The organism is Streptomyces sp. L500 (genome assembly GCF_054551825.1).
This window is the reverse complement of the sequence record NZ_JBTOLC010000002.1, coordinates 397,439-512,781: the sequence shown is the minus strand read 5'-3', so window position 1 is coordinate 512,781 and position 115,343 is coordinate 397,439. Positions and strand designations below refer to the sequence as shown.

Sequence of the window (115,343 nt, the reverse complement as noted above, 5' to 3'; positions counted from 1 at the left end):
TGCAACAGCGGCGGTGCCCGCTACGGCGATCAGAGCGCCGGAACCGGCAAAGGGGCCCGCTTCCCCCTGCTCGGACAACGCGCATCGGAGGGCGGGAGCCTGGACGGTGAACTACCAGTTCTGCTCGATCCCGTGGTGGCCGAGGATGCCGGGCTCATGGGATTCGACGGGCAGGGCCATGCTCAGCGACGCCCCGAACGGCCGTACTCCAACGACGAGGTGGCACAAGGTCTGTGCCGGGTGGACGAGACCATACGCATGCTCGCGCTCAACTCCGACCGGCTCGTCGAGAGCAGGTCCACTCTCATCAATAGGGTGGACGGACTCGTCCGGCTCTACCTCGCCAACGTAGACAACGCCGGTGTGGCACTGTACGCCCGCACCGAGATCGATGCCCTTACACGGACGGCTGCCGAATGGAGCGCGGCGGCCACAGCGGCCGAACGCCTGGCGCTCCTCGCCCACGACCGCTCAGGAGACGACTCGCCCTCCAAGGGAGGGGCGAGCGGCGGCGTCGCCGAAGGCACGAGCGGCGGATCCGAGCCCCCGGCGGCCGCAGTGGCGAGCCACCGCGTCGACCTGAGCACTCTGGTGGCCGCCCTGCCACCCGAGGCGTTCTCCGCAGGCGGGATCGCGTTGACGGGCCGGGGGAAACGAGGCCCGGCCAGGGCGACCCTGCTGGCGGACGGCAGGATCATGTGCTTCCAACGGCCCTGGAACACGCCCACGTCCGCGGCGCGGATAGCGGCCGGCGACGACGGGGTGGACGGGTGGACCTTCTGGTCGTTGACGGTGGACGGCACGACCCGGACGCTCTCCGACCTGCGCGGATCCCTAACCACCCAGGACGGCTGACGGGCGGCAGACCAGGAGCGAGGCACGTCTCATCGCCTCCGACCTGTGATCCCTAAGCATGCTCCTGTATGTGGCCAGCCTGATCCCGACGCCGGTCCGCTCCGGGACCCTCACCTCCGCCCTCACCCGCGTCGCCACAGCCACTCTCGAGCGGAGGCTGCACTTGACGCTCCGCAAGGGGATACCGCAGATCAGAGGGCCAGAAGCCGCGATGTGGTCTAGGTGGTCGCGGATCGCCGATTTGAGGTCCGGCATGAGCGTGTAGGACCCATTCGCTCTTCTGGAAGTGGCCGTCATGCGCTCCGCCGCCACGCGGGGCGCGTCTACCGCCGGTATGGATACCGTGATCAGCATCGACGGCAGCTGGGCACGCGCTGCCCAACACCTCGCAACAAACCGCGACCATGGCACCTGGGCCTTCGCCGTCGACCTCCCCTCCCCGACACCCGCCCGGCATACCGTCCGCCGCGGCAGCTTCCCTGACGAGACACTGCCCAGAGCGCACTTCGACGACTCCTCGACGGGCAGAGCCAGCAGATTCACCGCGGACTCACGCCTGGGGCGTGGAAGCTCCCACCTGAGGCATCACCTGCCGTGCGGCGCCAGCCGCTCATTTCCGGCGACGACCAAGGAATCGACAAGCATCTGCCACTCATCCAATTCACCAAGCTCATCGGCCGTCCTACGAATTTCCTTGAGCCAGCTGTTCGAGAGCCACGACTGCTTGACCGCGACATGTCCGTCTTGAATGCAGAGGTCGGAAACCCAGTACACGCCACGGGTAGCCTGCACTTCCTCCGGGAGCTTCCGCAGGATTCCGATGAGCGCGTCAACGGACTTGGCCGCCCCACGACCGGCCGGCAGCCAATCGTCGATCAACTCAACGAGGTCCTCAGCGGGAACGACCCCATGGCCCGGCTCTTCACTGGCCCGCGTGGCGGACGAATCACCACAGCCATCCTGCGCGACGCCACCCACTGGGACGAGGTCGTCGTCCGCCTCGGCTACGAGCACCTGCGCCGCCACGACCTCCGGCACACCGGACTGACATGGATGGCGGACGCAGGCATCCCCGTTCACGTCCTCCGCATGATCGCCGGGCATGGCTCAATCACCACGACCCAGCGGTACCTCCACCCCGACCGCCGTTCGATCCACCTGGCCGGCGCGGCCCTCAGCCGCTACCTCGTCGAAGGCCGCCAAAAGCCCGCTGGTCCCAAACTGGTCCCAGAGACCGCGCCAGTGCGGCACCTGCGGCTCGTCCGGCGATCAGACGCAAGAAGCCTCTGACCTGCGGTTTCCCGCTGATCAGAGGCTTCCTTCACCGTGTCGGGACGGCGGGATTTGAACCCACGACCCCTTGACCCCCAGTCAAGTGCGCTACCAAGCTGCGCCACGTCCCGGTGCTCGTCCGGCCCGGGCTTTCGCCCTCGCCGACCGCGCATGAGAACAATACCGCACTTCGCGCGGTCCTCGCGCACCCCTTGTGCCGCCCGCCTCCGGCCGGACACGGGCGTCCGGGTGCCCGGGCGTCCGGGCGTCCGGGCGCGGTGTGATGTGGGTTACCCGTTCGGATGAAGAATCCCCCGCGTCCGGGGGGCGGCGGTGGGGGGTGCCGCGTGGGCACCCCGGGAAACGGGTCCGGCGGGCGTTCTTGATCGGCTCAGGGTGTTGACCCATGGCCTGTGGGGCGTGCAACCATCGGCTTCCGCCATGGGGGCTGCCGCCCCGTGCAACTCCCCCGACCCAGGAGGACAGTTGGACACCACCTTCTCCCGACGCGGTTTTCTTCAGGCGGCGGCCGGTACCGCCGCCGTGGCCGGTGCGGCCGTCGCGCTGCCCGTGGACGCGATAGAAGCGGTGGCGGCCCCGCGTGCCAAGGGCGGCGCGCTGTCGTTCACGGCCGCCACCAATGGCGCGGGGTCGCCGGCGCCGGGCGGCGGGCGGCTGGTCGTCGAGGTGCAGAACGTGCTGTGGTCCGTGCCGCGCGAGGGCGGGGAGGCCGTCGCGATCACCCCGGCCGATCTCGAGCCGACCAGACCGACCCACTCGCCCGACGGGCGGCTGCTGGCCGTCTGCGCCTACCGGGGCGGCGGCTTCCACATCTGGACGCTGCGGCCCGACGGCTCCGGGCTGCGGCAGCTGACGGACGGGCCGTGGGACGACCGGGGGCCGGCCTGGTCGCCGGACGGGACGCGGATCGCGTTCGCGTCCGAGCGCGGGGGCGACCCCGTGGCGGGCAGCCCCTACCGGGTGTGGGTGGTCGACGTGCGGACGGGCGCGCTGACGCGGATCACCGGCCTCGACGGGCAGGAGGGGCCCGGGCAGGACGGGGCGTGGGAGGACTTCGACCCCGTCTGGTCGCAGGACGGCAAGCGGCTGCTGTTCGTCCGGGCGCAGGTGGCCGGGGGCGCGCTCCAGGCCCGTACGGTCGCGTCCGTGGCGGCCGACGGGCGGGGACCGGTGCGCGTCGAGCGCGCCGAGAGCGCGGCCGGCGCGCAGATCATGACGCCGGCCGTCTCGCCCACCGGGCGGCTGGCCTATCTGCGGACGACGCCCGCGCCCACCGCGACCTGCGTCCTCGTCGTGGACGGGGCCGTCGTGCCCGTCGACGGCGACGTGGAGCCCGTGCCGCCGCGCTGGGTCTCGCGCGACGAGCTGCTGCTGACCGTCGGCGGACAGTTCACGATCATCAGACCCGGCGCCGCCCCCGAGCCGCCCCGGGCGCCCGCCGCCGACTCCCTCCCCCACCCCTCCGCCGCCCCCGCGCCCACGCCCCCGGCCGGTGCCCGCGGCGTGCCGGCGGTGACCGTCCCCTTCCACGGCGAGCTGCCCCTGGACCGGCCCCGCTACCAGGTCAAGCGGTACGACTTCGCGGACACCGGCGCGGTCGTCCGCCGCGTCCGCTCGCTCCACCTGCCCGCCCTCTCCCCCGACGGCCGCCAGGTGGCCTTCGCCGCGCTCAACGCCCTCTGGGTCGCGGACGTCGAGAAGGGCGGCAGGCCCCGGCAGGTCCTCACCGCCTCCCCCGGGCGGTACGTCATGGCCCCCACCTGGACCCGCGACGGCCGGGCGCTGGTCTTCACGGACGACCGCGACGGGCTCTACGCCGTCCGCCGCCGCGACCTCGCCTCCGGCGAGGAGACCGTGCTGGCCGACGGCGGGCGCGTCCACCCGGCGCTCTCCCCCGACGGCACCCGCCTGGCCTGCGTCGACATGTCCGGCAACCTCATCGTCCGCGATCTCGCGGCGGGCACGGAGAAGCTGCTGGCCGCCCCCATGGGCGCGGGCGGCCTGCCCGGCCGGCCCACCTGGTCGCCCGACGGGCGCTTCGTCGCCCTCTGCGACCGCAACCGCCTCAACCAGCGGTTCCGCGAGGGCTACAACCTGATCAGGGTCGTCGACGCCGACAGCGGGGCCGCCCGGCTGCACGCCCTCGCCCCGCACGCCTCGGTCTCCGACCGCTACGACTCCGGGCCCGTCTGGTCGCCCGACGGCCGCTCGATGGCCGTGATCCACGAGTCGGCGCTGTGGCTGCTGCCCGTCCGACCCGACGGCACGCCCGACGGCGAGCCGCGCCGGCTGACCGACGAGGCCGCCGACCACCCCTCCTGGTCCGCCGACGGCCGCCGGATCCTCTACCTGTCCGCCGGGCGGCTGCGGCTGCTGGACGTGGCGGACGGCACCGCCCGCACCGTCCCCGTCGCCCTCGACTACCGCCGCCCCACCCCCGCCGACACCCTCGTGCGCGCGGGCCGCTTCTGGGACGGCACGGGCACGGCCGTCCGCGAGGACGTCGACCTGCTCGTCCGCGACGGCCGGATCGCCGCCGTCGAGCCCCACCGGGCCCGCCGGCCCGCCCTCCGGACCGTCGACGCCTCACACCAGACCGTGATCCCCGGCCTCTGGGACGCCCACACCCACCCCTGGCAGTACACCTACGGCGGCCGCCAGACCGCCCTCCAGCTGGCCTACGGGATCACCACGGCCGTCTCCCTCGGCGGCTTCGCGTACGAGCAGGCCCGCATCCGCGAGGCCGTGGCGGCCGGCGCGCTGGCCGGGCCGAGGCTGCTGACCGCGGGCGAACTGCTGGACGGCCCGCGCGTCGCCTACACCATGGGTCGCGCCCACCGCACCGAGGAGGGGCTGCGCCGCTCCCTGACCCGTGCCGCCGCCCTGGACTGGGACTTCGTCAAGACGTACGTCCGCGCGCCGGGCTGGGTGATGCGCGAGGCGGCCCGTTTCGCCCACGAACGGCTCGGGGTGCGCACGGGCAGCCACCTGTGCTCGCCGGGCGTCCAGCTGGGGCAGGACCTCACCACGCACCTCCAGGCGACGCAGCGGCTGGAGTTCGGCCACGCCACGACGGCGACCGGCCGGGCCTACCAGGACCTGACGGAGATCTACACGGCCACCGACTTCCGCATGATCGCCACGATCTTCACCTCCGTCCCCCTGCTGGGCGAGACCCCGGACCTGGCCGAGGACCCCCGCGTCACCGTGCTGATGCCGCCGTGGGACGTGGCGACCGTCCGGCAGACCGCCGCGAAGGCGCCCACGGACGACCAACTGACCACGCTGCGCCGCGAGATCGACGTCTACCGGAAGGTGCTCTCCGGCGGCGGCGTCGTGGCCCTCGGCACGGACGCCCCGCTCGTCCCCGTCGGCCTCTCCCTCCACCTCGGGCTGCGCGCCCTCCACCGGTACGGGCTGACGCCGGCCCAGGCGCTGCGGACGGCGACAGTGCTGCCGGCGCGGGCGTTCGGCGCGGAACGGGACCTGGGGACGCTGGAGGTGGGCAAGCTCGCCGACGCCACCGTGATCGACGGCGACCCGTTCACCGACTTCGATGCGCTCGTGCGGACGGCGTCGGTGCTGCGCGGCGGCGTCCGCTTCGAGCAGCGGGAGCTCGTGGCCTCGTACGAGGGGACGGCCGGCCTGGCCCCGCGCCACGGGCGGCTCCACCGGGAGTGGCTGGAGGTCGGGCGGCAACTGCGCCGGGACTCCTGCTGCGACCTGAGTGAGCTGGGCCACCTCGACGGGCACTGACGGAGCCCACGGACGGAGCTTAAGGACGGCCTGCGGGCCCGGGGCCTTACCGCCCCGGGCCCGCCCGCACTCCGTGTGGCTATCCGTGTGGCTGCTTGTCGATCGTGCGGCTACTTGTCGATCCGGTACGACTCGCCGTAGACCTTCCACTTCAGCGGCGGCCGGAGGTCGAAGTTGCCCTCGTTCAGGAAGACGCGCTGGGCCGTGTCGACGCGGCTGGTGTCGCTGTGGGCCTCCTCCTTCTTCATGACCTTCTTGCGGGCGTCGAGGAAGGCGTCGAGGTAGGCCTTCTCGTCGCCGCCCTGGGCCGGGGGCTTGGCCTTGGCGAGGGCGGCCTTGCGGATGCCGCCGAAACTGTCCTTGCCGTCGCCGGGGCCGTGCATGACGATCGCGTCGTAGTAGACGAACTGGCCGAGGGCGCGCAGGCCGTCCGCCTTGGCCTGCTTGACGGACGGGTCGAAGTAGACGCGGTCGCGCTCGGCCTCCTGGGCGTCCCGGAACGCCTTGTCCTCGTCGGCCGCCTTCCGCCATGCCTCCTCGAAGGGCTTGCCGAGCCCGGCGTGGGAGTCGCTGCCGTTGACCTTGCGGAGGGCGGGGAGGTACTTGGCCAGCGGGTTGTCCGGCTTCTTCTTGGTGTAGCGCTCGACGAGCTCGAGCATGTCGCCGGTGCCCGAGGTGAAGCCGATGATGCCGCCGGTGTAGCCCCGGCCGTCGGGGTAGGGCTCGATGTACCGGAACTGTCCCCGCCAGTCCAGCGTGGAGTTCTCCGCGCTGGAGACCAGCCGCATGGCGATGTCCTTCTCGTACGGGTCGTCGAGCGGCGCGCCCGCCCCGGCCGCGGCGGGCACGGTGGCGGTACGGACGGGGGACGGCTGCGCCGCCTGGGCGGGACCGGCCAGGGCAAGGGACGCGGGCAGGGCCATCGCCAGAACCGGTAAGGCGAGGCGGGCGGCGGTCTTCTTCATCGTCGAGGTGTGCGCGGGCATGCGGAACTCCGTTTCCCGGTGGGCGGATTGGCCGACGGGCCAACTGTCAGGAAGGTTTCCTAACTGTCACCGGGAATTGAAGCGTCAGCTCCACTTGCCCCGCAAGAGGAACGCGTACAGATGTACGTATTCACGCCAGTGGCGCGAGCGCCGCCCGGCTCACGCCTGAAGGGCGACCTCGGCGTCGGTCTCGGTCTCGGCCCCCGCCGGCACTTCCGCCTCGGGCACCGCGTCGGTGGGCCGCACCGCGACCGCCCGCCACCACGGGTCGAGCACCGGCTCCGCGCCGGGCTCGAGCGGCTGGCCGGGCCTGGGCACCGCGATCCGCGCCCCGGTCTCCCGGGCCGCCGCCACGGTTCCCTCGGCGGGCTCCGCCCACGGGTGCGGGGCGAGGTTGAACGTGCCCCAGTGGATCGGCAGCATGACGCCCCGCGCGGCGTCGTCGCCCTGGAGGTCGAGGTGGGCGCGCATGCCCTCCTCCGGGGTCATGTGGATGTCCGGCCAGAACTCCGAATACGCGCCGACCTGCACCATCGTGGCGTCGAACGGCCCGTACCGCTCGCCGATGGCGGTGAAGCCGGGGAAGTAGCCGGTGTCGCCGCTGTGGAAGATCCGGTGCTCCGGGCCCGCGACCACCCAGGAGGCCCACAGGGTGTGCTGGGTGTTGCGCAGCGCGCGGCCGCAGAAGTGGCGGGCGGGGGTGGCGGTGAGGGTGAGTTCGCCGATCCGGGTCGACTCGTGCCAGTCGAGCTCGGTGATCCGCTCCGCCGGGACGCCCCAGTGCTCCAGGTGGGCACCGACGCCGAGGGGGACGACGAAGGCGACGCCGGTGCGGCGGGCCAGGGCACGGACGGTCGGCATGTCGAGGTGGTCGTAGTGGTCGTGCGAGATGACCACGGCGTCCAGCGGGCCGGTCTCGGCCAGCGGCACCGGCACCGGGTGGAGCCGGCGGGGGCCCGCGAAGGAGAAGGGCGAGCAGCGCTCGGACCAGACGGGGTCGAAGAGCACCCGGTGGCCGTCGATCTCGGCGAGGACGCTGGAGTGGCCCATCCAGGTCAGCCGCAGCCCGGAGGCCGGGGGAACGGCCAGGTCGGCGACGGTGGTGGGGTGGACGGGCACCGCGTGGGCCGGGGCGCGCAGGGCGCGCTCCTCCCTGCGGAAGTAGGTGGGCAGGAACTTCAGCATGGAGCCGGACGGCGTACGGCGCGTGCCCTCCGGGTTGACGAACACGCCGTCGGCGAAATGCGGCGACCTGCGGATGCGCGCCATCCGCTCCCCCGCCGGGTCCACGCCGAAGGCGGCGGGACGCAGCGCGTCCAGGGGCGGGCGGAACGGGCGGGAGCCGGTCACGGCACCTCCAGGGTCGGGCAGGCAGGTCGTCCCATTATCCGCCGGGCGTCACAGCCCGCTCACGCGCAGGGTGATGTTGAGCCGCCCCGTGAGCCCGAGCCCGGGCGGGGCGGTGCCGGGCAGGATCCGGGGCACGCCGTGGTAGGCCTGCCGGGCCGGGCCGCCGAAGACGAAGAGATCGCCGCTGCGCAGCTCGACGTCCGTCCAGGGGCGGGTGCGGCCGCCCGGATGGCCGAAGCGGAAGACGCAGGAGTCACCGAGGCTCAGGGAGACGACGGGCGCCGGGGACTTCTCGTCGGCGTCGCGGTGGAGGCCCATCTTCGCGCCGGCGTCGTAGAAGTTCACCAGCGCGATGTCGTACGACTCCGGCCCGGCCGGGCGGCCGTACGCGCGGGCCACCGCGGCCCGCGCCAGTTCGTCCAGCCAGGCGGGGAACGGCTTGACCGGGGCGCCGTCGCCGTCGACGACGGTGCGGGCGTAGCCGTAGGGGAACCAGTGCCAGCCCAGCCCGACCGAGCGCACGGACATCTCGCCCCCGCTGGGCATGCGTACCGTGCGCAGGCCCGCCGGGGGGCGGGCCCACTCGCGGCAGGCCGCCAGGAGGCGGTGCTGGGCGGCCTCGTCCAGCCAGCCCGGGACGTGCACGGCGCCCGGGGCGACCTCGGTCACCGGCCGCGGGAAGAGCTCACCGTCCATGCGGTCAGCCTATGCGGGGGCACTGACAAAAGATCTTCGCCCGGTGATGTCACATCCCGGCGGGGTCGTCCCGTCGTAGGGGTGACAGCAACCGTTCTCCCCTGGAGGCACCGGCCATGGCCCGCATCTCCCTCACCCCGCCCCGCACCCTGCTGAACCGGCTCACGGCCTGGTACAGCATGCGGACCTACGGCAAGGTCATCGACCCGCTGCTCGCCATGGGGCACAACCGCAGGGTGCTGATGACCGACGCGCGCTTCGAGAAGTCGCTGGCCCGCTGGAACGCGCTGGACGGCGGGCTCAAGGAGCTCGCCGTGATGGCGTCGGCGGCGGCGATCGGCTGCTCGTGGTGCATGGACTTCGGCTACTGGCTGAGCCACAACCAGGGCATGGCCCCCGACAAGCTGCGCGATGTGCCGCGCTGGCGGTCCAGCGACGCCTACACCCCGCTGGAGCGGGACGTCATGGAGTACGCCGAGGCGATGAGCGCCACCCCGCCGGCCGTCGAGGACGACCTGGCGGAGCGGCTGCGGCAGCGGCTCGGCGAGGCGGCGTTCGTCGAGCTGACGGCGATGGTGGCGGTGGAGAACCTCCGCTCGCGGATCAACTCGGCGCTGGGGCTGACCAGCCAGGGCTTCAAGGACAGCTGCGAGATCCCGGCCCGCCCCGGCGCATGAGTCGGTCCTCGCGCCTGAGTCAGCCCTTGCGGCCCATGCCGCCGTAGAAGACGGTCTCGCTGAGCTCCCGGGGCCCGGGGACCGGTCCGTCCGGGCGCCACAGCGGCACCCGGACCAGGCCCGGGTCGAGGAGCGCGAAGTCGCCGAAGAGGGGCTCGACGGCGGCGCGGCCGCGCAGGTTGAGGGCGGCGGTCGCGTTCTTGTAGGCGTCCAGCACGCCGTCCCGGGCGACGGTGTCGGTACGGCCCTGGGCGTAGCCCTCGTAGGGCTCCTCCGTGGCGTGGGACATCACCAGGAGACTGCCGGCGGGCAGGGCGTCGCCGAGGGTGGCGACGATGCCCGCCGGGTCCTCCTCGTCCTTGACGAAGTGGAGGACGGCGACGAGCAGCAGGGCCACCGGCCGGTCGAAGTCGATCAGTTCCCGGACGACCGGGTGCCCCAGGATCGTCTCCGGCTCCCGGACGTCGGCCAGCGCGAAGCCCGCCCCGCCCGCGCTGGTGAGCTTGGCCTCCGCGTGGGTGGCCACGATGGGGTCGTTGTCGACGTAGGCCACCCGGACGTCCGGGGCGGACTCGCGGGCCACCTCGTGGGTATTGGGCGAGGTGGGGATGCCCGTGCCGATGTCGATGATCTGGCGGACGCCGCCGCGCACCGCCTCCCGCACGGCCCGGCGCAGGAAGGCGCGGTTGGCGCGGGCGGAGAGGCGGACCTGGGGGTGGGCCGCGATGACGCGTTCGGCGGCGGCCCGGTCTACCTCGTAGTTGTCCCAGCCGTCGAGGTAGTAGTCGTACATCCGGGCCGGGTGGGGCCTGCTGGTGTCGATCTCCTCGGCCGGTGTGCCCCGGCCGTCCGCGCCGTACTCGATCACGCCTGTCGCCTTTCCATCCGTCCGTTCGGTTTCTCTGTGCGCCGTATCGGCGGGAACTACGCCAGCAGGAAGTCGGCCTCGCCCGCCTTGGCGCCGCGGATGAAGGTCTCCATCTCGTGACGCGTGTAGATCAGCGCGGGACCGCCGGGGTCGGTGGACTGGCGCAGGGCCACCCGGCCGTCGCACAGCCGCATGGCCTCGACGCAACTGCCGCCGTTGCCGCCGCTCCACGGCTTGCTCCAGCCCTCGGTGCCGAGGTCGGTCGCGGGCATGCCGTTGTAGACGCGGTCCGGATCCATGGTTCAGATCTCCTTACGAATGCCACCGAGGATGGCCTTGGTGGTGTGTGCCGGCGCGGCCTGCGCGCACATCCGGTCCAGTGCCTCCAGGAACGACGAGACATCGTCACGCTGGTCGAAGTACGAGGCTCCGACGAGGTTCTCGGCGTACGCGATGTCGGGCAGCTCCTGGAGGGGGAACCGGAAGATGTGGAAGGGGCCGTACATCGCCGGGTGGGGCCCGGCGGCGAACGGCATCAGCTGGAGTCGTACGTTCGGCATGTCGGTGGCCTCGATGAGCCGGTCGACCTGGGCGCGCGTCACGTCCGGGCCGCCGATGGGGCGGCGCAGCACCGTCTCGTCCATCACCACCCACAGCAGCGGGGCGCCGTCCTTGGTGAGGAGGCCCTGCCGCTCCCGGCGGACGGTGACGGCTCGCTCGATCTCGGCGTCGCGGGCGTGCGGCATGCCGGCGCGGAGCACGGCCCGGGCGTACTCCTCGGTCTGCAACAGACCGGGGACGTAGTGGGGTTCGTACGCGCGGATGAGATTGGCCTCTCCCTCCAGGCTCACGAACGCGCTGAACCACTCGGGGAGGACGTCCCGGAAGCGGTGCCACCAGCCGGGGCGGTTGGCCTCGCGGGTGAGGCAGAGGAAGCCCTCGACCTCGGCCGCATCGAGCACCCCGTAGACGTGAAGGAGCTTCTCCACATAGGGGATCTTCAGCCCGACCTCGGCCTTCTCCATTCTGCGGACGGTGGCGTGGGTGACGTCCAGGGCGCGGCCCGCCTCCTCGTAGGAGAGCCCGGCCCGCTCCCTCAGGTGCTGGAGACGCTTGCCGAGCACGACCCTCAGGACCGTCGGGGCACCCGCCGGTCGCGAGTCCGCCACTGTCCACCCCCTCCAACTGCCGTCATATGCCAGCAGTGTGCCACGCGGTCTGTCGGCCCGACAGACTGTCCTTGCGATTCTGTAATTTGCAGGTTGAACCTTGCCACAACTGATACGCATCGCACATAGTTGCGGAGTGGTCCTCTCCCATGACGCACCATCGTCCGGGCTCTGCGGCAGATCTCTCCTCGGTCATCTGCGGCAGGACGCCTTTCATTTCCCCGCCCTCAACACCTCGGTGGCGGAGGCGCGCCAACGAGTCCTCACGCGACTGCGGGAGTGGGGAATAGACGAAGTGGCCTGCGACGACGCCCAGTTGGTGGTGTCGGAGCTCGTCACCAACGCGGTGCGGCACACGGACAGCGAGAAGGTCAGCTGCCAGCTGCGGGTGAGCCGCGTGGTGGTGCGCATAGAGGTCGCCGATCAGGGCGACGCCCCGACGGAGCCCCGCGTGCGCCGGAGCGGTACGGACGAGGAGAGCGGGCGCGGGCTGCTCCTGGTCGGCGCGCTGTCCCGGGAGTGGGGGGTCCGGCCCGACGACAGCGGCCACGGCCGGGTCGTCTGGGCCGACCTGCCGCACGGGCGGCACCCCCACTGACCCCCTTGGCCCCCCACTACCCCCCTTGGATCCCCCTCGGGCCTACAGCGGCAGCAGGTCCGGGCGCTTGGGCTCCACGTTGTCGCCCGAGGACTCGCCGCGCAGCCGGCGGCCGATCCACGGCACCAGATGCTCGCGCGCCCAGTGGACGTTGTCCCGGCGCACCTCGGCGGCCGAGCGCTGCTCCTCGTCCGGCCAGGGCTGGTCGGGGTCGGCGGGCACCTCGAGCCCCAGCACCTGGGCGGCCCGCAGCGCGACGCGCGTGTGCCCGTCGGCCGACAGGTGCAGCCGGTCCTCGCTCCAGGCCCGGCGGTCCTGGACCGAGCGCAGCGACCACAGGTCGAGGACCGGGCAGTCGTAGCGGTCGGCGATGGCCCGGACATGGGCGGTGTACGTCGCGATCTTGCCCCGCAGATGGCGCAGGACCGGCATGCCACGGGTGTCGAAGCCGGTGCACAGCAGGACCGTGCCGACGGAGGCGCGCAGCTCGGCGACGGCCGCCTCATAGCGCTGGGCCACGTCGTCCGGGTCGCTGCCGGGGCGCAGGATGTCGTTGCCGCCGGCGCAGAAGGAGACGAGGTCGGGGCCGAGCTCCTTGGCCCGGGGGACCTGCTCCTCGACGATCTGGTCCAGGAGGCGGCCGCGGACGGCGAGGTTGGCGTAGCGGAAGGAGTGTTCCTCCTGCCGGTCGGAGAGGAGTACGGCCAGTCGGTCGGCCCAGCCGACGAAGGTCCCGTCGGGGCCTGGGTCCCCGACGCCCTCGGTGAAGCTGTCCCCGACGGCTGCGTACGACCCGATCGCGCTCTTGCTGAATGAATTCGAATCGTCTGCCACGTCAGTGCATCATTCACCTTCTTGAGTGACCTACGCCACCGTAACCAGGGGTTGACGTGCCGTGATGTATCCCACCCCGGCAATGTGGCGGGACCCGGAATACGATCGGCGCCACGACCGGAACACCCCGAGGAGCGCACGTGACACAGACGCCGCCCGCCCCGCAGGCCGAGCCCGAGCTGGCGGGGGTCCGCAACTTCCGCGATCTGGGGGGTCTGCCGGCCGCCGACGGGCGGCACGTCCGGCCCGGCGTCCTGTTCCGCAGCGGACACCTGGCCCACGCCACCGAGGCGGACGCGGTGTTCCTCGCCTCGCTGGGCCTCCACACGATATTCGACTTCCGCAACGCCGCGGACATCGCGCTGGAGGGCCCGGACGTGGCCCTCCCCGGCGTACGGAACGTCAACCTCCCGCTGAGCGACCCGGCCGACGGCGGCGAGTTCTGGCGGATGGTGCGCGACGGCGACCTGGCCACGCTGCGGTCCGTGCTGGGCGAGGGCCGCGCGGCGGACCGGATGGCCGCCTCGTACCGCAAGATCGTCACGACGCGGACGGCCGAGCACGGCCGGGTCGTGCGCGCCCTCGCCGAGGGCGACGTGCCCGCGCTGATGCACTGTGCCGCCGGGAAGGACCGGGCGGGGCTGTCGGTGGCGGTGACGCTGCTGGCGCTGGGGGTGCCGCGCGATGTCATCGAGGCGGACTATCTGGAGTCCAACGCGCCGCACCGGCGGTATCGGGTGCGGCGCGACGCGGAGGTTTCTGCCGAGGTTTCGGAGTTGCTCTCTCCGCTCTTCGAGGCGCGGGCGTCTTATCTGGATGCGGCGTTCGCCGCGATCGGGGAGGTGTGGGGGTCCACGGACCGCTATCTCGCCGAGGGGCTGGGGCTCACGCCCCCGATGCGCGTTGCGCTGCAGGAGCGGTTGCTCGGCTGACCGCCGGTGGTCGGCGGTGTGCCCACCCTCCCCCAGCTACCGCTGGGAGGTGCCCCCAGCCCTGCGGGACGATTGCCCACACCGTCACCTCGTCACAGCTTGTTTCACCAGGTTTCTGCCGAAGTCCCACATCAGGCTGCCGCCGTTGTGGGCTTCGTCCATGACCGCCGTGAAGGCTGCCACGAAGCGGTCCACCTCGCGTTCGCCGATGATCAGTGGGGGGATCAGTTTGATCACCTCCACCTCGTCGCCCGAGACCTGGGTGAGGATGCGGTGCTTCTGGAGCAGCGGCACCACGACCATCTGGGCGAAGAGGCCCTTGCGGGCCGCCTGGAGCATCGTCCAGCGGCCGCGCAGGCCCAGTGACCTGGGGCGGCCGAACTCGATGCCGATCATCAGGCCGCGGCCGCGCACGTCGTGCAGCAGCTCGTACTTGTCGACGAGCGCCGCGAGGCGGGAGCGCAGGAGTTCGCCCGTGGTGCGGGCGTTGGCGACGATCCCCTCGTCCTCCATGACGGCCAGGACCGCCAGGCCGGCGGCCATGGCCTGCGCGTTGGAGCCGAAGCTGGCGGAGTGGACGAGGACGCGGTCCATGGACGAGTAGACCTTCTTGAAGATCCAGTCCTTGCCGAGCGTGGCGCCCACGGGGACGTAGCCGCCCGAGAGCGCCTTCGCCACGCACACCAGGTCCGGCTCCACCCCGCTCTCGTGCTGGTGGGCGTAGAAGGCGCCCGTCCGCCCGATGCCCGTCTGCACCTCGTCGGCGATGAGGAGGGCCTTGTGGCGGTGGAGGAGGTCCTGCGCGGCGCGGAGGTAGCCGGGCGGGGCCTCGTGGACGCCCTTGCCCTGGACGGGCTCGACGATCAGGCCCGCCACGTCGCCGCGTCGCAGCTCCCGTTCCAGGGCGTCCAGGTCGCCGAGCGGGACGGGGGTGTCCGGGAGCAGGGGCGCGAAGCCGTCCCGGAAGCCGGCCTCGCCGTTGACGGACAGGGAGCCGACGGTCAGGCCGTGGAAGGCGTGGGCGCAGTACAGCACGCGGGGTCTGCCCGTGGCGTACCGGGCGAACTTCAGGGCGGTCTCCACGGCCTCGGTGCCGCTGTTGCCGAAGAACACCCGGTCCAGGTACGGGGTGTACGACAGCAGCCGCTCGGCGAGCAGGCCGGGCAGCGGCGGGCAGTCGAAGCGGGTGAGGTCGGCGAGCGAGGCGTCCAGGACGTCGTGGAGCGCCTTGCGGACCACGGGATGGTGCCGGCCCAGGCCCATCACGCCGAAGCCGGCGAGCATGTCGAGGTAGTCCCGCCCCTCGGCGTCCCAGAAGTACGCGCCCTCGGCCCGCTCGTAGACCTTGTCGAAGCCGATGGTGCGGAGCATGCGCGGCAGCTGGTGGTTGAGGTGGCGGGCGTGGAGGTCGTAGCGTTCGCCACCGCGCTCGGCCAGCAGCCGGGTCAGGTCGAATCTCTCGGTGCCGTCGGCGGTCATGCCCTGCTCGTCTCCTTGTCCTTGGCGGCCTGCCCGTTCCTGGCGAGTACGGCGCTGATCCGCCCGGCGATCTCGGCTGGTGTGAGCCCCACGTCCGCCAGCACCTCCGAGCGCTTGGCGTGGGGCAGGAACTGCTCGGGGATGCCGAAGGTCCGTACGGGCAGGTCGACGTCGGCGTCGCGGAGCGCCTGGGCCACGGCCCAGCCGACGCCGCCGGTGCGGCTGTTGTCCTCGACGACGGCGACCACGCGGTGGCGGGCGGCGAGCGGCGGCAGTGCCGGGTCGACGGGCTTGACCCAGCGCGGGTCGACGACGGTGCAGCACGTGCCCCGGGCGCCCAGCAGGTCGGCCGCCTCCAGCGCGACCCGGGCCATGGCGCCGACCGCGACCAGCAGCACGTCGGCCCCGTCGGTGTCCGCCGGCCGGGCGAGCACGTCCATGCCGCCGGTCCGGCCGACGGCCGGGATGGCCTCGCCCACGTTCTCCTTGGGGAAGCGGATGACGGTGGGGGCGTCCTTGACCTCGACGGCCTCGCGCAGCTGGGCGCGCAGCTGGTCGGCGTCGCGCGGGGCGGCGATCCGCAGGCCGGGGACGACCTGGAGGATGGACATGTCCCACATGCCGTTGTGGGACGGCCCGTCGGTGCCGGTGACGCCGGCCCGGTCCAGGACGAACGTCACGCCGCACTTGTGGAGGGCGACGTCCATCAGCACCTGGTCGAAGGCGCGGTTGAGGAAGGTCGCGTAGACGGCGAAGACCGGGTGGAGGCCGCCCGTCGCCAGGCCCGCCGCCGACACCGCGCCGTGCTGCTCGGCGATGCCCACGTCCCAGACCCGGTCCGGGTAGGCCGCCGCGAACTGGGTCAGGCCCACGGGGTGGAGCATCGCCGCCGTGATCGCGACGACGTCGGGCCGCTCGGCGCCGATCCGCACCATCTCGTCGCCGAAGACCGACGTCCACGACCGCCCGGCCGACGGGGCGAGGGGCTCGCAGGTGAGCGGGTTCATCGCGCCCACCGTGTGGAAGCGGTCCGCCTCGTCCCGCAGGGCGGGCTGGTAGCCGCGCCCCTTCTCGGTGCGGCAGTGCACGAGGACGGGCCCGTGGAAGCGTTTGGCGCGGCGCAGCGCCGACTCGACGGCCGTGATGTCGTGGCCGTCTATCGGGCCGAGGTATTTCAGGCCGAGGTCCTCGAACATGCCCTGGGGGGCGAAGGCGTCCTTGAAGCCCTTCTTCGCCCCGTGCAGCGACTCGTACAGCGGTTTGCCGACCAGCGGCAGGCCCTGGATGGCGTCCTTGCCCCAGGACAGGGCGCGCTCGTAGCCGTCGGTGGTGCGCAGGGTGGCCAGGTGGTCGGCGAGGCCGCCGATGGTGGGGGCGTAGGAGCGTTCATTGTCGTTGACGACGATGACGAGCGGGCGGTCCTTGGCGGCCGCGATGTTGTTGAGGGCCTCCCAGGCCATGCCGCCGGTGAGGGCGCCGTCACCGATGACGGCGACGACGTGGTCGTTCCAGCGGCCCAGGACCTGGTTGGCCTTGGCGAGGCCGTCGGCCCAGCCGAGGACGGTCGAGGCGTGGCTGTTCTCGATGACGTCGTGCTCGGACTCCTCGCGCGAGGGGTAGCCGGACAGGCCGCCCTTGCCGCGCAGCTTGGAGAAGTCCTGGCGGCCGGTGAGCAGTTTGTGGACGTAGGACTGGTGCCCGGTGTCCCACAGGATGCGGTCCGAGGGCGAGTCGAAGGAACGGTGCAGGGCGATGGTCAGCTCGACCACGCCGAGGTTCGGTCCGAGGTGGCCGCCGGTCCTGGCCACGGCGTGGACCAGGAAGTGGCGGATCTCCTCGGCGAGGTCGGTGAGCTCCTCGCCGTCCAGTGCCTTCAGATCGCGCGGACCGCGGATGTTCTCCAGCAACGACACGTCGGCCCCCTCCTCCTGTCGTCGGCCCGGCGGTGCCGGGCCGGGTGATCGGACTCCGCCGGTTTCATCAGAGGACGGTGACGGCCGGCGGGCCCGAGCGGGCGCCGTCCTTCTCCATCCGTTCGGCGAGCTTCACGGCCTCGTCGATGAGGGTCTCCACGATCTTCGACTCGGGGACGGTCTTGATGACCTCGCCCTTGACGAAGATCTGGCCCTTGCCGTTGCCGGACGCCACCCCCAGGTCGGCCTCGCGGGCCTCGCCGGGCCCGTTGACGACGCAGCCCATGACGGCGACGCGCAGCGGTACTTCCATGCCCTCCAGGCCGGCCGTGACCTCCTCGGCAAGCTTGTAGACGTCGACCTGGGCGCGGCCGCAGGACGGGCAGGAGACGATCTCCAGCCGGCGCGGGCGGAGGCCCAGGCACTGCAGGATCTGGATGCCGACCTTCACCTCCTCCACGGGCGGGGCGGAGAGGGAGACGCGGATGGTGTCGCCGATGCCTTCCGCCAGCAGGGCGCCGAAGGCGACGGCGGACTTGATCGTCCCCTGGAAGGCCGGGCCGGCCTCGGTGACGCCCAGGTGCAGCGGGTAGTCGCACCGGGCGGCCAGCTGGCGGTAGGCGTTGACCATCACCACGGGGTCGTTGTGCTTCACGGAGATCTTGATGTCGCGGAAGCCGTGCTCCTCGAAGAGCGACGCCTCCCACAGCGCCGACTCCACCAGGGCCTCCGGGGTGGCCTTGCCGTACTTCTGGAGCAGGCGCTTGTCCAGGGACCCGGCGTTGACGCCGATGCGGATCGGGGTGCCCGCCGCGGCCGCCGCCCTGGCGATCTCCTTGACCTTGTCGTCGAACTGCCGGATGTTGCCGGGGTTGACGCGGACGGCGGCGCACCCTGCGTCGATGGCGGCGAAGACGTACTTCGGCTGGAAATGGATGTCCGCGATCACCGGGATCTGCGACTTCCTGGCGATGACCGGCAGCGCGTCCGCGTCGTCCTGCGAGGGGCAGGCGACGCGGACGATCTGGCAGCCCGCCGCCGTCAGCTCGGCGATCTGCTGCAGCGTGGCGCCGACGTCGGCCGTGACCGTCGTCGTCATCGACTGCACCGAGACGGGGGCGTCACCGCCCACCGGCACCCGGCCCACCTGGATGCGCCGCGACGCGCGGCGCACCGCCAGGGGCCGGGCCGGTGGCACGGGCAGCCCGAGGGAGACGGGCTCCACGGTGGCCATCGCGGTCAGCCCCGGTTTCCGGCGACGCTCTCGCGGGCCGCGCGCAGCGACTCCTTGAGCGATCCCATGGTGGCGAGGACGGCGGTGGGCTCGTAGCCGCAGTGCGCCATGCAGTTGTCGCACCGGGGGTCCTTGCCGCGGCCGTACTTGTCCCAGTCGGTCTCCTCGATCAGCTCCCGGTAGGTGGGCACGTACCCGTCGCTCATCAGGTAGCAGGGGCGCTGCCAGCCGAAGAGCGAGTAGTTGGGGATGGCCCAGGCGGTGCAGGGGAAGTCGACCTTCCCCTCCAGGAAGTCGAGGAAGAGGGGGCTGTGGTTGAGCCGCCAGCGGGAGCGGTTGCCCCCGGCGAACGCCTTCCTGAACAGCTCCCGGGTCTGCTCGACGCCCAGGAAGTGGTCCTGGTCGGGGGCCTTCTCGTAGGCGTAGGCCGGCGAGATCATCATCTCGTCGACGCGCAGCTCGTCATTGAGGAAGTTGAGCACCTCGACGATGGTCTGCGGGGTGTCGGTGTTGAAGAAGGTGGAGTTGGTGGTGACGCGGAAGCCCCGCCGCTTGGCCTCCTTGATCGCCTCCACCGCCTCGTCGAACACCCCCTCCTTGGCCACGGACTCGTCGTGGCGCTCGCGCAGCCCGTCGATGTGCACGGCGAAGGCGAAGTACGGAGAGGGGGTGAACTTCTCCATCTTCTTCCGCATCAGCAGGGCGTTGGTGCACAGGAAGACGTACTTCCGCCTGGCCACCAACTGGCGCACGATCTCATGGATCTGAGGGTGCATCAGGGGTTCGCCGCCGGCGATGGACACCATCGGCGCGCCCGACTCCAGCACCGCGCCGACCGCCTGGGCGACGGGCATCCGCTGTTTGAGCACCCCGGCCGGATGCTGGATCTTCCCGCAGCCCTCGCACTTGAGGTTGCAGGCGTAGAGCGGCTCCAGCTCGACGATCAGCGGGAACTTCTCCCGTCGGCGGAGCTTCTGTTCGAAGAGATAGGTTCCCACCCGGATGGTCTGGCGAAGCGGCATGGCCATCTGGCTCACCTCCTGGGGAGCAGCAAAGAACGGTGCCATTCGAAAAAAGCCGGCAGGACGGTGCGGAGCACGCGGAAAGCCGATATTCCACCCCGCAAGGTCCCGATTCGCACAAGTTCATGTTCGGGAGCGTCCACGACCACTCTTACGGCCGCAACGGGGCGGGCACCGGCCCGCACGGCGCTTCGGAGCGTGGCCGCGGACTCCATGTCCACCGCCAGCGCCCCGGCGGCGTGCAGCGCTCCCCGCTCCGCGCCCCGCACCACGTGGTCGGAGCCGACCAGCGGCCCGGTGTGGATGACGCGCCGGGGCGCCACCCGGGCGAGCTCCTTGGCCAGCAGTTCCACGCCGGCGCACTCCGTGCGGCCCGCCGGGTCGCGGGTCTCGTCGGCGACGACCAGGTCGCCGGGGTGCATCCCCGGGGCGAGGCCGGCGCAGAAGCCGGTGGCGATCACCGCGGTCTCGCCCCCGGGCCCGGGCGGGTCGCCGCCGAGGGCCCGGGTCACGGCGCGTTCCGCGGCCTGCGGGCCCATCCCGGTGCGCAGGACGGTCACGGGTCCGGCCGCGCCGCCGAGGCCGCCGCGCAGGGCGAGGCGCTCGATGCCGAGCGCGCAGGCGATCAGCAGCGGTGCGGGGGCGGGGGTACCCGTGCCGGCGGTCATCAGCCCTCCAGCGGCGTCTCGGTGAAGGGTTCGCCGTGCAGATAGCGGCCGAGGGCGGTGAGCGGGAACACCTGGCGGTACAGGTGGTAGTTGATGGAGAAGTCCCAGGGGAAGCCCGTGCCGGTGAAGTACGGCTCGTCCCAGGAGCCGTCCTCCCGCTGGGTGTCGGTCAGCCAGGTCACCCCCCGCTCCACCACCTCGCTCTCCCGCTCCCCCGCCGCCAGCAGCGCCATCAGCGCCCAGGCGGTCTGGGAGGCGGTGGAGGCGCCCCGGCCGATCCATTCGGGGTCCCGGTAGGAGCGGAGGTCCTCGCCCCAGCCGCCGTCCGGGTTCTGCACCTCGCGCAGCCAGCCGACGGCCCGGCGGATCGCCGGGTGGGCGACGGGGATGCCGGAGGCCACCAGGGCGGGCACCACGGACCCGGTGCCGTAGACGTAGTTGACGCCCCAGCGGCCGAACCAGGCGCCGCACTCCTCCTGTTCGCCCAGCAGCCATTCGACGCCCCGGCGGGCGCGCGGGTCGTGCCGCTTGCCGAGGACCGCCAGCATCTCCACGACGTGGGCGGTGACATCGGCGGACGGCGGGTCGATGACCTCGCCGAAGTCGCAGAACGGCAGCCGGTTGGGGAAGGGGCTGGTGTTGTCGGCGTCGAAGGCGCCCCAGGCGCCGTTCCTCGACCGCATGCCCACCGCCCAGTTGGCGGCCCGCCGGATCGCCTTCTCCATCCGCTCGGGGTCGGGGTGGCGGACCCGCTTGAGGGCGAGCACGACCTCGGCGGTGTCGTCGATGTCGGGGTAGGCGTCGTTCTCGAACTCGAAGGCCCAGCCGCCCGGGGCCAGGTGCGGCCGTTTCACGGTCCAGTCGCCGGGGCGCAGGATCTGCTCGTCGAGCATCCAGTCGGCGGCCTTGACCAGCGCCGGGTGGTCGGGGCGCAGGCCCGCGTCGGCGAGGGCGGTGGTGGCCAGGCAGGTGTCCCAGACCGGGGACTGGCATGCCTCGATCATCCGGACGGGCGCGCCGTCCTCGTCCTCGTGCCAGACGGCGAAACGGTCCAGCGACTCGAGGCCGGCGCGCAGCACCGGGTGGCGGAGGTCGTAGCCCAGCAGGTGGAGGGCGATGACGGAGTAGACGGCGGGGGGCTGGATGCCGCCCCAGCAGCCGTCGTTCTCCTGGCGCTCGACGATCCAGCGGGCCGCTGAGCGCAGCGCGGCCCTGCGCAGCGGGGCGACGGGGAGGCGGTGGTAGACGTGGAGCGCCTTGTCCAGGCGCTGGAAGACGCCGTCCCAGCTGGTGGCGGGGGCGAGGGGGCGGGGCGGGGCCGGCCGGCGGGGGTCGGTGTGGAGCTCGTCGAGGGCGAAGGGCGCGGGGCGGACGGGCCGCAGGGCGGAGACGACGGTCAGGGGGACGATGGTCTGCCGGGCCCACTGGCCGAAGTCGTAGAGGTTGAGGGGCACCCACTTCGGCAGGTACATGATCTCGGGTGGGAGCTCGGGGAGGTCCTCCCAACGCCACCAGCCGAAGAGGGCCAGCCAGATCCGGGTGAAGACGCGGGCGGCGGCGACGCCGCCCTGTTCGCGGACCCAGGCGGAGGCGGCGGCCATGTGGGGGGCGTCGGGGGCGTCCCCGGCGAGGCGGAGGGCGGTGTAGGCCTCGACGGTGGCGGAGAGCTCGGCGGGGCCGCCGTGGAAGGTGGCCCAGGTGCCGTCGGGGCGCTGCCGGGAGCGGATGAAGCGGGCCGCGGCGGCCGTGGTCCGCTCGTCGTCGACGCCCAGGAACCGGCGCAGCAGCAGGTCCTCGGCGTCCATGGTGACGTTGGTCTCCAGGTCGCCCTTCCACCAGCCGGCCGGGTCCTGGCGGGCCAGCAGGTGTTCCGTGGCGAGGGTGACGGCCCGCGCCGCGGCTTCACGCGTCTTCGGCGCTCCGGGGGCCGCCGTGGCGGGCGCCGGAACGGTGGTGCTGTGGCCGGCCTCGGCCTCGGGGAGCGGTGACTCCCCGGTGCCGTCGGTCGTCGCTGTCATGGTTTCCCCTAATGCAGTGAGTTCCTTCTCTGCCGTACTGCTGTGACTGCCGTACTTCGGGGGGTTCCGTCAGCCGGTGCCGCACACACGAGGCACCGGCCGGCGACCGCGGGACTACTTCGCGCCGATAGCGATCAACTCTTCCGCACGACGACGAAATCGGCGAGCCCGACGAGCTGGGCACGGACCTCCGCGGGCATGTCCACGCCATCGAGGGCCTCGATGGCGGTGGCGTGCTGGCGGCGGGCCTCCTGCTCGGTCCACTCGCGGCCTCCCGCCTCCTCGATCAGCGCCGCGCGGGAGGCGAACTCCTCCTCGTCGAAGTCGGCGAGCTGCGCGTCGGTGAGCCCCGCGTCGGCGGCGAGGATCCCGGCGAGCCGCTCGGAGGCGGGGCCGCCGGCCGCGAGGGCGGCGACCACGGGCAGGGACTTCTTGCGCTGCCGCAGGTCGCTCCAGGTCTGCTTGCCCGTGGTCTCCGGGTCGCCCCAGATGCCCAGCAGGTCGTCGACGGCCTGGAAGGCGAGGCCGAGGTGGTAGCCGTATGCCTCCAGGGTGTCGGCCGTACGGTCGTCGGCGCCGCCGAGGACCGCGCCGATGGAGACCGCGCAGGCCAGCAGCGCGCCGGTCTTGTTGCCCTCCATCTCCAGGCACTCCGCGACGGTGACGCGCTCGCGGTGCTCGTAGGAGATGTCCTGGGCCTGCCCGTCGATGAGCTTGCGGGTGGCGGTGGTGAGTCGGCGGGTGGCCCGGCCGGCCTCCACCGTGCCGAGCTCCAGCAGGATCTCGTTGGCGAGCGCGAAGAGCGCGTCGCCGGCGAGGATCGCCTGGGCCGGGCCGTACGCCTTCCAGACGGTGTCGCGGTGGCGGCGCTGCTCATCGCCGTCCATCAGGTCGTCGTGCAGCAACGAGAAGTTGTGGACGAGCTCCACGGCGACCGCGCCGGGGATGCCGGTCTCGGCGGGGGCGCCGGCGGCCTCGGCCGACAGCAGGGCGAGGGCGGGCCGGACGGCCTTGCCCGGGTCGCCGTGGGCGGGCTTGCCGTCGATGTCGATCCAGCCGAAGTGGTAGGCGGCCACGGTGTCCATGGGTGCCGCGAGCCTGTCCACGGCGGCACGCAGCACCGGCGTGGCAAGCGTCCGTCCGCGCTCCAGCAGGGCGCGCACGCCCGCGGTGTCGACAGCTGGGATCGCCGATGTCACGGTCTCTCCTCTGGTGGTGGTCGTGCTCATGCGCGTCCCGCTCGCGGGTACGCGCGCCTTGAGGGCTCGCTGGTTCATACCGCCGCCTCCCGCAGGGGGCTCCGGTGGGGCAGGCCGAGCCCCAAGAGGGCCGCGCCGGCGGCGGCGAGGCCGCTGCGCACCGCGCTCTCCATGGTCGCGGGCCAGCCGGTGGCGGTCCACGCACCGGCCAGGTAGAGGCCGGGCGCGTTCGTGGGGGCGTCGGGCCGGAGCCGGCCGACGCCCGGGGTGGGGGCGAACGTCGCCGTCCGCTCGCGGGTGACGAAGAAGTCCGTCACCCGTGCCGTCCGGGCGGCCGGCAGCAGCCGGGCCAGCTCGGGGAGGTAGCGCTCGCGCAGCTCGGCGACCGGCCGGTCGATGTCGTCCTGCGCGGCGGACTGGGACACGGCCAGGTACTGCGCGGCCTTGTCCCGGGCGGCGAGCCCGGAGGAGTCGGTGCGGTCGAAGACCCACTGCACCGGGCTGCCGAGCGCGGTGAAGAAGGGCTGCCGCAGGACCTTGCGGTCGTAGACGACGTGGAGGTTGAGGATCGGCGCGGTGTCGATGCCCAGCAGCCGGTCGGGTTCGTCGAGGGCGCCCTCGGGCAGCAGCGCGTGGGTCTCGCGCTGGGGCACGGCCATGACGACCGTGTCGGCCTCCAGCCGCTCGCCCTTCCCCGGCCCGGCCTCGGTGTCGACCTGCCAGCCACCGTCGGCCGTGCGGGCGATCCGGGTGGCGCGGGTGCGCAGCGCGACGCGGACGCCGGCGGCGTCCAGCGCGGCGCGGGCCATCGTGTCGTGGAGCTCGCCCAGCGGCACCCGGGCCCAGCCGATGTCGGCGGCGCCTGGCTCGGAGAGCAGGCCGGTCTTGAAGACCATGGCGGCCAGGGCCAGCGAGGAGTGCTCGGCGGTGGCGTTGAGGGTGGCCACGCCCACCAGGTCCCACAGGGCCTCGACCGTCCGGGGCGACTGGCCGCGGCGGCGCAGCCAGGTGCCGAAGTCGGTGCCGTCCAGGGCGGGGTCGGCCAGGTCGAGGGCGCGCAGCGCCAGCGCGGCCCTCCCGACCGAGGCGCGCTCGGCGAGCGAGAGGTGGGGGTAGGTGGCGAGGCTGGCGGCCAGATGGAGGGGGACGGGCAGGGCGGCGCGGCGCAGCCGGCCGAGGCGGGGCCTGCCGGAGGGGTGGCCGACGTCCAGGACGGGCACGTCGAGCCGGTCCTGGACGGGGGCCAGGTGGGCGCCGCCGATCCGGTCGAGGAACCACCGGTAGGCGGTGCAGCAGCGCAGGTAGACGTGCTGGCCGTTGTCGACGGTCAGCTCGCCGCGGCGGAAGGAGAAGGCGAGCCCGCCCAGGCGGGGCCGGCCCTCCAGCAGGGTGACGCGAAGGCCCGCGGCGGCGAGTTCCAGGGCCGCCGTGACGCCCGCGAGTCCGCCCCCGATCACTACCGCGGCCGCCCCGTCGGGGCGGCCTGCTTGGTCCGTGCGGAGCCGGTCGGGCCGGGTTGTCGTTCGTTCTGTCATGCGCCCATCCCCTCGGCTGCTGTCAGGGACGCGTCCGCCGGGCGGAGGGTTGCGCACCGTTTTCCGGTGCGAAGGCGGACCGCCGCACCGGGCGTACGGCCGGTGCGGGTCGTCGTGGCGTGGGCGCGGGTCATCAAACGCGCCCCCTGGCGGTCTGCCGGTGGACGCTGCGCGCGTCGTACCCGGAGAGTCCGCGGACGGCGACGAGGGCCTTCTCGTGGCCCGGGAGGGAGACGCGGCCGCGGAGCACCGCCGTGGGCTCCTCGGCGATGCGTTCCAGCAGCCGGCGGTAGATGCCGGACATGGCCGCGACGCAGGCGCCGCTGCGCCGGTCGAGCATGGGGAGCAGCTTCATGCCCTCGGCGAACAGCGCGCGGGCGCGCCGGACCTCGAAGTGGACCAGGCCGGTGAAGTCCGCGCCGGCCGGGGGCAGGGCGGAGTGGAATCCGGCCGAGCAGCCGAATTTGGCGAGGTCCTCGGAGGGCAGGTAGGTGCGGCCGTTGGCCGCGTCCTCGCGGACGTCGCGGAGGATGTTGGTGAGCTGGAGCGCCAGGCCCAGCGTGTCGGCGTACTCCGGGGCGCGTGCGGCGTCCCGTGCGCCGGGCACGGTGCCGAAGATGCCCAGGGAGAGCCGTCCGATGGCGCCGGCGACGCAGCGGCAGTAGTGGGCGAGCTCGTCCCAGGTCTCGTAGGTCTCGCCGCGGACGTCCATCTGGACGCCGTCGATGAGCTCGTCGAGGCCGCCGATGGGGATGGGGAAGCGGCGCACGGCATGGGCGAGCGCGACGGCCACCGGGTCGGTGTCGTCCTCGTCGATGTCGCCGGCGCGGATCCGGTCGAGCGTGGTGCGGGCGTCCTCCAGCCGGAGCCGCTTGGACTCGGGGTCCAGGGTCCCGTCACCGATGTCGTCTATGCGCCGGGAGAAGGCGTACAGCGCCGACATGGCCCGCCGTTTGGCGGTGGGCAGCAGTCTGATCCCATAGCTGAAATTGCCGGCCTGCTGTCCGGTGACGGCTTCGCAGTAGCTGTACGCGGCGAGTACCGGCGGCGACGTCTGTGGCGTTCCAGTCACGTCCCGGCTCACCCCTCTCTTCGCAGTGTCGCCCCCACCTCGCGCAGCAGGCTGAGCTTGGTGGGCTTGGGCGGTCCGGGGAGAACGTCGTGCCCCGCGGCGGTGACCGCGGCGAGTGCGGCCCTCCCTCCGCCCACGAATCCCGCGAGCAACAGCTTCAGCCTGCCGTGGACGCTACCCACCAGGGGGGTGCCTTCATTCAGCAGGCGCCGGGCGCGTTCCGCCTCGTACGCGACCAGGGCGCGCACCGACGCGCCAGCGGTCGGGAGGGCGAGGTCGGCCTCCGTGACGCGGAAGCGCGCCATGTCCTCGGCGGGCAGGTAGACGCGGTCGCGCCGGAGGTCCTCGGCGACGTCCTGTAGGTGTTCGACGATCTGCAGGGCGGTGCAGACCGCGTCCGAGCGGCGGACCCGCTCGGGGCTGGTGGTGCCGGTGATGCCCAGGACGAGGCGGCCGACGGGATTGGCGGACAGCTCGCAGTAGGCGAGCAGGTCGGCGTAGGTCCCGTAGCGGCGGACGCGCTGGTCCTGGCGGTTGGCCTCGATCAGGCCCAGGAAGGGCTCGGGGGTCAGACCGCACCGGCGGACGGTCGGACGCAGGCGGAGCAGCAGCGGGTGGCGCGGGCCCGTGCCGGTGGTGTCGAAGACGCGCCGGAGGTCGGCCTCGAAGGCGTCCAGCATGGCGAGGCGGTCGTCGGTCTGCTCGCGGTCCAGGCCGAGGAGCTCGGCGTCGCGGCCGCCGGGGGCCAGGTCGCCGTCGCCGATGTCGTCGACGAGGCGGGCGTAGCCGTAGACCGCCATGAGGTCGGCACGCCAGGAGCGCGGCACGAAGAAGGGCGCCACGGGGAAGTTCTCGTGCGCGGCCTTGTCGAGCACGGCGCGCGCGTGCGCGTCCGTCCCCGCGGTCATCGCGGGCTGCCCGGACCGGGGACGGCGTACGCGTCTCTGATCTGGAGAGTTCCCGTAACCATTGCCGTCACATCTCCCGTTCTACACTGCCGACCCAGAACATCCTATTTCGGACACGCCGCAGGGCGGGCCGTGCCCCTGGCCTCCCTCCGGGCCGCTTCCTCGCGACCCCGGTGGCGGGACCGTCCGCGTGTATCGCCACGCCCGGGCCAAAACAGCCGCAAAAGAGCAGGCTACAGCGTACGCCGCACAGGTGTCCGACGCTCGCCGGGGTATGTGCTTGATCCATACAATGCCACGCGAGCACTCAATCAGCCCTGACAATAAGCCAGTTGATCGTCACGGAACGGTCAAGGCCCCCGCCGCGACAGCGCGGCGGGGGCCTCGCACATCACACCCGCGTCAGCGGGCCGTTTCCTTCTCGTAGGCCCGGACGACCTCGTCCGTGGGCCCGTCCATCAGCAGTTCCCCGCGCTCCAGCCACAGCACCCGGTCGCACGTGTCCCGGATGGACTTGTTGTTGTGGCTGACCAGAAAGACCGTGCCGGCCTCCTTGCGGAGCTCGCGGATGCGTTCCTCGGAGCGCTTCTGGAAGGCCCGGTCGCCCGTGGCCAGCGCCTCGTCGATCATCAGCACGTCGTGGTCCTTGGCGGCCGCGATGGAGAACCGCAGCCGCGCCGCCATGCCGGACGAGTAGGTGCGCATCGGCAGGGTGATGAAGTCGCCCTTCTCGTTGATCCCCGAGAAGTCGACGATGTCCTGGTAGCGCTCGCGGATCTGCTCCCGGGACATGCCCATCGCCAGTCCGCCGAGCATCACGTTCTTCTCGCCGGTGAGGTCGTTCATCAGGGCGGCGTTGACGCCCAGCAGCGAGGGCTGGCCGTCGGTGTAGACCTTGCCGCGCTCGGTGGGCAGCAGCCCGGCGATCGCCTTGAGCAGGGTCGACTTGCCCGAGCCGTTGGAGCCGATCAGGCCGATGGCCTGGCCCCGGTAGGCGGTGAAGCTCACACCCTTGACGGCGTGCACCTCCCGCGCCCCGGCGCTCGGCTGCCGGCGGACGATCCGGTTCAGGGCGGCCGTGGCACTGCCCCGGCCGGTGTTGCCGCCGTAGACGCGGTAGACGATGTGGACGTCCTCCGCGATCACGGTGGGGACGCGCTCGGCGCCCTGGGGAATGATCTGCTCAGCCACGGCCGTACTTCTCCTCAGCCTTCCAGAAGTAGACGAAGCCGCCGACGCCGATCACCACGGCCCAGCCGACCGCCAGCAGCCACACGTGCGGCGGCAGGTGCTTCGCCCCGTAGTCGTCGATCAGCGCGTAGCGCATCAGGTCGATGTAGACGGCCGCCGGGTTGGCGCCCAGCAGATCGATCACCCACTGGGACGCGTGGGTCCGCTTGAGGTTGTCGACCAGGCTGTACATCACACCCGAGGCGTACATCCAGGTGCGCAGCAGGAACGGCAGCAGCTGGGCCAGGTCGGGGGTCTTGCTGCCCGCGCGGGCCAGGATCAGCGCCAGTCCGGTGTTGAAGAGGAACTGCAACGCCAGCACCGGGACGATCATCAGCCAGGCCATCGACGGCATGTGCCCGCAGGCGACCAGGACGAGGGCCAGCACGACCATCGAGTACAGCAGCTGCTGGAGCTGCTGGAGCGCGAAGGAGATCGGCAGGGCCGCCCGGGGGAAGTGGAGGGCCCGGACCAGGCCCAGGTTGCCCGCGATCGCCCGGACGCCCGCCATCGCCGAGCTCTGGGTGAAGGTGAAGACGAACACACCCGTCACCAGGAACGGGATGTACGTGTTCGTCGGCAGGCTCCGCTTCTGGTCCATCATCACGCCGAAGATGAAGTAGTACACGACGGCGTTCAGCAGCGGCGTGGCCACCTGCCAGACCTGGCCCAGCTTGGCCTGGCTGTACTGAGCGGTCAGCTTCGCCCGGGAGAAGGCGACGATGAAGTGGCGCCGCTCCCACAGCTGCCGCGCGTACTCGGCCAGGGACGGCCGGGCGCCGCTCACCGCGAGGCCGTACTTGCGGGCCAGCTCGGCGGCGGGCAGCCCGTCGTCGGGTGACGACGGCACAGTCAGGGCGACCGCACTGTCGTGCGTTGTCTCGCTCACAGTTGACACTTTCGTCCTCAAGGCGCGCTCCCGGGGCCCTGCCCCGGTGCGCGCCCGATGCTCTTCGACACGACTCTCGGATACGAGCTTGTCAGATCACGGGGGGACGACCCAGTCGGGTCAGGCGCCACACGGTACGCCACTTCATCGGGCGCCGTGGCCCGCACGGGGTCGTCCAGCCCTCCCGGAAGCCGCCCAGCCACGCGCGCAGCGCGGGCAGGGAGGGCCGCCGGGCCAGGGTCAGCAGCAGCCAGACCCCGACGTAGACGGGGATCAGCGGCGCGGGCAGATTGCGGCGGGCCAGCCAGACCCGGTTGCGGGCCACCATCCTGTGATAAACGGCATGGCGGCTCGGGGCGGTCGTCGGGTGGTGGAGGACCATGTCCGACCGGTAGTCGATCATCCAGCCCGCGTCCAGGGCCCGCCAGGCCAGGTCGGTCTCCTCGTGGGCGTAGAAGAACTCGTCCGGCAGCCCGCCGACGTCGGCGAAGACCCGGGTGCGCGCCGCGTTGGCGCCGCCCAGGAAGGTCGTCACACGCGAGGAGCGCATCGGGTCGGACGCCCGCAGCCGGGGCACGTGGCGGCGCTGGGTGACGCCGGTGTCCGGATCCGCGATCCGGAAGCTGATGATGCCCAGCTCCGGGTCGGCGGCGAACGCCTCGCGGCACAGCTGGGCCGTGTCCTGGTTCGGCAGATGCCCGTCGTCGTCCAGGAAGAGCAGGATGTCGACGTCCCGGCCGGCGGGGCCGAAGGCCTCGATGCCGACGTTGCGGCCGGCCGGGATGCCCACGTTCTCGGGCAGCTCGACGGTGCGCACGGCCAGGCCCGGCACGGACAGCTCGGGCAGCGGGGAGCCGTTGCCGACGATGACGACCTCGATGGGGTCGCCGGTCTGCTTGGCGACGGACTCCAGCAGGGCGCGCAGCTCGTCGGGGCGGTTGCCCATGGTCAGGACGACCGCGCCGACCTTCATGCTCGTATCGCTCATTTCAGCCTGCTCGACGCCAGGATGGACACCAGGTGCAACACCGTCTGCAGCAGCGCGATGCCCGCGAGGACGGCGGCGCCGAGACGGGTGAAGAACAGGTCGCCGTGGGCCGCGTCCGCGATCGCGAGGACGAGGATCAGCAGGGACGCCTCGATGCCGAGGATCAGCCGGTGGAACTTCAGGGCGGCGGCGGCCTTGCGGGCCAGCGCCACCTTGGAGGAGCGCGGCTCGGCCGCGGACTCCTTGACCGGCGGCAGCCCGGCCTGGTGGCGGGCGACGCCGACGAGGTCCGTCTCGGCCTTGATCAGGACGGCGCCGAGCGCGGCGAGGGTGCCGAGGAAGGCCCACAGCCAGTCGATCCGGCCGCTCCCCCACAGGTCGGCGGCGCGCAGGCCCAGGCCGACCAGGACCGCGGCGTCGCACAGATAGGCGCCGACCCGGTCCAGGTACACCCCGGAGTTCGAGTACTGCTTCTTCCAGCGGGCGATCTCGCCGTCGACGCAGTCCAGCAGCAGGTAGAGCTGCACCATGACGACACCGAGGACGGCGCCCCAGATCCCCGGCACCAGCAGCGCCGGGGCCGCGAGGACGCCCGCCACGGTCATCAGGTAGGTGAGCTGGTTGGGCGTGACCCTGGTGTTCACCAGATGGCGGTCGACCCGCAGCGAGATCTCCCGCATGTACAGGCGGCCCATCCAGTGCTCGCCACTGCGCCGGTCCTTCACCCCCGCGGGGTGGACGACCGGGCGGAGTTCAGCGACTGATGGTTTGTGCATAGTCGGCGTACGCGTCCCTGATCTGATCGGTGGAGAGGTCGAGGTGCTCCAGGATGGTGTACCTCCCGGGGCGGGTCTGCGGCGCGTACGCGACGACCGAGACGAACTCGTCGTCGGTGAAGCCGATGTCGCCCGGCAGCACGGGCAGACCGTGGCGGCGCAGCACCTCGACCATGAGCGCGGATTCCTGGTGGGCACCGCGCAGGTGCATCGCGAAGGCTGCCCCGAGGCCGCACTGCTCGCCGTGGCTGGCGGCGCGCCTGGGGAAGAGGAGGTCGAAGGCGTGGTTGATCTCGTGACAGGCCCCGGAGGCCGGCCGGCTGTCGCCCGCGACGGACATCGAGATGCCGGTCAGCACCAGGCCCTCGGCCAGCACCTGGAGGAAGGCGTCGTCGCCGACGCCGCCGGGGTGGCGCAGCACGGCCTCGCCGGCCTGCCGGGCCATGGCGGCGGCCAGCCCGTCGATGTCCTCGCCGCGCTCGCGGTGGGCGAGCTCCCAGTCGGCGACGGCGGAGATGTTGGAGATCGCGTCGCCGATCCCGGAGCGGACGTAGCGCGAGGGGGCCTCGCGGATGATGTCCAGGTCGATGACGACGGCGATCGGGTTGGGCACGCCGTAGGAGCCGCGGCCCGCGTCGTTGTCGAGGGTGGCGACCGGCGAGCAGAGCCCGTCGTGCGAGAGGTTGGTGGCCACGGCGACCAGCGGAAGCCCTATGCGGGCGGCCGCGTACTTGGCGCAGTCGATGATCTTCCCGCCGCCGAGGCCCACGACCGCGTCGTAGCGCCCCTTCTTCATGCGGTCGCCGAGCCGGACGGCGTCGTCGAGGGTGCCGCCGCCCACCTCGTACCAGGAGGCGCCGGGCAGCGCCGGGGCGAGCCGCTCGCGCAGCTGCGCCCCGGAGCCGCCGCTGATGGCGACGGCCAGCTTGCCGGAGCTGGAGATCCGCTGGTCGTGGAGGAGCCCGGCCAGGTTGTCCAGCGCTCCGGCGCGGATGTCGACCACGACCGGCGAGGGGATCAGCCTCGTCAGTACTGGCACGCGATCTCCCGGCCCTTGGCGAGGTCGTCGTGGTTGTCGATCTCGACCCACTTCACTTCGCCGATGGGGGCCGTGTCGATCGTGAAGCCGCGGTGGACGAGCTCCTGGTAGCCGTCCTCGTAGTAGAGGTCGGGGTCGCGCTCGAAGGTGGCCTTCAGGGCGTCGGCCAGCTCGGCGGCGGCGTCGGCCTCGATGAGGGTGACGCCGATGTACTCGCCGGTGGCGTCGGCGGGCTCCATCAGCTTGGTGATCTTCCGGACGCCCTTGTCGGGGTCGACGACGACCTTCATCTCCTCGTCGGCGAGGTGCTTCACCGTGTCCAGGGCGAGGATGATCCGCTTGCCGTCGCCGCGCGCGGCGAGCAGCGTCTTCTCGACGGAGACGGGGTGGACGGTGTCGCCGTTGGCGAGGATCACACCGCGGCCGAGCACGTCACGGGCGCACCACAGGGAGTAGGCGTTGTTCCACTCCTCGGCCTTGTCGTTGTCGATCAGGGTGAGCGAGACGCCGTACTTGGCCTCCAGCGCCTCCTTGCGCGCGTACACGGCCTCCTTGCGGTAGCCGACGACGATCGCGACCTCGGTCAGGCCGACCTCGGCGAAGTTGCCGAGGGTCAGGTCGAGGACCGTCAGGGAGTCCTCCGCACCTTCGGGACCCACCGGCACCAGAGCCTTGGGCAGCGTGTCGGTGTAGGGGCGCAGACGCCGTCCGGCGCCGGCGGCCAGCACGAGGCCGATCATGCGGGTTCTCCTGTTTCGTCGTGGACTGCGGGCGCCCCGGAGGACACCCAGAACCGGATGCTCTCGCTGAGCACCACGAGCGCGATGGCGGCCGCCAGGACCGTCAGCGCGATGGTGAAGCCTCGGCCGTGCCACAGGGAGGCGGCGGCGGTGACCGCCAGCACGCGTCCCTCGTGCCCGCCGATGGCCCGTACGAGCCAGTGCGGGGGCGCGCCGGTGCCGCCGCGGATGCGGTACACCGTGTCGTAGTGATGGTAGGCGACCGCGGCGACCAGCCCGAAAGCCGCGGGCAGGGCGCCGGGGGCGTCCGAGCGGGCGGCGAGCAGCAGGACGATCCCGTACTCGGTGGCCCGGAAGACGGCGGGGAGCAGCCAGTCGAGCGGCCCCTTGAGGGCGTGCGCCACGGCGACGCCCGCGAGCAGCGCGTACACCGCGGCCGGGGCCAGGCCCTGCCAGGTGCCCAGGGTGCCGGCGGCCAGGGGCCAGACGAACAGGGCCACGGCGGCGAGCAGCGCCCAGTAGGGGGCGCTGTACGAGCCGCCGGGCACCCGGCGGCCCAGCAGGCGGCCCACGACCTCGGCCACCGGGCCGGAGTCGGTGAGGTCGGCCAGCGCCTGGGCTGCGCGGTCGGTGCGCTTCGCCTTGCGGGTGAGCGAGCGCAGCACCCGGCCGGCGGTGGTGTAGCAGGCGGCGAAGGCGCAGCCGATCAGCAGGACGACGAAGGTCACCCGGGGGGTGGTGAGCGCCGTGAGCAGCGCTATCAGCGCCCAGCGCTCACCGATGGGCAGGATGATCATGCGCCGGGCCCAGACGGTCCAGCCGACGCTGTCGAGCCTGCCGGAGAGGGCGGCGGTGGGGCTGGTGTTGGCGGTGGCGTCGTGGTTGGCCTCGTTGAAGGCGAAGTCGACGACGTGCCGGCAGGTCTGGAGGACCATGGCGCCGAGCGCGAGGGCCCAGACGTCATCGCCGCCGCGGGCGGCGCCGAGCGCCAGGCCCGCGTAGTAGGCGTACTCCTTGGCCCGGTCGAAGGTCGCGTCGAGCCAGGCGCCGAGCGTCGAGTACTGCAGCGAGTAGCGGGCGAGCTGGCCGTCGGTGCAGTCCAGGACGAACGAGGCGATCAGCAGCACGCCGGCCGCGACGAACCCGGTCCGGGTGCCGGTGGCCGCGCAGCCGGCCGCGATCAGCGCGGTCAGCAGGGAGGCGGTCGTCACCTGATTGGGGGTGAGGCCGCGGCGGGCGCACCAGCGGGCGATGTACCGGGAGTACGGGCTGACGCAGAAGGTCGTGAAGAAGCCGTCGCGGGACTTCACGGCGGCGCGCAGCCGCACGGCCTCGTCGTCGACGGCGGCGGTCTCGGCGAGCGTCTTGGCGCGCGTCTCCTCGTCCCCGGGCACGGCGGCGACGAGCACGCCCAGCTCGGGCCGGTGCACGGGGACGCCGGCGGCTTCCAGCCGGGCGGCGAGGACGTCGGCGAGCGGCTCGCCGCCGTCCGGGACCTCGGATGGCGTGACGGGCCTCACGCCGGGCTCGGCGGCCTCGGCGGCCGGGCGGCCGGCGGCCGGGGCGGCGGGCTCGGCGGCCTCGGCCGGGGTGGCCGGGACGACGCCGGCCTCCGCCGCGTCCGGGGCGGCGGGCTTCACGCCGAGCTCGGCGCTCGGGCGCCCAGCGGCCGGGACGGCCGTGTCAGCGCCCTCGGCCGGCTCGACCGGGCGCGAGGTCTCCGGCCGGGCAGCCGGGCCGGTGGTGGGCGGCTCGGTCAGCGCCAGCGCCAGCGCCTGCCGGGCCTCCGCCTGGACGGCCAGGGCCCCGGGGACGGCGCCCGCCGGGAAGCGGGGGTCGGTCAGGGCCAGGCGCAGGGCGTGGACGTGTCCCGTGAAGCGGGGGTCGACGACGGCGACCCGCTCGGCGGCCGGGACCGCGGCGAGCTCCCCGGCCGCGCCCGCGGCACCGGTCGCGGTGCGCACGTCGAAGCCGAGCGCCCGCAGGTCGTCCTCGAGCGAGGAGCCGGCGGGCGGCGGACCGGTGAGGATGGCGGTCGACAGACGAACTCACTCCTTGCGGCTGGCGTGGCCGCCATGCGGCCGCGGGACGCGGCGGGCGGCTGGCGTGCCGCGCCGGGCCCCGGTCTGCGGGGCGGCGCACGGCACACGACGGCAGAGGCTATCGGATCACCGGAAGGCCGAGTTCACCGCACGTGCACCCGGGCGTTCCCGGTCCGGGCGACCGCCCGGGAACCGGCCCCTACAGGGACGTCCCGGACGTCCGGGCGGTTCCCACGGACGGACGAAACGTTTCCCGTCGGATGGCTGGAATAGGGTGCCGTCATGACGTGGCTGATCACAGGCGGAGCTGGGTACATCGGGGCGCATGTGGCGCGGGCGATGACGGAGGCCGGGGAGCGGGTGGCCGTCCTGGACGACCTGTCCTCGGGCGTGAGCGGCCGGCTGCCGGAGTCGGTCCCGCTGGTGCGGGGCTCGGTGCTGGACCGAGAGCTGCTCGACCGCACGCTCACCGGTCTCGGTGTGACGGGAGTGGTGCACCTGGCGGCGAAGAAGCAGGTCGGGGAGTCGGTCGAGAAGCCCCTGCTGTACTACCGGGAGAACGTCCACGGGCTGACCGTGCTGCTGGAGGCCGTGGTCGCGGCCGGGGTCCGCAGCTTCGTCTTCTCGTCCTCGGCGGCCGTCTACGGCATGCCCGACGTGGACCTGGTCACCGAGCGGACGCCGTGTCTGCCGATCAACCCGTACGGCGAGACCAAGCTCGCCGGGGAGTGGCTCGTCCGGGCGACGGGCGCCGCGCACGGCATCGCCACGGCGTGCCTGCGCTACTTCAACGTGGCGGGCGCGGCCCGCCCGGAGCTGGCCGACACCGGCGTCTTCAACATCATCCCGATGATGTTCGACCGCGTCACCCGGGGCGAGCGGCCGCTGATCTTCGGCGACGACTACGCCACCCCGGACGGCACCTGCGTCCGTGACTACATCCACATCGAGGACCTGGCGACCGCCCACCTCGCCGCCGCCCGCCGGCTGGCCGAGCGGCCGGGCGCGGGCGACCTGACGCTGAACGTCGGCACCGGGTTCGGGGTGTCCGTGCGGGAGATGGCCGACCTGATCGGCGAGATCACCGGGCGCCCGGAGCTGACGCCCGAGACAGCCCCGCGCCGTCCGGGTGATCCGGCGCGAGTCGTGGCGTCCAACGAGCTGATCGCGAAGGAGCTGGGCTGGAGCGCCCGCCACGGCCTCCGCGACATGGTCGCCTCCGCCTGGGAGGGCTGGTGCCTCCACCACCCCGAGGCGCGCCGCGCCTGATCCCCGCGATCCCGCCCCCGCCCGTAGTTGACTGGGCCCGGCCGGCGGGTGCGCGCCGGCCTGGCGGCGGCGACGGCTTCGGAAGGCGGCGGGCATGGGAGCGGGTCACCACCACGGCCTCCACCACGGCCACTCGCACGGGGGACGCCCGCCCGGTGCGACCGGCACGGCCGCGGCCGCCCACAAGGGGCGGCTGCGGATCGCGCTGGGCATCACCCTGACCGTCCTGCTGGTCTACGCCGTAGGCAGCGCGCTGACCGGTTCGCTCGCGCTGTTCGCCGAGGCGGGCCACATGGCCACGGACGCGGTCGGGGTCTTCATGGCCCTCCTGGCGATCCGTTTCGCCGCCCGCCCGGCCTCCGGCAGACGCACCTGGGGCTACGCCCGGGCCGAGATCCTCGCCGCCCTGCTGAACTGCGTGCTGCTGCTCGGCGTCGGCGGCTACGTCCTGATCGAGGCCGTCGAGCGGCTGGCGGAGCCCGCGCCGGTGCCGGGCGCGCGGACGGTCGTCTTCGGCCTGGTCGGCGTGGTCGCCAACGGCGTCTCGCTGGCCCTGCTGATCCGGGGCAGCAAGGAGAGCCTGAACGTACGGGGCGCGTTCCTGGAGGTCCTCTCGGACGCCCTGGGCTCGCTGGCCGTGGTGGTCTCCGCGCTGGTGATCATGGCGACGGGCTGGACCCGGGCGGACCCGGTCGCCTCGCTGCTGATCGGTCTGATGATCGTGCCGCGCACGGTGAAGCTGCTGCGCGAGGCGCTGGACGTGCTGCTGGAGGCGGCGCCGAGGAACGTCGACATGGACGAGGTGCGGGCGCACATCCTGGCCCTGCCCGGCGTGCGGGGCCTCCACGACCTCCACATGTGGACGATCACATCGGGGATGCCGGTGCTGTCGGCGCACGTGGTGGTGGACCCCGGCGCGCTGGACTCGGCGGGGCAGGAGAAGATGTTGCACGACCTTCAGGACTGCCTCGGCGAACACTTCGCCGTGGAGCACTGCACCTTTCAGCTGGAGCCCGGCGGGCACGCCGAGCACGAGGCCGGCCTCTGCCACTGAGGCCACCGGGCCTCGATGAATCGTCCGCCGTGGTCGTGGGCATTCCGTACGGCAGACTTGAAGGTGGAAGACCGACAATGAGGATGGTCAATGCCGATCACATCTGCCAAGGGCCGCTCCGCCGACTCGGACCGGCGCCCCGAGGCCGCCGACGCCGCCGAACCGATCATGCTGGAGCTGGTCGACGAGGACGGCAGAACCATCGGCACCGCCGAGAAGGTCTCCGCCCACATCGCCCCCGGCAGGCTCCACCGGGCCTTCTCGGTCTTTCTCTTCGACGACGCGGGCCGGCTGCTTCTCCAGCGCCGGGCGCTGGAGAAGTACCACTCCCCCGGCGTGTGGTCGAACACCTGCTGCGGCCACCCCTACCCGGCCGAGCCGCCCTTCGTCGCCGCCGCCCGCCGCACCGGTGAGGAGCTCGGCCTGGCGCCCGCGCTGATGCGCGAGGCCGGGACCGTCCGCTACAACCACCCGGACCCGGCCTCGGGCCTGGTCGAGCAGGAGTACAACCACCTGTTCGTGGGTACCGTCACGGCCCTGCCGGACCCGGACCCCTCCGAGATCGCGGAGACCGCGTTCGTCACCCCCGCCGAGCTCGACGCGCTGCGCGAGAAGTACCCCTTCTCGGCGTGGTTCATGACCGTGCTGGACGCCGCCCGCCCGGCGATCCGCGAGGTCACCGGGGACGCCGCGGGCTGGTAGGCCGGGAGCGCAACGGCAGGGCGGCCCAGACCACCTTGCCGCCGCCGGCGGTGTGCTCGATGTCGTAGCAGCCGCCGGCCTCCTCCACCGTCGCCTGCACCAGCAGCAGGCCCCGGCCGCCGGTGCGCGGCTCGTCCTCCGGGCACGCCTCCATGGGCGCGGGGCGGTACGGGTGGTTGTCCTCGACGGCCACCCGGACCCACTCCGGGCTCACGGAGACCTCCACGGCCACCTCCGGGGAGAGCAGCGCCGCGTGCCGCACGGCGTTGGTGACCAGCTCGGAGACGATGAGCAGCAGCCCGTAGAGCTGGTCCTCGCGCAGCGGCACCGCGCGGCGCCGGATCAGCTCGCGGACGGCGCTCCTGGCCGCGGGGACGGACCGGTCGAGCGCGGGAGCCGTCCAGCGCCAGCTCCCGTCGTACTCGGCGGGCTTGCGGGGCGCACCCGCCCGCCCCGGCCCGGGCGGGCGTCCCCCGCACATCTCCATCTCCGTAACCCACCCCTCGCCGTGGCCCGACCACCTGTGCCGAGTGTTGGGAACCTTGGCATCCGCTCCGGTGAGCTGACCGGAAGTCATCGCTATCGACGGATTCCGGCGGGGTTCGACCGATCCCGCACACGGCTGGCGCCCCGCAGACTGTTTGATCATGACTTCCTGGTCCCGGTTAGCATCCGCCCATGGAGCCCGCACTGCAGCTTGTGATCGACGGACCCGTCGCCACCGTCCGGATCGTCAACCCCGCCAAACGGAACGCCATGACCACCGGGATGTGGAAGGACCTGCCCGGGCTCCTCGCGCGCTGCGCCGCCGACCCGGCGGTCCGGGTGCTGGTGCTGACCGGCGAGGGCGGGACGTTCTGCGCGGGCGCGGACATCGCCACGCTGGCCGCCGACGGCGGCGTGGGCTCGCGGGATCTGGCGGTGGCGGCGGAGGAGGCGCTGGCGGCGTTCCCCAAGCCGACGATCGCGGCCGTGCGCGGCCACTGCGTCGGTGGCGGCTGCCAGCTCGCGGTCGCCTGCGACCTGCGCTTCGCGGCGGAGGGGGCGTCCTTCGGGGTCACCCCGGCGCGGCTGGGCATCGTCTACCCGGCGTCCACCACGCGGCGGCTGGTGGAGCTGGTGGGCCCGGCGACCGCCAAGTACCTCCTCTTCTCGGCCGAGCTCATCGACACCGAGCGGGCCCTGCGCACCGGGCTGGTGGACGAGGTGTGGCCGGCGGACGCGCTCGACGGCCGGGTGGCGGAGTTCGCGGCGACGCTGGCGGCGCGTTCGCAGCTGACGCAGGCGGCTGCCAAGGAGTTCGCCTCGTCCCCGGTCACGGCGGACCGCGTGGCGCACTGGGCCGCGCGGGAACGCGGCAGCGGCGACACCGCCGAGGGTGTCGCCGCGTTCTTGGAACGGCGGGTGCCGCTCTTCGACTGGACGGTCTGAGCGCCCCGTAAGGGGCGCGGGTAACTGCGCGCCCAGCCACGGACGGCCCGCAGCGGCCCGACTGCCCTCGCGCCGTATCCAACCGCGGGCCGGTGGGGGCTGGTCGCGCAGTTCCCCGCGCCCCTATGGGGCGCCCCCTACGAGGCCGCGCGCCGCTCCGCGACGATGTCCGCGGGGGCCTTCTCCGGCGAGCCCGCGTCGTACGGCGGCTGCGGGTCGTACTCGATCATCAGCTGGACGGTCTGGGCCGTCCGGTCGCCCGCGATCCGGCCGAGGAGGGCGAGGCCCATGTCGATGCCCGAGGAGACCCCGGCGGCGGTGACGTACTTGCCGTCGAAGACGACCCGCTGCCCCGTCGGCTCGGCGCCCAGGGAGCGCAGCTGCTCCAGGTGGAGCCAGTGCGAGGTGGCCGGGCGGCCCGTCAGCAGCCCGGCGGAGGCCAGGATCACGGAGCCGGTGCACACCGACGTCGTCCAGGTCGTGTGGCGGTCCACGGCCGTCAGCCAGTCCCGCACGGGGCCGGGATCGAGCGGCAGGAACCGGTCCGGGCCGCCGGGGACGACGACGATGTCGGGGCGGGGCACGTCCGCGAGGGAGCGCTCGGCGACGAGCGTGAGGTTGCCGCTCTCGTTGGGCACCGGGCCGGGCCGCTCGGCCACGAAGACGGTCTCCGCGCCCGGGAGACGGCTGAGGGTGTCGTACGGGCCCACGGCGTCAAGTGCGGTGAAACCGGGATAAAGCAGGATGGCGATCTGCATGGCAAAGCCTTCTCTCGTACTCGAAGAAAACCGAAGGGGAGTTGAAGGGAATTGAAGGGAAGCGGTCAGACCGCGATCGGCTGAACCGTCGTCATGGGCCGGAAGCGCCGCCGGTATTCGGCCGGGCCCGCGCCCAGGGCCCGGACGAAGGCCCGCCGCATCGCCTCGGGCGTGCCGTAGCCGCAGGCGCGGGAGACCTCCTCCACGCCCTGCCCGGTGTCCTCCAGCAGCCGTCGCGCGGCCTCCAGGCGCACCAGGTCGACGTAGCGTCCCGGCGTCATCCCCACCTCGTCCCGGAAGGCCCGGGCGAAGTGCCGGGGCGACAGGCCCGCGCGGTCCGCGAGCGCGTCCACCGACAGGTCGGCGCGGAGGTGCTCGACGATCCAGTGCTGGATGTCGCGCAGTGTCGGGCGCCCGGCCGTCTGGGCGGCGAGCGGCACGCTGAACTGCCGCTGGTTGCCGGGCCGCCGGAGGAAGACGACCAGGTGGCGGGCGATGGTGAGGGCCACCTGCCGGCCGTGGTCCTCCTCGACGACGGCGAGCGCCAGGTCGATGCCCGCCGTCACGCCGGCCGACGTGGCGACGCGGCCGTCGCGCACGAAGATGGGCTCGGGGTCCAGCAGCACGTCCGGGAAGCGCTCGGTGAACCGGTCGCAGTACGCCCAGTGGGTGGTGGCGCGCCGGCCGTCGAGCAGCCCGGCGGCGGCGACCAGGAACGCGCCGGTGCAGACGGAGAGCAGCCGCCCGGCCCGGGGGCCGTTGACGCGCAGCCAGGACACGATCCGGGGATCGGGCTCCAGGGCGCCCTCCCCGCCGGGGACGACGAGCAGGTCCGGCACGGCGCAGTCGGCGAGGGCCGCGTCGGGGGCGAGCCGCAGCCCGCTCGTGCTGCGGACCGGCGCGCCGTCGATCGTCGCGGTGCGCACCTCGTAGCCGCCCTCCGCGCCGCGGTCGGCTCGCACTCCGGCGAACACCTCGTGGGGGCCGGTGACATCGAGGGGCTGGATCCCCTCGAAGAGGACGATCAGCACCGTGCGGGTTCTCATGGCCTCCATGCTGGCCGCCCTCCCGTCATGGCCGCAATGACGGGTTCCCCACCTTTCCTGCCATCGGTGGCGGCTGTGACCTTCATCCTTTCCTTCCGTACCAACCAGTACGTACGGTACGGGACATGACTTCCCTGCCCGCCGGCTCCGCTCGGCGCTGCCAGTCCTTCCTCAACCCCTACCACTCGGCCCAGTACTTCTCCCCGGAGATCCAGCAGGAGGTGGGCGCCCTCGGCATCGGCGGCACCGAGAGCTTCGGCGCCGTCTATCTGGCGGGGCGCGCCGCCGCCTTCGGCCGGGTCGGGCCGGGCCCGGTGACGGCCTCGTTCTTCAGCTTCAGCCACGAGCTGATCTCCCGGCACATCCCCGCCGTCTGGGACATCGCCTCCCCCGAGGACGTCCTGGCCGCGCGGCTGCGCGCCGCCGACGCCCTGCTGCGGCGGCTGCTCGGCGAGGAGACCGTGGCCTCCGCCGAGATGGCCGAGGCCGCCGAGCTCGCGCTGCGGGCCACCGAGGCCTGCGACCGGTCCATGCGCACCCTGTACGCGGCCCACGCCGACCTGCCCGTGCCGGACGCCCCGCACCTGGCGCTGTGGCATGCCACCACGCTGCTGCGCGAGTACCGGGGCGACGGCCACCTGATGGTCCTCGTCCAGGCCGGCATCGACCCGATCGAGGCGGTCCTGACCCACTCCGCCACCGGCAAGGGCATGTCCCACAAGTGGCTGCTGCGCACGCGCGGCTGGAGCGAGGACGACCTGGCCGCCGGCCGGGAGCGGCTGCTGGAGCGCGGGCTGCTGAACACGGACGGCACGCTGACGCAGGCCGGCGTCGACCTGCGCGAGGAGCTGGAGGACGCGACGGACCGCCTGGACCGCGCCCCCTACGAGCACCTGGGCGCCGCCGGTGTCGCGCGGCTGACCGAGCTGGCCCAGGGCTACACCACGACCCTGGTGGAGGGCGGCGCCTTCCCGTCCGACCTGCGGGGGTAACCGCTCCGACCTGCGGAAGTAGCCGCTCCGACCTGCGGGAAAAGCCGGGCGCGCGGGCTCTGTCACCGGTACCTGCCACAATGCAGATCGCGGCTCAGCGCGGCGGAACCGCCGCGGAACAGGGAAAGCGGAGCGTGATCGTGACGACGTCGACGTCGATCGAAGGCAGGATCGCCGAGGAGCTCGGCGTGCGGGAGCGGCAGGTGCGGGCCGCCGTCGAATTGCTCGACGGCGGGTCCACCGTGCCGTTCGTCGCGCGCTACCGCAAGGAAGCGACCGGGGCGCTCGACGACGCGCAGCTGCGCACGCTGGAGGAGCGGCTGCGGTATCTGCGGGAGCTGGAGGACCGCCGGGCGGCGGTCCTCGAGTCCGTACGGTCGCAGGGCAAGCTGGACGAGGCGCTGGAGGCCCGGATCCGCGAGGCCGACTCCAAGGCCCGCCTGGAGGACATCTACCTCCCGTTCAAGCCCAAGCGGCGCACCAAGGCCCAGATCGCCCGCGAGGCCGGGCTGGAGCCGCTGGCCGACGGCCTGCTGCGCGACCCGAGCGTGGACCCGGTGGCGGCGGCCGCCGCGTTCGTCGACGGGGACAAGGGCGTCGCGGACGCCGCCGCCGCGCTGGAAGGCGCCCGCGCCATCCTCACCGAGCGGTTCGGCGAGGACGCCGACCTGATCGGCGAGCTGCGCGAGCGCATGTGGTCGCGCGGGCGGGTGGCCGCGAAGGTGCGCGAGGGCAAGGAGGAGGCGGGCGCGAAGTTCGCCGACTACTTCGCCTTCGCCGAGCCCTTCACCGAGCTCCCCTCGCACCGGGTGCTGGCGATGCTGCGCGGCGAGAAGGAGGACGTCCTCGAGCTCACCCTGGAGCCGCAGGCGCCGGAGGAGTCCACCGAGGGCCCCAGCGCCTACGAGCAGATGATCGCCCGGCGCTTCGGGATCGCGGACCGGGGCCGTCCGGCGGACAAGTGGCTGGGCGACACCGTGCGCTGGGCCTGGCGCACCCGGATCGTGACGCACCTGGGCATCGACCTGCGGACGCGGCTGCGCCAGGCCGCCGAGGACGAGGCCGTCCGCGTCTTCGCGGCGAACCTGCGCGATCTGCTGCTCGCCGCCCCGGCCGGCACGCGCGCCACGATGGGCCTGGACCCGGGCTTCCGCACGGGCGTGAAGGTCGCCGTCGTGGACGCGACCGGCAAGGTCTCCGCGACGGAGACCATCTACCCCCACGTCCCGCAGAACAAGTGGGACGCCTCGCTGGCCACCCTGGCCCGCCTCGCCCGCGAGCACGGCGTGGAGCTCGTCGCGATCGGCAACGGCACGGCCTCCCGCGAGACCGACAAGCTGGCGGCCGACCTGATCGCCCGTCACCCCGAGCTGGGGCTGACGAAGGTGATGGTCTCCGAGGCCGGCGCCTCGGTCTACTCCGCGTCCGCGTTCGCCTCGCAGGAGCTGCCCGGCATGGACGTCTCCCTGCGCGGCGCGGTCTCCATCGCCCGCCGGCTCCAGGACCCGCTCGCCGAGCTGGTGAAGATCGACCCGAAGTCGATCGGCGTCGGCCAGTACCAGCACGACCTGTCCGAGGTGAAGCTGTCCCGCTCGCTGGACGCGGTCGTCGAGGACTGCGTCAACGGCGTCGGCGTCGACGTCAACACCGCCTCGGCGCCGCTGCTCTCCCGGGTCTCCGGCGTCAGCTCCGGCCTCGCCGAGAACATCGTCGCCCACCGCGACGCCAACGGCCCCTTCCGCTCCCGCAAGGCCCTCAAGGACGTGGCCCGGCTGGGCCCCAAGGCGTACGAGCAGTGCGCCGGCTTCCTCCGCATCCGCGGCGGCGACGACCCGCTGGACGCCTCCAGCGTCCACCCCGAGGCGTACCCCGTGGTGCGGTCCATGGTGAAGGCGACGGGCGGCGACGTCGCCGCGCTCATCGGCAACACGGCGGCGCTGCGCTCGATGCGTCCCGAGGACTATGTGAGCGACTCCTTCGGGCTGCCGACGGTGACGGACATCCTCCGCGAGCTGGAGAAGCCGGGCCGCGACCCGCGACCCGCGTTCCGGACGGCGGCCTTCAAGGAGGGCGTCGAGAAGATCGGCGACCTGACGCCGGGGATGCTGCTGGAGGGCGTCGTCACCAACGTCGCGGCCTTCGGCGCCTTCGTGGACGTGGGCGTCCACCAGGACGGCCTGGTGCACGTCTCGGCGATGTCGAAGACGTTCGTGAAGGACCCGCGCGACGTGGTCAAGCCCGGCGACATCGTGCGGGTGAAGGTGATGGACGTCGACATCCCGCGCAAGCGGATCTCGCTGACGCTCCGTCTGGACGACGAGGCGTCGCCGGCTCGCTCCGGCGGCGGCGCGCCCCGCGAGCGCGCGGAGCGCGGCGAGCGCCGCGGCAATGCCCCGCGCCCCCGCCGGGCGGAGGGCGGCCGACAGGCCGCTCCCCCGGCGGACGGGGCGATGGCCGACGCGCTGCGGCGCGCGGGGCTGCTGGGGCGGTAGCGGGGCGCGCTCACACGTCGCGGCGCCTCACCACCAGCACGGCGAGCGCGACCGTGAGCAGTGGCCAGAGCGCGTAGACGATCCAGGAGCCGGAGACCGTGGCGGTGTACGCCAGAGACGCGGGACCCGGCTCCCAGGTCTCGATCAGGCGCCTCCAGGCGGCCGAGACCAGCGCGTGTTTGACGTCCGCCGACCAGCGGTCGCTCTCCGGGAACATGGTGGGCAGCATCAGCAGGACGAAGACGCCGGTGACCATGGTCGCGGCGGCGTGCCGGAGGAGGACGCCGAGACCCAGGCCGACCAGCGCGCAGACCGGCGCCAGCAGCGCGGTCGCGGCCACCGCCCGGAACACCCCGGGGTGGGTGATCGGCACGGCCGCGTGCCGTCCGGCCAGGACGGCCTGGGAGACCAGGAAGGAACCGAGGGAGGCGATCGTGCCGACCGCCGTCCACAGCGCGGCGGTGACGGCGGCCTTGGCCAGCACCACCGCGCCACGGGCGGGGACGGCCACGGTGGTGACGCGGATCAGTCCGCTGCCGTACTCGCTCACCACGGTGAGGGCGCCCATGCTGCTCGCGATGAGCATCAGCGTCCAGTAGCCGGCCGGTGGATAGGCGTCGTAGTGCCGGAAGTCGGCTGGCCCGGAGACCGTGGCGTCGTCCGTCATCGTCGCCACGGCGGTGGAGCCGATGACGAAGAGCACGGTGAGCGCGAGCGTCCACGGCGTGGAGCGCAGGGATCGCGTCTTGATCCACTCGGCGGCGAGCAGGTCGCGGAAACGGGCGGGCGGCCCGGCGACGGAGGTGGTCCGGGGAACGGGGGCGAGTGTCGTCATCGGTCCTATCCTGCCTGGTATTCGGTGCTCTCGGCGGTGAGTGCCATGAAGGCCGACTCCAGCGAGGCGGTGCGGGTGGCCAGTTCGTCCAGTCGGATTCCCTTCTCGAAGGCGAGTGCCCCGATCCGGTCCGCCGGGAGCCCGGTGACGACGAGCCTCTCCGGTCCCTCCGGCTCGACCGAGGCGCCCGCCGCCGTCAGCACGGCCGCCAGCTCCGCCGCCCGCGGCGTGCCCACCACGACGCCGCGCCGGGTGCCGCGCGCCGCGAAGTCCCGGAGCGGCTCGGCGGCGATGAGGCGGCCCCGGCCGATGACGACGAGATCGTCGGCGGTGTTCTCCATCTCCGACATCAAGTGACTGGAGAGGAAGACCGTGCGCCCCTCGGCGGCCAGGCGCCGGAAGAGCCGGCGTACCCAGAGCACGCCCTCCGGGTCCATGCCGTTGACCGGCTCGTCGAACATGAGCACGGGCGGGTCGCCGAGGAGGGCGGTGGCGACGCCCAGCCGCTGCTTCATGCCGAGGGAGAAGCCGCCGACGCGGCGGTTCGCCGCCTCGGCCAGTCCCACCTCGTGCAGCACTTCGTCCACCCGGCGTCGCGGTATGCCGTTGCTCCGGGCCAAGGCGGACAGGTGCGCCACGGCGCTGCGGCCGCCGTGGACCTGCCCGGCGTCGAGGAGGGCTCCGACGTGCCGCAGCCCGCGCGGATGGCTCCGGAAGGGGACGCCGCCGACGGTGGCGGTGCCGGCGGTGGGCGCGTCCAGGCCGAGGATCATCCGCAGGGTGGTGGACTTGCCGGCTCCGTTGGGGCCGAGGAACCCGGTGACCCGGCCCGGCCGCACGGTGAAGGACAGCTGGTCGACGGCCGTCTTGCCGCCGTAGCGCTTGGTGAGCTCGTTGACTTCGATCACGGCACCGAGACTGCCGGGAGGGCCTGCCTGCCCGCATGGGGCCGTGGGCGGCAATCGTCCGCCGGGCACTGGCCCGTGGGCGTACGTCCCCGGGCTGACGCCGCGCGGGTGACGGCCGGTTAGTCTCGCGGCGTGAATCCGATCGATACGAAGGCCGTGGCCTGGGCGGGAGCCGCCGCCTACCTCCTCATGGTGGCCCTGCTGGTGGGGGCCGCGCCACGGGCGTCGGGCACGGTCCACGGCGTCGGGGCACTGCTCGCCGCGAGCCTGCTCGCCGGCGTCGTGCGACGGCTGCCGCCGGCCGCCCTCGCCCTGACGCTCCTCGGATCCACGGCCGCCGTGGTGGGCCCTCCGAGCTCCGCCCACGCGATCCCGACGGCTTCGTACCAGGGCGAGTTCCTGGGATACCTGGCGGTGGACCTCGTTCTGGGCATCGTCGTCGCCACCCGTGCCCGCCGTGCCCCGGTTATCGCCGTGGCCGTGTCCTTCATCGTGCAACTGCTGGTCACCGGCCTCTTCGCGCACGGGGACAACCTGTCCGTCAACGGGCTCGTCGGCCTCCTGGCGATGGCCGCCTCCTGCACGGCCGGCCTCCTCGTCCGTGAGCGCCGCGAGCACGCGGTGGCGCTGCGCTCGCGGGAGGTGGCCGAGGCCGTGACCGCCGAACGGCTGCGGATCGCACGGGAGCTGCACGACATGGTCGCGCACAGCGTCGGCATCATCGCCATCCAGGCCGGTGTGGGCAGCCGGGTCATCGAGAGCCGGCCGACGGAGGCCCGCGAGGCGCTGCGCGCCATCGAGGCCACCAGCAGGGAGACCCTGTCGGGCCTGCGCCGCACGCTGGTGTCGCTCCGTCAGGCCGACCGGGACACGGACGCCCCCGAGCGGTCACCCGCGCCGGGACTGGCCGACATCGAACGGCTGGCGGCGGCGACCGGGGACGCGGGGGTACACGTCGAGGTGCGCCGCGGCGGGAGCGAGCGCCCGCTGCCCGCCGACATCGATCTCTCCGCCTACCGCATCGTGCAGGAGGCGCTGACCAACGTGGTCCGCCACGCGGGCACCGGGAGTTGCCGGGTGACCATCGACCACGGCGACGAGGAACTGTCCGTGGAGGTCGTCGACGACGGGCGTGGCATCACCGGCGACGGCCCGGCCCACGGCTTCGGCATCATCGGCATGCGCGAGCGGGCCGGCCTGCTGGGCGGCCGGCTCAGCGCCGGCCCGCGCCCCGGGGGCGGCTTCCGGGTGGCCGCCCGGCTGCCGTTGCCCGCGCCCGGCGGCGTTCCGGTCGAGGTGGCGGCCCGGTGACCGTCAGGATCCTGCTCGCCGACGACCAGCCGCTGGTGCGGTCCGGGCTGCGCGTGATCATGGCCGACCATCCCGACCTGGAGGTCGTCGGCGAGGCCGCCACCGGCTCCGAGGCGGTCCGGCTCGTCGGCGAGCTCGACCCCGACGTCGTGGTGATGGACATCCGGATGCCCGGCATGGACGGCATCGAGGCCACCCGTCTGATCACGGCCGGTCCCACGGCGGCCCGTGTCCTGGTCCTGACCACCTTCGACGAGGACGACCACGTCCGCGGCGCCCTGCGGGCGGGCGCGAGCGGCTTCGTCGTCAAGGACATGGCACTGGACGACATCCTCGCGGCGATCCGCGTCGTCGCCGCCGGCGACGCGCTGCTCGCACCGGGGGTGACGCGCCGTCTGATCGCGGACTTCGCCGGGCGCCCCGAGGCCGCCCCGCGGCGCCCGCCGCGCCCGGTCGAGGGCATCACCGAGCGGGAACGGGAGGTCCTGACCCTGGTCGGACGCGGCCGGTCGAACACCGAGATCGCGGAGGACCTCTTCATCACGGTGGCCACCGCCAAGTCGCACGTGTCACGGCTGCTCACCAAACTGGGCGCCCGGGACCGGGTCCAGCTCGTGATCACCGCCTACGAGGCGGGACTGGTGACCGCGCCTCACTGACGGCCGATTCCTGCGCCCGACCGGATGAATGAGCGGCCTTCCCGGTGAGACCCGACCCGCCACCGGCCATCGATCACACGGGACGACGCGCGTCCGCGCCGTCGTCCCGTGTGACGTCCCCGTCCTGACCCGACCAGGGGCGCCTACCGGAACCGGAAGAGGAGGCGGGCCCATGGACGGGTCGGACGGAGCGGCGGGGCGCAGCTATGCCGCTCGGCTGGTGGACGAGGTGTTCCCGGGGTACGGGACGCGGGAGGCCGTGGTGTACCGGGATCTCCGGATGACCTACGCCGAGCTTGCAGAAACGATTCGTCAGATGGCCGCCGGATTCCGGTCCCTCGGCCTGGGGCCCGGCACCACCGTCGCCCTGGCGAGCGGAAACCGCGCCGAGGCGGTGTGCGTGCCGTTCGCGGCGCACCTGGTGGGGGCGCGGTTCCTGCCGATGCCGGTGGACCGGGGCCCGGCCGAGTACGCCAGCGTCGCGGCGAACGTTCCCGCCGACGTCCTTGTCGTGGACGACCGGATCTCGGAGACCTGCGCGCACGCGGTCACCAGCGCCTTCCCCGGGGCCCGCCTGCTGACGCTGGGATCCGGCGGGCCGGCGCCGGACCTGATGGACGTCGTCCGGCGCGCCCGCCCGGCCGACGAGCCGACGTGGGCGCACGCCGGGCAGGTGGAGACGGTGCTGTGCTCCGGCGGCACCACGGGCCTCACCAAAGCCATCCTGCACCGGCACCGGATGTACCGGACGATCCTGGCGAACCCGTTCCTCCCCGAGCCCGTCACGCTGCTGGTGACCAGCCAGATCGCCCACGTCGGCGGGCTGTACGCGCTGAGCGGCCTGGCCGGGGGCAGCACGCTCACGCTCCTGGACCGCTTCACTCCGGAGGCGGTGATCGAAGCGCTGACGAACGAGCCGATCACCGCCATGATGCTGATGCCGCCCATGCTGTACCGGCTGCTCGACCACCCGGGGCTGGCCGGCGTCGACTGCTCCCGGCTGCGCCGCGTCATGTACGGGGCCAGCCCGATCACCCCGGACCGGCTCCAGCAGGCCCTGGACCGGTTCGGGCCGGTGCTGTGGCAGCTCTACGCCCAGACCGAGGCGTTCGGCCTCACAGCGCTGGACTCCGCCGATCACCTCGTGGACGAGGGCAGACTGCTGCGTTCCGTCGGCCGCTCCTTCCCCGACATGGAGACGGAGGTCCGCGACGAGCAGGGCCGGCCCCTGCCGCCGGGAGAGGTCGGCGAGATCTGCGCGCGCGGGCCGCGCGTCATGGAGTGCTACCTCAACCAGCCGGAGGCCACCGCCGCCGTGTTCCACCCGGACGGCTGGCTGCGCACCGGCGATCTCGGCTACCGGGACGAGGAGGGCTACTTCTTCCTCATGGACCGGCGCAACGACGTGATCATCACGGGGGAGGCCGGGTCCACCATCTACTCGCCGCTCGTGGAGAACGCGCTGACCACCCACCCGGCGGTGCGGGCCGCCGCGGTGATCCCGGTGCCGCACCCGCTGTACGGGCAGGCCGTGCACGCCGTCGTCGTCACCGCTCCCGGGGCGCGCGTGGAGCTCGACGAGCTGCGCAAGTGCGTGCTGGCCGAGCTGGAGCGGCCCGTCTATCTGCCCGCGAGCTTCGAGTTCGTCGACGCGCTGCCGCTGACTCCCATCGGCAAGGTCGACAAGACGGCCCTGCGCGCGCCCTACTGGGCGGGGCACCAGGGGCTGCTCCACGGGGACACGACGGCGCGCGCTCAGCCGGCGGGCTGAGCGTCGGCGGGCCGGTCGTCGGCGAGCTGATCACCGGCGGCCGGATCGCCGGCGGGCCGGGTGAAGGCGACGGTGGCCAGGGTCTCGGTGCTGGTGCTGTAGCCGATGACGTCGCCGCCCGTGGCGCGCTGCACGCGGATGGCGTTGCCCCCGTACCCGTCGGGGGTGACGAACAGGCCCCAGACCGGCGTCCAGTCCTCGGTCGCCCCCGTCCCCGGGTCCACGACCGGCTCGGGCCGGGGCACGACCCGGCGCTGTACGACGAACCCGCCGCCGGCGGCGTCGCGCAGCGCGTCGCGCCACTCCCGTTCCGGGCAGGCCCAGCCCGCGACGACGCCCGAGCCCGCGAAGCCCCGGCAGGGCTTGAGGATCAGCCGTTCGCGCTCCTCGACGCACCGGTCGACCAGCGGCGCGGTCAGCAGTCTGGTCCACGGCAGGATCCGTTCCGCCGCCCGCCGCTCGCGCGCGGACAGCACGGCGTCGCACCGGGGGTCGGACAGCAGCGCGAGGGCGCCCTTGTTGGTGAACAGGGCGCTGTCCAGCCCGGTCCACAGGACTGCCGTCCCCTTCTCGTCGGCGCGGGTGATCGCGGCGAGGCCGTCCTCGTGCCCGATCGTGTCGTCGACGGTGAAGAAGCGCAGTACCACGTCGACGCGGGCCGTGCCGACGAACAGCTTCCCGCCGTCGCCCCGCACGTCGCCCAGTTCGCCGAGGACGACGTCCAGCCCCTGGCCCTCCAGCACCGCGACGGTGGGGGCGATCGGCCGCCGGTACCGGGGCAGCGCCCCCGGTGCGAACACCAGCGCCACCACGGGGGACGGGCGCGGCGCCACGGCCCGCAGCGTCGCGGCCACGCGTTCGGCGGTCCGTACGTGCCGCAGCGCGTACCGCTCGGCGAAGGCGGCGAAGGCGGGCACGGCTTCGAGGGAGCGGGGCAGTTCGCCCAGTTCGAAGCCGCCCACTCCGCCGGCGATGTTGAACTCCAGCAGGGCGAAGCGGCCGTACTCGTCGCGGTAGAGGTCGGCCCGGCCGAAGCGGTCCGCGGGCCGCCCGGCGTGGGCGTGGCGCCGCAGCAGCGGGGCCATGCGGGGCTCGCCGCCCAGGGCCGCCCAGTACCGTTCGACGTCGCCGTCGAAGAGCCGGTCGGGCAGGGAGACGAGGACGTCGAAGAGGGCCAGCAGGTCGTCGACCGCCGCTCGCAGCTCCGGTTCGTCGGCGAACAGCGGCCGGGCCAGCAGCCGGGCGTCGCGCAGACAGCCCGGCAGCTCGGCCTCGGCGACGGCCCGGCTCAGCCCGCTCCCGTCGGCGCGGCACAGTTCCACGTAGCGCGCGGTCACCTCGTCCATGAACGGCTCTCTCCCACCGGTCGGCGTCACCGTTCGTCTTCGGCAGGAAGGCCGTGCCACGTGAGCGTCCGGCGCTACGTGAGCAGTCCGCCCTCCGCCAGTCGTCGGCGGACCTCGGCGACGGCCTGGTCGGACAGCGGCCGCTGGGGCGCGGCCGTCGCCGCGCAGTCGATGACGCCGAGCGCGCGCAGCGCTGCCTTGAAGCCGCCGAGCGCGGCGGCGCCGCCGCTCATCGTGGCGGTGTCCCCCGCGTCGACGAGGGCGAACAGCGCCGCGAGCCGGTCCTGCTCGGCCGCCGCCTCCGGCCAGCGCCCGGCCCGCGCGTGGTCGTACAGCCGGACGTACCCGGCCGGGTCGACGTTGCCCAGCCCGGGGACGACGCCGTGGGCGCCCGCCAGCAGGGCGGCGTCCACGGTGAGCTCGGAGCCGGTGAGCGCGGCGAAGGTGCCGTCGAGGCCGCGTTCGCGCAGCGCGACCAGCAGGCGGCGGAAGCCGCCCAGGTCGCCGCTGCTGTCCTTGAGCCCGGCGAGGGTGCCGTCCTCGGCGAGCCGGAGGAGGAGGGGCGCGGTGAGCTTGCTGTGGACGTGCTGGGGGATGTCGTAGGCGATCAGCGGGAGGCCGACGGCGGCCCGGATCCGGCGGAAGTGGTCGGCGGTCTCGGCGGGGTGCGTCCCGGCGTAGAAGGGCGCGGTGGCGACGAGCGCGTCGGCGCCGTGGGCGGCGGCGGCCAGCGCCCGGTCGACGACGCGGGCCGTGGCCGTGTCGATCACGCCGGCCAGCACGGGCACCCGTCCGGCCACCGTCTCGACGGTGATCCGCAGGACCTCGTCGCGCTGGGCATCGCTCAGGAAGGCGGCCTCGCCACTGGTGCCGAGGGCGAACACCGCGTGGACCCCGGCGTCCAGCAGGTGTTCGACGAGCGAGACGAGGGAGCGGACGTCCACGTCGCCGCCGGGGGTGAGGGGGGTGCAGAGCGGGGGGACGACGCCGGTCAGGGGTGTGGGCAGGTGCGTCACGCGGTACAGCATTCCGTCCGGGCCCGCGCTGTCAAGACGGCGTGGCCGTCTCCACCAGGTCGGCCGCCGCCAGGGCGCAGCCCCAGGAGACGGTGATGCCCGCTCCGCCGTGGCCGTAGTTGTGGACGAGCCGGCCGCCGCCCGGCAGGGGCTCGGCCTCCAGGCGGACGCGCGGGCGGGCCGGGCGCAGGCCCACGCGGTGGCCGAGGACGCGGGCCCGGGCCAGCCGGGGGAAGACGCGGGAGCAGCGGCTGATGATGGCCCGGGCGGTGCGGGGCGAGGGGGCCGGGTCCCAGGCGTGTTCCTGGGCGGTGCCGCCGAGGACGGCGCCGTAGGGCTGGGGGAAGACGTAGACGGTGTCGGTCCCGGCGTCGTCGGCGGCGGTGAACCACTCGTCGATGCCGGGGTTCTCGACCACGACGAGCTGGCCCCGCACCGGGTGCACCGAGGGGTCGGGGACGAGGTCGCGGGCGCCCAGGCCGGTGCAGTTGACGACGACGGGCGCCGAGCGGGCGGCCCGTGCGAGCGAGTCGACCGGGCGGACGGCGACGGTGCCGCCCGCCGCGCCCAACCGCCGGGTCAGGTAGTCGAGATGCGTGGCCATGTCCAGCAACGGCAGACGGACGCGCACCCCGCGGTCGTAGCCGCGCGGCAGCTCGCCCGCGCCGGCGGCGCGCAGCCCCGGCACCCGGGCCGCCCACGCGCCGAGCTCCCCGGGGGCCTGGCCGGCGTGGGTGCCCTCGGCCAGGCGCACCCCGGTCCGTTCCGGCCGCCCGGCCAGGCCGGTCATGACCGCGAGCGAGGCGAGCGCCCAGTCGCCGGCCCGGCCGCGCGGCTCGATCCGGTAGGGCCACCACAGGCCCCCGGCCACCGCCGAGGTGGTCTCGGAGGACGGCGAACGGGTCCACACCTCGACGCGCCGGCCCCGCTCCGCCAGGACGACCGCGCTGGTCAGTCCGATGACGCCGGCACCGACCACGATCACATCGCTTGCCATGCGCCGACGGTACCGGTGAACTCACCGCGGGCGGGCGGGAATTCACCTGCGGGTGCGTCGTGGGCCGGATGCGGGGTGGGGTGGACGGGCCCTTACGGGGCTGAGCTCTTCGCGGTGCCTGCCACTTCGGTGACGGTTGCCCCGTATTTTGCTCCAGCGGCGAAGAGCTCCTTACGCCCCTACCAGGGCCCGTCCACCCCCCGCCCCCTTGCGTCGCCACCTCGGGGGCGCCGCTCGGAGGGCAACGGATACAGTCGGTTTCCTTATGAGTGCCACCCTCGTCGTCAAGGATCTCGCCGCCGGACACGGCGACCGCACGCTCTTCTCCGGGCTCGACCTCGTCGTCGCCCCCGGGGACGTCATCGGGCTCGTCGGGGCCAACGGGGCGGGGAAGTCCACCCTGCTGCGGATGCTCGCGGGCCTCGCCACGCCCGAGCACGGCACGCTGCGGCTGAACCCGCCCACCGCGACCGTCGGTCACCTGCCGCAGGAGCCCGAGCGGCGCGCGGGCGAGTCCGTGCGGGCGTTCCTCGCCCGCCGTACCGGGGTCGCCGCCGCTCAGGCCGCGCTCGACGCCGCCACCGAGGCGCTCGTCGAGGGCGCGCCCGGCGCGGACGACGCCTACTCCGTCGCGCTGGAGCGCTGGCTGGACCTGGGCGGCGCGGACCTCGACGAGCGGGCCGAGGAGGTCACCGCCTCGCTCGGCCTGGGCATCGGCCTGGACCGGCCCATGACCGGCCTCTCCGGCGGGCAGGCCGCCCGCGCCGGTCTCGCGTCCCTGCTGCTCAGCCGCTACGACGTCTTCCTGCTGGACGAGCCCACCAACGACCTCGACCTGGACGGCCTGGAGCGGCTGGAGTCGTTCGTCACCGGCCTGCGCGCCGGCACGGTCCTGGTCAGCCACGACCGCGAGTTCCTGACCCGCACGGTGAACAAGGTCCTGGAGCTCGACCTCGCCCAGCAGCAGGTGAACCTCTACGGCGGCGGCTACGCGGCCTATCTGGAGGAGCGCGCGACCGCCCGCAGACACGCCCGCGAGGCGTACGACGAGTACGCCGACACCAGGGCGGGGCTGGAGGCGCGGGCCCGCACCCAGCGGAACTGGATGGAGAAGGGCGTCCGCAACGCCCGCCGCAAGGCCACCGACAACGACAAGATCGGCCGCAAGCTGCGCGCCGAGTCGACCGAGAAGCAGGCCGCCAAGGCCCGCCAGACCGAGCGGCTCATCGAGCGGCTGGATGTGGTGGAGGAGCCCCGCAAGGAGTGGGAGCTGCGGATGGAGATCGCCGCCGCGCCCCGCTCGGGCGCGGTCGTGGCGACGCTGCGCGGGGCGGTCGCCCGGCGCGGGCCGTTCGCCCTCGGTCCGGTGGACCTCCAGATCGACTGGGCCGACCGGGTCGCCATCACCGGCGCCAACGGCTCCGGGAAGTCCACGCTGCTCGCCGCCCTGCTCGGCCGGCTGCCCCTGGACGAGGGCGGCGCCGCGCTGGGCCCGGGGGTGGTCGTGGGCGAGGTGGACCAGGCGCGGGCCCTGTTCTTCGGCGAGGAGACGCTGCTCGCGGCGTTCGGCGCGGAGGTCCCGGAGCTCGCCCCGGCGGACGTCCGGACGCTGCTGGCCAAGTTCGGCCTCAAGGCGGAGCACGTGCTGCGCCCGGCCGTGACGCTCTCCCCGGGTGAGCGCACCCGCGCCGCGCTGGCCCTGCTGCAGGCGCGCGGGGTGAACCTGCTCGTCCTCGACGAGCCCACCAACCACCTCGACCTGCCGGCCATCGAACAGCTGGAGTCGGCGCTGGACTCGTACACCGGCACGCTGCTGCTGGTCACCCACGACCGCCGGATGCTGGACGCGGTCCACACCACGCGGCGGCTGGAGGTCGCGGACGGACGGGTGAGCGAGCGCTGAGCGAATGCCGTCCTTGGGCTGTGGGAAAGCTGTGTGCCCGCTGGGCGAACGGGTGACGCCTCGCCCGAAAAGAAACCCAGCGGATGGCCAACACTTTCCCAAGAGATACCCATGGCGTCAGCGCTGTTTGACCATTGAATCAGCGGCGATACCCCGGGTACGGCAGTGATTTTGAAGCGTTGATGGGGTTACCCGGGCTCCGTTCGATTTACGGAACGTTGGGAACCGGCTTACGAACCCCTCGTCGGCCCGTGTCGTCTGTGGTTGCGGACGTCGTCCCATGACGTCCGTGCCACCGACGTCGAATAGAGGCGTACCGACCGATGTCATCGACCCTCCCAGGACCCGCGCCCGTATCCACGGGCGCCACCGCGGACAGGGCGCGCTACCGGAGCGCCCCGCCGCACCCGGAGCGCACGCTGCTCGACGTGTTCGATTCCACCGCGGCCGCGCACCCGGACGCCCTCGCCCTGGACACCGGCAGCGAGACCCTGACCTACCGGGCGCTGACGGCCGAGGTCGCCGCCCGCGCCGACCGGCTGCGCCGGGCCGGCGCCGGGCCGGGCGACCGGATCGGCGTCCGCGTGCCCTCGGGCACCGCCGAGCTGTACCTGGCGATCCTCGCCGTCCTCCGCTGCGGCGCCGCCTACGTGCCCGTCGACGCCGACGACCCCGACGAGCGGGCCGCCACCGTCTTCCGCGAGGCCGGGGTCTGCCTGGTCATCACCGCCGACACCCTGCTGCCGGGCCCCGCCCCCGCCACCGGCCCGGGCCGTCCGCCGCTGCCCGACGACGACGCCTGGATCATCTTCACCTCCGGCTCCACGGGCGCGCCCAAGGGCGTCGCCGTCAGCCACCGCAGCGCCGCCGCCTTCGCCGACGCCGAGGCCGGTCTCTTCCTCAAGGACTGCCCGCTCGGCCCCGGCGACCGCGTCCTGGCCGGGCTGTCCGTGGCCTTCGACGCCTCCTGCGAGGAGATGTGGCTGGCCTGGCGGCACGGCGCCTGCCTGGTGCCCGCCCCCCGCTCCCTCGTCCGCGCCGGCCACGAGCTCGGCCCCTGGCTCGTCGAGCGCGGCATCACCGTCGTCTCCACCGTGCCCACGCTCGCCGCGCTGTGGCCGCCGGAGTCCCTGGACCGGGTGCGGCTGCTGATCGTCGGCGGCGAGGCCTGCCCCGCCGAGCTCGTCGACCGCTTCGCCGTGCCCGGCCGCGAGATGTGGAACACCTACGGGCCCACCGAGACCACCGTCGTCGCCTGCGCGGCCCGGATGCACCCCGGCGAGCCCGTGCGCATCGGGCTGCCCCTGGACGGCTGGGAGCTGGCCGTCGTCGACGCGGCGGGCGAGCCCGTGCCCTGGGGCGCCGAGGGCGAGCTGGTCGTCGCCGGCGTCGGCGTCGCCCGCTACCTCGACCCCGTCAAGGACGCCGACCGCTACCGCCCGTCGGCCGCCCTCGCGACCCCCCGCGCCTACCGCACCGGCGACCTCGTGCGGGCCGACCCCGAGGGCCTGGTCTTCGCCGGGCGCGCCGACGACCAGATCAAGATCGGCGGGCGGCGGCTGGAGCTCGGCGAGATCGACGCCGCGCTCAGCGCCCTGCCCGGCGTGCTGGGCGCCGCCGCGGCCGTCCGCACCACCCCGGCCGGCGGGCGGCTGCTCGCCGGCTATGTGGTGCCCGGCCCCGAGTACGACCGCGAGCTGGCGAGAAAGCTGCTGGCGGAACGATTGCCCGCCGCGCTGGTGCCCGTCCTGGGCGAGGTCGCCGAGCTGCCCACCCGCACCTCCGGGAAGGTCGACCGCGACGCCCTGCCCTGGCCGCTGCCCACCGCCGGCGACGACGATGCCGAGGGCGGCCCGCTGACCGGGACCGCCGCCCGGCTCGCCGACCTGTGGGAGGAGCTCCTCGGCACCCGGCCCTCCGCCGGCTCCGACTTCGTCTCCCTGGGCGGCACCAGCCTGGCCGCCGCGAAGATGGCCTCCGCGCTGCGCGAGCACTACCCCGGCGTCTCCGTCGCCGCCCTCTACCGCCACCCCGTGCTCCGCGACATGGCCGCCCACCTCGACTCCCTCGCCCCGCAGGAGGCCGTGCGGCGCGAAGTCCGGCCCGTGCGCCGCCGCATGGGCGCGGCCCAGATCGTGGTGCAGACCGCGCTGTTCGGCGTGGCCGGGCTGCGCGGGCTCGTGGGACTGGCCGCCGCCGACAACGTCCTGGGGCTGCTGGCCCCCGAGTCCTGGGCCCCCCACACCTCCTGGTGGCTGGTGGTCGCCGGATGGCTGATCCTCTTCAGCGCCCCGTCCCGCTTCCTGCTGGGCGCGGCCGCCGCACGCGTGCTCACCCGGGGCATCGCCCCAGGCGCGTATCCGCGCGGCGGCCGGGTCCATCTGCGGCTGTGGGCCGCCGAACGCACCGTCGCCGCCTTCGGCGTCCCGGCCCTGCTCGGCACGCCCTGGGCCACCTGGTACGCCCGCGCCCTGGGCTGCGCGGCGGGCCGGAACGTCTCCCTCCACGCCATGCCGCCGGTCACGGGCCTCGCCGAGTTCGGCGACGGCTGCGGCGTCGAGCCGGAGGCCGACCTCGCGGGCTGGTGGCTCGACGGCGAGACGCTGCGCGTCGGCGCGCTCTCCATCGGCGCCGGCGCCCGCGTCGGCCACCGCACCATGCTGATGCCGGGCGCCTCCCTCGGCGCGGGCGCCACCCTGGAAGGCGGCGGCTGCCTCGACGGCCACATCCCGCCCGGCCAGACCTGGGAGGGCTCCCCGGCCCGCCCGGTGGCCACCGCGCCCGGCCACGCCGGTCCGGCCGACGGCCACGCGTTCCCCGGCGGGAGCCCGGTCGCCGCCGGCGCGTCCCACCGCGCGGGCAGCGCCCACGTCCCCGGGGCGCGACGCCCCGACGGCACCGGGCGCGGCGCCCGGCCCGCCGCGCGGCACCGCCGCTCGCGCCGGTGGTCCCTCGCCTACGCGCTGTCGCTGGCCGGGATGCCGCTGCTGCCGCTGCTGGCCTCGCTGCCCGCGCTCGTCGGCTCGTACTACCTGATCAAGGGCTGTGCCACCCTCACCACCGCCGGTCTGTGGCTGCTGGCCGCCGTTCCGGCGTTCACCTTCGTCACCACCGTCTGCTGGATGCTGCTGCTCGCCCTGGTCGTCCGGATCCTCGGCCGTGGCATCACCCCGGGCAGCCACCCCGCCGACGGCGGCGTCGCCTGGCGGGTCTGGGTCGTCACCCGGCTCCTCGACGGCGCCCGCGCCGGTCTCTTCCCGCTCTACGCGAGCCTGGCCACCCCCGGCTGGCTGCGGCTGCTGGGCGCGCGGATCGGCCGGCGGGCCGAGATCTCCACGGTGCTGCCGCTGCCGTCGCTGCTCACCGTCGACGAGGGCGCGTTCCTCGCGGACGACACCCTGGTCGCCCCGTTCGAGCTCCACGCGGGCCGGATGCGGCTGGGCCGCGTCCGCATCGGGCGCCGGGCGTTCGTCGGCAACTCCGGCATCGTCGGCCCCGGCCGTGACGTCCCCGACCACGGGCTGATCGGTGTGCTCTCCGACGCCCCCGCGCACAGCGAGCCCGGCAGCTCCTGGCTGGGCCGCCCCGCGATGCCGCTGCCGCGCGTCGCGTCCGCCGGTGACACCGGCCGCACCTTCGAGCCGCCCCGGCGGCTGATGGCGGCCCGCGCGGCCGTCGAACTGTGCCGGGTGCTGCCGCTGATGTGCGGCCTCGCGCTCGCCGAGGCCGTGCTGCTGATCGAGCAGGACGCCCTGGACGACCACGGCCTCGGCTTCGCCGCGCTCATCGCCCCGCCGCTGCTGCTGGCCGCCGGCGTGGTGGCCGCGCTCACCGCGACCGCCGCCAAGTGGCTGCTCATGGGCCGCTTCAAGGCCGGGGAGCACCCCCTGTGGAGCTCCTTCGTCTGGCGCAACGAGCTCTACGACACCTTCGTGGAGTCCCTCGCCGTGCCGTGGCTGGCCGGTCCCTTCACCGGCACGCCGGTCCTCAACTGGTGGCTGCGCAGCCTCGGCGTGCGCGTCGGGCGCGGCGTGTGGTGCGACACCCACTGGCTGCCGGAGACCGACCTGATCTCCCTCGGCGACGGCGCCACCGTCAACCGCGGCTGCGTCCTGCAGACGCACCTGTTCCACGACCGGATCATGCGCATGGACCGCGTCGAGCTCGGCGCGGGCGCCTCGCTCGGCCCGCACGGCATCGTGCTGCCGGGCAGCACGGTCGGCGAGCACGCCGCCATCGGCCCGTCCTCCCTCGTCATGCGGGGCGAGACGGTGCCCGCCGGGACCCACTGGGCGGGCAACCCCATCGCCGGGGCGGAGCCCCGACTCGTGGGCTCGGCATGAGCCTCCGGGACCGCTTCGCGTGCAGCCGCCGCGGCCTCCTCACGGCCGCGGCGGCCCTCCCGCTGGGCGCCGCCGTGCTCTGCGCCGGCGGCGACAGCCGCCGCGCGGCCGCCGTGCCGGGCTACTTCCCCCGGCACGGCTCCCACGGCCACCGCACCCTCGCCTACGACCTGCGGCTCGGCTACGACCCCGGCCGGGCCTGGCTGGACGGCCACGCCCGGATCCACGCCGTCTCCAACGACCGTACGCGCGTGGTGGCGCTGGACCTGGCCCGGCTGGCGGTGCGCTCGGCGCACCTCGACGGGGAGCCCGTCGCCGTCCACCGCCGCGACGGCAAGCTCCTCCTCACCACCGCCCGGACCCTCGCGCCCGGGCAGCCGTTCGTGATGGACATCCGCTACGGAGGCCGGCCGAAGCCCGTCACCACGCCCTTCGGCGGCGTCGGCTGGGACCGCACCGGGGACGACCACGACGGGACGCTCGTCGCCTCCCAGCCCGTGGGCGCCCCCTCGTGGTTCCCGTGCAACGACCGCCCCGACGACAAGGCCGCGTACACCTTCACCGTCACCGTGCCCAAGGGCCACCAGGCCCTGGCCAACGGCACGCTGCGCGAGCACGTGCCCGTGGGCGACGGCTCCAGGGAGCGCTGGACGTACCACCACCCCGGCCCCATGTCCTCCTACCTCGCCGCCCTCTACACCGGCCGCTTCACCCACGAGGAGCGCGGCGGGGTGCGCAACGCCTACCCGCCGCACCTCGCCGAGCGGGCCCGTCACGACCTGGCCCGCCAGCCGGAGATGCTGCGCGCCTTCGCCGGGCTCTTCGGCGACTACCCCTTCGAGTCCTACGGGGCGGTCGTCGTCGACGCGGAGCTGGCGGCGCCGGTGGAGAACCAGACGCTGTCCGTCTTCGGCGGCAACCACGTGGACGGGCGGCGCGGCTGGGAGACGCTCGTGGCCCACGAGATCGCCCACCAGTGGTACGGCAACAGCGTCGGCCTGGCCGACTGGCGGCACATCTGGCTCAACGAGGGCTTCGCCACGTACGCGGAGTGGCTGTGGTCGGAACACCTCGACGAGGACGACGCCGACACCCTCGCCCGCCAGGCGTGGCAGGACCTCTCCGGCCGCCGGCAGAACCTCCGCATCGCCGACCCCGGCCGGCGCAGCCTCTTCGACGACCGGGTGTACGTCCGGGGGGCGTGCACGCTCCACGCGCTGCGGCTGGCCGTGGGGGACGACGACTTCTTCCGCGTCCTGCGCACCTGGCACGACGCCCACCGGGGAGGCAGCGCGGACACCCCGGCCTTCCTCGCCCACGCCGGGAAAGTGACGGGTGGTGATGTGGCGACGGTGCTCCACCCCTGGCTCTACGACAAGCGCCTGCCGGACTTCCCGGCGTGAGCGCCACGGGATCGGAGATCATCTACCTCACAGATCCCAGCGACCCCGGAGGCACCACCCATGCCCGCCCTCGAACCCGCCCTCGACATCCGCGGCAGCGTCCGCGCGTTCGCCCTCTCCCTCCCCGGCGCCTTCGAGGACTTCCCCTGGGACGAGAGCGCGGTCGTCAAGGTCAACAAGAAGATCTTCGTCTTCCTCGGCGCCGAGGGGGACACCGCATCCCCCGGGATCGGTCTCAAGCTCATGGACGAGGCGTCCCACGGCCACGCCCTCACCGTCCCGGGCGCCGCGCCCATGCGCTACGGGCTGGGCCGCTCGGGCTGGGTGACCGTCCCGCCGGCCGGCGCCGACGTGACCGTCGAGCTGCTCTGCGACTGGGTGGAGGAGAGCTACCGCACGATCGCCCCCAAGCGGCTCGTCGCCCGGCTCGACACGGACTGACGCCGGGGTGACGGGAGAAGGAACCGGCGGGCCGTGCCGGTGCGAGCGGCCCGCGACGCGGAAGAAGGACGAGGTGGGGGCGGGATGAGCGAGCACGGCCGACGACGGCGTCACCGTACGGTGGACCGGGTCGCGTGGATCCTGGAGGCCGCCGCCCGGGCACCGGGCGGGGTGACCGTGGCCGAGTTGGCACGGATGCTTCAGGCGCCGGCGAGTTCGGTGCAGGACCTGGTCAACGGCCTTGTGGCGACGGGGTTTCTGCTGGAACAGCACCGGCGCTTCCGGCTCGGGCCCGCCCCGCACGTCCTCAACCTCATCGCCGGGCGGGTCGTCCCGCGGATCGGCCAGGCCGAACTCGACGAACTGAGCCGTGTCACGGGCACCCCGGTGCTGCTCACGGTGCGGGTCGGGCTCGACGCCGTCCACCTCGCGCGCGGGGGCGAGGACGAGATTCCCCGCCTCGTGCCGCTCGCCGACGAGCACGTCGCCCGGCCGCTGCTGCGCACCGCCGCGGGCCGGCTGCTGCTGGCCTTCACCGACGAGGTGGAGCGCCGCGGGCTGCTCGACGAGCTCGCCCGCCACGACCCCGAGGCGGTCGCCGAGTTCCGCTCCGCCCTGCCGGCGATCCGCGCGTCACGGATCAGCCGCAGCGAGGGGCTGGCCGACCCCGAGGTCAGCGCACTCGCGATCCCCGTGACCGAGGGCGCCGTCGTCACGGGAGCACTCGTCCTGACGCACCGGCGTCGCGGCCGCTCGGAGCGGCTGTTCCTGGACCGGGCGGCGGCCCGGCTCCTCGCGCACATCCAGGACAGGCGGATGTGACGTCCGCACCGGTTCACGGATATCCGTGAATCCGGGCGCCCGTGCGGTGCCGGGAAAGAGCATCCCGGCATGACTTCGAACACGCTGACCACGACCGGGCCGACGCCGCCCACCGGCGAGATCGTCTCCCGGCTGCTGCGCACCCTCGGCGACCCCGATCCGGCCCGGGGGGCCGAGGACGTCACCGTCGTCGGGGCCGACCCCCTGGTGCCCTCGGTGCACCGCCTCGCCGACGCCATGTCCGCCGCGATCGGTGTCTTCGGGCAGCAGATGGCGGCGCTCGGCGAACAGCGCGGCCACCGGCACCAGAAGGTGGAGGTGCGGGCCGAGGCCGCGATCGACCAGCTCATGGCGACGCATCACACGACGCTGTCGGGGCGCCCGCTCGATGTGCTGCTCGACGATCCGACGCTCCTCGGCAACAACGACTTCTACCGGGCGCGCGACGGCCGGTGGATCTTCATCATCACCACCTACCCGCACCTGCGGGACGCCGTCGCCTCCGTGCTGCGCTGCCCCCTCGACAAGGTGGGGATCGCACGGGCCGCGGCCGACTGGGACGCCCTCACGCTGGAGGAGGCCATCTGCGCGCGGGGCGGCGTCGCGTGCGCCGTGCGCACCCGCGACGAATGGCTCGCCCACCCCGCCGGGCGGTATGCGGCCCGGCGCCCGGTCGTCGAGATCGAACGCGTCGGCGACGGGCCGGTCCGGCCCTTCGAGCCGATCGGTGAGGCGGACGAGGCGCTCGCGGGCGTACGGGTGCTCGATCTCACCCATGTCATCGCGGGTCCCGTCGCGACGCGGCTCCTCGCCCAGTTCGGCGCCGACGTGCTGCATCTGACGCGCCCCGACCGCCCCGACCCGATCCCGATGATCGCCATGACCGGCGGCGGCAAGCGCAACGCCTACTGCGACCTGCGCGACGCGCACGACCGCGCGGCCTTCCACGACGCGCTCCGGGACGCCGACGTCTTCGTGCACGCCTACCGGGGACTCGCCCGGCACGGGGCCTCGACCGAGGAACTCGTCCGGCGCCGCCCCGGACTCGTCACCCTCGAATACCACGCCTGGGGCGCCGACGGCCCCTGGGGCGAACGCGGCGGGTTCGACCAACTCGCCTGCTCGGCGACCGGTTTCGCCGTCGAGGAGTGGACCGACCGGCCGTCGCTGCCACCGACGTACCTGCTCAACGACTACCTCGCCGCCTACCTCGGGGCCGCCGCGGTCGCGACGGTCCTGCGCCGGCGGGCGGCGGAGGGCGGCTCATGGCGGATCCGCGTGACCTTGGCCGGGGTGTGCCACTGGGTGCGGGAACTCGGGCTGCTGGCGCGGGAGGACGTACTCGGCCTGCCCCGGCCCGGGCGCGCGCCGCTCGCCGCGCTGTCGACCGCCATGACCGACTTCGGCCCGCTCACCGAACCGGCGACACCGTTCGCGTACGGCGACCGCGCGGTGCCCCAGCCCGGCCGGCGTACCCCGCTCGGTTCCGCCGCGCTCCAGTGGCGGTAGCGCCCCGAAGGGGCGCGGGGCCGTGACACACCATGCGGCTCCGCCGCGCGGGCGCGACCAGCCACGACGCACCCGCAGACGACGTCCGACACCCCCCCAGGAGGTACCGCAAGATGCCCGAGAAACCGAGCGGCCGGCCCGGCCGCGGACTCCTCGCCGGAGTCCGCGTCATCGAACTGGCCAGTGTGATCATGGCCCCGTACGCCGCCCAGCAGCTCGGCGACCTGGGCGCGGATGTGATCAAGGTCGAGCCGCCCATGGGCGACATGACGCGCCACTACCCGCCACGGCGCCACCCCGGCATGGGCGGCCCGGCACTCAACCTGAACCGCAACAAGCGCAGCGCCGCCATCGACCTCAAGGCCCCGCACGGCCGCGACGCCCTGCTCGCCCTGCTGCGCACCGCCGACGTCTTCATCACCAACCTGCGCCCGCAGGCCCTGGCAAGGCTCCGCCTCGGCTACGACGACGTCGCCGCCGTCAATCCCGGCCTGATCTACGCCAACGCCCAGGGCTTCCGCAGTGACAGTCGCTACGGCACCCACGCCGCCTACGACGACATCATCCAGGCGGCCAGCGGCCTGGTGTGGCTCAACCACAAGGTCTCCGGCCGGCCGCACTACGTTCCCACGGTGCTGGCCGACAAGATCTGCGGCATGCAGATCGCCCAGTCGGTGCTGGCCGCGCTGCACTACCGGGAGCACGGCGGCACCGGCCAGCACATCGAGGTCCCGATGGCGGACACCATGCTCGCCTTCAACCTGGTCGAGCACCTGGGCGCGGCCGTCCTGGAGGACGACGGGGAGTTCGGCTCGGCACGCTCGCTCAGCCCGGAGCGCCGCGCCCTGCGCACCGCCGACGGCTGGATGTGCATCCTGCCGCACAGCGACCGCGACTGGCGGGAGTTCACCGCCTTCGTCGGCCGCCCCGACCTGGCCGACGACCCGCGCTTCGCCACCGGACCCGACCGGGCCCGCAACGCCGACCAGTTCTATCCGCTGCTCGCGGAACTGACACCGCGCCACACCAGCGCCCAGTGGCAGGAGTTCTGCGACCGGGCGGGCATCGCCGCCGCCCCCGTCCTCGACCTGGAATCCGCCGCCACCAGCGCCTACGCCCGGGAGGGCGGCCTGCTGCGCGATGCCGAGCACCCCACCGAGGGCCGCTACCGGGTCATCGGCCGCCCGGTCCGCTACTCGGCCGACCCGGAGCCGGAGCCGCGCCCCTGCCCGGCCATCGGCCAGCACACCGACGAGGTCCTCCGCGAAGCCGGCTTCGACCCTTCCTTGTTGCACTCCGCGAACTGACCGATTCTCCGTAACCCCAACCGGGAGCGAATGAACCATGTCTCCTTCGACGCTTTCACCGATCGCGTTCCCCGACGTCGTCCTGCCCGAATCGGCCCGCCGGCTCCGTGCCGAGGTCCGCGACTTTCTCGACGAGGAGCGTGGCCGCGGCACCGTGCTCGGCCGCCCCGACTCCTGGCTGGCCGGCTGGGATCCCGGCTTCAGCCAACGCCTCGCCGGGCGCGGCTGGGTCGGGATGGCCCTGCCCACCGAATACGGCGGCGCGGGCCGCGGCTTCCTGGAGCGCTACGTGGTGATCGAGGAGCTGCTCGCCGCCGGCGCCCCGGTCAGCGCGCACTGGGTCTCCGACCGGCAGGCAGGCCCGTCCGTCCTCCAGCACGGCACCGAGGAGCAGCGCCGCTTCTTCCTGCCCCGGATCGCCGCCGGACAGTGCTTCTTCTCCATCGGCATGAGCGAGAAGAGCAGCGGCTCCGACCTCGCCTCGGTCACCACCCGTGCCGAACGCACCGCCGGCGGATGGCGGTTGACCGGCACCAAGATGTGGACCGGCGGCGCCCACGTCAACGACTACGCCATCGTGCTGGCCCGCACCGACGAGGCCGAGGACAGGCACGCGGGCTTGAGCCAGTTCATCGTCGACCTGCGTGCCCCGGGGGTACGGGTCGAGCCGATCCGGCTGATGAGCGGCGAGCACCGCTTCAACGCCTGCCACCTCGAAGGCGTCGACGTCCCCGACGGCATGCTGCTCGGGCGGCGGGGCGACGGGTGGAAGCAGGTCACCGGCGAACTCGCCTTCGAGCGCAGCGGCCCGGAACGCTATCTGTCCACCTTCCCCCTGCTGGTCTCCCTGCTCCGCGAACTGGAGCGGCGCTCGGCGACGGCCGAGCAGCTTGCTCAAATCGGCATCCTGACGGCCCGGCTGCACAGCGTCCGCCGGCTGTCCCTCGGCGTGGCCGCGGCCCTGGACGCCGGGGCCTCGCCCGACACCCAGGCCGCCCTGGTCAAGGACCTCGGCACCCGCCTGGAGGGCACGCTGATCGACACCGTCCGCGGTGTCCTGCCGACCCCGGCCGATCCGCACGCCACCCCCGGCAGCCATCCCGAGCTGCTCGCCTTCGCCCTGCTGCACAGCCCCGGCTACACGCTGCGCGGCGGCACCAACGAAATCCTTCGCGGCATCATCACTCGTGGTCTGGAGCGGCACTGATGAACACCCACACGACAGCCACCGGCACTCCCGTCATCTCCGCCGACGCCTACGACACCGGCGCCTTCTACGCCGATCCCGACGCCATCGCCGTCGTCGTCAACACCACCGCCCCCGACGCCGTGGCCCTTCCGGCCCCGGACGCCTCCACCGCCGAGCTCCTCGCCGCCGCTCAGGAGGCGGGGCGCCGTGCGGTCCCCGCCCCGCTGGCCGAAACGGCCCTGGTGGCCCGCCCGCTGTTGCACCGCGCCGGCCTCCCCGTCCCCGACGGGTGGCTCAGCTACGCCATCGCCCCCGAGCTCACCGTCCGTTACGCCCACCCGGCCGCCTCCCCCGTCGGCTCGGCCGGCTGTCTGGGCGACGAGGACACCCTGCTGGTCAGCGGCACCCTGCGCCGCGTCCCCTGGGCCCGCGCCGCCACCGCGGTGGTCGTCCTGGCCACCGCCCCGTCCGGCCCCGTCCTGTTCACCCTCACCCCCGACGAGGCCGTCCTCACCCCGGGAGCCAACCTCGCCGAGGAAGCCCGCGACGACCTGTACCTCGCCGCCCTGGAGATCCCCGCCGCACGGGTCCGCCGGGTCTCCCCCGAACTGCTCGACGAGGCCCGGCTCCGCGCGGCCCTGGCCCGCTCCGCCCTGATGGCCGGGGCCGCCGAACGCTGTGTGGAGCTGACGGTCGCCCACACCACCGCCCGCACGCAGTTCGGCCGTCCGCTCAGCCGTTTCCAGGCCGTCAAGCAGGAGGAGGCACGGCTGATCGAGGAGGCCGCCCTGGTCCGCACCGCCGTCCGGGCCGCCGCCGCACCGCTGGACGCCGGCGGCCCGGCCGCACACGTCGCCGTCGCCGCCGCCAAGACCCAGGCATCCGACTCGGCCGCCGAGATCGCCCGTATCGCCCACCAACTCCACGGCGCCATCGGCATCACCCTGCTCAGCCCGCTCCACCTCGCCACCACCCGTCTGTGGTCCTGGCGCGACGAAGACGGGGACGAGACCTACTGGGCCCTCCGCCTGGCCAGGTCCCTCACCGCCACCGGCCTCTGGCCCACCCTCACCACCACGCCCTGACCCCTCGCCCCCACGCCCGTCTGTGGGCCACGCCCCGCAAGGCCCTTGTGGTCGGTAGAACTCGTTCTTAACATCACGAGTGTTACAGCGGTTGTGTCACAGGGACGTGGGGGCCGTATGGACGACGGGGCAGGGACGGGGACGGGGTCGACAGCGGGCGGGCCGCTCGCCGGGGTGCGGGTGGTGGAACTGGCGGGCATCGGGCCCGGGCCGTTCGCCGCCATGCTCCTCGGCGATCTCGGCGCCGACGTGGTCCGCGTCGAGCGGCCCGGCGGGCCCGGGCTGGCCATCGATCCGGCCCACGACATCACCAACCGCAACAAACGCTCCGTCCTCGTGGACCTCAAGTCCGGGGACGGCGCGCGCACCGTCCTCGATCTGGCCGCCCGCGCGGACGTCCTGATCGAGGGCTACCGACCCGGCGTCGCCGAACGCCTGGGCGTGGGCCCCGACGCCGCGCTCGCCCGCAACCCCGCGCTCGTCTACGGCCGGATGACCGGCTGGGGGCAGGACGGGCCGCTCGCCGCAGCCGCCGGGCACGACATCGGCTACATCGCCGTCACCGGCGCCCTCGGGCTGACCGGGCCCGCCGACGGCCCGCCCTACGCCGCCGCCAATCTCCTCGGCGACTACGCGGGCGGCTCCCTCTACCTGGTCATCGGCATCCTCGCCGCCCTCCAGCACGTCCGCTCCGGCGGCCCCGGGCAGGTCGTGGACGCCGCGATCGTCGACGGCACCGCCCACCTCACCGCCATGCTCCACGGCATGCTCGCGACCGGCCGCTGGCAGGACCGGCGCGGCGCCAACCTCCTCGACGGCGGGGTGCCCTTCTACGGCACGTACGAGACGGCCGACGGCGGGTACATGGCGGTGGGCGCGCTGGAACCGCGCTTCTACGCCGAGTTCACCCGCCTCCTCGGCCTGGGCCGGGACACGCCCGGCCGTGAGGACCCCGCCCGCTGGGACGAGCTGCGGGCCGCCATCGCCGAACGCTTCAGGCAGCGCACCCGGGCGGAATGGACGGAGGTCTTCGAGGGATCGGACGCGTGCGTCGCGCCCGTCCTCTCGCTGCGCGAGGCCCCCGACCACCCCCACCTCGCCGCGCGCGCCACCTTCACCGGCCACGGCGGCATCACCCAGCCCGCCCCCGCACCCCGATTCTCCGCCACCCCCGGCTCCGTGCGCCGGCCGCCCGCGCGGCCGGGGGCGGACACCGCCGAGGTGGCGCGCGACTGGGACGTCCCCGGTCTCGAACGGCACGCCGAACGCCACGCCGAACGCCACGCGCCGGGCGTCGGCGCGGCAGAGAAAGGCAGCCAGAACCGATGAAGCGTCAGCTCTTCACCGCCGACCACGAAGCCTTCCGCGAGACCGTGCGCACCTTCCTCGCCAAGGAGGTGATCCCCCACCAGGAGCGGTGGGAGAGGGACGGCATCGTCTCCCGCGACGCCTGGCGGGCCGCCGGGCGCCAGGGACTGCTGGGCCTGGCCGTGCCCGAGGAGTACGGCGGCGGGGGCAACCGGGACTTCCGCTACAGCGCCGTGCTCGCCGAGGAGTTCGCCCGCGCCGGGGCGGCCGGTCTCGCCGTCCAGCTGCACAACGACATGGTCGGCCCGTACCTGGCGAACCTTTCGACCGAGGAGCAGAAGCGGCGCTGGCTGCCGGGGTTCTGCTCGGGCGAGACCATCAGCGCCATCGCCATGACCGAGCCCGGCGCGGGCTCCGACCTCCAGGGCATCCGCACCACCGCCGAGGACCGGGGCGACCACTGGCTGCTCAACGGCGCCAAGACCTTCATCTCCAACGGCATCCTCGCCGACCTGGTCGTCGTCGTGGCCCGGACGACGCCGGAGGGCGGCGCCAAGGGGCTCAGCCTGCTGGTCGTCGAGCGGGGCATGCCGGGCTTCGAGCGCGGCCGCAACCTCGACAAGATCGGGCAGAAGGCGCAGGACACCGCCGAACTGTTCTTCGACGACGTCCGCGTCCCCAAGGAGAACCTGCTGGGCGAACCACAGGGCGCCTTCGGGCATCTGATGGCCAATCTGCCGCAGGAGCGGCTGAGCATCGCCGTCTCCGCGATCGCCGCCGCCGAGCACGTTCTGGAGATCACCACCCGCTACGTCAAGGAGCGCGAGGCGTTCGGCCGGCCGCTGGCCAGGCTCCAGCACATCCGCTTCGAGATCGCCGAGATGGCCACCGAGTGCGCGGTCACCCGCGCCTTCCTCGACCGCTGCGTCAGCGACCACGACCGGGGCGAGCTCGACGCCGTCCACGCCTCCATGGCCAAGTGGTGGGCGACCGAGCTCCAGAAGCGCGTCGCCGACCGGTGCCTGCAGCTCCACGGCGGGTACGGCTACATGGCCGAGTTCCCGGTGGCGAAGGCGTTCACCGACGGACGGATCCAGACGATCTACGGGGGTACGACCGAGATCATGAAGGAGATCATCGGCCGCTCCCTGCTCTCCTGACCTCCCCCCCTCTTGACGACTTCCGAAAGGCCCACGCCCTTGAGCACCGAAGCGTACGTATACGAGGCGATCCGCACCCCGCGCGGCCGTGGCAAGGCCAACGGCGGCCTCCACGGCACCAAGCCCATCGACCTGGTCGTCGGGCTGATCCACGAGCTCCGGCGGCGCCTGCCGGACCTCGACCCCGCCGCGATCGACGACATCGTCCTCGGCGTCGTCAGCCCCATCGGCGACCAGGGCTCCGACATCGCCCGGATCGCCGCCATCGCCGCCGGGCTGCCCGAGACCGTGGCGGGTGTCCAGGAGAACCGCTTCTGTGCGTCGGGCCTGGAGGCCGTCAACCTCGCCGCCGCCAAGGTCCGCTCCGGCTGGGAGGACCTGATCCTCGCGGGCGGCGTGGAGTCCATGTCGCGGGTGCCCATCGCCTCCGACGGCGGCGCGTGGTTCGCGGACCCCATGACGAACATGGACGTCAACTTCGTGCCCCAGGGCATCGGCGCCGACCTGATCGCCACGCTCGGCGGCTTCTCCCGCCGCGACGTGGACGCCTTCGCGGCGCGGTCGCAGGAGCTGGCCGCCGCCGCGTGGAAGGACGGCCGCTTCGACCGCTCCGTGGTACCCGTGCTCGACCGCAACGGCCTCGTCGTCCTCGACCGCGACGAGCACCTCCGCCCCGGCACCACGGCCGACACCCTCGCCGCCCTCAAGCCCTCCTTCGCGGCCCTGGGCGAGCAGGGCGGCTTCGACGCGGTGGCCCTGCAGAAGTACCACTGGGTGGAGAAGATCGACCACGTCCACCACGCGGGCAACTCCTCGGGCATCGTCGACGGCGCGTCGCTCGTGGCCATCGGCAACCGCGAGGTCGGCGAGCGCTACGGGCTGCGGCCCCGGGCCCGTATCGTCTCGGCCGCCGTCTCCGGCTCCGAGCCGACCATCATGCTCACCGGCCCGGCCCCGGCCACGCGCAAGGCGCTCGCCAAGGCGGGGCTGACCATCGACGACATGGACCTGATCGAGGTCAACGAGGCGTTCGCGGCGGTCGTGCTGCGGTTCGTGGAGGAAATGGGCGCGGACCTGGAGAAGGTCAACGTCAACGGCGGCGCCATCGCCCTGGGGCACCCCCTGGGCGCGACGGGCGCGATGCTGCTGGGCACGGTCGTGGACGAACTGGAACGGCGCGACGGCCGGTACGGGCTGATCACGCTGTGCGTCGGGGGCGGGATGGGCATCGCGACGGTGGTGGAACGGGTGTAGCGCCTGCGGCGAGCCCCACAACCCATCCGACACCACACACCACGGAGACCCGAACAATGACCGCATCCACCATCCGCTACGACCGCGACACGACCGGCGTCGTCACCCTCACCCTCGACGACCCCGCCCAGTCCGCCAACACCATGAACGACGCCTTCAAGGCGTCCCTCACGGCGGTCGCCGACCGCCTGGAGGCCGAGAAGGAACAGATCCGCGGTGTGATCGTCACGTCCGCGAAGAAGACCTTCTTCGCGGGCGGCGACCTCCGCGAGCTCATCAAGGCCACCCCCGCCGACGCCCGGCGCGTCTTCGACGCCGGCATGGCCGTCAAGCGCGACCTGCGCCGCATCGAGACCCTCGGCGTCCCGGTCGTCGCCGCGATCAACGGCGCCGCGCTCGGCGGCGGTTACGAGATCGCGCTCGCCTGCCACCACCGCGTCGCCCTCGACGCGCCCGGCTCGAAGATCGGCCTGCCCGAGGTCACCCTCGGCCTGCTCCCGGGAGGCGGCGGCGTCACCCGCACCGTCCGCCTCCTCGGCATCACCGACGCCCTCCTCAAGCTCCTCCTCCAGGGCACCCAGTACAGCCCCCGCCGCGCCCTGGAGGCGGGCCTCGTCCACGAGCTCGCCGCCGACCCCGAGGAGCTCCTCGCCAAGGCCCGCGCCTTCGTCGACGCCCACCCCACCTCCCGCCAGCCCTGGGACGAGAAGGGCTACCGGATCCCCGGCGGCACCCCCGCCAGCCCCCGCTTCGCCGCGAACCTCCCCGCCTTCCCCGCCACCCTGCGCAAGCAGACCGGCGGTGCCCCCTATCCCGCGCCCCGCAACATCCTCGCGGCGGCCGTGGAGGGCTCGCAGGTGGACTTCGAGACCGCGCAGGTCATCGAGGCCCGCTACTTCACCGAGCTGGTCACCGGGCAGACCGCCAAGAACATGATCCAGGCGTTCTTCTTCGACCTCCAGGCCGTCAACTCCGGCCGCAGCCGCCCCCGGGACATCGCCCCGCGCACCGCCTCGAAGGTCGCCGTCCTCGGCGCGGGCATGATGGGCGCGGGCATCGCCTACGCCTGCGCCAGGGCCGGGCTGGAGGTCGTCCTCAAGGACGTCTCCGCCGAGAACGCCGCCAAGGGCAAGGCGTACGCGGAGCGCCTCCTCGACAAGGCCGTCTCCAGGGGCCGCACCACCGAGGCCGAGCGGGACGCGCTGCTCGCCCGGATCACCCCCACCGCCGGCGTCGCCGACCTCGCGGGCTGCGACGTCGTCATCGAGGCCGTCTTCGAGGACCCGGCGCTCAAGCACAAGGTCTTCCAGGAGGTCCAGCAGGTCGTCGCCCCCGACGCGCTGCTGTGCTCCAACACCTCCACGCTGCCCATCACCCTCCTCGCCGAGGGCGTGGAGCGGCCCGCCGACTTCGTCGGGCTGCACTTCTTCTCGCCCGTCGACAAAATGCCGCTGGTGGAGATCATCAAGGGCGAGCGCACCGGCGACGAGGCCCTGGCCCGCGCCTTCGACCTCGTCCGGCGGATCCGCAAGACGCCCATCGTCGTCAACGACTCGCGGGGCTTCTTCACCTCGCGCGTCATCGGCCGGTTCATCAACGAGGGCGTGGCGATGATCGGCGAGGGCCTCCCCGCCGCCTCCGTCGAGCAGGCGGCGGCCCAGGCGGGCTACCCGGCGAAGGTCCTCTCCCTGATGGACGAGCTGACCCTCACTCTGCCCCGCAAAATCCGCGAGGAGACCCGGCGCGCCATCGAGGAAACCGGTGGCACGTGGGAGCCGCACCCGGCCGACGCGGTCATCGACCGGATGGTGGACGAGTTCGGGCGCACGGGCCGGAGCGGTGGCGCCGGGTTCTACGACTACGTGGACGGCGAGCGCGCCGGCCTGTGGCCGGGGCTGGCGGAGCACTTCGGCCGGCCGGACGCCGCCCCGGTCCCCTTCACCGACATGATGGAGCGCATGCTCTTCTCCGAGGCGCTGGACACCGTCCGCTGCCTGGAGGAGGGCGTGCTGACGTCGGTCGCCGACGCCAACATCGGCTCGGTGATGGGCATCGGCTTCCCCGGCTGGACCGGTGGCGCCCTCCAGTACGTCAACGGCTACGAGGGCGGGCTGCCCGGCTTCCTGGCCCGCGCCCGCGAGCTCCAGGAGGCGTACGGCGAGCGGTTCGCGCCGCCCGCGCTGCTGGTGGAGAAGGCGGAGAAGGGCGAGACGTTCACGGACTGACGCCCTCGGCCGGAGGGGTGTACGGGGGCTCAGCCCCCGTACGTCTCCCGCAGCTCCTGCTTGAGCGACCGCTGGAAGGCGGTGACCAGCGCCTGCACCACCATCGGCTGCATGTGCGCCGACAGCGACTTCATCGCCTCGACCTGCTCCGGGTCGTCCTCCCGCTCCCGGTAGGGGCCCCAGACCTCCTCGTGGAAGAGCCGGGTGAGCTCGCGCGCCGTCGCCCGGGCGTGCTCCAGCAGAACCGTGCGGGCCGCGAGGATCGTCTCCAGCGCGATGGGCACGTCCAGGAGCGCCAGGCCGAGGCCCAGCAGCCCGGGGTCGACGCGCAGGGCGTCGCCGGATTCGGGGCGTTCCAGGACGTTCATGGCGGCGAGCCGGTCGAGGTCGGTGTCGGTGAGGGGGCGCCCCGCGCGCCGCTCCAGCGCTTCGCGCGTGGTCTCCTCGGCCTTGTCCGGGGTCCAGGAGGCCACCAGGGCGCGGTGGATGGCCAGGTCGTGGGCGCTCAGGTCGGCCGGGAGGCCGCCCAGATAGCGTTCGATGGCGGCCAGGGTGAGGCCCTGGTGCTGGAGCTCCTCGATCAGCGCGAGCCGGGAGAGGTGGGCGGAGCCGTAGCGGCCGACGCGGCGGGGGCCTATCTCGGGCGGCGGCAGCAGGCCCCGGGTGCTGTAGAAGCGCACGGTACGGACGGTGACGCCGGCGCGGGCCGCCAACTCGTCGACGGTGAGGGAGGGTTCCTCGGTCCCTGTGGTCATCTGCGAATCGCCTCGCTCTCCTGTCGCGCCCTGCGTGTTCAACAGTATTGCTGTGTCACCACCACTGTGAAACCCGGAAACGGGAAGGGGCCCGTCGCCGTGGCGACGGGCCCCTTCGAGCAGGACCGGTTCGAGCGGGTCCGGAGGGAACCGGATCAGTGCTGGTGGCCGTGGCCGTCCTGCGCGGCCTGGATCTTCTTCCAGGACTTGGGCTCGACGGGCTTGGCCGGCGCCGCGAGCGCCTTGCCGGACTTGGCGGCCTTGGGGGCGGCCTTGGCGGCCTTGCCGATGCCGTCCTTCGCGGCGACGGCGGCGCTCGGCTTGGTGTCCGTGAAGAGCCAGGTGTCGAAGAGGCTCTTCAACTGCTTGCCGGAGACCTTCTCGGCGTACGCCGCGAAGTCCTGCACGGAACCGTTGCCGAACTTGTTGTCCGTCTGCCAGCCCTTGAGGATGGCGAAGAAGGTCTTGTCGCCGACCCGGTTGCGGAGCGCCTGGAGGGCGACCGCGCCGCGCTGGTACACGGCGCCGTGGAACTGGTTCTCGGCGCCCGGGTCGCCCGGCTTGACCTTCCAGAAGGCGTTGTCGGCCGGGATGCCGTCGTAGACGTAGTCGGCGAGCTCCTGCGTGGTGCCCTCGCCCTCCTTGTCCGACCACAGCCACTGGGCGTAGGTGGCGAAGCCCTCGTTGACCCAGATGTCGCGCCAGTTCTTCACCGAGACGTTGTCGCCGAACCACTGGTGGGCGAGCTCGTGCACGATCAGGGAGGTGTTGGCGCCGTTCGCAAAGCCGGACGGGCTGTAGTACGGGCGGGTCTGGGTCTCCAGCGCGTAGCCCGTCTTGACGTTCGGGACGTAGCCCCCGATCGCGTTGAACGGGTACGGGCCGAAGATCTTGCTCTCCCACTCGATGATCTCGGCGGAGCGCTCGACGCTCGCCTTGGCCGAGTCGAGGTTGTCGCCCAGGTCCTTGCTGTAGGCGTTGAGGACCGGCAGGCCGTCCGACGTCTTGTCGGTGGTGATGTCGAACTTGCCGATGGCCAGCGTCGTCAGGTACGACGCCTGCGGCTTGGTGGAGCGCCAGTTGTAGCGCGTCCAGCCCAGCTTGGACGACTGCGACTTGAGCTCGCCGTTGCTGACCGTCTGCAGGCCGTCCGGCACCGCGATGGAGATGTCGTAGGTGGCCTTGTCGCGCGGGTGGTCGTTGCTCGGGAACCACCAGGCCGCCGACTCCGGCTCGTTGGCCACGACCGCGCCGTCCGGGGTGCGCTGCCAGGCCGAGTACCCGCCGATCTTCACCTGCGAGGGGGTACCGCTGTAGCGGACCACGACGGTGATCTGCTTGCCCTCGGGCAGGGGCGCGGAGGGAGTGATCTCCAGCTCGTGGTCGCCCGACTTGGCGAAGGACGTCGGCTTGCCGTTGACCGTCACCTCGCTCACGTCCAGGGCGAAGTCCAGGTTGAACCGCGACAGCGCCTGCGTGGTGGTGGCGGTGAGGGTCGCCGTGCCCTCCAGCTTGTCCGTCTGCGGCTGGTACTTCAGCCGGAGGTCGTAATGGGATACGTGATAACCGCCGTTCCCGGCCGTCGGGTAGTACGAGTCGCCGACGCCCGGAGCGCCCGGCGTGGGCTCGGCCGCCGACGCCGGGATCGCCAGCAGCAGGGAGGCGGCGGCCGCGGCCGGAACGATCAGTCTGTGACGCACGAGGCACTCCAACTCGTAGGGGGCGAGAGATCAATCGCAGCCTATGTACTCATTGGGGGAGCGGGTATGTCCATGGTGGTTTCTGTCATGTGATCGACACACCGGTGACACCGTAGCCCCCGCCAACCCCCTTCTGCACAGGGGTTTTCCCGCGCTACCGTCCGCCCCATGCCCATACCCTCGCGGAGATCCCGCATACCCTGGACGAAATCCCTCCCCACGGCGCTGACGGCCCTGACGGCCCTGCTGGCCGTGCTCCTGCCGACCCCCGCGCTCGCCGCTCCGACGGCGAACGGCGGGAAACCACCGGGCGAGAGCCAACCCGTCTACTCCTACGACCGGGCCGTCCGCGAGTCCGTGTGGGTCGACACCCGCGTCGACGGCGACCGCGACGGCCGCTCCGACCGTGTGGCCGTCGACATCATCCGCCCCCGCGAGGCCGCCGAGCAGGGCCGCAAGGTGCCCGTCATCATGGATGCCAGCCCGTACTACTCCTGCTGCGGGCGCGGCAACGAGAGCCAGAAGAAGACCTACGACGGGCAGGGCCGCCCGGTCCAGTTCCCCCTCTATTACGACAACTACTTCGTCCCGCGCGGCTACGCCGTCGTCCTGGTCGACCTCACCGGAACCAACCGTTCCGACGGCTGCGTCGACATCGGCGGCCGCTCCGACGTCCAGTCCGCCAAGGCCGTCGTCGACTGGCTGAACGGCCGCGCCCGCGGCTACTCCTCCCGCACCGGGACCACCGCCGTCGCGGCCGGCTGGACCACCGGCGCCGTCGGCATGATCGGCAAGAGCTACGACGGCACGATCGCCAACGCCGTCGCCGCCACCGGCGTCAAGGGCCTGAGGACGATCGTCCCCATCGGTGCCATCAGCTCCTGGTACGACTACTACTTCGCCAAGGGCGCCGCCCTCTACAACGGCGGCCCCGACGGCCTCGCCGGCGGTATCGAGAGCCCGGAGGCACGCGGCCGCTGCCAGGCCGTCCAGCGCGAACTGGTCGAGGGAGCGCCCCGCACCGGCGACTGGACGCGGCTGTGGAGCGAGCGCGACTACGTCAAGGACGCCGGCAAGGTGCGCGCCAGCGTCTTCGCCGTCCACGGCATGCAGGACCTCAACGTCCGCACCAAGCACTTCGGCCAGTGGTGGGACGCGCTCGCCGCCCACGGCGTCGAGCGCAAGGTCTGGCTGTCCTCCGCCGGCCACGTAGATCCGTTCGACTTCCGGCGCGACGCGTGGGTGTCCACCCTCCACCGCTGGTTCGACCACTACCTCCTCGGCTACGACAACGGCGTCGAGCGCGAGCCGATGGCCGACGTCGAGCGGGCCCCCGACCAGTGGTCCACCGACCGCGTCTGGCCGCCGGCCGGTACGCGCACGGCCGCCCTGCGGCCGGGCATCGGTGACGAGCCCGGTGTGGGCACGCTCGGCGCGGAGCCCGCGCCGCGCGGGGCGACGGCGGAGTTCACGGACGACCCGAGCCTCGGCGAGGCCGACTGGGCGACGCGCATCGACGAACCGACCGGCAGCAAGGCGGGGTTCGTCACCGGTCCTCTCAGCGAGGACCTGCGTCTCGCGGGCTCGTCGACGGTGCGATTGGCTGTCACGCCGTCGACGACCTCGGCGCATCTCTCGGCCGTCCTTGTCGACCTCGGCCCGGCCACGATCCGCAACTACGCGGGGGACGGCGAGGGCATCCTCACCCTCGCGGACAGCGACTGCCTCGGCGCCGGCACAGCGGGCGACACCGGCTGCTTCAAGCGCACGGCGGCCGACCGTGCCGACGTCGACCACACGGTCTTCAGCCGCGGCTGGGCCGACCTCGGCCACTACGCCGGGCTCGCCCACGGTGTCCCCCTGACGCCCGGCAAGCCGTACACCATCACCCTCGACCTGGCCGCGACCGACCACGTCGTCCCGGCGGGCCACCGCCTGGCCCTCATCGTGGCGGGGACGGACGCGGGCCTGATCGTCCCGGCGAGCACGACGCCGCGCGTGACGGTGGACCTCCACGGGACGTCCGCCCGGCTGCCACTGGTCGGCGGCGTGGCGGCGTTCGCGAGGGCGACGCGGGGTGCGGCCGTGTCCGGGGGCGTCGCCCCCGTGGCACCCCCGCGCGGGCTGCGGCTGCCGGAGCTGACGCACCGGCCGTAGCCCTGGGTGCGGTTACGCCCGTGAGGGCCGCCGTAATGCGCTGGCCCTCGTCCCGGCCCGGGCGGGATGATGACGTGCTGCCGACACGGCATTCCTGACAGCGTTCTCCCTGCCCGGGAAGGGACTGCGATGACGATTCCCGCTTCCGGAACGCCGACGGGCTCCGAGCCCGGGCCCGAGGTCCGCACGACGGCCGGGGTGCTGCGCGGCCGTACGGAAGGGGGCGTGGCGGTCTTCCGTGGCGTCCCCTTCGCCGAACCGCCGGTGGAGGCGCTCCGGTTCGCCGCGCCACGGCCGGTGAAGGGCTGGGACGGGGTGCGCCCGGCCCTGTCGTACGGGCCGCCGCCTCCGCAGGCCGGTTTCTTCGGCATGGACGCGCTGGCGCGGGACGCGGCGGGCACCGACTGGCTGACGGCCAACGTCTGGTCGCCCGAGCCGTACCCGGGAGCGGGGCTCCCGGTGATGGTGTGGATCCACGGCGGCGGCTACAGCTTCGGCACCGCCGCCCTCCCCGAGTACGACGGGACCCGTCTCGCGCGCGACGGCGGCGTCGTCGTCGTGACGTTCAACTACCGGGTGGGCATCGAGGGTTTCGCGCTGATCGAGGGCGCCCCCGCCAACCGGGGCCTGCTCGATCAGATCGCCCTGCTGGAGTGGGTGCGCGACGGCATCCGCGCGTTCGGCGGCGACCCGGACCGCGTCACGGTCTTCGGTCAGTCGGCGGGCGCGGGATCGGTCGCCGCGCTGCTGGCGATGCCGCGCGCGGCCGGGCTCTTCGGCCGGGCGGTCGCGCAGAGCGCGCAGGGGACGTTCTTCTCCCGGGCGCTCGGCGCCGACATCGCCGCCGCCTGCGCCGCCGAGCTGGGGCTGCGGCCCACGGCCGCCGACACCTGTCGGCCGTGGCCCCGGACCGCCTGGCCGCCGCCGGTGACGCGATCGCCGCCCGCTCCACCTCGTTCGCCGGACGCTGGGGCCGGGCCGCACTCAGGACGATCCCGTTCTCGCCCGTCGTCGACGGCGACGTCCTGCCCGTCACTCCCTGGCAGGCCCTGGCCGACGGCGCGGGCCGGGACGTCGACGTCCTCACCGGCCACACCCGCGACGAGCAGCGGCTGTTCAGCGCGCTCGACGGCACGCTCGGCCGGGTCACGGACGAGCTGGCGGCGACCGCCCTCCGGGACTTCGCCCCCGGCCCGGACGGCCCGCGCCGGTACGCCGACGGTTTCCCGGCCGCGGGCCCGGCGGAGCTGTACGAACTGGTCCACTCGGACTGGCTGTTCCGCATGCCGAGCCTCCACCTCGCCGAGGCCCAGATCACCGGCGGCGGACGCGCCCATGTGTACGAGCTGACCTGGCCCGCGCCGGGAATGGGCAGCGCTCTCGGCGCGTGCCACGGCCTCGACGTCCCTCTCGTGTTCGGCAACCTGGCCGGCGGCCGGCCCGCCGCGCTCTTCGGCGAGAGCCCCTCCCCCGCCGGGGAGGAGCTCTCCGCGTCCATGCGCACCGCGTGGACGGCCTTCGCCACCCACGGCGACCCCGGCTGGCCCGCGTACGACGCCGGGCGGCGCCTCACCCGGATCTTCGACACGCGACCGGCTGTCACGGCCTACCCGGAGGAGGCGTCCCGCCTCATCTGGCAGGACCACGCGTTTGCGGCACTGCCGCTGCTCGGCGAGTAGCCGTGCCGGCCTGGCTACACGGCGGGTTACCGCCGCCGCCGCTTGACTCCCGTCAGGAAGGCGGACCAGGCGGCGGCGGGCAGGGTGAGCACGGGCCCGTCAGGGCTCTTGCTGTCCCGGACGGGGACGACGCCGCTCGCCCGTGCCATCGACGGTCCCAGGGCCGCCCGCGAGCAGCGCGACCCGATCGTCCTCCAGTGGGTGATCAACGGCGGCGAGGAGGAGACCTGCACGACGACGCTGCGCAACGGCGTCCTCGTCTACGTCCCCGGCAAGGACCGCTTCGCCGGTGCGCCGCAGACGGTGATCAAACTGACGCGTGACGTCCTCAACGGCCTGATGTACGGAGCCCAGGGCGACTACCGGGCGGCCTTCGACAAGGCCGTCCGCGACGGCATCGTCCAGATCCCCGAGGGCAAGCCGGAATACGCCGACGTGGTCTTCGGCTATCTGACCAGGCCCGACGCCTCGTTCCCGATCGTCGCCCCGGCCACGCCCGAGTAGCCGGGCCTCAGCCGGTTCCCTCCGCCAGCGCGCGCCGGCAGAGGGAGTCGGCCGCGCGGGTGGTCTCGGGGAGCCGGTAGCGGGGGGCCAGCGCCAGGGACCACGCGCAGGCGTGGTCGAGGCTCACACGGTGGCCGACCGAGACGAAGACAGGCTTGACGCCCTTCTGGGTGCGCAGGGCCCGGCCGACCTCCTCCGCGCCGTCCAGCAGCGGGGACGTGTCGCCGCGCTCCGGGCCCGGCGCGTCGTACGTGAAGGTGAAGGGGTTCTTGGCGACGCCGATCGTGGGCAGGCCCGTGAGGACGCCGAGGTGGCTGGCGAGGCCGAAGCGGCGGGGGTGGGCCAGGCCGTAGCCGTCGCAGACGACGAGGCCGGGGGTGACGGTGAGGCGGTCGAGGACGGCGAGGACGGTGGGGATCTCGCGGAAGGCGAGCAGCCCCGGTACGTAGGGGAAGGCGACGCGGCCCACGGCCGTCGCCTCCTCGACCACCTCCAGGGTGGTCCCGTCGAGCGCGACGGCCGCCGCGACGACCACGTCGCGCTCGTCGTCGTAGGCGACGTCCACGCCCACCGCGATCAGTGGCGCGCCCGGCGTCGGGCCGGGCTCGTCGAGGATCACCCGGCCGCGCAACTCGTCCTGAACGGCGGTCGCTTCCGCCTCGTTCGTCGGCCAGCCGGGCGGCAGGGGGCGGGGTGCGTCGATCATGGTGGCCCACGGTACCGGGCGGGTGCCCGGCCGCCGGGGCGGGGGTGCCGTCCCGGGCGACCGGGCGTAGCCTGTCGATCATGTTCGTACTGGAACTGACCTACATCGCCCCCATCGAGCGCATCGACGCCGCGCTGCCGGAGCACGTGACCTGGCTGGAGGCCCACTACGAGACGGGCGTCTTCATCGCCTCCGGTCGCAAGGTGCCGCGTGACGGCGGGATCATCCTCGCGGTGGGCGAGGACCGGGCGAAGATCGAGGAGATCACGCGCAGCGACCCGTTCACGGTGGCGGGGGTGGCCGAGTACACCATCACCGAGTTCATCCCGACGAAGACGTCCAAGGCCATGGAGCCGTACCGGCAGGAGCTGCCCTCCTAGGCCGCGCCCCCTAGGGGCGCGGGGAACTGCGCGATCGGCCGACGCCGGCCCGCAGCCGACACGCCACCCCGGGGCCCGGGCAATCTGCCGGCCCGTCGTGGCTTGTCGCGCCCACGCGGCGGAGCCGCACGGTGTCACGGCCCCGCGCCCCTTACGGGGCACTAGGCCCTCCGGGGTACCAGCCGGGCGATGCGCCCCTTCTCCCCCGCCGCCCAGCAGCCCGCGCCCGGCGCGGCGGCGGGGGCGCAATCGACCGTGTCGTACGAGCCGGCGTCGAACGTCCGCCAGGTGCGGCCGCCGTCGGTGGTGAGCTCGCTGCCGGTGGGGCCGACGGCGAGGGCCGTGGCGCGGCTGTGCGGGAGCCAGGCGACGCCGGAGCGGTAGGCGGCCGGGGGCAGGGCGGCGGTGTGCCAGGCCCTGCCGCCGTCGCCGGTGGCGGCGGCCGCGCGGGGCGACGGCTGTCCGGCGCGGTAGTCGCCGCCGACGGCGAGACCGTGGGCGCGGTCGCGGAAGGCGAGGCCGAAGACGCCCCGGGCGGGGTCGCCCGCCGGCAGGGGCGCCTCGGTGGCGGTCCAGGTGCGGCCCCGGTCGGTGGAGTGCAGCACGCGGGAGACGGCCGCGCCGCCGGTGGCGATCCAGGCGTCGCGGGGGCCGGAGCTCACGACGCACTGGCCGCTCGCGGCGAAGGCCGCCTCGCCGCTCAGCGCGGCGGGCAGTCCGGCCGCGGGCAGGGGCCGCCAGGCGCGGCCGCCGTCGTGGGTCTCCAGGAGCCGGAACCTGCCGTCGACGGGGTCGCCGAGGGCGATGCCGTGGCGGCGGTCGAAGAAGGTCACGCAGTCGTAGAAGCCCTTGGGGTCGGTGTTCCGGAAGGCTTCCGTCCAGGTGGTGCCGCCGTCTTCCGTCCGCAGGATTCTCGATGCCTCGCCCTCGCCGATGGCGAGGACGACGGCGTTCCGCGCGTCGAAGGCCTCGACATCCCGGAACTCCAGCCCGCGCGCCCCGGGAGGGGAGACATCGCGCCAGGTGGTGCCGCCGTCGCGGGTGAGCAGGACGGTGCCCTTGGTGCCCGCCGCCCAGGCGGTGGCGCGGCTCACGGCGGCGAGGCCCCGGAAGCGGGCGTCGGTGCCGGTGTTCTTGAGTTCCCACGCCGTCCCCGGCGCCGGGGTGGCGGCCCGCGCCGGTACGGCTGCCGGGCCCGCCAGGGCCAGGGCGGCCCCGCACGCCCCGGTGAGCAGGGTTCGTAACGCCTTCAAGGTCTTTCCCATGCGTCTCATGGGGCCGGAAGCTAGTGGAGGCCGGGCGGAACCGTCCATGGCAGCTCCATGACGACGAGGCCGTTAAAAATTCATCCTTTCGGCCGGTGAACCATGGCCGCACGGACGAACCGGCGCGGGGGACGCCCTGCCTAGCGTGGGGCCATGGCCCAGCTCCCCCTGCCGTCCTCCGGCTCGCTCCACGCCGCCGCTCTGCTCGCGCTGGTCGCGGCCGGGGTGACGGCGCTGGGCCTCTGGCTGCGTCACCGGAACGCCGAGCGCGCCCGGGCGGTGGCCGCCGCGCGCGAGGCCGAGCGGCTGGAGCTGGCGGGCGAGCTGCACGACTTCGTCGCCCATCACGTGGCCGCGATGACCCTGCTGGCCAAGGCCACCGGGTCGCTGGCGGCCGACGAGCGCGTCGCCGCGTCGCTCCGCGACATCCATCAGGCGGGTGACGAGGCCATGGCGACGGCCCGGCGGCTGCTGAAGGTGCTCCAGCAGGACGAGGCCCGCCGCGCGCCGCTGCCCGGGCCGGCCCGTACGGCCGAGCTGGTGGCGGCGTTCCGCGAGGTGCGTCCGGACGCGCGGGTCACGCTGAGCGTCGACCCCCGCTTCGACGAGGGGCTGGCCCCCGGACTGGGGACCTCCGTCCACCGCATCGTCGGCGAGGGCCTGGCGAATGTGGCGAAGCACAGCCCGGACGCCTCCGCCGTGGGGGTGTCTTTGCGACGTTCCGGGGAACGGTTGATCGTGTCCGTGCGCGACGACGGCGGGAGGCCGGCCCGCACACCGGCCGTCCGCCGCCCGCCGGAGGGCGGCTGGGGGCTCGGGCTCGTGGGCGTCGGGGAGCGCGCGGACGCCGTCGGCGGATCGCTGACGGCCGGGCCGGTGCCGGAGGGAGGCTGGGAGCTGCTGGCGGTGCTGCCGGCGCGGCTCTGAGGGGCGGGCGGGGTCCGGGTCCGCCCATCCTTGGCCGTATTCCTTGAAGTTCATTGCCATCAATGACAAATGTCTTCTTTTTCAAGGGCCGTGATGCAGCTCACGCTGGATTCATGTGCACGACCACGATCGTTCGGCCGTCTCACTGTGTAAAGCAGAGGAAGTCACATCGGCACGGAAGCGCAACACCGGGGAAACCGACCGCAAGGGAGCCGGCATTGTCCACTGTTATCGAACAGGCTGTCCAGGCACGCATCATCGCGTCGGCTCCGCCGTCCCGGACGGTTCCCGCGCTCCTGCGCTACGAGAGCGCCGATCCATTCGCGGTGCGGGTCGTCTTCCCGCCCACGGCCTCCCTCGACGGCGACGAGGTCGAGTGGACCTTCGCCCGGGAGCTGCTGGCCCGGGGCCTGCTCCGCTCGGCGGGCGGCGGGGACGTACGGGTGTGGCCGTGCGGCCCGCACCGCACGGTACTGGAGTTCCACGCGCTGGAGGGGGTGGCCATGGTGCAGATCGACACCCCTGAGCTGCGGGCCTTCCTCGCGCACACCTACGCGCAGGTGCCGGCGGGCGCCGAGGCCGGGCACCTCGACGTGGACAGCGACCTGGCCGCCCTCCTGGCCTGAACGGGTCCGGCCCGAACGGGTCGGGGACCGTCAGGGGAGGTAGGCGAGCCAGTCGGTGCCCGGCAGCGGGTGGGAGTGCCACCCGCGCGCGTAGGGCGGGAGATAGGGATGGCCCGGGTCGTACAGCAGCGCCGTGGGGATCCGGGCGGCGGCGCGGACGATGTCGTCGGTGGAGTGGGAGCGGTTGTTGCCGGCGGTCTGGGCGGAGACGCAGCCCGCCTCGTAGGCGATGGGCTGGGCCCGGGGGCCGATGACGAGGCAGGGGGCGATCACGCCGAGGCGGCCGAGTTCGTTGGCGGCCCGGCGGTAGCGGACGGTGGTGTCGCGCGCGTCGGCGGTGTTGAACCGGAGTTCCTCGACCTGCACGGCGAGGTGGGCGGTGAGGACGGCACCCAGCAGGGCGACGGCGGCGAACCGGCCCCGCCGGCCGGCCGCCGCCCCGGCGGCCCGCACCGCGTGCGCGGCGAGACCGGCGACGGGGAGGGCGAGCAGGGCGTAGACGGGCAGCAGGAAGCGGGGAGCCGCGTAGTCGAGCAGGAGAAGGTAGGGCGCGGCGAGGGCCAGGGCGCAGGCGACGGGCAGGAGGGTGACGGCGGCCGCCTCCGGCTCGCGGGACTCACGGCGCTCCTGGGGCTCGCGGGGCTCCTGGGGATCTTCGGGCTCCTGTCGGCGGGCGCGCAGGGCGAGGGCGCAGGCGGTCGCGATGAGGACGGGGAGCAGCAGCCACCACAGGGAGTGGGTGATGGAGGGGCCGGCGATGCGACAGGGGCGGCAGAGCTGGGGGCCGTTGAGGGCGCGGTAGGAGGCGCGGAGTCCGGCGCCGAGGTGGGCGCCCATGCCGCCCTCGGTGTCGCTGGAGAGCGCGAGCCGCCGGCCGATGCCGCCGAAGCGCGCGTACGCCTCGACCGCCCACTGCGCGCCGCCTGCCGCGAGCCCGCCGAGGACGGCGGCCGCAGTGGCGGGCGTGCGCCAGGCCCGTACGCCGGCGCAGGCGGCCAGCAGGGGCAGGGCGAGCCAGACGGCGTCGGGGGCGCGCAACAGCGCCGCGGCGGCGAGGGCGACGACGAGCCCCGTACGGGCCCGGCGCCGGCCGGGGGCGTCGCGGCGGGCGCGCAGGAACCAGCCGACGGCGGCGACGGCGGACAGCGCGAGCCAGAGGTTGGGCATGACCTCCGGGCCGCTGAGCACGGTGATCCACAGCCCGGCGAACAGCAGCGCGGCGAGCGCGACGCGCCCCTTGCCCAGCAGCGGCTCCCACACGCGGAACGCGGCGAACAGCGCGAGCGAGGAGAGCAGTACCAGCGCGACCCTCAGCACGGGGACGGAGGGAGTGAGGGAAACGATGGGCGCGACGAGGAAGCTGATGCCCCGTGAGCGCGGGGCGCTGAAGAAGGCCGCGGGATTGCGGGGGTCCACCTGGGAGAGGTAGACGCTCTCGTCCCAGCCGAGGTCCATATGGGCGACGGAGTAGCACAGTTGCAGTACGGCGAAGGCGACGGCGACCGCAGCCAGGCGTACGTCGTGGTGCGGCGTAGCATCCCGGTCCGTGGTGGCGGAAGCGGGACCGGCGGCGCGCCGGTCGGTGGTGGCCATGCCCTCTTCTACCGTATCGCCGCCACCCTCATCGCTCACCGTCGCTCGCCATCGCTCACCAGGGGGAGCTCGCCCCGGCGGCCTTGGCCCGGGCGCGGGCGGCGCTGATCTCGGCCTCGGCGGTCACCCGGCCCGCCCAGCAGGCGGCCTCGGCGGACTTGCCCGGCTCGAGCTCCTTGTAGACCTCGAAGAAGTGCTGGATCTCCAGCCGGTCGAACTCGGGCAGGTGCCGGAGGTCGCGCACGTGCTCGTGCCGGGGGTCGCCGGCGGGCACGCACAACACCTTGTCGTCCTCGCCCTGTTCGTCCCGCATCCGGAACATCCCGATCGCACGGCATCGGACGACTATGCCGGGGAACGTGGGGTCCCCGGCGAGCACGAGCGCGTCGAGGGGTTCCCCGTCGGCGCCGAGGGTCTCGTCGATGTAACCGTAGTCGGCGGGGTAGCGGGTGGAGGTGAACAGCATCCGGTCGAGGCGGATGCGGCCGGTCTCGTGGTCCATCTCGTACTTGTTGCGGCTGCCTTGCGGGATCTCCACGACGACATCGAAATCCACGGGGGCTCCTCCGGAGGGGTTCGGAATCACCATGGTGGCGCGTTCTGTGCGCGGAGCGCCATGGTGCGTTCACCCTGCGGTGCATGGTCCGGTGCGGGCCCGGTGGTGGTTTTGTGCCCACCCTCCCCCAGCTACCGCTGGGAGGTGCCCCCAGCACCGCGGAACGCCTGCCCTCAAACCACGGGGCGCGTGTGCCGGCTCTCGTGGCGGGGCCCGGCGCGCTTCCCGCGCGGGCTCACGAGCGGGACGCCTCCCGTCCCGCCCTGGTGTGCGCCGGCGACGCGACCGTCCGCTTCTCCCCCGGCCTGACGCTGCGCACGCGGCCCTCCCGCATCACCGGTAGCGCCCGGTACACCTGTACGGGCACGCATCCGGGCATCACCCGGGCCGAATCCGTGATCGAAGGCGGCGGGGAGACGGGGTGCCTCTCGATCGACAGCACGGCGGTGGAGCGGGTCACGTGGAACACCGGCGAGCACAGCAAGGTGCTCTACCGGCGGCACAACCTCGTCCAGCCGGCCGCCGGCGAGACCCTGTCGCTGGTCGACGGCACCGTGGTGGAGGGGAAGTTCAAGGGCAGGTCGGTGGGGTCCCCCGGGGTCCAGATCAGCCTCGACCCCCTCAGCTGCCTCACGCACCGGGGCGTCGAGGTGATCGACGGCCCCACCACCCTCGTGTTCCTCTGACGACGGGAGGCGTCACGGCGCATGCCCGGGGTCCCCTGCGCGTCGCGCGGCGGCCGGGACCAGGTCGCGGTCGGGCCGCCGCGCGTGGGGCAAGGCGGGGGCATCCGCCGGACGCTTCGCGTCCTGGACGGTCAGCGTCACCACTCCTGTCGCGGCCACCGCGCCCGCCACGGCCGCGAGGAGCGCGCCCGTCGCGCCGTAGCGGAAGACCTCGCCGAGTTCGGCGACGCCGATCGCCGCGGCCACCACGGGGTTGACGACCGTGACGGTCGCCAGCGGCGCGGCGAGGCCCGCGCCCCGGTAGGAGGACTGGGACAGCAGCATCCCGGCCAGGGCGAGGGCCGCGATCGCGCCGAGGCCCGGCAGGAGGGCCGGGATGTCGGCGCCGCGCCTCGTCCAGTCCTCGGCGACGGCCTTGGTGAAGACCGACGCCATGCCGAAGGCCGCGCCCGCCGCGGCGGCCAGCAGGACGCCCCGGGCGCCCGGGTGGCGCAGCCGACGGGCGCCGAGGGCGGCCAGAGCCACGGCGGCGAGCACCACGACCGCGAGCAGGGGGCGTTCGGTGCGGGCGAGGGTGTCGCCGTGCGGGGTACCGGTGAGGCTCAGCAGCCCCGCCAGCCCCACCGTCGCGAGGAGCGCGCCGCGCCGGCCCGCCGCGCCGACGGGGCGGCGGGCGCACAGCGCGGCCATCGGCAGGGCGAAGACGATCGTCAGCGCGCCCAGTGGCTGAACGAGGCTCAGCGGGCCGTAGGCCAGGGCCACCACGTGCAGCCCGGCGCCGAGGCAGGTGAGGGCCACCGCGCCCCACCAGCCGGGGCGCCGCAGCGGCGCGTACCCCCCGCCGGGGCTGGTGGCGGCGACGCGTTCCTGGGCGATGGCCGCTCCGGCGTAGCAGACGGCGGACACCAGGCACAGCGACACCGCCACGGCGAGCGCGCTCACGCGCCACCCCCGCTCCAGGTTCTCCGCTCCGTCAGGTCGCGCTCGTGGTTCATCCCTCCACGATGCCCGGCGCGGGCGCCCGCGTCGTCGTACTTGAGTACGGGCTTTTCGGTACTCCGCCAGGAGTACGGGTGGACGATCCGAGGGGTTGCCGGGCGGCGTGGGGCCCGCGTCGATCACGGTCGGCGGAGGGAGCGCATTGCCCATGGGATGCCCGGACGATCCCCGGCCGTATTTCTCCGTACCGCGTCTACGATTTCGTCGACGCCGGGGAAAAATCCGCTGCCAGATTTCGAGCGTCCTCAAATACCATTGCGTTCCGACGGCCCCGTATGAAATTTGTACGGGTGCTCGAACGGGGAAAGCACGGCATTAACGGGGGGAACCACCAATGTCCGCGAACTCCACAGTTTGGCATGCCCACGCATTCGATAAATTCGAACGGCGAGGGCGTCACGTCACCGTCATCGGCGCCGGTGTCGCCGGTCTGGTGGCCGCCTACGAACTGGAGCGCCTCGGCTATCGCGTCGAGGTGCTGGAAGGCAACAGCCGTATCGGTGGCCGCATTCTCACCCACCGGTTCGGCCCGGGCCCCGGCGCACCGTCCGTGGAGCTCGGCGCCATGCGCATTCCGGCCCACCACCACCACACTCTCGCATACATTCGGAAGATGGGGCTGGCCGACGAACTCCGCACGTTCGCCACGCTCCTCTCCGAGGAGAACGCCTATCTCCACACCCGGAACGGCTTCATTCGCATCCGGGACGCGGCCGGCCCGCTGCGCGAGCACTTCCGCGCCGAGCTCGCGCGGCAGCGCCCGGACCACCGGTACACGACGGGCACCATCGTCTTCGGCACGTGGCTGACGGCCATCGTCGACGCCATCGCGCCCCCGGACCTGAGGGAGGCGCTCCGCGCCGACCTCCACCGCCAGCTGCTCGACATGGTCGACCACCTCGACATCACCGAGCACATACGCGGAGCGGCGCGGGACCGCGTCGACCTCCACACGTTCTTCGCCGCCTACCCGGGCATCCGCGCCGGGTGCAGCGGCCGGCTCAACAGCTTCCTCGACGACATCCTCACCGAGACCAGCCCCGACCTGCTGCGGCTGCACGGCGGCATGGACCGGCTGACCTGCCGTCTGGCGGGCCGGCTGCGGGGCCCGGTGGCCCTCGGCCACCGGGTCACCGGCGTCGACGTCCGCGACGACGGCGTCCTGCTCCAGGTCAAGGCGGGCGGCCGGACGGTCGTCAAGCGCTCGGACCTCGTCGTGTGCACCGCGCCGTTCCCCGCCGTCCGGCGGATGCGGCTGAGCGGCCTGGACCCCGACAAGCTGGCCGTGCTGCGCGACGTGCAGTATTGCCCGGCCACCAAGGTCGCCTTCCTCTGCCGGACGCCGTTCTGGCGGGAGGGCGGCATCGAGGGCGGCGCCTCCTTCACCGGGGGGCGCATCCGCCAGACCTACTACCCGCCCGTCGACGGCGAACCGGGGCGCGGCGCCGCCCTGCTGGCCAGCTACACCATCGGGGACGAGGCCCGGAAGCTGGGCCGGATGTCGGCCTGCCGCCGCCACCGCCTGGTGCTGGACGAGCTCAGCGTGGCCCACCCCGAGCTGCTCTCGCCCGGCATGGTGCTGGAGGCCGTGAGCGTGGCCTGGGGGGACTCGCGCTGGCAGGCCGGCTGCGCCGTGCGCTGGGGCAAGAGCCCCGGCGAGGTCGAGGAGGAGCTGCTGCGCGCGGGCCGCCCGGCGCACCGGCTGTTCTTCGCGGGCGAGCACTGCTCGACGTCGCCCGCCTGGATCGACGGATCGATCGAGTCCGCGCTCCGGGCCGTCGAACAGGTGGCGGACTTCGCCACCGACCGCCGCCGCACGGCCGTCTCCGGCCGGGCCAACCCCGCGGGAGCCCTGTGATGAGCGTCTTCGACCTGCCCCGGCTGCACTTCGCCGGCACCGCGACGACGAAACTGCCCACCGGCCCGCGCAGCGGGCTCGTGGATCTGGCCGCCAACCGCGCCCTGACCGGTGACGGGCGGCCGTTCCCGGCCGACCGGCCGGCCGACGAGTACCACGACCACCTCCAGCGGCTCGGGCCGCACTTCGACGCCGCCGGGCGCTCCTGCCCGGCGGCGGAGGGGGGCGTCTTCAGCGCGGCGAAGGGGCGGCACTTCGACGGCAACGGCCACTTCCTCATGGACGCCCGCGTCGTCTCCGTCGAGGGCCCGGACACGCCGGCCGACGCCCCGCCGTCCACCGCCGACCCGGTCGTCGGCCGCAGCGTCGACGTGTGGGGCCACTACAACGAGTACCTGCGCACGACCGTCAACCGGGCCCGGGTCTTCGACCTGGACCCGGCCTCCCGGTGGACGACCGCCCTGATGATCGGCCGGTTCGGGCTGGGGCGCCTGGGCCGTTCGCACGACGACGGCTACATGCTCAGCAACGCGGTCGAGGGCTTCCAGCCGCCGCGCTGGGTGGACTTCCGCCGGATCCTGGGGGTGGGCGAGCACGCGCTCGCCCAGGAGCTGGGCTATTGCGCCGTCCACCAGTTCGTCGTCACGCCCGAGGAGGGCGCGGACGGGCTGGGCTGGCTGCCGGACGCCCGGCTCTCCCCCGCCGTGCGCGCGCTGCGCGAGGCGGTGGAGGGCGGGGCGGACGGCCTGGTCGTCCAGTTCGCGCTGGACGACGTGACCTCGCCGCTCGCCCCGGACACCCCCGCCCTGTGGCGGGTGCGGGGGACGATCGCGCCCTGGCACGCCGACGAACTGCGCAGCTATCCCGCCGGCCGGCTGCTCGCCCCCCTTCCGGGGGCGGGTGGCCCGCTCCACCACATGACGGTGGAGGTCGGGCACGGCCGGGCCGCGTTCAACATGGTCTCCGCCGTGCCGCTCACGGGCCGGGCGGCGGAGGCGGGCCCGGGCCCGCTGCACCGGCTCGGGCCGCCGCTGGACGTCGGTGATCTGGAGCTGCGGTCGGCCGACTCCGGCCGGCTCCTCGCCCGGCTGCCCGCCGGGTCGTACACCGGGTCGGGCGCCGGGTCGGACGTCGGGTCGGGCGCCTGGGAGCTCACCTCCGGCATCGTCACCGTGCCCGCCGAGGCGGGCTGGGAGGCCGCCCCGGACGAGGCCCTGTGCCTGGTCCGGGCCGCCACCGGCACCGGGGGCCCGGAGGTGCTGCTCGCCGAGCGGGAGATCAACGTCCAGAGCGACGAGGCCGTGGTGACCGTCCATCACCGCGACGCGGCGCACGGGCGCGACCACGCCGTCGAGGTGCCGCTGCGCGTGTTCGTGCGCGGGCGCCCGGCGAGCGCCGGGACCGTCCACGCGCGCCAGTACTCCAACCCGCGCGCCCTGCCCGCCGACCCCGTCGCGGGCGGCCCGGGGGCGCGCTGCGGGGACGCCGTCCACCTGGGGATGCGCGGCGGGGACGGCGGCTTCGCCGCCGAGTGCTCCGTGGCGACCGACGAGACGGGCCGGGGCCTGCTCACCCTGCGCGGCGAGCGGGCGGGCACCTGCCGCGTCCTGCTGACCACCGACCCCGCCGACCGGCCCGCCGCCGACCCCACGGCGGAGGGCTCCGCCTGGACGGCCTACGACGACGAGGACGCCCTCGGCTACTGGGCGGGCGCGGGCGCCCTGTCCGTCCGCGTCCTGCCCGACGACTGGCACCTGGACGACGTCCCCCGCGAGGACGTCGACTTCACCCTGCTGCACCGCGAGGTCTTCGCGTTCTACGAGCACATCTCCACCTTCATGCGCTCCGACGTCTTCAGCCTCGCCGACCGCTGCAAGGTGGAGACCTACGCCGAGCTGGCGTGGCAGATGTGCGACCCCCGCAACAAGGCGAAGACGTACTACATGCCGCCCACCCGCGACCTGACCGACCCCAAGGCCCGCCTCCTGCTGGCCTATCTGCGCAACCAGCAGGAACGGCCCCGCCCGCCGCTGACCGCCCCGGCGATCCCCGTGACCGAGCCCGCCATCACCACGCGCGGCGAGCTGTGGACCGCCCTCAAGCAAGCCGCCGCGCTGGAGCTCGCGGTGATGCTCCAGTACCTCTACGCGGCGTTCTCCGTGCCCACGCACGGCGCCGGGCGGGAGTACGTACGGCGCGGCCGATGGACGGCGGAGCAGCTGAAGCTCGCGTGCGGGCAAGGCGGCGCCACCGTCGACGACGGGATCCGGGGCACCCTGCTGAACGTCGCCCGCGAGGAGATGATCCACTTCCTGCTGGTCAACAACATCATCACGGCCATGGGCGAGCCCTTCCACGTCCCGGTGCTCGACTTCGGCACGCTCAACGCCGAGCTGCCCGTCCCGCTGGACTTCGCCCTGGAGGGGCTGAGCGTCGGCAGCGTGCAGCGCTACATCGCCATCGAGCAGCCGGCCGGGCTCACGCCGGAGGTGCGCCGCGAGAGCGGCGCCCGGCCCACCGCCGTCCGGCCGCTCGGCTTCACCTGGAGCTCGGTGAGCGAGCTGTACGCGGGCATCCGGGAGGGGCTGCGGCGCGTCCCCGACCTCTTCCTCGTCGAGAAGGGGCGCGGCGGCGGCGAACACCACGTGTTCATGCGCGAGTCGGTCAACGCCACCCATCCCGACTACCAGTTGGAGGTCGACGACCTCGCCAGCGCCCTGTTCGCCGTCGACTTCATCACCGAGCAGGGCGAGGGCGGCGCCCTGGGCGAGGCCGGGCCGTCGGACTCCTCGCACTTCCAGAGCTTCCTGCGGATCGGCGAGGCCCTGACCACCGAACGCGTCCCCGGGCCCTACGGGCGGCTGCTGCCCTGGAGCCCGGCCTACCCGGTGCTGCGCAACCCCACGGTGGGCGTCGGCGACGCGGCGAAGGACTCGATCACCGACGACGAGGCACGGGCGGTGGCACGGCTGTTCAACCGCTCGTACCACGTGATGCTCCAGCTGATGGCCCAGCACTTCGGCGAGAGCCCGGACGGCAGCCTGCGCCGCTCGAAGCTGATGAACGCCTCCATCGACGTGATGACCGGCATGATGCGCCCGCTGGCGGAACTGCTGGTCACGATGGAGTCCGGCCGCCGCGGCCGGACCGCCGGCCCGACGTTCGAACTCGACACCCCGCCCGCGTTCGTCCCCCGGCCCGACGTGGCACGCCGCGCGCTGGCGCTGCGCCTGGACCACCTCGCGGCGGCGGCCCGCAAGTGCGAGCCGGTGCCGTCCCAGGTCGCCGAGATGGCGGCCTTCCACGCCGACTTCTTCCGCCGCCAGGGAGACACCCCATGAGCACACCGATAACCCCCTTCCGCCCGGAGGACGTCGACCCGGCGGACCCCTACGCGTCCTACCGCCCCTACCGGGAGCTCGACCCCGTCCACCGCTCCGGCGACACCTGGTACCTCTTCCGCCACGCCGACGTGGCCCGGGTGCTCACCAGCCGCCGCTACGGCCGGGGCGCCCTGCCCACCGCGCTGCCCGAGCAGTGCCCGCACCTGCGGCGGACCGTCACCAACTGGCTGGTGTTCATGGACCCGCCGGAGCACACCCGGGTGCGGGCGCTGGTCGCGAAGAGCTTCACGCCCCGCATCGTGGAGGCGCTGCGCCCCCGCATCCGGCGGCTGGCGGCGGAGCTCACCGCCGAACTCACGGCGACGGACCCGGCCGATCTGGTGGGCGGCTTCGCCGCGCCCTTCCCGATCCTGGTGATCAGCGAACTGCTGGGGGTGCCGAGGGCCGACCGCCCCTGGTTCCGGGAGCGGGCCGTGGACCTCCAGCAGGCCACGAGCTCCCGGGCGGCCCGCCGCTCCGACGGGTTCGCGGTGGCCGAGGCGGCCGCGCGGGAACTCGCCGGGTACTTCCGGGCCGAGCTGGCGGGGCGGCGGGCGGGGCGCGGCCCCGACGCGGTGGACCTGATCGCGGCGATGCTGGCGGCCGAGGAGAGCGTTCCGCTAGGTGACGACGTCCTGGTGGGCACCTGTATCCACCTGCTGACGGCGGGCCACGAGACGACCACCAACCTGCTGGCCAAGGGCCTGCTGGCCCTCTTCGCCCACCCGGAGCAACTCGCGGAGCTACGGGCGGAGCCGAAGCTGCTGCCGAACGCGGTGGAGGAGCTGGTGCGCTACGACCCGCCCGTGCAGATGATCAGCCGCTGGGCCAAGGAGGACGACGAGATATCGGGGCACGCCGTGCGCCGGGGCGAGAAGGTCGTCCTGGTGCTGGGCTCCGCCAACCGGGACGCCGGACGCTTCCCCGACGCGGACCGCCTCGACATCCACCGCGACGCGCTCCGGCACACCGGCTTCGGCATGGGCATCCACTACTGCGTGGGCGCCCCCCTGGCACGGGCGGAGGCGGAGATCGGCCTGACGGAACTCCTCCGCCTACCGGGCCTGTCCCGAGCGGCCGACCCGATACGGTACGCGGACGACCTGATCTTCCACGGCCCGGCGAGGATGATGATCCACACAGGCGCTACGTAAGGGGGCGCCCCGTCAGGGGCGCGGGGCTGTGTCGATATGCGGCTGCCGCCGCGTGGGCGCGACAAGCCCCCACCGGCGTGCAGGTGACGGCACCGCTCACCCCCGCCGAACGAACCACTGGTTCAGATACGCGTCGAGCGCCCGGACATCCCCCGCCCGGGCGCGCAGCCCGATGTGCCCGTCCGGCCGGACAAGCAGCAACGTGCCGGGCGCGGGCCCCTCCGCGACGCCTTTCCCGGCCCGGATGCCGAAGACCTCGGCCCGCAGGGCGTAGCGGTCGAGCGTGCGGCGCAGCTCGGCCGTGTCGGTCGTGCCCGGCACCGTACCGGTGGCCGCACCGGCCGCCGAGTCCACCAGCAGCGTCCAGCGCTCGTACGACAGCAGATCGTGGAGCCTGCGCTGCCGGCCGCTCTCGGTGACGGGCAGGTCGGGCAGCCGGTCGCCCGCGCGGAGGGCGCCGCGCCCGCCCCGGTCGGCGGCGAGCGGCCCGCCGCGGTAGTGGCGGAAGAGCTCACTGAGAAGGTTGCGCCCCTGCCGGTTGAACGTCTCGCTGCGGAGGAGCGTGGGTCCGAGGAGCCGCATCGCGCCGAGGGTGGCGGCGGAGGGCGGCAGCTCCAGGACGTTGCGCCGCATCTGCCGCATCACCTCCTGGGCGATGGCGCGCTGCTCGGCGGTGTAGGTGTCGAGCAGGGCGTCACGGGCGTGCCCCTGATGGACGGCGGCGAGCTTCCAGGCGAGGTTGTGGATGCCGCGCAGCCCGGTGTTGAGCCCGCGCCCGCCGATGGGTGCCCACAGGTGGGCGCTGTCCCCGGCGAGGAGGGCCGGGCCCACGCGGAAGGTGGCCGCGACGCGGTCGTGGAAGCGGGCCCGGTTGAACCACTCGGGCTCGGTGGGCATCAGGCGGACGTCCGGGTCGTGGGTGACCCTGGCGACCAGCTCGCGCATCTCCTCGACGTCGGGCGGCGCGACGTGCCCGGGGTCGGGGTCGTCGCGGAAGCAGAAGAAGCGGTACCCGCCGCCCGGGCGCGGCGAGACGATGAGGCTGGCGCGCCGTTCGAGGAAGAAGTACGTGGTGTCGGGGGCGTAGGGGTAGGGCCACCGGGGCCGGGCGTTGATCTGCACGGCCTGGAGGCCGGTGCGGCGCTCGCCGTCGAAGAGGAGGCCGAGCGTTCTGCGGACGACGCTGTGGGCGCCCTCGCAGCCCACGACCCAGCGGCAGTCGAGGGTCTCCACCGTGCCGTCGGGGCCGCGTACGTCCACTTGGGCGGCGCGTTCGCCGGGGCGGACGGCGACGGCCTCGCTGTTCCAGCGGACCTCGGTGCCGAGTTCGCCGAGGCGTTCGGCCAGCAGCGCCTCGATGGCGATCTGCTCGATGGACAGCGGCTGGGGGAAGGCCGTGCCGGGGACGGTCATGGCGTGCCGGCCGATCTCCCGGCCCCGGACATGGAAGACGGCCTGTCGCAGGGGCAGGCCCTGGTCCAGGAAGCGCTCCTCGCAGCCGAGGTCGCGCAGGATCTCCAGGGCGCGCTGCCAGAGGACGCTGGCCCGCACCTGCCGCTTGGTGCCGGGCTCCTTCTCCAGGACGGTCACGCCCAGCCCGTACCGGCGCAGGGCCACGGCCAGGGCCAGGCCGGTGGGCCCGGCCCCGATGATCACGACGTCCCGGCAGAAGCGGCTCATGGGCCTCCCCATCGCTCGCCCTTATGGTCGGGCATGCGGGGGGAGGCTTCAATGGGACGGCCGGGGGGCATTCGGGGGGCGCCCACGGGGCATTGACCCGTTCGGGCGCCCGTTCGACGGCGGACGGGCTCCGGCGCGCCTCAGTGCGCCTCCGCCTCCACGGGCTTGGGGATCAGGAAGGACGTGCCGAGGGCGGCGGCCATGATGACCACGCCGGCGATCATGCTGGTGACATAGCCGCCGGCCGAGGACGGGTCACTGGGCATCGTCGCGGTCTTGACCGCGTAGAGCAGCGCGAAGCTCAGGCCCGCGCCGAGGTTGAAGGCGCCGGCGTTGAGGCCGGGCAGGAAGCCCGGGTTCTCCTTGGGCGACAGCACGATGCCCAGGCCGTTGAGGACGATGTTGGCCACGCCCGCGTAGGTGATGCCCACGAGGATCGAGGTGACCAGCAGCATCACGCGCGAGTGGGCCGGGATGGTGAAGATCATCAGGATGACGGAGGCGGCGGCGCCGACCAGGCCCAGGCGCAGGATCCGCCCGTAGCCGTAGGTGGCGGCCAGCCGGCCCGCGATCGGGCCCATGGCCAGGCCCGCCAGCGCGTAGGGCGTGAGCGTCCACCAGGCGGAGGCCTCGGCGCTCATGCCGAGGCCGGCCTTGGCGTCCTGGGCGAACGCGGGGATCAGGCCGTTCATGACGGCGAACACGCCGGTCATGGTGAGCACGGTGGTCAGCAGGATCGCCCAGGTGGCGCGCTGCTTGAGGTGGCGCGTGGCGACCAGCGGGTGGTGGGTGCGGTCCTCGGTCCGCCAGAACAGGGCGAAGGCGATCGCGGAGAGCACGACGAGCCCGCCGACCAGGCCCCAGTTCGCCGCGTCGAGCTTGCCCGCCTCGTTGAGGGCGACGAGCAGCGCGCCGACGGAGACGACCAGGAAGGCGACGCCCGGCCAGTCCATCGAGTGGGCGGAGGGGACCTTGGTCTCGCGGGTCAGCGTGGCGACGAGGACGGCCGCGATGACGGCCACGACGGCCATGGCCCAGAAGACGGACTGGAAGCCGTGGTTGTCGGCGAGGTAGCCGCCGGCCAGGGAGTCGACGCCGGCGATGCCGCCGTTGACGGCGGTGATCGCGCCCAGGAGGGTGCCGTAGCGCTTGGGCTCGGTGACCTCCATCCGCAGCATGATCAGGCACAGCGGCACGGTCGGCCCGGACGCGCCCTGGATGAGCCGGCCGACGAACAGCATGGGAACGCTCTCGGCCAGCGCGGCGACCACACAGCCGACGGCCATCAGCACCAGCATCCCCGCCAGCACCTTGCGGCGTCCGATGACGTCGCCGAGGCGGGGCAGGAACAGCGAGAACAGCGCGGCGGAGGTGAAGAAGGCCGTCTGGGTGAGGCCGATCTCCGCGGAGCTGGCGTGGAGGCTGTCCTCGATGCTCTTCAGCGCGGGGCTGAGCATGCTCGCGTTGAGCTGGAAGGCCACGCAGGCCGCCAGCAGCGCCGTGACCAGCACGCCCACGCGCACGGGACGGTGGCCGTCCCAGGTGGCGGGCTGGTCACCGGCGGGGTGATCAGTGTGAGAAACGTTCATGCTTCGACGTACCAATTCGTTCAAGGCTCGACCGCGACCAGTCTGTGGCAGACGGCGGGGACGGGCGACCCCGGCCCGGCCGGGCCGATCTGTCGCAAGGTGTCCCCAAAAATAGAAAAACCCCAGCGGAGCTGGGGTTTCCTCGGGTCTGGCGAGGTTTGGCCTCCCCTTTAGGGTACATGGACCCTTGTTGATCGTTTCCGGGCTCTCATGGAGTGCTGCCCGGTGGGAGCCCCTTCCCATAGGGTGAGTGCGGCCCGGCGACCGGGCCGGCGCAGGTGACGAGGAGGAAGATCTTCGTCGGCCACCAGGTCAGCAGGTCCGTCATGGGCGTTCCTCCGTCGGCGGCTCGATGTCACCGGGGCCGCGCGCCCCGGCGGTCCCCTGCCGGTTGCCGCCCCGGGCGCGCCAGCGGCCGCTGATCCGGCTGAGGACGCCGGGGCGGTTCCAGTCCTGGAACGCGGACGCCCAGGGGCCGCCCCGCCGCCGAAGGTCGCGGAGGAGCGCGTCGACGTCCTCGGCGGGCATGCGGCGCACCACCGGCCGCAGCACGGTCGTGAGCAGCCCGGTGCGGATCTCCTCCCAGAGGGCGTCGGCGCCGGGCGCGGTCTGCCAGGCGGCGAAGCACCCGGCGGCGTATTCGGGCGCGCCGCGCATCCGGTCGGCGACGCCCTCCCGACGGGCCGCCCGGTCGTACGCGCGCAGGAAGGGCTCGTCGCCGCCCTGGACGAGGGCGAGGAGCTCGCCCTGGGGCGCGGGGGAATCGAGGAGCCGCTCGGCGAGCGCGGCGCTCACGCGGGTCTCGATGCCGGGTTCCAGGGGGAGGGCCTGGGCGCGCAGGGCGACGGCCCGGCCCGCGTAACCGGTCAGGGTCTCGCCGGCCGTCAGGTCACCGGCCAGTTCGAGCAGCAGGAGCGCGGCCCGTTGGCGGGGAGCGAGGGTGGTGGCGCGGTTCAGGAGCAGGGCCTTGGCGAGCTCGGGCGCTTCGGGGTCGTCGGGGTCGCTGTCGAGGGCGGCCTGGACGAAGGAGTCGTCCAGGCCCGCCGCGCGGCACCACGCCTCCGGGAGCGCGGCGAGCAGGATGCCGGCCTCCACGGGCCGGATCGGGGTGTCGCCCCAGACCAGCCGGACGGCTGTGCGCAGCACGGACGACTCCCCCTGGTGCTCGGCGCCCGCCGCCTTCATGAGGGAGTCGAGGAGCCCGGGACGGTCGGTGTGCGCGGGGTCCCCGGCGGTGTTGACGGCGGCGGCCATGCGCAGGTGGGGGTGGGGCGTGAGGTCGGCGGCCGGGAGTCCGTCCGCGAGGGCGCGGGCGACGGCCGCCGGGTCGCCCGTGGCGGCGGTCCGGTCGAGGGAGCCGAGGACGGCGGCCGCGAGCTCGGGATGGGCACCGAGCGCGGCCCGTACGGCGGCGCGGTCCTTCTCCTCGTTGTCGTCGAGGAGGGCGGTGCTCATACGGGCCGTGAGGGCGGGCAGGACGGCACTTCGGTCGAGGCAGAGTGCCTCGGCGAGGCGGTGGAGGGACAGGAGGACGGGCAGGGGCGCGTCGGACGCCCGCGCCAACTCGGCGCGCAGGTCGCGTACGAGGGGGTCCGTGATCGCGTGGCCGGCCAGGGGCGCGAACTCGTCGGCGAGCGCGGCCAGGGCCGTCCACTCCTCGGCGGTACGGGCCGTGCCGCCCGCCGCCAGCCCGGTGAGCAGCGCGAACCGGTCGGACGCCCGGGGACGCGTCACGGCCCGGCGGGCGGCCGCCGTGCGGCCGGCCGCGTCGAGGGCGACGCCCTCGCGTGCCGCCAGGGCGGCGAGGCGCCCGGCGTCGTACGGCGCGTCCGGGCCGGTGCCCTCCGGGTTCCGGACCGTCCCGGAGACCAGTTCGGGGAGCCCGGCCAGCCACAGCCGGGCGGCGATTGACGCCCAGGCATCGGGCGCGTCGGTCGCGTCGGACGCGTCGCGCACGGTGCTGGAGCGGCCGCCCGCGCAGTCGTGGACGCGGAAGCGGCGGCCGGCGTCGGCGGCGTCCGTGTCGGCGTCGGGTGAGGTGCCGACGATCTGCTGCCGGGCGAGGCCGGGGCGGCGGGTGTACGTCGTGAAGGTCAGCCGGTCGGCCCGCTCGCGCGGGAGGACGGCGCTGGCGACGGCGATCCAGTGCGCGACGTCGGCGCTGTCGCGCTCGACGACGAGGAGTTGCGGGGCGTCGGGGTCCCGGAAGAGGCTCCGTACGTCCGCGAGGAAGGGTTCGAGCCGCTCGGCGCGGGCGCGGACGAACTCCAGCAGCCGCGCCTTGTCGATGCGCCCGGCCGAGGTGAGCTCCCCCGCCGGGACGCCGTCCCCGGGCGTGCTGTCGGCCCAGAAGGGGGACTCCCACGCCTGGATGGGCAGCATGCCGCCGGGCAGGGCGTCGGCCGGGGGCAGCCGGACGGCGTGGGCGTGGAAGTTGCCGTACCGCCCGCTGTAGTCGGTGCCGGTGTAGACCGCGCGGCACAGCAGCCTGCTGCCGTCGGAGAGGAGGTGGTGGCTGAACGCGATGGGGAAGCCGGCGAGTTCGCCGGCGGTGGGGCGGGCGGGGGCGTCGCGCGGCGGCTCGTAGCCCACCAGCTGCTCCACCTCGGCGAGGAGGGCGGCGGGCAGGTCGTCGCTGACGGCGGTGAAGCGGAAGCCGGAGCCGTCCGGGCCGGGGGCGGCGGACGTGTAGTGCAGCTGCTGGAGCGTCACGCCTTGCCCGCCTTCTTCTCCTTGTGGGTGGACGCCTTGTGGATGGACGCCTTGTGGGTGGGCAGCAGGCCGCGGCGGGTCAGCAGCCACAGGAGGGGGGCCTCCACGCGGGTCGGCTGCGGACCGGACTTGGGGGCGTCGGCCGGGGCGTCGGCCGGGGGCGGCGCGCCGAGCGCGGAGAGGCCGAACAGCCCCACGTCCGAGAAGTCGCTCTCCAGCTGCCGGTGCAGCGCGCCGCCGTCCCAGCTCTCCAGCAGGGAGCGCACTTCCTCGTGGACGGCGGTGCGGTCGGCGTCGTCGAAGGCGCCGCCGTGGTGGGAGGCGTTGGTGTGCAGGGGGGAGTGCGGGGAGAGCAGGGGGCGCAGCATGTCGGTCTTGGTGAGGGCCACGGCGACGGGCGTCGACAGCCGGCCGCGCGAGCCGGCGCGGCCGTGGCCGCGCAGCTGTGCCGCGATGTCGGCGGCGATCTGCTGCGGCGGCGTCTCCACGGCCGGCAGGGGCGGTCCGTCGCCGCCCGCGAGCTCGTCCCGGACGGACGGCAGCTGCAGGGGATCGACCAGGAGGATGATGCCGTCGGCGGCGGCCAGGTAGGCGGTGTAGCGGTCCATGGCGGCGGCGTTGCTCAGGTCCTCGCCCGCCGCGTCGAAGAAGACCAGGGCGGTGTGTCTGCTGCCGGAGTGGCCGTTGCCGACGCCGAACCGGCCCCGGGAGGGGACGCTCAGCCGGTACAGCAGCGGGTCGTTGAAGCCGAGCGCGGCGGGCCGGGTGGCGCCGGGCAGGTGGAGCCGCTCGTAGAGTTCGGCGGCCATGTCGCGGTCGCGGCGCTGGGTGTCCGCGCCCATCGCGGCGAGCGACGCCCGGTACGCGCCGCCGACGCGGTGGCGCAGTTCGTTGACGAGCACGGTGATGTAGGTGCTCTTGCCGGTGGCCTTGGCGCCCACGAGGGCGATGATGCGGCTGTCCTGGTCGCAGTAGTCGCTGGGGAGATCGCTGTGACAGCGCCGGCAGACGCGTACGGGCGTGGGGACGCCGCAGTCCGGGCAGGCCGCCCGTCCGCCGGCGCCGCGCAGGGAGCGGAGGTCCCGGGCGCGGAGGTCCAGGGCGCGCAGGGCGCCGGGCGCGTCGAAGACCGGGCCGCGCATCCGGGCCTGCGGGGGGACACTGGGGCCCTTGAAGTCGGCCCAGACGTCGTCGCGTTCGGGGTCGCAGGCCGTACCGCCGCGCACGCCCGTCGCGGACATCAGGCAGCGGTAGCCGAGCCGGGCGGCCGGGCCTCGGGCGAAGCAGTAGGGGCAGATGACGGTCGTCATGTCAGCGCACCACCAGGTCCTTGTGCGGGGGCTCTTCGAGGCGTACGGCGTGGGCGTGCGGGCCGAGCAGGAACGCGCGGAGCGTGTAGGGGCGCCGGATCCCGGCGGCCTCCACGGCCGCCTGGACGTCCCGGCTCACCGGCCCGCCGGTCAGCTCCCCGCCGCTCAGGCGCAGCACGGGCGTGCCGTCGTCGGGCGTGCGGGGCAGGGGCTCGGCGGCGGTGCGGGCGACGAGCAGGAGCTCGGGGAGGCCCGGCGCGGTCTCCCCGACGACTTCGGCCCGTACGGCGACCCGGCGGCGCCGGCCGGGGAACCGTCCGCCGAGGCGCTCGACCGTGTAGGAGACGGCGACGTCGGCCGGGATCTCCGCCTCGGCGGGCGGGGGCGGGAGCAGCACGTCGGCGTCGGTGACGGCGAGCGGTTCGGCCCGGAAGCGCGCCGCCGAACCGGTCACGTCGATGTGCAGCCCTTCGCGGAAGTACGTGCTCCGGCCGATCCTGCGCTCGTCGGTCCGGCCGTCCTGCCACCAGCGGACGAGGACGCGGTCCACCGCCCCCGGCCAGTCGAACGTCAGCCGGGCGCGGCCGGGTCCGACCCGGCGCACCGTCAGCGCCTCGACGGCCTCCGGGACGTCGACGCGCACGCTCGGGCCGGCCACGGCCCGCTCGCCGAGGACGGTGACGGCGGTGAGGCGGGCGGTGATGCCACGCGGAGGCCGGAATTCCGCCGATCCGGTGCCGGTGCCAGGGCCGGTGCCGGGGCCGGTGCCGGGCCATGGGAGTGGCGGTGGGAGCCGGTCGGCGGTGGTGGGCAGGTCCTCCCCGGCCCGTGGTGGCGGCCCCGGCCACTCCAGCAGGCGTACGTCGCCCCGGTCGCCGCCCGTCCAGCCGACGGTCAGGGTGCCCGGGGTGTCGCCGGGGCGTACGGTCAGGGCGGTCACGGCGTCGGGCCACGGGTGGACGGTCCGGCGGAGGACCAGCCCCGGCGAGCGGACCTCGCGACCGGCGGCGGTGCGGTAGACGCAGGCGATCCGGTACTCGTACGTGCCGGGCGCGAGGCCGTCGTCGCGGAAGCCGTGCGGGCTCGCGGCGATCTCGGTGGCGGTCGTCTCCGGACGTGGCCCGGTACGGACGACGGTGACGCGGTGGGCGCCGGGCGGGGTGCGCCACGCCGCGTCGACGCGTGCCCGGGCGTCGGACGCCCGCACGTCCTCGACTTCGGGGGCGATGAGTGCCTCGGGGCCGACGAGGGGGAGGCCCGCGATCCGCCCGTCGCCGCCGAGCGGCAGGACGGCGTGGCGGACGCGCTCGCCGAGGGGCGCGGCGGTGTCGGTGAAGGTGGATGTGCCGGTGGACGTGGCGGTGGCCTCCCCCAGCGTCACGGGGGCCTGCCCGGCGACGTACCGCAGGACCCGCCAGGCCCGTGCGTCCGGCCTCCAGCTCAACCGGGCGCCGTCCGGGCCGGGTTCGACGGTGAGGCCGCCGTCGGGGCGGCAGGTGAGGATGAGGCCGCGCAGGGCGTGGGGATCGTCCTCGGCGGTCCGCGCGGCGCGCAGGTAGCGCAGCGCGGCGGCCGACGCGTCCCCGGCCCGCCTCAGCGCGTCCGCTTCCTTCAGCAGGTCGTCCACGTGCCGGGCGCGGGCCTCGACCCGGGCGACGAGCAGGGCGAGCCCCTGGTCGTCCAGGGGCGTGGGCAACCGCCGGGCCAGGGCGCGGGCCTGCCGGACCCGGCGCTCGCGCCAGGCGTCCGGCAGGGTCTCGGCGGCGGTGCGCGCGGCGGGTTCGAGGCGTGGCGCGTGCCGGGCGGCGAAGGCGAGGGCCGTGGCCTCCGCCGGGTCGACGCCGAGGGCGACGGCGGCTTCGGGGCGGGAGCCTTGAGGGTCGTCCCGCAGCAGACGCAGGAGTTCGTAGAGGACGACGCGGCGCAGTCCCATCGGGTCCTCGGCGAGGACGGCGTCGTAGCGCGTCAGCAGCGCGTCCCACTCGGCCGGGCCGGTCGACGCGGCGCGGATCTCCGCGAGGCGGTCGCGGTCGACGTGGCGGGGCCGGCCGCCCCGGCCGGGTACGCGCAGCCCGTCGAGGACGAGGAACCGGACGGCCGCGCGCCCGCCGGGGGGAAACAGCCCGTCGGCGGCGTGCCGCAGCCCCAACGCCGCCTGCCGCTGCCGGAGATCGTCATAAGCGGGCACAAGAGGCGAGACCGGCATGTCCGGAAGTGCCTGCGGCAGCCCCAGGATCCCCCCGAACTCCCGCCCCATCCGCCGCCGCCCCCGCGTTCCGATATACGTACGACATGCCATCTCACCAGATCGGAAGGCTTATTGCCGAGGTTTTCGGCAAGATCGGCGCCGTGTGCCCGGTCACCGGGGTCATCCCGGCGTCGAGCCGGTGACGGTGGCGAGGGCTTGGTGGAGGGTGCCGTCGGCCGGGTGGTCCCGCCAGCGGGCGGCGATGTGGCCGTCGGGGCGGACGAGCAGCGCTCCGTGCGGGCCGAGTCCGCACACGTCGGCGTGCTCGCCGGGCAGGGGCTCGACGCGCAGCGGCCAGGGCGCGGCGGCCGCCTGGCCCTCCCAGCGGGCGGGGTCCGGGGTGAGGAGCGTGAACCACTCGCCGAGGGCGTCGAGCGTGGAGCGACGGTCCGTGAGCCAGAGGTGGGGCACGCGATGGCCCGGCTCGGCGGTGAGGACGTAGTCCGTTCCACTGTCCGTTCCGCTGTCGGACGACTGGGGGGCGACGCCATCAGCCAGGACGGCGGTGGAGCGGTACGTGACGCCGAGCAGGAGGCCGAGCTGGGCGAAGAACCGGTCCGTCCAGGGGAGTTCGACCTGCTCCGGCGCCTCTCCACCGGCCCGGAGCTGTTCGCGGCGCCGGTTCTGCACGCGGAGCATGAGCTGGGCGTTGGCCACCGCTTGCCGGAGCGTCCGCTCGGCGACGGGGTGTCGTTCCGCCTCGTACGTCTCCAACAGGTCCGGGCCGGCCCACCCGTTGAGCACCCCGGCCAGCTTCCAGCACAGGTTGTGCACGTCGGAAAGGCCGGTGTTCATGCCCAGGCCGCCCGTGATGGGCATCGCGTGCGCGGCGTCGCCGGCCAGCAGGATCCGGCCGTGGCGGAGGCGTTCGGCCACGAACGCGTTCATCACCCAGTGCTGGACCCGCACCACGTCCACCGGTACGTCGGCGCCGGAACCGAGGGCGCGCGAGACGAGCGCGGGCCAGTCGGCGCTCGCGGCGCCCTCGGGGGTCGGGGCGAACCAGGCCCAGCCGCCCTCGGGGTAGACCGGGGCGAACAGCCCGTGCGTGGTGAAGTAGAGCCCGGCGGGCCGGTCGGCGCACCAGCGGTCGAGGTCGGCGTCGAAGACGACGGTGGTGAAGTCCCCCAGCGCCCCGGTCCCGGTGGTGCCGATGCCCAGGAGCCGCCGGACGGTGGAGTTCGCGCCGTCGGTGGCGAGGACGTAACGGGCGCGGACGCGGGTCTCCGCGCCGGTCCGGTGGTCGACGAGCGAGGCGACGACGAACTCCGCTCCCCGGCCCTGGTCCAGGGCGACGAGTTCGGTGCCGAAGCGCATCGGTGCGCGCGCCGCGCCGAGCAGGGTGGGTTCGAGCCGGTCCTGGGAGGTGACCACGCCGATCACGGGGCTCTCGGGGACCGGCGCGTTGACGCCGATCATCGCCGCCGTCGCGAAGTCGCGGTCGTGGAGGGTGTCGCGGAAGCGGATGCAGCCGTACCGGGGCGCGAACGCGGCGTCCGCGATCCCGTCGGCGAGCCCGAGCCCGCGGAAGATCTCCATGGAGCGCACGTTGACCAGCCGCGAGCGGGGGAAGGGGGAGAGCTCGGCGCGTTTCTCGACGAGCAGGGTCCGTACGCCCCAGCGCTCCAGGAGCGCCCGGGCGGTGAGACCGACCGGCCCACCGCCGACGATCAGTACGGGCAGTGGGTCGTCGTCATCGCTGCCGCCGTCGGGCATGGGCATGTCCGTCATGGCAGCAATCTTCCGCACCGGGCAGCCGTCCGCAATGCCGATCCGCGCTGTCAGCCGCCGACGTTGCCGACGTTACGCGCCGACGTACGCCGCGAGGTGCTCGCCGGTGAGGGTGGAGCGGGCGGCGACGAGGTCGGCGGGGGTGCCCTCGAAGACGATCCGGCCGCCGTCGTGACCGGCACCGGGGCCGAGGTCGATGATCCAGTCGGCGTGCGCCATGACCGCCTGGTGGTGCTCGACGACGATGACGGACTTGCCGGAGTCGACGAGCCGGTCGAGCAGGCCGAGCAGTTGCCCGACGTCGGCGAGGTGGAGGCCGGTGGTCGGCTCGTCGAGGACGTAAACGCCGCCCTTGTCGGCCATGTGGGTGGCCAGCTTCAGCCGCTGCCGCTCGCCGCCGGACAGCGTGGTCAGCGGCTGGCCGAGGCTGAGGTAGCCGAGCCCGACGTCCGCGAGCCGCTGGAGGATCCGGTGCGCGGCGGGGGTGCGGGCCTCGCCGGAGCCGAAGAACTCCTCGGCCTCGGTCACCGGCATCGCGAGCACCTCGCTGATGTCGCGGCCGCCGAGGTGGTGCTCCAGCACGGATGCCTGGAACCGCTTCCCCTCGCAGTCCTCGCAGGTGGTGGCGGTGCCCGCCATCATCGCCAGGTCCGTGTAGACGACGCCCGCGCCGCCGCAGGTGGGGCAGGCGCCCTCGGAGTTGGCGCTGAACAGCGCCGGTTTGACGCCGTTGGCCTTCGCGAACGCCTTGCGGATGGGGTCGAGCAGGCCGGTGTAGGTGGCCGGGTTGCTCCGGCGCGAGCCGCGGATCGGCGTCTGGTCGACGGACACGACACCGTCGTCGGCGGGGATCGATCCGTGCACGAGCGAGCTCTTTCCGGAGCCGGCGACTCCGGTGACGGCGACGAGCACCCCGAGCGGGATGTCGACGTCGACGCCGCGCAGGTTGTGCGCCGTGGCGCCACGGATCGCGAGGACGCCCGTGGGCTCCCGCACGGCCTCCTTGAGGGCGGTCCGGTCGTCGAGATGCCGGCCGGTGACGGTGCCGCAGGCCCGCAGCCCCTCGACGGTGCCCTCGAAGCAGACGGTGCCGCCCTCCGTACCGGCGCCGGGGCCGAGGTCGACGACGTGGTCGGCGATCGCGATCGTCTCCGGCTCGTGCTCCACGACGAGCACCGTGTTGCCCTTGTCCCGCAGCCGCAGCAGCAGGTCGTTCATCCGCCGGATGTCATGGGGGTGGAGGCCGGTGGTGGGCTCGTCGAAGACGTAGGTGACGTCGGTGAGGGAGGAGCCGAGGTGGCGGACCATCTTGACGCGCTGCGCCTCGCCGCCCGACAGGGTGCCCGCGGGCCGGTCGAGCGAGAGGTAGCCGAGGCCGATCTCGGAGAACGAGTCGAGGCTGTGCCGGAGCCTGTCGAGCAGCGGCCCCACCGACGGCTCGTCGAGGCCGCGTACCCATGCGGCCAGGTCGCTGATCTGCATCGCGCACGCGTCGGCGATGCCGACCCCGTCGATCTTCGACGACCGGGCCCCTTCGCTGAGCCGGGTGCCGTCGCAGTCGGGGCAGGTGGTGAAGGTGACCGCCCGGTCAACGAACTCCCGGACGTGCGGCTGCATGCCCTCCCGGTCCTTGGCGAGCATCGACTTCCGGATGCGCGGGATCAGACCCTCGTAGGTCATGTTGATGCCCGCGATCTTCATCCTGGTCGGCTCGTGGTGGAGGAAGTCGTGCAGCTCCCGCTCGGTGAACTTCCGGATCGGCTTGTCCGGGTCGTAGAGGCCCGACTCGCTGTAGAGCCGGTGGTTCCAGCCGCCCGCCTTGTACCCGGGGACGGTGAGCGCGCCCTCGGAGAGCGACTTGGAGTCGTCGAAGAGCTGGGTGAGGTCCAGATCGGTGACCGCGCCCCGGCCCTCGCAGCGCGGGCACATCCCGCCGGTGCGGCTGAACGTCGCCTTCACCGCCTTGCGGGCCCCGCGCTCCACCGTGATCGCCCCGCTCGCCCGCACCGAGGGCACGTTGAAGGCGAACGCGCTGGGCGGCCCGATGTGCGGCTTGCCCAGCCGGCTGAAGAGGATGCGCAGCATCGCGTTGACGTCGGTCGCCGTGCCGACCGTGGAACGGGGGTCGCCGCCCATCCGCTGCTGGTCGACGCTGATCACGGTCGTCAGCCCGTCGAGGACATCCACCTCGGGGCGCGCGGTGGTGGGCATGAAGCCCTGGACGAACGAGCTGTAGGTCTCATTGATCAGCCGCTGCGACTCCGCGGCGATCGTGTCGAACACCAGCGAGCTCTTGCCCGAACCGGAGACGCCGGTGAACACGGTCAGCCGGCGCTTGGGGATCTCGATGCCGACGTCCTTGAGATTGTTCTCGCGCGCGCCGTACACACGGATCAGATCGTGACTGTCGGCGACGTGCGGGACGGGCGCCGGCGCCGTCGTGTCCGTCGTCCTGGACCTGGCCATCGCGTCTCCATCCGCCGGACGTCCGATCCGCTCCATCCGATCCGCTCCAGGAGAACACAGGATTCAGCGGGATTCAGAAGGCCGAGTGGGCGAACCAGTGGGCGAGCAGCTCACGGTCGCCCTCCAGGCGGAAGGCGTCACTCTCGCGGTCCAGGCGGCCGTAGAGAAGCAGGAGCAGGTCCGCCGCCGTTCCCCGGACCGTGGCGTCCGCGGTGTCCGGCCCGGTGGTGCCCGTTCCGGCGGGCACCAGGCCGAAGCCGTCGGGGCGCAGGCGGATCAGCCAGTCGCCGGACCCGTCGCCGTCGCCGTCCGTGCAGCAAAAACGGACGGTCCGGTCGGGGGCACGCAGTTCGGCGGTCCGCGGCGCGAAGAGGGACGCGAACGGCAGGTTGGTGAGGAACTCGTCGATGCCGTCCACGGCCAGTTCGCGGTCGATGCGCGGGGAGAGCCCGAGGGCGCGTTCGGCGTCGGCCCGGTGGACGAGGGTCTCGAAGAGCATGCGGCGGGCCCAGAACCGGGCGTGCTGGTCGAGCCCCCAGGCCCACATGGGCGCGTCCAGGTCGGTGGCGGCGAAGACCTCGGCGGCCTGTGCGGCGCCGTCGGTCAGCCAGTCCGGGTAGCCGTCGGGGTGCTCCGGCAGGCGCAGGTCGACCTCCCGGCTGGTCGGCGGCTGCTGGACGCGCCGGCGCAGCAGCTCGGTGAACCAGCGGTGCACATGGCCGGTGTGCCGGGTCAGGTCGGCCAGGGTCCAGCCCGGGCAGGACGGCACCGGGGTGGAGAGGTCCGCTGCCTTGACCGTGGCGACGAATCGGGCCGTCTCGGCCACGACGGCAGCGCCGTGCTGGGCGGGGTTCATGCCGATGTCCCTCCGTTGGTGACGCCCCGGGGGCCGCCCGGGTGACGCCCTGGTCGAGAAAAACAGAAAAACCCCAGCTCAGCTGGGGTTTTTCGCTGTGTCCGAGGGGGGACTTGAACCCCCACGCCCGATAAAGGGCACTAGCACCTCAAGCTAGCGCGTCTGCCATTCCGCCACCCGGACCAGGTGTCTGTCTCTGCGGGGCGTTCCCCGCGGCGACATGGATAACTCTATCAAGGATTCGGAGTGCCTTTCACCAGGGATTTCTTCCGGAGCATAGGGTCCGTACATGGGCAATACGGGACACCCTCCCCGCTCCCCCGCGCCCGGTCGCGCTCCCCGGCGCTCGCCGCGGCCGTTGTCGCCGCTGCGGGAGCATCTGCGGGACACGTTCTGGTTCGCCCCGACCGCGGGGCTGGTGGGGGCCGTCCTGCTGGCCCTGGGCGTGCTGGAGCTGGACGGGCTGCTCGTCGAGGCGCTGCGGGAGCAGGGGGCGTACGACGACATCGCGTCGCTGATCGCGGTCGCCGACGACCTGAAGGGGATCATCACGACGGTGGGCTCGGCGATGCTCACCTTCATCGGTGTGGTCTTCTCGATCTCGCTGGTCGCCCTCCAGATGGCCAGTGGCCAGATGACGCCCCGCGTGGTGCGGCTGTACGTCCGCAGCCGGATCACCAAGTGCACGTTCACGGTGTTCCTGGCGACGTTCCTGTTCGCGCTGATGGTGCAGGCGGCGTACGAGTCCGGGGACGATCCCCGGACGATCACCACGGTGCCGGTGATCTCCGCCTCGATGTGCGGGCTGCTGGTGCTGCTGAGCCTGGCGCTGTTCGTCGCCTATGTGAACTCGACGCTGCGGCTGATGCGGGTGAGCCACGTCATCGACCGGATCACCCGGGAGTCGTTCCGGGTGATCGACAGGCACGCGGTGGCGGAGGCCGGGCCGCCGGAGCTGCCGGCCGTCGGGGGCGAGGTGGTGCACCGGGGGCGGGCGGGGGTGCTGCGGGACGTGCACATCGCCCGGCTGGTGCGGGTGGCGCGGCGGCACGGGCTGGTGCTGCGGCTGATCCCGCGCATCGGGGACTTCGTCGTGCCCGGCACGCCGGTGCTGACCGTGCACGGGGGCCCGCCGCCGCCCGCGCGGGCGCTGCGGTACACGGTGTCGGTCGGGGTGGAGCGCACGTTCCACCAGGACCTGGGGTTCGGGCTGCGGCAGCTGTCGGACATCGCCCAGCGGGCCCTGTCCCCCGCCGTCAACGACCCGACGACCGCCGTCGCCTGCCTGGACCGGATCACCCAGTTCCTGGCGGCCGTCGCCGGGCGGCCGCTGGGGACGCTCCACCACCGCGACCGCCGGGGCCGGGTGCGGCTGGTGCGGGACCTGCCGGGGTGGACCGACCTCGTGGACCTCGGCTTCGCGGAGATCCGCGGCTGCGCCACCCGCAGCCCGCAGGTCACCCGCCGTCTCATGGCCGCCCTCGACGACCTGCGGCTGCTCGCCCCCGAGGATCGGCGGACGCCCCTGGAGCGGCACCGTACGCTCCTGGTCCACGCCGTGGAGGGGGCGGTGCGGGAGTCGGCGGACCGGGCGTTCGCGCTGCGGCCCGACCGGCAGGGGGTCGGCAGGTCGGCGCCCGGCGAGGCGTGAGAGCGTTGCCCGGACAGACCGCAGGCATGGCCACATCCGACATCCGACCGTGGGGGCTGATCGATTTGGGACGGGTGACCGCACGCCGCCGCGTGATACGGGTCCGCGACGGGGCCGTGAACGCCCGCCCGGACACCCTGGTGACGGAGGAGCCGCTGGAGATCCGGCTGAACGGCAAACCGCTGGCCATCACCATGCGCACCCCCGGCGACGACTTCGACCTCGCCGCCGGCTTCCTCGTCAGCGAGGGCGTCCTGGGCAGCGCGGACGAGCTGGCGAACATCGTCTACTGCGCCGGTGCGACCGCCGACGGCGGCAACACCTACAACGTCGTCGACGTCCGGCTGGCCCTTGGCGTCCCCGTCCCCGACATCACCCTCGAGCGCAACGTCTACACCACCTCCTCCTGCGGCCTGTGCGGCAAGGCCAGCCTGGACGCGGTGCGCACCACCGCCCGCTGGCCCGTCACCGACGGCCCGGCGCCGCTGCGGCTCGCGCCGGAGCTGCTCTACGCGCTCCCCGACCGGCTGCGCGAGGCGCAGCGCGTCTTCGACCGCACCGGCGGCCTCCACGCGGCGGCCCTCTTCTCGCCCGACGGCGAGCTCCTGGACGTCCGCGAGGACGTGGGCCGGCACAACGCCGTCGACAAACTCGTGGGCGCCGCGCTGCGCCAGGGGCGGCTGCCGCTGGCCGGGAGCGTGCTGATGGTCTCCGGGCGCGCCTCGTTCGAGCTGGCGCAGAAGGCCGTCATGGCCGGGATCCCGGTCCTGGCGGCGGTCTCGGCGCCGTCGTCGCTCGCCGTCGACCTGGCGGCGGAGACGGGGATGACGCTGATCGGGTTCCTGCGGGGCTCGTCGATGAACATCTACGCCGGGGAGCAGCGCGTGGCGCTGTGAGATCCGCGCGCTGTGCGCTCCTGGCGCGTGGCGCTTCCGTCAGGCGCGGGGCGGGCGGGCCCGCCAGCGGCCGCTGAGTCTGCCCAGCACCCCGAAGCGGTCCCACTCGTGGAACATCTCCGCCCACGGGCCGCCGACCTGCCGCAGACAGCGGCGGATCTCCTCGACGTCCTCGGTGGACATCCGGCGCACCTCGGGCCGCAGCACCGAGTTGAGCAGCTCGGTGCGGATCTCGTCCCAGACCGGGGTGACGTCGGGCGCGGTGTGCCAGGCGACGAAGCAGACGGCGGCGTAGGTGGGGGTGCGGCGCAGCAGGTCGCGCACCTCGTCGCCCTGCGCCTCGCGGGCGTAGGCGTGGAGCAGGTACTCGTCCTCGGCGAGGACGAGGTCGGGCAGCTCGCCGGGGGCCGGGGGCGGGTCCATGCACAGCAGGTGGCGGGCCAGGGCGTCGCCGAGCCGCTCCTCGATGCCGGCCTCCAGCGGCTCGGCCTGGCGGCGCAGGCTCACCACGCGCGCGGCGCAGCCGGGCAGGGCGGCGCCGGTGGCGAGGTCCCCGGCCTGTTCGAGGAGGAGCAGGGCGGCGTGCTCGCGCGGCGGGAGTTCGGTGCCGTCGCCGAGGACGCTCTTGAGGAGGGTCTTGGCCAGGCGGGGCGCCACGGGGTCGTCGGGGGTGCCGGTGAGCGCCGCCCGGACGAAGGGCTCGTCCAGGCCGGCGGCGTGGACGGCGCCCGGCGCGATGCCCTCCAGCAGGACGACGGCCTCCAGGGTGCCGAGCGGTTCGTCGCCCCAGACGAGGCGGTAGGCCGTGCGCAGGACGGACGGGGTGTCCTGGTACTCGGGCCCGGCGGTCTTCACCAGGGCGTGCAGCAGGGCCGGGCGGTCCTCGTAGTCGGAGTGGACGTCGGCGTAGCTGTCGGTGTGGTCGTCGATGTGGTCGTCTTCGTGGCAGGTGGTGTGGTGAGTGCCGCTGTCGGCGTCGTGGTGGCCCGCGTCGTGGCCGGCTCTGTCCCTCGCGGCGCTCTCGGACCGGCGCAGGGCGGACATCGGCATGGCGGCGGCCATCCGGAGGTGGGGGCGCCCGGCGAGGTCGGCGCGAGGGAGCTCGGCGGCGAGGAGGCGGGTGATGGGGCGGGGGTCGTCGGTGGCGGCGGTGTGGTCGAGGGAGTCGAGCACGGCGGTGCGCAGCCGGGGGTGGGCGTCGAGGGCGGCCCGTACGACCTTGCGGTCCGGGGATGCCTCGTCGAGCAGGGCGGCGGTCAGCCGGGCGGTGAGCACGGGCAGGACGGCCTCGTGCTCGACCCGCAGGGCCTCGGCCAGGCGCAGGAGCGTGAGGAAGCGGACGAGCGGGGTGTCGGGCGAGTCGGCCGCCCGGACCAGCTCGGACCGCAGGTCGCGTCTGAGGGGGGCGGCGGCCGACCGGCAGGAGGGCGCGGCGAACTCCTCGGTGAGCGCGGCGAGGACCGTCCATTCCTCGGGCGTGCGGTCGGTGCCGCCGGCGGCGAGGGTGGCGAGCAGCCGGGCCCGCAGGGCGGTGTCGAGGCTGTCGCCGGGCGCGTGACCGCGGGCCCAGCGGGCGGCGGCCGTACGGCCGTTCGAGTCGAGGGGGATGCCTTCGCGGGCGGCGAGGGCGGCGAGCCGGTCGGCCTCGTCGCCGGGGCCGCGCCCGCCGCCGAGGCCCAGGGGGACGCCCGTCCGGCGCGTCGCCTCGGCGAACAGGGCGGGCTGGCCCGCCAGCCAGATCCGGGCCGCGACGGACGCCCACAGGTCCCGCTCGGCGCGGGCGGGGCTGGAGGGGCCGCCGGTGCAGTCGTGGACGCGGTAGCGGTGCTGGGCGGAGGCGGAGACGTGGTCGAAATCGGCGTCGGGGAAGGCGCCGACGATCTGCTGCCGGGCGAGCATGGGGTGCCGGGTGTACGTGGTGAAGGTGAGCCGGTCGGCGAGGTCGCGCGGCAGGACGGCGCTGGCGACGGCGACCCAGTACGCGGTGGCGGCGCTGTCCCGCTCGATGACGAGGAGCTGCTGGGCGTCGGGGGTGCGGAAGAGCGTCCGGACGTCGGCGAGGAAGGGTTCGAGGCGCTCGGCGCGGGCGCGGACGAACTCGAGCAACCCCTGTTTGTCGATGCGCCGGGCGGGGACGAACCCGGCCAGCGGCTCGGGGGCGCCCCCCTCGGGCGTGCGATCGGACCAGGACGGGGACTCCCATGCCTCGATGGGCAGCAGGCCGCCGGGCAGCCGGGCGCCCTCGGGCAGGCGCACGGCGTGGGCGTGGAAGTTGCCGTGCCGGCCGGCGCGCCCGGGGCCGGTGCGGACGGTGCGGCACAGCAGCCTGCTGCCGTCGGAGAGGCGGTTGTGGCTGAACGCCACGGGGAAGTCGGCGAGTTCCTCGGTGGAGGGGCAGTCGGGGGCGTCGTGGGGCGGTTCGTAGCCGATGAGCTGCTCCGCCTCCCCCAGCAGGGTGATGGGCAGTTCGGGGCTGGCGGCGGTGAAGCGGAAGCCGGAGCCGTCGGGGGCCGTGGCGGCGGTCGAGGTGTAGTGCAGCTGCTGGAGATTCACCTGACACCTCGTCTCGCCTCGGCCCACTTGTATATGTTCTCCAGCCCTGTGTAACGGGTGGTCGGCCCGGACGGGCCGCCGCCACGCCTCTGACCTCCCACCGTCTTCCCACGGTCGCCCCACTTGCGGGTGACATCCCACCAGATCCGGGGCGTCGGCGCCCGGACTTTGACGGGAAGTTCAGCCGCCGTCCCGGTCGCTGCCGCTGTTCCGGACTCCGCCGCCGTCCCGGTGGGTCAGCTGCCGCCGTCCCGGTCTCCGCCCGGCGGGTTGTCCGTCACGACGCGGGAGAGGAGGGCCAGGAAGAGCTCGCGCTCGGCGGGGGTGAGCGCGGCGAGGAGGGCCTCGTTCGCCTCGTCGCCGAGTTCGGTGAGGCGGGCGAGCCGGCGGCGGCCGGCGGGGGTGAGCGCGATGGCGTTCTTCCGGCGGTCGGCGGGGTCGGGCGTCCGGGTGACGAGCTCCTGGGCCTGGAGGTCGTTGAGGATGCCGACCATGTCCTTGGGGTCGAAGCCGGTGGTGCGGCCGAGCTCGGCCTGGGCGACGGGGCCGAGGTCGGCGACGGCGGAGAGCACGGCGTGGTGCGGCATCCGCATGCCGTCCTGGGCGAGCGCCTCGGCCACGAGGCGGCGGCCGCGCGCGGAGGCGCGGTTGAGCAGCCAGCTGGGGAGGGCCTGGATGCGGGTGAGGGCGGGCTCGTCGTCTGCCATGGGACGAGCCTAACCGAAACCGTTGGACTTCCCAATGAAGTCGTGTAGCGTAGGGGCTACCAACGTTGGGGGTTCCAATGAATTCCCGGCCTGACTGTGCGGAGGTGCGAAGGTGCGTACGCGAGGTGTGCGAGGTATGCGACGGGTCCGGTATGCGGAGAACGGCGGCCCCGAGGTCCTGCGGGTCGAGGAGGCGGCCGTGCCCGAGCCCGGGCCCGGCGAGGTGCTGGTGCGCGCCGAGGCGATCGGCGTCACGCTGCCCGTCGTCCGCAAGCTCCGCGAGGGCGGGCTGCCGCTGCCGACGGGCCCGGGCGGCGAGGTGGCCGGGGAGATCGTGGCCATCGGCGCGGAGGTGGCGGGCTTCGCCGTCGGGGACCGGGTGACGGGGCTGTGCTTCACCGACGCCTTCGCCGATTTCGCCGTCCTTCCTGCGGCGATGCTCTCGCCGGTCCCCGAGGGCGCGAGCGCGGTCGACGCCGTGGCGCTGGTGCGGTGCGGGCTGGTCGCCCTGGGGGCGTACGAGGCGGCGCGGCCGACGGCGGGCGAGTCGGTGCTGGTGACGGCCGCGGCCGGCGGCTCGGGGCACCTGGCGGTGCAGCTCGCCAAGGCGCGCGGGGCCGGCCGGGTGGTCGCGGCGGTGAGCTCGGCCGACAAGGCGGAGTTCGCCCGGTCGCTGGGCGCGGACGAGGTGGTGACGTACGGGGACGAGTCCTG

The 115,343-nt window shown here is 73.7% G+C and carries 91 protein-coding genes, 2 tRNA genes and 1 pseudogene (2 of these 94 running past the window's edge); 41 read left to right on the top strand and 53 right to left on the bottom strand.

Going from position 1 to position 115,343, the window contains the following annotated elements:
• Positions 1–855: the 3' portion of an HNH endonuclease gene (locus ACX9I7_RS05140; protein WP_459386617.1), read on the top strand. 312 nt of this gene lie to the left of the window's left edge; the window shows 855 of its 1,167 coding nt (coding positions 313–1,167); its start codon lies off the left edge, out of view; its stop codon occupies positions 853–855.
• 585 nt (positions 856–1,440) lie between these two features.
• Here ACX9I7_RS05140 and ACX9I7_RS05135 read toward each other — a convergent pair.
• Positions 1,441–1,734: a hypothetical protein gene (locus ACX9I7_RS05135; RefSeq protein WP_459386643.1), complete on the bottom strand. Its 294-nt coding sequence runs from the start codon at positions 1,732–1,734 to the stop codon at positions 1,441–1,443.
• On the opposite strand from ACX9I7_RS05135, the gene ACX9I7_RS05130 reads away from it, so the two are divergent.
• Complete coding sequence (locus tag ACX9I7_RS05130; protein WP_459386641.1) at positions 1,642–2,145, top strand: tyrosine-type recombinase/integrase; 504 nt, start codon at positions 1,642–1,644, stop codon at positions 2,143–2,145. The two genes, ACX9I7_RS05135 and ACX9I7_RS05130, sit on opposite strands and share 93 nt — an antisense overlap.
• Before the next feature lie 39 nt (positions 2,146–2,184).
• On the opposite strand, the gene ACX9I7_RS05125 is transcribed toward ACX9I7_RS05130, so the two are convergent.
• A tRNA-Pro gene (locus ACX9I7_RS05125) sits at positions 2,185–2,258 on the bottom strand.
• A 310-nt stretch (positions 2,259–2,568) separates the two neighbouring features.
• Here ACX9I7_RS05125 and ACX9I7_RS05120 point away from each other — a divergent pair.
• Positions 2,569–5,904: an amidohydrolase family protein gene (locus ACX9I7_RS05120; RefSeq protein WP_459386616.1), complete on the top strand. Its 3,336-nt coding sequence runs from the start codon at positions 2,569–2,571 to the stop codon at positions 5,902–5,904.
• Between the two features lie 110 nt (positions 5,905–6,014).
• Here ACX9I7_RS05120 and ACX9I7_RS05115 read toward each other — a convergent pair whose 3' ends face one another.
• The 3 genes from ACX9I7_RS05115 to ACX9I7_RS05105 form a co-directional block, all read right to left on the bottom strand.
• Positions 6,015–6,890 carry a chitosanase gene (locus tag ACX9I7_RS05115; RefSeq protein WP_387567567.1) on the bottom strand — a complete coding sequence of 292 codons (876 nt, stop codon included), beginning with the start codon at positions 6,888–6,890 and terminating at the stop codon, positions 6,015–6,017.
• 159 nt (positions 6,891–7,049) lie between these two features.
• Positions 7,050–8,240: an MBL fold metallo-hydrolase gene (locus tag ACX9I7_RS05110; protein WP_459386615.1), complete on the bottom strand. Its 1,191-nt coding sequence runs from the start codon at positions 8,238–8,240 to the stop codon at positions 7,050–7,052.
• Positions 8,241–8,288: 48 nt separating this feature from the next.
• Positions 8,289–8,936 (bottom strand): alpha-ketoglutarate-dependent dioxygenase AlkB family protein, encoded by a 648-nt coding sequence (locus tag ACX9I7_RS05105; protein ID WP_459386614.1) that lies wholly within the window; start codon positions 8,934–8,936, stop codon positions 8,289–8,291.
• A gap of 116 nt (positions 8,937–9,052) precedes the next feature.
• On the opposite strand from ACX9I7_RS05105, the gene ACX9I7_RS05100 reads away from it, so the two are divergent.
• Positions 9,053–9,613: a carboxymuconolactone decarboxylase family protein gene (locus ACX9I7_RS05100; RefSeq protein ID WP_459386613.1), complete on the top strand. Its 561-nt coding sequence runs from the start codon at positions 9,053–9,055 to the stop codon at positions 9,611–9,613.
• Positions 9,614–9,632: 19 nt separating this feature from the next.
• Here ACX9I7_RS05100 and ACX9I7_RS05095 read toward each other — a convergent pair whose 3' ends face one another.
• From ACX9I7_RS05095 to ACX9I7_RS05085, 3 genes are read right to left on the bottom strand one after another with little or no spacing between them, the layout of a single operon-like run.
• Positions 9,633–10,478 (bottom strand): SAM-dependent methyltransferase, encoded by an 846-nt coding sequence (locus tag ACX9I7_RS05095; protein WP_459386640.1) that lies wholly within the window; start codon positions 10,476–10,478, stop codon positions 9,633–9,635.
• A gap of 59 nt (positions 10,479–10,537) precedes the next feature.
• Entirely contained in the window at positions 10,538–10,780 is a 243-nt protein-coding gene (locus ACX9I7_RS05090) for a DUF397 domain-containing protein (protein WP_126916826.1), read from the bottom strand.
• Between the two features lie 3 nt (positions 10,781–10,783).
• Positions 10,784–11,650: a helix-turn-helix domain-containing protein gene (locus tag ACX9I7_RS05085; RefSeq protein WP_358214917.1), complete on the bottom strand. Its 867-nt coding sequence runs from the start codon at positions 11,648–11,650 to the stop codon at positions 10,784–10,786.
• A gap of 136 nt (positions 11,651–11,786) precedes the next feature.
• On the opposite strand from ACX9I7_RS05085, the gene ACX9I7_RS05080 reads away from it, so the two are divergent.
• Positions 11,787–12,248, top strand: a complete 462-nt coding sequence (locus tag ACX9I7_RS05080) for an ATP-binding protein (protein WP_240667546.1) — start codon at positions 11,787–11,789, stop codon at positions 12,246–12,248.
• Positions 12,249–12,290: 42 nt separating this feature from the next.
• Here the strand turns inward: ACX9I7_RS05080 and ACX9I7_RS05075 are convergent, their stop codons facing one another.
• Positions 12,291–13,082: an SGNH/GDSL hydrolase family protein gene (locus ACX9I7_RS05075; RefSeq protein WP_358624984.1), complete on the bottom strand. Its 792-nt coding sequence runs from the start codon at positions 13,080–13,082 to the stop codon at positions 12,291–12,293.
• Positions 13,083–13,222: 140 nt separating this feature from the next.
• On the opposite strand from ACX9I7_RS05075, the gene ACX9I7_RS05070 reads away from it, so the two are divergent.
• Positions 13,223–14,014 carry a tyrosine-protein phosphatase gene (locus ACX9I7_RS05070; RefSeq protein WP_459386612.1) on the top strand — a complete coding sequence of 264 codons (792 nt, stop codon included), beginning with the start codon at positions 13,223–13,225 and terminating at the stop codon, positions 14,012–14,014.
• A gap of 84 nt (positions 14,015–14,098) precedes the next feature.
• On the opposite strand, the gene ACX9I7_RS05065 is transcribed toward ACX9I7_RS05070, so the two are convergent.
• The 17 genes from ACX9I7_RS05065 to ACX9I7_RS04985 all read right to left on the bottom strand — a co-directional run bounded on the left by ACX9I7_RS05065 (position 14,099) and on the right by ACX9I7_RS04985 (position 34,688).
• Positions 14,099–15,493 carry an aspartate aminotransferase family protein gene (locus tag ACX9I7_RS05065; protein ID WP_189448338.1) on the bottom strand — a complete coding sequence of 465 codons (1,395 nt, stop codon included), beginning with the start codon at positions 15,491–15,493 and terminating at the stop codon, positions 14,099–14,101.
• Positions 15,490–17,406: a 1-deoxy-D-xylulose-5-phosphate synthase gene (dxs, locus tag ACX9I7_RS05060; protein WP_459386611.1), complete on the bottom strand. Its 1,917-nt coding sequence runs from the start codon at positions 17,404–17,406 to the stop codon at positions 15,490–15,492. The genes ACX9I7_RS05065 and dxs overlap by 4 nt, the downstream gene beginning before the upstream one ends.
• A 67-nt stretch (positions 17,407–17,473) precedes the next feature.
• On the bottom strand, positions 17,474–18,631 hold the full coding sequence (ispG, locus tag ACX9I7_RS05055; RefSeq protein WP_459386639.1) for a flavodoxin-dependent (E)-4-hydroxy-3-methylbut-2-enyl-diphosphate synthase: 1,158 nt from the start codon (positions 18,629–18,631) through the stop codon (positions 17,474–17,476).
• Positions 18,632–18,645: 14 nt separating this feature from the next.
• A complete protein-coding gene (gene hpnH / locus ACX9I7_RS05050) occupies positions 18,646–19,668 on the bottom strand; it encodes an adenosyl-hopene transferase HpnH (protein ID WP_358624992.1) in 1,023 nt (340 codons plus the stop codon).
• A 5-nt stretch (positions 19,669–19,673) separates the two neighbouring features.
• A complete protein-coding gene (locus ACX9I7_RS05045; protein WP_387567553.1) occupies positions 19,674–20,330 on the bottom strand; it encodes a phosphorylase family protein in 657 nt (218 codons plus the stop codon).
• A complete protein-coding gene (gene shc, locus ACX9I7_RS05040) occupies positions 20,330–22,348 on the bottom strand; it encodes a squalene--hopene cyclase (RefSeq protein ID WP_387567551.1) in 2,019 nt (672 codons plus the stop codon). The genes ACX9I7_RS05045 and shc overlap by 1 nt, the downstream gene beginning before the upstream one ends.
• 134 nt (positions 22,349–22,482) lie before the next feature.
• A complete protein-coding gene (locus tag ACX9I7_RS05035; RefSeq protein ID WP_387568373.1) occupies positions 22,483–23,577 on the bottom strand; it encodes a polyprenyl synthetase family protein in 1,095 nt (364 codons plus the stop codon).
• Between the two features lie 44 nt (positions 23,578–23,621).
• Positions 23,622–25,082, bottom strand: coding sequence for a hydroxysqualene dehydroxylase HpnE (gene hpnE, locus ACX9I7_RS05030; RefSeq protein ID WP_459386610.1), 1,461 nt, complete (start codon positions 25,080–25,082; stop codon positions 23,622–23,624).
• A 133-nt stretch (positions 25,083–25,215) separates the two neighbouring features.
• A complete protein-coding gene (gene hpnD / locus ACX9I7_RS05025; RefSeq protein ID WP_126916816.1) occupies positions 25,216–26,166 on the bottom strand; it encodes a presqualene diphosphate synthase HpnD in 951 nt (316 codons plus the stop codon).
• On the bottom strand, positions 26,163–27,062 hold the full coding sequence (hpnC, locus tag ACX9I7_RS05020) for a squalene synthase HpnC (RefSeq protein WP_189448351.1): 900 nt from the start codon (positions 27,060–27,062) through the stop codon (positions 26,163–26,165). Before hpnC ends, hpnD begins: the two co-directional genes overlap by 4 nt.
• Positions 27,063–27,464: 402 nt before the next feature.
• A complete protein-coding gene (locus ACX9I7_RS05015) occupies positions 27,465–28,253 on the bottom strand; it encodes an ABC transporter ATP-binding protein (RefSeq protein ID WP_229819892.1) in 789 nt (262 codons plus the stop codon).
• Positions 28,246–29,181: an ABC transporter permease gene (locus ACX9I7_RS05010; RefSeq protein ID WP_189448353.1), complete on the bottom strand. Its 936-nt coding sequence runs from the start codon at positions 29,179–29,181 to the stop codon at positions 28,246–28,248. The genes ACX9I7_RS05015 and ACX9I7_RS05010 overlap by 8 nt, the downstream gene beginning before the upstream one ends.
• 91 nt (positions 29,182–29,272) lie before the next feature.
• Positions 29,273–30,169, bottom strand: a complete 897-nt coding sequence (locus ACX9I7_RS05005; protein ID WP_387567542.1) for a glycosyltransferase family 2 protein — start codon at positions 30,167–30,169, stop codon at positions 29,273–29,275.
• Positions 30,166–30,945 carry a CDP-alcohol phosphatidyltransferase family protein gene (locus ACX9I7_RS05000; protein ID WP_459386609.1) on the bottom strand — a complete coding sequence of 260 codons (780 nt, stop codon included), beginning with the start codon at positions 30,943–30,945 and terminating at the stop codon, positions 30,166–30,168. The genes ACX9I7_RS05005 and ACX9I7_RS05000 overlap by 4 nt, the downstream gene beginning before the upstream one ends.
• Positions 30,923–31,984: an iron-containing alcohol dehydrogenase family protein gene (locus ACX9I7_RS04995; RefSeq protein ID WP_189448358.1), complete on the bottom strand. Its 1,062-nt coding sequence runs from the start codon at positions 31,982–31,984 to the stop codon at positions 30,923–30,925. Before ACX9I7_RS04995 ends, ACX9I7_RS05000 begins: the two co-directional genes overlap by 23 nt.
• Positions 31,972–32,724, bottom strand: a complete 753-nt coding sequence (locus ACX9I7_RS04990) for a phosphocholine cytidylyltransferase family protein (RefSeq protein WP_387567540.1) — start codon at positions 32,722–32,724, stop codon at positions 31,972–31,974. Before ACX9I7_RS04990 ends, ACX9I7_RS04995 begins: the two co-directional genes overlap by 13 nt.
• Positions 32,721–34,688 carry a DUF5941 domain-containing protein gene (locus tag ACX9I7_RS04985; RefSeq protein WP_459386608.1) on the bottom strand — a complete coding sequence of 656 codons (1,968 nt, stop codon included), beginning with the start codon at positions 34,686–34,688 and terminating at the stop codon, positions 32,721–32,723. Before ACX9I7_RS04985 ends, ACX9I7_RS04990 begins: the two co-directional genes overlap by 4 nt.
• 360 nt (positions 34,689–35,048) lie before the next feature.
• On the opposite strand from ACX9I7_RS04985, the gene galE reads away from it, so the two are divergent.
• The 3 genes from galE to idi all read left to right on the top strand — a co-directional run bounded on the left by galE (position 35,049) and on the right by idi (position 37,791).
• Positions 35,049–36,035 carry a UDP-glucose 4-epimerase GalE gene (gene galE / locus ACX9I7_RS04980; RefSeq protein WP_126916806.1) on the top strand — a complete coding sequence of 329 codons (987 nt, stop codon included), beginning with the start codon at positions 35,049–35,051 and terminating at the stop codon, positions 36,033–36,035.
• A 94-nt stretch (positions 36,036–36,129) separates the two neighbouring features.
• Positions 36,130–37,089, top strand: coding sequence for a cation diffusion facilitator family transporter (locus ACX9I7_RS04975; RefSeq protein ID WP_387567535.1), 960 nt, complete (start codon positions 36,130–36,132; stop codon positions 37,087–37,089).
• Positions 37,090–37,179: 90 nt separating this feature from the next.
• Entirely contained in the window at positions 37,180–37,791 is a 612-nt protein-coding gene (gene idi / locus ACX9I7_RS04970) for an isopentenyl-diphosphate Delta-isomerase (RefSeq protein WP_459386607.1), read from the top strand.
• On the opposite strand, the gene ACX9I7_RS04965 is transcribed toward idi, so the two are convergent.
• A complete protein-coding gene (locus tag ACX9I7_RS04965; protein WP_387567533.1) occupies positions 37,766–38,278 on the bottom strand; it encodes an ATP-binding protein in 513 nt (170 codons plus the stop codon). The genes idi and ACX9I7_RS04965 overlap by 26 nt on opposite strands.
• A 191-nt stretch (positions 38,279–38,469) precedes the next feature.
• Between ACX9I7_RS04965 and ACX9I7_RS04960 the strand changes: the two genes are divergently transcribed.
• Positions 38,470–39,222: an enoyl-CoA hydratase/isomerase family protein gene (locus tag ACX9I7_RS04960; RefSeq protein ID WP_387567532.1), complete on the top strand. Its 753-nt coding sequence runs from the start codon at positions 38,470–38,472 to the stop codon at positions 39,220–39,222.
• Positions 39,223–39,359: 137 nt separating this feature from the next.
• Here the strand turns inward: ACX9I7_RS04960 and ACX9I7_RS04955 are convergent, their stop codons facing one another.
• Both ACX9I7_RS04955 and ACX9I7_RS04950 read right to left on the bottom strand, forming a co-directional pair.
• Complete coding sequence (locus tag ACX9I7_RS04955; protein ID WP_392755182.1) at positions 39,360–39,980, bottom strand: DJ-1/PfpI family protein; 621 nt, start codon at positions 39,978–39,980, stop codon at positions 39,360–39,362.
• A 65-nt stretch (positions 39,981–40,045) separates the two neighbouring features.
• Positions 40,046–41,026, bottom strand: coding sequence for a GlxA family transcriptional regulator (locus tag ACX9I7_RS04950; RefSeq protein WP_459386606.1), 981 nt, complete (start codon positions 41,024–41,026; stop codon positions 40,046–40,048).
• A 125-nt stretch (positions 41,027–41,151) separates the two neighbouring features.
• On the opposite strand from ACX9I7_RS04950, the gene ACX9I7_RS04945 reads away from it, so the two are divergent.
• The gene (locus ACX9I7_RS04945) at positions 41,152–42,018 is read left to right on the top strand and encodes an SCO6745 family protein (RefSeq protein WP_459386605.1); all 867 of its coding nucleotides are present in this window, start codon (positions 41,152–41,154) and stop codon (positions 42,016–42,018) included.
• A 140-nt stretch (positions 42,019–42,158) separates the two neighbouring features.
• Entirely contained in the window at positions 42,159–44,510 is a 2,352-nt protein-coding gene (locus ACX9I7_RS04940; RefSeq protein ID WP_459386604.1) for a Tex family protein, read from the top strand.
• A 10-nt stretch (positions 44,511–44,520) separates the two neighbouring features.
• On the opposite strand, the gene ACX9I7_RS04935 is transcribed toward ACX9I7_RS04940, so the two are convergent.
• On the bottom strand, positions 44,521–45,345 hold the full coding sequence (locus tag ACX9I7_RS04935) for an ABC transporter permease (RefSeq protein ID WP_459386603.1): 825 nt from the start codon (positions 45,343–45,345) through the stop codon (positions 44,521–44,523).
• 5 nt (positions 45,346–45,350) lie between these two features.
• Complete coding sequence (locus ACX9I7_RS04930; RefSeq protein ID WP_459386602.1) at positions 45,351–46,253, bottom strand: ABC transporter ATP-binding protein; 903 nt, start codon at positions 46,251–46,253, stop codon at positions 45,351–45,353.
• Positions 46,254–46,385: 132 nt separating this feature from the next.
• Here ACX9I7_RS04930 and ACX9I7_RS04925 point away from each other — a divergent pair, with 132 nt between their 5' ends.
• From ACX9I7_RS04925 to ACX9I7_RS04915, 3 genes are all read left to right on the top strand, one after another.
• On the top strand, positions 46,386–47,564 hold the full coding sequence (locus ACX9I7_RS04925) for a sensor histidine kinase (RefSeq protein WP_459386601.1): 1,179 nt from the start codon (positions 46,386–46,388) through the stop codon (positions 47,562–47,564).
• A complete protein-coding gene (locus ACX9I7_RS04920; protein ID WP_459386600.1) occupies positions 47,561–48,223 on the top strand; it encodes a response regulator in 663 nt (220 codons plus the stop codon). The genes ACX9I7_RS04925 and ACX9I7_RS04920 overlap by 4 nt, the downstream gene beginning before the upstream one ends.
• 172 nt (positions 48,224–48,395) lie before the next feature.
• Complete coding sequence (locus ACX9I7_RS04915; protein ID WP_459386599.1) at positions 48,396–49,994, top strand: AMP-binding protein; 1,599 nt, start codon at positions 48,396–48,398, stop codon at positions 49,992–49,994.
• Here the strand turns inward: ACX9I7_RS04915 and ACX9I7_RS04910 are convergent.
• From ACX9I7_RS04910 to ACX9I7_RS04900, 3 genes are all read right to left on the bottom strand, one after another.
• Positions 49,979–51,340, bottom strand: coding sequence for a hypothetical protein (locus ACX9I7_RS04910; RefSeq protein ID WP_459386598.1), 1,362 nt, complete (start codon positions 51,338–51,340; stop codon positions 49,979–49,981). The genes ACX9I7_RS04915 and ACX9I7_RS04910 overlap by 16 nt on opposite strands.
• Positions 51,341–51,414: 74 nt before the next feature.
• Complete coding sequence (locus ACX9I7_RS04905; RefSeq protein WP_459386597.1) at positions 51,415–52,356, bottom strand: dihydrodipicolinate synthase family protein; 942 nt, start codon at positions 52,354–52,356, stop codon at positions 51,415–51,417.
• Between the two features lie 31 nt (positions 52,357–52,387).
• Positions 52,388–53,353, bottom strand: a complete 966-nt coding sequence (locus ACX9I7_RS04900; protein WP_459386596.1) for an FAD-dependent oxidoreductase — start codon at positions 53,351–53,353, stop codon at positions 52,388–52,390.
• 265 nt (positions 53,354–53,618) lie between these two features.
• Between ACX9I7_RS04900 and ACX9I7_RS04895 the strand changes: the two genes are divergently transcribed.
• The 13 genes from ACX9I7_RS04895 (at position 53,619) to ACX9I7_RS04835 (ending at position 73,302) form a co-directional block, all read left to right on the top strand.
• The gene (locus ACX9I7_RS04895; RefSeq protein ID WP_387567506.1) at positions 53,619–55,256 is read left to right on the top strand and encodes an ABC-F family ATP-binding cassette domain-containing protein; all 1,638 of its coding nucleotides are present in this window, start codon (positions 53,619–53,621) and stop codon (positions 55,254–55,256) included.
• A 323-nt stretch (positions 55,257–55,579) separates the two neighbouring features.
• A complete protein-coding gene (locus tag ACX9I7_RS04890) occupies positions 55,580–59,599 on the top strand; it encodes a Pls/PosA family non-ribosomal peptide synthetase (protein WP_387567504.1) in 4,020 nt (1,339 codons plus the stop codon).
• Complete coding sequence (locus ACX9I7_RS04885) at positions 59,596–61,002, top strand: M1 family metallopeptidase (protein ID WP_459386595.1); 1,407 nt, start codon at positions 59,596–59,598, stop codon at positions 61,000–61,002. Before ACX9I7_RS04890 ends, ACX9I7_RS04885 begins: the two co-directional genes overlap by 4 nt.
• A 60-nt stretch (positions 61,003–61,062) precedes the next feature.
• Entirely contained in the window at positions 61,063–61,443 is a 381-nt protein-coding gene (locus ACX9I7_RS04880; RefSeq protein ID WP_459386594.1) for an MmcQ/YjbR family DNA-binding protein, read from the top strand.
• 84 nt (positions 61,444–61,527) lie between these two features.
• On the top strand, positions 61,528–62,265 hold the full coding sequence (locus tag ACX9I7_RS04875; RefSeq protein ID WP_387567498.1) for a helix-turn-helix domain-containing protein: 738 nt from the start codon (positions 61,528–61,530) through the stop codon (positions 62,263–62,265).
• A gap of 69 nt (positions 62,266–62,334) precedes the next feature.
• On the top strand, positions 62,335–63,774 hold the full coding sequence (locus ACX9I7_RS04870; protein WP_387567496.1) for a CoA transferase: 1,440 nt from the start codon (positions 62,335–62,337) through the stop codon (positions 63,772–63,774).
• 113 nt (positions 63,775–63,887) lie between these two features.
• On the top strand, positions 63,888–65,081 hold the full coding sequence (locus ACX9I7_RS04865) for a CaiB/BaiF CoA transferase family protein (protein ID WP_459386593.1): 1,194 nt from the start codon (positions 63,888–63,890) through the stop codon (positions 65,079–65,081).
• Between the two features lie 37 nt (positions 65,082–65,118).
• Positions 65,119–66,288 carry an acyl-CoA dehydrogenase family protein gene (locus tag ACX9I7_RS04860; RefSeq protein ID WP_459386592.1) on the top strand — a complete coding sequence of 390 codons (1,170 nt, stop codon included), beginning with the start codon at positions 65,119–65,121 and terminating at the stop codon, positions 66,286–66,288.
• Positions 66,288–67,355 carry an acyl-CoA dehydrogenase family protein gene (locus ACX9I7_RS04855; RefSeq protein ID WP_459386591.1) on the top strand — a complete coding sequence of 356 codons (1,068 nt, stop codon included), beginning with the start codon at positions 66,288–66,290 and terminating at the stop codon, positions 67,353–67,355. The genes ACX9I7_RS04860 and ACX9I7_RS04855 overlap by 1 nt, the downstream gene beginning before the upstream one ends.
• Positions 67,356–67,472: 117 nt before the next feature.
• Complete coding sequence (locus ACX9I7_RS04850) at positions 67,473–68,684, top strand: CaiB/BaiF CoA transferase family protein (RefSeq protein ID WP_459386590.1); 1,212 nt, start codon at positions 67,473–67,475, stop codon at positions 68,682–68,684.
• Positions 68,681–69,823 carry an acyl-CoA dehydrogenase family protein gene (locus ACX9I7_RS04845; RefSeq protein WP_459386589.1) on the top strand — a complete coding sequence of 381 codons (1,143 nt, stop codon included), beginning with the start codon at positions 68,681–68,683 and terminating at the stop codon, positions 69,821–69,823. Before ACX9I7_RS04850 ends, ACX9I7_RS04845 begins: the two co-directional genes overlap by 4 nt.
• Positions 69,824–69,862: 39 nt before the next feature.
• On the top strand, positions 69,863–71,077 hold the full coding sequence (locus ACX9I7_RS04840) for an acetyl-CoA C-acetyltransferase (protein WP_459386588.1): 1,215 nt from the start codon (positions 69,863–69,865) through the stop codon (positions 71,075–71,077).
• A 56-nt stretch (positions 71,078–71,133) separates the two neighbouring features.
• Complete coding sequence (locus ACX9I7_RS04835; protein WP_459386587.1) at positions 71,134–73,302, top strand: 3-hydroxyacyl-CoA dehydrogenase NAD-binding domain-containing protein; 2,169 nt, start codon at positions 71,134–71,136, stop codon at positions 73,300–73,302.
• A 29-nt stretch (positions 73,303–73,331) separates the two neighbouring features.
• Here the strand turns inward: ACX9I7_RS04835 and ACX9I7_RS04830 are convergent, their stop codons facing one another.
• Complete coding sequence (locus ACX9I7_RS04830; RefSeq protein ID WP_189448419.1) at positions 73,332–74,057, bottom strand: MerR family transcriptional regulator; 726 nt, start codon at positions 74,055–74,057, stop codon at positions 73,332–73,334.
• 155 nt (positions 74,058–74,212) lie between these two features.
• Positions 74,213–75,757 carry a M1 family metallopeptidase gene (locus ACX9I7_RS04825; protein ID WP_459386586.1) on the bottom strand — a complete coding sequence of 515 codons (1,545 nt, stop codon included), beginning with the start codon at positions 75,755–75,757 and terminating at the stop codon, positions 74,213–74,215.
• 168 nt (positions 75,758–75,925) lie between these two features.
• Here ACX9I7_RS04825 and ACX9I7_RS04820 point away from each other — a divergent pair, with 168 nt between their 5' ends.
• Together ACX9I7_RS04820 and ACX9I7_RS04815 are read left to right on the top strand one after the other, a co-directional pair.
• Positions 75,926–77,914, top strand: a complete 1,989-nt coding sequence (locus tag ACX9I7_RS04820) for a Xaa-Pro dipeptidyl-peptidase (protein WP_459386585.1) — start codon at positions 75,926–75,928, stop codon at positions 77,912–77,914.
• Between the two features lie 129 nt (positions 77,915–78,043).
• Positions 78,044–79,593: pseudogene (locus tag ACX9I7_RS04815) on the top strand (carboxylesterase/lipase family protein).
• A 26-nt stretch (positions 79,594–79,619) separates the two neighbouring features.
• Here ACX9I7_RS04815 and ACX9I7_RS04810 read toward each other — a convergent pair.
• On the bottom strand, positions 79,620–79,742 hold the full coding sequence (locus ACX9I7_RS04810; RefSeq protein WP_459386584.1) for a DUF397 domain-containing protein: 123 nt from the start codon (positions 79,740–79,742) through the stop codon (positions 79,620–79,622).
• Between ACX9I7_RS04810 and ACX9I7_RS04805 the strand changes: the two genes are divergently transcribed.
• Positions 79,702–80,097, top strand: coding sequence for an alkyl sulfatase C-terminal domain-containing protein (locus ACX9I7_RS04805; RefSeq protein ID WP_459386583.1), 396 nt, complete (start codon positions 79,702–79,704; stop codon positions 80,095–80,097). The genes ACX9I7_RS04810 and ACX9I7_RS04805 overlap by 41 nt on opposite strands.
• Before the next feature lie 7 nt (positions 80,098–80,104).
• On the opposite strand, the gene ACX9I7_RS04800 is transcribed toward ACX9I7_RS04805, so the two are convergent.
• Complete coding sequence (locus tag ACX9I7_RS04800; RefSeq protein ID WP_459386582.1) at positions 80,105–80,803, bottom strand: endonuclease V; 699 nt, start codon at positions 80,801–80,803, stop codon at positions 80,105–80,107.
• An 80-nt stretch (positions 80,804–80,883) separates the two neighbouring features.
• On the opposite strand from ACX9I7_RS04800, the gene ACX9I7_RS04795 reads away from it, so the two are divergent.
• Positions 80,884–81,183, top strand: coding sequence for a YciI family protein (locus ACX9I7_RS04795; RefSeq protein WP_387567469.1), 300 nt, complete (start codon positions 80,884–80,886; stop codon positions 81,181–81,183).
• Between the two features lie 161 nt (positions 81,184–81,344).
• Here ACX9I7_RS04795 and ACX9I7_RS04790 read toward each other — a convergent pair whose 3' ends face one another.
• On the bottom strand, positions 81,345–82,457 hold the full coding sequence (locus ACX9I7_RS04790; RefSeq protein WP_459386581.1) for a WD40/YVTN/BNR-like repeat-containing protein: 1,113 nt from the start codon (positions 82,455–82,457) through the stop codon (positions 81,345–81,347).
• 144 nt (positions 82,458–82,601) lie between these two features.
• Between ACX9I7_RS04790 and ACX9I7_RS04785 the strand changes: the two genes are divergently transcribed.
• Positions 82,602–83,375: a sensor histidine kinase gene (locus tag ACX9I7_RS04785; protein WP_387567465.1), complete on the top strand. Its 774-nt coding sequence runs from the start codon at positions 82,602–82,604 to the stop codon at positions 83,373–83,375.
• A 218-nt stretch (positions 83,376–83,593) separates the two neighbouring features.
• Positions 83,594–84,001 carry a spore wall synthesis regulator SsgD gene (ssgD, locus tag ACX9I7_RS04780; protein WP_358625100.1) on the top strand — a complete coding sequence of 136 codons (408 nt, stop codon included), beginning with the start codon at positions 83,594–83,596 and terminating at the stop codon, positions 83,999–84,001.
• A gap of 30 nt (positions 84,002–84,031) precedes the next feature.
• On the opposite strand, the gene ACX9I7_RS04775 is transcribed toward ssgD, so the two are convergent.
• Together ACX9I7_RS04775 and ACX9I7_RS04770 are read right to left on the bottom strand one after the other, a co-directional pair.
• Positions 84,032–85,594, bottom strand: a complete 1,563-nt coding sequence (locus tag ACX9I7_RS04775; RefSeq protein ID WP_459386580.1) for a hypothetical protein — start codon at positions 85,592–85,594, stop codon at positions 84,032–84,034.
• Between the two features lie 55 nt (positions 85,595–85,649).
• Entirely contained in the window at positions 85,650–86,150 is a 501-nt protein-coding gene (locus ACX9I7_RS04770) for an inorganic diphosphatase (protein WP_459386579.1), read from the bottom strand.
• 191 nt (positions 86,151–86,341) lie between these two features.
• On the opposite strand from ACX9I7_RS04770, the gene ACX9I7_RS04765 reads away from it, so the two are divergent.
• The gene (locus tag ACX9I7_RS04765) at positions 86,342–86,836 is read left to right on the top strand and encodes a hypothetical protein (protein ID WP_459386578.1); all 495 of its coding nucleotides are present in this window, start codon (positions 86,342–86,344) and stop codon (positions 86,834–86,836) included.
• Positions 86,837–86,848: 12 nt separating this feature from the next.
• On the opposite strand, the gene ACX9I7_RS04760 is transcribed toward ACX9I7_RS04765, so the two are convergent.
• On the bottom strand, positions 86,849–87,778 hold the full coding sequence (locus tag ACX9I7_RS04760; protein WP_459386577.1) for a DMT family transporter: 930 nt from the start codon (positions 87,776–87,778) through the stop codon (positions 86,849–86,851).
• Between the two features lie 391 nt (positions 87,779–88,169).
• On the opposite strand from ACX9I7_RS04760, the gene ACX9I7_RS04755 reads away from it, so the two are divergent.
• The 3 genes from ACX9I7_RS04755 to ACX9I7_RS04745 are packed head-to-tail and all read left to right on the top strand — an operon-like array spanning position 88,170 to position 94,230.
• A complete protein-coding gene (locus ACX9I7_RS04755) occupies positions 88,170–89,693 on the top strand; it encodes a flavin monoamine oxidase family protein (protein WP_387567457.1) in 1,524 nt (507 codons plus the stop codon).
• Complete coding sequence (locus tag ACX9I7_RS04750; protein WP_459386576.1) at positions 89,693–93,034, top strand: ferritin-like domain-containing protein; 3,342 nt, start codon at positions 89,693–89,695, stop codon at positions 93,032–93,034. Before ACX9I7_RS04755 ends, ACX9I7_RS04750 begins: the two co-directional genes overlap by 1 nt.
• Positions 93,031–94,230, top strand: coding sequence for a cytochrome P450 (locus ACX9I7_RS04745; RefSeq protein ID WP_459386575.1), 1,200 nt, complete (start codon positions 93,031–93,033; stop codon positions 94,228–94,230). Before ACX9I7_RS04750 ends, ACX9I7_RS04745 begins: the two co-directional genes overlap by 4 nt.
• 96 nt (positions 94,231–94,326) lie before the next feature.
• Here the strand turns inward: ACX9I7_RS04745 and ACX9I7_RS04740 are convergent, their stop codons facing one another.
• The 9 genes from ACX9I7_RS04740 to ACX9I7_RS04700 all read right to left on the bottom strand — a co-directional run bounded on the left by ACX9I7_RS04740 (position 94,327) and on the right by ACX9I7_RS04700 (position 109,005).
• Positions 94,327–95,910 (bottom strand): FAD-dependent oxidoreductase, encoded by a 1,584-nt coding sequence (locus tag ACX9I7_RS04740; RefSeq protein WP_459386574.1) that lies wholly within the window; start codon positions 95,908–95,910, stop codon positions 94,327–94,329.
• Positions 95,911–96,050: 140 nt separating this feature from the next.
• Positions 96,051–97,499 (bottom strand): uridine transporter UriT, encoded by a 1,449-nt coding sequence (gene uriT / locus ACX9I7_RS04735; RefSeq protein WP_358625116.1) that lies wholly within the window; start codon positions 97,497–97,499, stop codon positions 96,051–96,053.
• Between the two features lie 324 nt (positions 97,500–97,823).
• Complete coding sequence (locus ACX9I7_RS04730) at positions 97,824–100,211, bottom strand: GTPase-associated protein 1-related protein (RefSeq protein ID WP_459386573.1); 2,388 nt, start codon at positions 100,209–100,211, stop codon at positions 97,824–97,826.
• Positions 100,208–101,521: a TRAFAC clade GTPase domain-containing protein gene (locus tag ACX9I7_RS04725; protein ID WP_459386572.1), complete on the bottom strand. Its 1,314-nt coding sequence runs from the start codon at positions 101,519–101,521 to the stop codon at positions 100,208–100,210. Before ACX9I7_RS04725 ends, ACX9I7_RS04730 begins: the two co-directional genes overlap by 4 nt.
• Position 101,522: 1 nt before the next feature.
• On the bottom strand, positions 101,523–103,727 hold the full coding sequence (locus ACX9I7_RS04720) for a hypothetical protein (protein ID WP_459386571.1): 2,205 nt from the start codon (positions 103,725–103,727) through the stop codon (positions 101,523–101,525).
• Between the two features lie 162 nt (positions 103,728–103,889).
• The gene (locus ACX9I7_RS04715; RefSeq protein ID WP_459386570.1) at positions 103,890–105,500 is read right to left on the bottom strand and encodes an FAD-dependent monooxygenase; all 1,611 of its coding nucleotides are present in this window, start codon (positions 105,498–105,500) and stop codon (positions 103,890–103,892) included.
• Positions 105,501–105,572: 72 nt separating this feature from the next.
• Positions 105,573–107,966 carry an ATP-binding cassette domain-containing protein gene (locus ACX9I7_RS04710; RefSeq protein WP_459386569.1) on the bottom strand — a complete coding sequence of 798 codons (2,394 nt, stop codon included), beginning with the start codon at positions 107,964–107,966 and terminating at the stop codon, positions 105,573–105,575.
• A 73-nt stretch (positions 107,967–108,039) separates the two neighbouring features.
• Positions 108,040–108,822 (bottom strand): maleylpyruvate isomerase family mycothiol-dependent enzyme, encoded by a 783-nt coding sequence (locus ACX9I7_RS04705; RefSeq protein WP_459386568.1) that lies wholly within the window; start codon positions 108,820–108,822, stop codon positions 108,040–108,042.
• Between the two features lie 98 nt (positions 108,823–108,920).
• Positions 108,921–109,005, bottom strand: a tRNA-Leu gene (locus ACX9I7_RS04700).
• 106 nt (positions 109,006–109,111) lie between these two features.
• Between ACX9I7_RS04700 and ACX9I7_RS04695 the strand changes: the two genes are divergently transcribed.
• The gene (locus ACX9I7_RS04695; protein WP_459386567.1) at positions 109,112–110,473 is read left to right on the top strand and encodes a DUF2254 domain-containing protein; all 1,362 of its coding nucleotides are present in this window, start codon (positions 109,112–109,114) and stop codon (positions 110,471–110,473) included.
• Positions 110,474–110,538: 65 nt separating this feature from the next.
• Positions 110,539–111,369, top strand: coding sequence for a formate dehydrogenase accessory sulfurtransferase FdhD (fdhD, locus tag ACX9I7_RS04690; protein WP_387568369.1), 831 nt, complete (start codon positions 110,539–110,541; stop codon positions 111,367–111,369).
• Between the two features lie 39 nt (positions 111,370–111,408).
• Here the strand turns inward: fdhD and ACX9I7_RS04685 are convergent, their stop codons facing one another.
• Both ACX9I7_RS04685 and ACX9I7_RS04680 read right to left on the bottom strand, forming a co-directional pair.
• Complete coding sequence (locus ACX9I7_RS04685; RefSeq protein ID WP_387567427.1) at positions 111,409–113,922, bottom strand: GTPase-associated protein 1-related protein; 2,514 nt, start codon at positions 113,920–113,922, stop codon at positions 111,409–111,411.
• A 236-nt stretch (positions 113,923–114,158) separates the two neighbouring features.
• Positions 114,159–114,629, bottom strand: coding sequence for a MarR family winged helix-turn-helix transcriptional regulator (locus tag ACX9I7_RS04680; protein ID WP_387567425.1), 471 nt, complete (start codon positions 114,627–114,629; stop codon positions 114,159–114,161).
• A 136-nt stretch (positions 114,630–114,765) separates the two neighbouring features.
• Here ACX9I7_RS04680 and ACX9I7_RS04675 point away from each other — a divergent pair, with 136 nt between their 5' ends.
• Positions 114,766–115,343 carry the 5' portion of a quinone oxidoreductase family protein gene (locus ACX9I7_RS04675; RefSeq protein ID WP_459386566.1) on the top strand. Its footprint extends 355 nt past the window's final position, so the window shows 578 of its 933 coding nt (coding positions 1–578); it begins with the start codon at positions 114,766–114,768; its stop codon lies beyond the right edge, outside the window.

Excerpts from the sequence above, each read along its gene's own strand:
- ACX9I7_RS04755 (WP_387567457.1), top strand. The coding sequence starts at position 88,170 with ATGTCCGCGAACTCCACAGTTTGGCATGCCCACGCATTCGATAAATTC.
- ACX9I7_RS04750 (WP_459386576.1), top strand. The coding sequence starts at position 89,693 with ATGAGCGTCTTCGACCTGCCCCGGCTGCACTTCGCCGGCACCGCGACG.
- shc (WP_387567551.1), bottom strand. The coding sequence starts at position 22,348 with ATGACAGCGACGACCGACGGCACCGGGGAGTCACCGCTCCCCGAGGCC.
- ACX9I7_RS04725 (WP_459386572.1), bottom strand. The coding sequence starts at position 101,521 with ATGACGACCGTCATCTGCCCCTACTGCTTCGCCCGAGGCCCGGCCGCC.
- ACX9I7_RS04695 (WP_459386567.1), top strand. The coding sequence starts at position 109,112 with ATGGGCAATACGGGACACCCTCCCCGCTCCCCCGCGCCCGGTCGCGCT.
- ACX9I7_RS04710 (WP_459386569.1), bottom strand. The coding sequence starts at position 107,966 with ATGGCCAGGTCCAGGACGACGGACACGACGGCGCCGGCGCCCGTCCCG.
- ACX9I7_RS04945 (WP_459386605.1), top strand. The coding sequence starts at position 41,152 with ATGACTTCCCTGCCCGCCGGCTCCGCTCGGCGCTGCCAGTCCTTCCTC.
- ACX9I7_RS04715 (WP_459386570.1), bottom strand. The coding sequence starts at position 105,500 with ATGACGGACATGCCCATGCCCGACGGCGGCAGCGATGACGACGACCCA.
- ACX9I7_RS04915 (WP_459386599.1), top strand. The coding sequence starts at position 48,396 with ATGGACGGGTCGGACGGAGCGGCGGGGCGCAGCTATGCCGCTCGGCTG.
- ACX9I7_RS04895 (WP_387567506.1), top strand. The coding sequence starts at position 53,619 with ATGAGTGCCACCCTCGTCGTCAAGGATCTCGCCGCCGGACACGGCGAC.
- ACX9I7_RS04775 (WP_459386580.1), bottom strand. The coding sequence starts at position 85,594 with ATGGCCACCACCGACCGGCGCGCCGCCGGTCCCGCTTCCGCCACCACG.
- ACX9I7_RS05065 (WP_189448338.1), bottom strand. The coding sequence starts at position 15,493 with ATGACCGCCGACGGCACCGAGAGATTCGACCTGACCCGGCTGCTGGCC.
- ACX9I7_RS04860 (WP_459386592.1), top strand. The coding sequence starts at position 65,119 with ATGTCTCCTTCGACGCTTTCACCGATCGCGTTCCCCGACGTCGTCCTG.
- ACX9I7_RS05035 (WP_387568373.1), bottom strand. The coding sequence starts at position 23,577 with ATGAGCACGACCACCACCAGAGGAGAGACCGTGACATCGGCGATCCCA.
- ACX9I7_RS05100 (WP_459386613.1), top strand. The coding sequence starts at position 9,053 with ATGGCCCGCATCTCCCTCACCCCGCCCCGCACCCTGCTGAACCGGCTC.
- ACX9I7_RS05005 (WP_387567542.1), bottom strand. The coding sequence starts at position 30,169 with ATGAGCGATACGAGCATGAAGGTCGGCGCGGTCGTCCTGACCATGGGC.
- hpnE (WP_459386610.1), bottom strand. The coding sequence starts at position 25,082 with ATGACAGAACGAACGACAACCCGGCCCGACCGGCTCCGCACGGACCAA.
- ACX9I7_RS05090 (WP_126916826.1), bottom strand. The coding sequence starts at position 10,780 with ATGGATCCGGACCGCGTCTACAACGGCATGCCCGCGACCGACCTCGGC.
- hpnC (WP_189448351.1), bottom strand. The coding sequence starts at position 27,062 with ATGACCGCGGGGACGGACGCGCACGCGCGCGCCGTGCTCGACAAGGCC.
- ACX9I7_RS04900 (WP_459386596.1), bottom strand. The coding sequence starts at position 53,353 with ATGGCAAGCGATGTGATCGTGGTCGGTGCCGGCGTCATCGGACTGACC.
- ACX9I7_RS04740 (WP_459386574.1), bottom strand. The coding sequence starts at position 95,910 with ATGAGCCGCTTCTGCCGGGACGTCGTGATCATCGGGGCCGGGCCCACC.
- ACX9I7_RS04680 (WP_387567425.1), bottom strand. The coding sequence starts at position 114,629 with ATGGCAGACGACGAGCCCGCCCTCACCCGCATCCAGGCCCTCCCCAGC.
- ACX9I7_RS04790 (WP_459386581.1), bottom strand. The coding sequence starts at position 82,457 with ATGAGACGCATGGGAAAGACCTTGAAGGCGTTACGAACCCTGCTCACC.
- ACX9I7_RS04820 (WP_459386585.1), top strand. The coding sequence starts at position 75,926 with ATGCCCATACCCTCGCGGAGATCCCGCATACCCTGGACGAAATCCCTC.
- ACX9I7_RS04800 (WP_459386582.1), bottom strand. The coding sequence starts at position 80,803 with ATGATCGACGCACCCCGCCCCCTGCCGCCCGGCTGGCCGACGAACGAG.
- ACX9I7_RS04785 (WP_387567465.1), top strand. The coding sequence starts at position 82,602 with ATGGCCCAGCTCCCCCTGCCGTCCTCCGGCTCGCTCCACGCCGCCGCT.
- ACX9I7_RS04975 (WP_387567535.1), top strand. The coding sequence starts at position 36,130 with ATGGGAGCGGGTCACCACCACGGCCTCCACCACGGCCACTCGCACGGG.
- ACX9I7_RS05115 (WP_387567567.1), bottom strand. The coding sequence starts at position 6,890 with ATGCCCGCGCACACCTCGACGATGAAGAAGACCGCCGCCCGCCTCGCC.
- ACX9I7_RS04855 (WP_459386591.1), top strand. The coding sequence starts at position 66,288 with ATGAACACCCACACGACAGCCACCGGCACTCCCGTCATCTCCGCCGAC.
- ACX9I7_RS04810 (WP_459386584.1), bottom strand. The coding sequence starts at position 79,742 with ATGGCACGGGCGAGCGGCGTCGTCCCCGTCCGGGACAGCAAGAGCCCT.
- ACX9I7_RS04720 (WP_459386571.1), bottom strand. The coding sequence starts at position 103,727 with ATGCCGGTCTCGCCTCTTGTGCCCGCTTATGACGATCTCCGGCAGCGG.
- ACX9I7_RS04705 (WP_459386568.1), bottom strand. The coding sequence starts at position 108,822 with ATGAACCCCGCCCAGCACGGCGCTGCCGTCGTGGCCGAGACGGCCCGA.
- galE (WP_126916806.1), top strand. The coding sequence starts at position 35,049 with ATGACGTGGCTGATCACAGGCGGAGCTGGGTACATCGGGGCGCATGTG.
- ACX9I7_RS04830 (WP_189448419.1), bottom strand. The coding sequence starts at position 74,057 with ATGACCACAGGGACCGAGGAACCCTCCCTCACCGTCGACGAGTTGGCG.
- ACX9I7_RS05045 (WP_387567553.1), bottom strand. The coding sequence starts at position 20,330 with ATGACCGCCGGCACGGGTACCCCCGCCCCCGCACCGCTGCTGATCGCC.
- ACX9I7_RS04890 (WP_387567504.1), top strand. The coding sequence starts at position 55,580 with ATGTCATCGACCCTCCCAGGACCCGCGCCCGTATCCACGGGCGCCACC.
- ACX9I7_RS05000 (WP_459386609.1), bottom strand. The coding sequence starts at position 30,945 with ATGCACAAACCATCAGTCGCTGAACTCCGCCCGGTCGTCCACCCCGCG.
- ACX9I7_RS04910 (WP_459386598.1), bottom strand. The coding sequence starts at position 51,340 with ATGGACGAGGTGACCGCGCGCTACGTGGAACTGTGCCGCGCCGACGGG.
- ACX9I7_RS04870 (WP_387567496.1), top strand. The coding sequence starts at position 62,335 with ATGACTTCGAACACGCTGACCACGACCGGGCCGACGCCGCCCACCGGC.
- ACX9I7_RS04745 (WP_459386575.1), top strand. The coding sequence starts at position 93,031 with ATGAGCACACCGATAACCCCCTTCCGCCCGGAGGACGTCGACCCGGCG.
- ACX9I7_RS04950 (WP_459386606.1), bottom strand. The coding sequence starts at position 41,026 with ATGAGAACCCGCACGGTGCTGATCGTCCTCTTCGAGGGGATCCAGCCC.
- ACX9I7_RS04885 (WP_459386595.1), top strand. The coding sequence starts at position 59,596 with ATGAGCCTCCGGGACCGCTTCGCGTGCAGCCGCCGCGGCCTCCTCACG.
- ACX9I7_RS04955 (WP_392755182.1), bottom strand. The coding sequence starts at position 39,980 with ATGCAGATCGCCATCCTGCTTTATCCCGGTTTCACCGCACTTGACGCC.
- idi (WP_459386607.1), top strand. The coding sequence starts at position 37,180 with ATGCCGATCACATCTGCCAAGGGCCGCTCCGCCGACTCGGACCGGCGC.
- ACX9I7_RS04935 (WP_459386603.1), bottom strand. The coding sequence starts at position 45,345 with ATGACGACACTCGCCCCCGTTCCCCGGACCACCTCCGTCGCCGGGCCG.
- ACX9I7_RS04850 (WP_459386590.1), top strand. The coding sequence starts at position 67,473 with ATGGACGACGGGGCAGGGACGGGGACGGGGTCGACAGCGGGCGGGCCG.
- ACX9I7_RS04960 (WP_387567532.1), top strand. The coding sequence starts at position 38,470 with ATGGAGCCCGCACTGCAGCTTGTGATCGACGGACCCGTCGCCACCGTC.
- uriT (WP_358625116.1), bottom strand. The coding sequence starts at position 97,499 with ATGAACGTTTCTCACACTGATCACCCCGCCGGTGACCAGCCCGCCACC.
- ACX9I7_RS04880 (WP_459386594.1), top strand. The coding sequence starts at position 61,063 with ATGCCCGCCCTCGAACCCGCCCTCGACATCCGCGGCAGCGTCCGCGCG.
- ACX9I7_RS05105 (WP_459386614.1), bottom strand. The coding sequence starts at position 8,936 with ATGGACGGTGAGCTCTTCCCGCGGCCGGTGACCGAGGTCGCCCCGGGC.
- hpnH (WP_358624992.1), bottom strand. The coding sequence starts at position 19,668 with ATGGCCATGCCGCTTCGCCAGACCATCCGGGTGGGAACCTATCTCTTC.
- ACX9I7_RS04965 (WP_387567533.1), bottom strand. The coding sequence starts at position 38,278 with ATGGAGATGTGCGGGGGACGCCCGCCCGGGCCGGGGCGGGCGGGTGCG.
- ACX9I7_RS04875 (WP_387567498.1), top strand. The coding sequence starts at position 61,528 with ATGAGCGAGCACGGCCGACGACGGCGTCACCGTACGGTGGACCGGGTC.
- ACX9I7_RS04990 (WP_387567540.1), bottom strand. The coding sequence starts at position 32,724 with ATGATCGGCCTCGTGCTGGCCGCCGGCGCCGGACGGCGTCTGCGCCCC.
- ACX9I7_RS04865 (WP_459386593.1), top strand. The coding sequence starts at position 63,888 with ATGCCCGAGAAACCGAGCGGCCGGCCCGGCCGCGGACTCCTCGCCGGA.
- ACX9I7_RS04795 (WP_387567469.1), top strand. The coding sequence starts at position 80,884 with ATGTTCGTACTGGAACTGACCTACATCGCCCCCATCGAGCGCATCGAC.
- ACX9I7_RS05120 (WP_459386616.1), top strand. The coding sequence starts at position 2,569 with ATGGGGGCTGCCGCCCCGTGCAACTCCCCCGACCCAGGAGGACAGTTG.
- ACX9I7_RS04835 (WP_459386587.1), top strand. The coding sequence starts at position 71,134 with ATGACCGCATCCACCATCCGCTACGACCGCGACACGACCGGCGTCGTC.
- ACX9I7_RS04845 (WP_459386589.1), top strand. The coding sequence starts at position 68,681 with ATGAAGCGTCAGCTCTTCACCGCCGACCACGAAGCCTTCCGCGAGACC.